This window comes from Vibrio sp. Vb1127, assembly GCF_033338735.1.
GTDB lineage: Bacteria > Pseudomonadota > Gammaproteobacteria > Enterobacterales > Vibrionaceae > Vibrio > Vibrio alginolyticus.
The window spans coordinates 193,476-277,600 of record NZ_JAWOTF010000004.1 but is presented as its reverse complement, the minus strand read 5'-3'; the positions used below and the strand labels follow the sequence as shown (position 1 = coordinate 277,600).

Genomic DNA, 84,125 nt, shown 5'->3' with positions numbered 1-84,125 from the left:
AACGACGGTATCTCGATTGCACAAACTGCTGAAGGTGCAATGAACGAGACCACTAACATTCTTCAACGTATGCGTGACTTGTCTCTGCAATCAGCAAACGGTTCAAACTCGAAAGCAGAGCGCGTTGCGATTCAAGAAGAAGTGACCGCGCTAAACGACGAACTAAACCGTATCGCAGAAACCACTTCTTTCGGTGGTAACAAGCTACTAAACGGCACCCACGGCGCGAAATCGTTCCAAATCGGTGCAGATAACGGTGAAGCAGTGATGCTTGAGCTAAAAGACATGCGTTCAGACAACAAAATGATGGGCGGTGTGAGCTACCAAGCTGAAAGTGGTAAAGGTAAAGACTGGAACGTTGCTGAAGGTAAGAACGACCTAAAAATCAACCTAACGGACAGCTACGGCCAAGAGCAAGAAATCAACATCAGCGCAAAAGCGGGTGACGATATCGAAGAGCTTGCGACTTACATTAACGGTCAAACTGACCTAGTGAAAGCCTCAGTAGACCAAGACGGTAAACTGCAAATCTTTGCTGGCAACAACAAAGTCGAAGGTGAAGTCGAGTTTTCAGGCGGCCTATCTGGTGAGCTAGGTTTGGGCGAAGGTAAAAAAGTAACGGTAGATACTATCGACGTAACCTCAGTTGGTGGCGCACAAGAATCTGTTGCTATCATCGATGCAGCACTGAAATACGTAGACAGCCACCGCGCAGAGCTGGGTGCATTCCAGAACCGTTTCAACCACGCAATCAGCAATTTGGACAACATTAACGAGAACGTGAATGCGTCGAAGAGCCGTATCAAAGATACTGACTTCGCGAAAGAAACGACGGCAATGACCAAGTCACAAATTCTATCGCAAGCGTCAAGCTCAATCCTTGCGCAAGCGAAACAAGCGCCAAACTCAGCGCTAAGTCTGCTAGGTTAATTTCAAACCTAAGACGAGAACCTCATTGGCTCGTGGTGAGAGATGAGCGAGTAAACCCAGCTTCGGCTGGGTTTTTTTCTGTCTTTTGGGGCCCCAGGATTTCTGCGAATCACGACATTAGAGCTTCATCACATTTCAGTAAGCCAAAGAAAATAATCGCAAAAAATTGAAAATTTCTTCTAAAGGATATTCATCGGTCGCCGTTAAAGGGACTGAGAGAAATGAGATGTACCTAAGTGAGGTGAGAGACACGACGGTACATTCACTAAAGCCTTAAGGAGATCAATTATGGCGATTAACGTTAATACTAACGTTTCTGCGATGACTGCACAGCGTTACCTAAACCAGGCAGCTGACGGTCAACAAAAATCTATGGAGCGTTTGTCTTCGGGTTATAAAATCAATAGCGCGAAAGACGATGCTGCAGGTCTACAGATTTCAAACCGTTTGAATGCACAAAGCCGTGGCCTAGATATGGCAGTGAAAAACGCAAACGACGGTATTTCTATTGCACAGGTTGCTGAAGGTGCAATGAATGAATCTACCAACATCCTACAACGTATGCGTGATCTTTCGCTTCAATCGGCGAACGGCTCTAACTCAAAAGCAGAACGTGTAGCGATCCAAGAAGAAGTAACAGCGCTAAACGACGAGCTAAACCGTATTGCTGAAACTACCTCTTTCGGTGGTAACAAGCTTCTAAACGGTACTTACGGTACTCAATCTTTCCAAATCGGTGCGGACTCAGGTGAAGCCGTGATGCTTTCTATGGGTAACCTACGCTCAGACACTTCAGCAATGGGTGGTAAGAGCTACGCAGCAGAAGAGGGTAAAGACGCATCTTGGACTGTTGGTGAGAAAACAGAGTTCAAAATGAGCTACACCAACAAGCAGGGTGAAGAGAAAGAGCTATCAATCAGCGCTAAGCAAGGCGATGATATTGAGCAGCTAGCGACATACATCAACGGTCAAAACGATGATGTAAAAGCCTCTGTTGGCGAAGATGGCAAACTACAAGTATTTGCTTCTTCTCAAAAAGTTGAAGGTGATGTTGAGTTTTCTGGCAACCTAGCAGACGAGATCGGCTTTGGTGGCCCGAAAGACGTAACAGTGAAAGACATCGACGTAACCACAGTAGCTGGCTCTCAAGAAGCAGTAGCGGTTATCGACGGTGCTCTTAAGTCCGTAGACAGCCAACGAGCTTCACTCGGTGCTTTCCAAAACCGCTTCAACCACGCAATCAGCAACCTAGACAACATTAACGAGAACGTTAACGCGTCTAAAAGCCGTATTAAAGATACTGATTACGCGAAGGAAACCACTGCGATGACTAAGTCGCAAATTCTTCAGCAAGCAAGTACTTCAATCCTGGCTCAAGCGAAGCAGTCTCCATCTGCAGCGCTAAGCTTGTTGGGCTAAGTGGTAAACCCAGCCTGAGGTCAACACCTTAGTGCTGGGGCACCAAAGCGATAGATTCTATCGTTAGCCCATAAGGTGGAAGGGAGATTGTAATGGATATATCCTCCTACGCATCGAACATCCAGCCTTACGGCACGCCAAATGGCACAAAGTTTGCAAATAAAAATGGCAATGATATAGGCACGTCTAGCCCAGCAAATTCAAATGGTGAGATTTCGCCGCAAAAAGCGAAAAACACCGAATACGATTTCTCTGTTCAAGCTGCGATCGAGATGGCTGAAAGCCGTCAAGAACTGAACAAAGAAGAACGTGAAAAATTGGTCGCACAAATGAATGAATTTGTAACGTCCATAAACAAAGGAGTCGCATTTCGAGTGGATGAAGAATCCGGACGAGATGTGGTGACGATTTATGAAGCCAATACCGGTGACGTGATTCGTCAAATTCCTGATGAAGAAATGCTAGTGGTATTGCGTCGCCTAGCTGAGCACACAGCCAACAGCGGGTTGTTGACTGAAAAAGTGTAAGTCGTTTTTAGAGGTGATTTGATGAGTTTAGGCCCTTTGGGGATGTCTGGCGGCATGGATATTAATTCCATGGTCAGCAAAATTGTGGATGCCGAACGCGTACCAAAGCAGCAACGCATCGACAACGAACGCACGACAATTAATGCCAGTATCAGTGCTTACGGACGACTCAGAGAATCATTGGATACGATGAAAAATCTCATGGCGAACTTTCGCCAGGAGAAAGCATTTGCCGTTCGCACTGTCGAAACGACCGATGACAATATCGTATCTGCCACGGCAACCACAGATGCTATCGCTGGCAAATATGCTATCGATGTGTTGCAGCTTGCTCAGAGCCATAAAGTCGCTTCTGACGTATTGCCAGAAGACGCAAAATTTGGCCCTGGTAAGCTGCAGATTTCGCTTGGTGATGAGCGTTTTAATATCGATGTTCGTTCCCGATCTAAGCTCATCGATGTCGTACGTGGCATCAATGGCGCTAAAGATAACCCTGGCGTTCGTGCATCTCTTATTAACGACGTCGAAGGTCCACGCCTTATCCTTGCTTCTAACCTCTCTGGTAAGGATCATCAAATCAGAGTCAGTGTGGAGGCAGAAAAAGGCAACCCTCTTAAATATTTCGAATACCAAACACTTGAAGACCGCGTCAACGCGCTTGAAGAAGCTCGTTCAGCGGCGGAAGATGTCTTAGGTCCTCTTAAATTTCCGGAACAACCAGCAGAAGAGCTGGATGTAAACGGCAATCCTCTACCTCCAGAAGAGCAAAAAGCGGCAGACGATGTACAAGATGATGCATCGCAGGCGCCAATCTCTGCGGCGGGTGCAGAAGCAGCCAAAGCTGGTCAAGAAGCCATTGATGAAGCCAACCGACGCGCGAGCTTACGCCCTGAAGACAGAATTCCAGGGTGGACAGAAACTGCGTCAGGTACTTTGTTGGACTCTTATGAAGAACCAGAGCTCGAACTCGACGAAAAGGCAATAGAGAAGGCACCAGATGTACCAGGCTGGAATAATGCCGCATCGGGCACCCTAACCGATTCTTACGTTACGACGAAAGAGGCTAAGCAGCTTCTTGAGCAAGAAAAAGCGGAAATCGAGCAAAAAATTGCGAGTGAAAAGCAAGCGTTAGACGAAAAAGTGGCACGTGGTGAACTTTCCGAAGCGCAAGCTAAGCAAATTCATCGCGCTAAACTTGATCCTCAAGAACGTGAGCGTCTGGAAAAAATTGATGAAGCAGAAGCGAAAATCGCAAAGGCACAATCTGCTTTTGAAGAATACCTTGGGATGACAGAAGTACAAGCAGGGCAAGATTCAGAAGTTCTGCTTGATGGCGTGGCAAAGCTATCTAGCCACAACAATGTGATTGAAGATGCGATCGAAGGTGTTGATTTAACACTAAAAGGCAAATCAGAACCGAATAAACCGCCTGCTGAAATTGGTGTCGAGTACGACCGTCAAAGTGTACGCAACGATATCGAAAACTTTGTGGCAGCGTATAACTCGTTTTATCAAACCTCCCAAGCGTTGGCGAGTGTGGATCCGGTAACTGGTCAAAAAGGGCCGTTGTCAGGTGACAGCACCGTACGCAGTGCAGATTCACGATTAAAATCGGTCTTTTCTACTCGAATCGATAAAGCACCTGAAAACCTAAAGTCCTTAACAGAATTTGGCATTACGACCACACGTCAAGGCACCCTAGAAATCAACTATGACATGCTAGACCGCCAGTTGAACAATAACTTCAACGAGTTAGAAAAGTTCTTCGGTGGCAACACAGGTTTTGCTAAACGAGTAGAAGATGCGATTCACGGTATCACAGGTATTACAGGCAGTATTCGTACTCGAGAAAAAAGTCTCACAGAACAAAACTACCGTTTGAGTGACGATCAAGCGGCATTAGATCGCCGCATGGAAAGCCTAGAGAAGCGTACTCATGCGAAGTTTACCGCGATGCAAGATGCGACCGGTAAAATGCAGGGCCAGTTAGGCGCTTTGATGAGTGCGTTGGGTTAATAAATGCAAAAAGAACTCATGGAAATTAGTGATATAGATCAACTAATTACGCAAGAATTAGAAAAAATTGATTTTAATGCTGAAGAAATTCTTCGCTTGGCCGATATCAGGGAACGGTTATTGCAAAACCTGTTACCAATTATTCATCAAAATCCTTTGGTTAAGCAGGATGCAGAGTGGCAAGCATTGCTAACTCGTACCAAAAGAATTGTCGAGCTGATGCAATCGGAAACGTCAAAGGTCGGAAAAGAGCTCCATAAGTTTCGTTATGGCCAGCGTTCACTTCAGCAGTACAAAAAATTTATTTAAAAGAGGATTACTATGCGCGGTTCTTTGCAAGCATACAAAAAGGTATCAGTCGACAGCCAGCTTAGCGCGGCTTCTCCGCACAAAGTCATTCAAATGCTTATGGCTGGTGCGATTGAGCGCCTTATTCAAGGTAAAGCAGCCATGCAAGCAGGCAATATTCCAGCAAAAGGTGAGCGCTTGGGTAAAGCGTTAGACATCATTATCGCGCTACGCAGCTGTCTATCTATGGATGACGGTGGTGATATTGCTTCAAACTTAGATTCACTGTATGAGTTTATGATCACGCAAATTTCTGCTGCTAACCATCAAAATGAGCCTCAGCTGATCGACGACGTTATCGACATTATCCGTGAGATCAAGTCCGCTTGGGACCAAATCCCAACAGAGTTTCATAATCTTACCGCTGCTGAAGTTGGTATTTAATAGTCAAAACAATGCGTTAAGATACTAGACGAATATATTTGTCAATTGCGCAACGAGTTGTGTAGCAAAGTTTCTATCAAGCTCACACCTCTCCATTGCTTGGTTGCCTTATTTTTATATTCAAATAAAATAGAAGCCATTAGTAGCCCTAATGGCTTTTTTGTTGCTGATTTTCCTATTTTGTCTATCGTAAATTGAGTGTGGTGGTTCTGCCTTCTTTAGCACCCAATTGCGCAAATCAAGGTTTGGCCGCAACGCACCTAAAATAAAGGCAATCATTCTTACTTATGCATGGTTTGGCAAAGCTGCTTGTAATTGATGATGACGCATCAAGTCGTTTAAATTTAAGCAATATATTGGAATTTGTTGGAGAAAATTGCGAAGCGGTCAGTTCTGATCAGCTCAGCGATGTTGATTGGTCTAGCGTATGGTCGTGCTGTATTGTTGGTAATATTCCAGCAGGTCAAGCGGCGAGTACGGTTATCTCTCATTTAAACAGCGCTTACCACATCCCTCTTCTAGTCATGGGCCGTTTTCCTTTGCCTGTTGATGATCTTCCAAATTTTGTTGGTGAACTAGAGCTGCCGCTTAATTACCCACAGCTTAGTGAAGCGTTACGCCACTGCAAAGATTTTCTGGGGCGAAAAGGAGTGAATGTTGTTGCTAGTGCACGCAAAAACACGCTTTTTCGCAGCTTAGTTGGTCAAAGTAGAGGTATTCAAGAAGTTCGACACCTGATCGAGCAAGTATCAAACACGGAAGCAAACGTGTTGATCTTAGGTGAGTCCGGTACAGGTAAAGAAGTTGTTGCGCGTAACATCCACTATCACTCTTCATACCGCGATGGCGCATTTGTACCTATTAACTGTGGTGCAATACCGCCTGAGCTCCTAGAAAGCGAATTATTTGGTCACGAAAAAGGCGCGTTTACTGGTGCGTTAACTGCCCGTAAAGGTCGATTTGAGCTCGCAGACGGTGGCACGATCTTTCTTGATGAGATTGGCGATATGCCAATGTCGATGCAAGTAAAGTTGCTTCGTGTATTGCAAGAACGCTGCTTTGAACGTGTAGGTGGCAATAGTACCATCAAGGTAAATGTTCGAGTTGTGGCGGCGACACACCGTAATCTAGAAAATATGATTGAAGAAGGCACGTTCCGAGAAGACTTGTTCTATCGTCTGAACGTGTTTCCGATTGAGATGCCAGCGCTGAAAGAGCGCAAACAAGATATACCATTGCTGCTGCAAGAACTGATGACACGTTTAGAGGCGGAGGGCGGACAACCTATCTGTTTTACACCTCGTGCAATCAACTCACTGATGGAGCATAACTGGCCGGGCAACGTACGCGAGTTGGCTAATCTTGTTGAGCGAATGATTATTCTGTATCCAAATAGCTTAGTGGATGTAAACCATCTACCAACCAAATATCGCTACAGTGACATCCCAGAGTTCCAACCAGAGAGCAATCCATTTGTTTCGGTGGAAGAGCAAGAGCGTGATGTATTCCAAGATATCTTCTCTGAAGATTTTAGCTTTGAAGATCAAGACGACCTTGATCACAGCATGAACGCCCCGCAAGCGCTGCCACCGGAAGGGGTTAATTTGAAAGAGCTGCTGGCTGATTTAGAAGTTAATATGATCAGCCAAGCATTAGAAGCGCAGGGTGGCGTTGTAGCAAGAGCGGCCGACATGCTGGGTATGCGACGTACTACGCTGGTGGAAAAAATGCGTAAGTACAACTTACAGCGCTAGGTAAAGTGAAGTTTTAAGACGATATCTGAATTATCACTTGTGCTAGTTAACATCGTTTTTCTGGCATCCAAAACCGTTATCTCTGAGTGTCAACTTATTGTCGATAGCTTAACGTCCTGATAAATATAAAAAATAGCTTGGTACGCTAATTGCTTACCAAGCTATTTTAGTTTTAGCGGCGATATTTCGACAGGCAGTAATGGATAACAACACCAATCAATCCCATTTAGATTCCGTAGAGAATCAGGTTGAGCGCTACAAACAGGTGCTCGATGTGATGCCTGCTGGAGTGATTTTGCTCGATACGTACGGAGTAGTGCGTGAAGCAAATCCAGAAGCGCACCGAATTCTTGAGATTCCACTGGTTAACGAAAAATGGTTCAACGTTATCCAGGCGGTGTTTGACCCACGTGAAGATGATGGCCACGAAGTTTCATTACGTAATGGCCGTAAAGTTCGACTCGCCATCTCGGCGTCCACAACAGGTCAATTGATCCTGATTACCGATTTAACCGAAACCCGTTTACTTCAAGCTCGTGTCAGTGATTTACAGCGCTTATCGTCGTTAGGACGTATGGTTGCGTCGCTTGCTCACCAAGTAAGAACGCCGCTGTCGAGCGCTATGTTATATGCATCCAATTTGGGAGCGCCAAATCTTCCTCCAGCGACAAAAGATCGCTTCCAAACCAAATTAATGGATCGACTGCACGATTTGGAAAAGCAGGTTAATGATATGCTGCTTTTTGCTAAAGGTGGTGATAATAAAGTCATTAAGCCATTTACGATTGCCCAGTTGGTAGCGGAATATCAGCCGATGGTCGAAACCGCGCTAAAAAACAACAGTATTGATTACTGCCTAGAAGTGGAAGAAGAACAAACTGAGCTACTAGGCAATGCGAACGCCATTGCATCTGCATTAAGTAATCTGGTCATGAATGCGATTCAAATGTCTGGTAAAGAATCGCAAGTCGATATTTTTTTCCGCCCGGTAAATGGTGAGTTACGCATTTCTGTGCAAGACAGCGGACCGGGTGTGCCCGAAGAGCTGCAAGCCAAAATCATGGAGCCATTTTTTACCACACGTTCTCAAGGAACTGGATTAGGGTTGGCAGTTGTTCAAATGGTTTGCCGTGCCCATGACGGTCGATTGGAACTTATTTCAGAGCAGGGTGATGGAGCCTGCTTCACCATGTGCATTCCGCTAGAGCGAGTGCAAACAGAAGCGCAATAAGCGGCTTTTGGTAATAACAATTTCTGGAGAATCATAATGGCGCAAAGCAAAGTGCTGATCGTAGAAGACGATGAAGGTCTTCGTGAAGCCCTAGTCGATACTCTGGCTCTGGCAGGGTATGAGTGGTTGGAAGCGGACTGTGCTGAAGATGCACTGTTAAAGCTGAAATCGAATACAGTTGATATCGTCGTTTCTGATGTGCAAATGGCGGGTATGGGTGGCTTAGCTCTGCTCAAAAGCATCAAGCAGAATTGGCCTAACTTACCAGTATTGCTAATGACGGCGTACGCCAACATTGAAGATGCCGTGTCTGCAATGAAAGATGGCGCAATTGACTACATGGCGAAACCATTTGCACCAGAAGTGTTGCTAAATATGGTCAGTCGTTATGCACCGATAAAAAGTGATGACAACGGTGACGCTATCGTTGCTGATGAGAAAAGTCTACGTTTACTCGCGTTGGCCGATAAAGTGGCACGTACAGATGCGAATGTTATGGTGCTAGGTCCTAGTGGCTCAGGTAAAGAAGTGATGTCGCGTTATATTCACAACGCGTCAAATCGTAAAAATGGTCCTTTTGTCGCAATTAACTGTGCCGCGATTCCTGACAATATGCTCGAAGCAACACTGTTTGGCTATGAAAAGGGCGCATTTACTGGTGCTGTTCAGGCATGCCCAGGAAAGTTTGAACAAGCGCAAGGTGGCACAATCTTGCTTGATGAAATCAGCGAAATGGACCTGAACCTGCAAGCGAAGTTGTTGCGTGTTTTGCAAGAGCGAGAAGTAGAGCGCCTAGGCAGTCGCAAAAGCATCAAGTTAGATGTTCGTGTGTTAGCGACGAGTAACCGTGATCTTAAGCAATACGTGTCAGAAGGAAACTTCAGAGAGGACTTATATTACCGCCTGAATGTATTCCCAATTGCGTGGCCTGCACTTAAAGAACGTAAAGGCGATATTGCACCGCTTGCCAAGCATCTTGCTGAGCGTCATTGCAGCAAAATGGGCATGCCAGTGCCTCAATTCTCGACCGTTGCGTTAGAAAAACTATTGCAATACCCTTGGCCGGGTAATGTTCGTGAATTGGATAACGTGGTTCAACGAGCGCTGATATTAAGTGAAAATGGCGACATCGATGCAGAGCACATTTTGCTTGAGGGCGTAGATTGGCAAGATGCCAATAGCTTGCAACACGTGGTGCAAAACGCAGATATGGTCGTGCCCAATGTTAAGCCAGTTGCTCAAGCTGAGAGTGTCAGCCGCCCAGTAACTGGTGGAGAAGGCTTAGGCAGCGAGCTGCGCGATCAAGAATACGCCATTATTTTGGAGACTTTGGTTGAGTGTAATGGTCGACGCAAAGAAATGGCGGAGAAACTGGGTATAAGCCCTCGAACCTTGCGCTATAAGCTTGCCAAAATGCGTGATGCTGGTATAGATATCCCGAATTAACACAGACAACGGCCATAAGACAAAAAGTGTAAGTAAATTGATTGCCAATGTCTAATGGCACGTTAATTGCTGTGTCAATAATCAGTTTTGTTAATAGTCAATCTTTTGGCTTAGAGGTGCTAATGAAAATTGATGGTATTCAGGCAGAAATGCGCGCCATGATGGTAGAAGCAACCAATACGGCTCCTACTGCAAGTGGGGCGAAAGTTGGAGCGGATTTTAACGATCTCCTAACTAAAGCCATCAATAACGTGAACACACTTCAAAAAGCATCTGGTGATTTACAAACCCGTTTTGATCGTGGTGATGCCGATGTATCCCTTTCTGACGTTATGATCGCTCGTAACAAGTCTAGTGTCGCTTTTGATGCGACGGTTCAAATTCGCAATAAACTCGTTGAGGCATATAAAGACCTCATGAACATGCCAGTGTAATTTAGGTAATAAGTGTGGCAGACAAGTCTACAGATTTAACCGTCACTGAAGGCGGCTCAGATGGTGCACTGGTAGCAAGTTCCGATGTGGATGTGGAAAGTCAAAATCCAGATCTAGAGGAGCGCAGTGCGTCAAAATTCGATATGGCAGTGGGCGACCTCGATTTACTTCGTCAGGTTGTGCTTGTGCTGTCGATATCCATCTGTGTTGCATTGATCGTGATGCTGTTCTTTTGGGTCAAAGAACCGGAGATGCGCCCACTTGGTGCGTATGAGACCGAAGAATTGATCCCCGTTCTGGATTATCTGGACCAGCAGAAAATCAATTATAAGCTTGATGGCAATACTGTTTCTGTTGAATCGAGTGAGTACAACTCGATCAAACTTGGCATGGTTCGTTCCGGCGTTAACCAAGCTACAGAAGCAGGCGATGATATTTTGCTGCAAGACATGGGCTTTGGTGTTTCACAACGTCTTGAGCAAGAGCGTCTGAAACTCAGTCGAGAGCGCCAATTAGCTCAAGCAATTGAAGAGATGAAGCAAGTTCGCAAAGCACGAGTGTTATTGGCACTGCCAAAGCACAGCGTGTTTGTGCGTCATAACCAAGAAGCGTCTGCGTCGGTATTTTTGACATTGTCGACAGGCACTAACCTTAAGCAGCAAGAAGTGGATTCTATTGTCGACATGGTAGCGAGTGCCGTGCCGGGAATGAAAACTTCTCGAATTACCGTCACAGATCAGCATGGCCGCTTACTCAGCTCAGGCTCCCAAGATCCTGCTTCTGCGGCGCGACGCAAAGAACAAGAATTAGAACGCAGCCAAGAGCAAGCGCTGCGCGAAAAAATTGATTCCGTACTATTACCCATTTTAGGTTATGGCAACTATACGGCGCAGGTTGATATCCAAATGGATTTCAGTGCGGTTGAACAAACTCGCAAACGTTTTGATCCAAACACCCCTGCGACCCGCAGTGAGTACGCACTCGAAGATTACAATAACGGTAACATGGTAGCGGGTATTCCGGGTGCGTTGAGTAATCAGCCTCCAGCGGATGCCTCTATTCCGCAAGATGTGGCTCAAATGAAAGATGGTTCTGTCATGGGGCAGGGGTCAGTTCGTAAAGAGTCCACGCGTAACTTTGAGCTAGATACCACCATCAGCCACGAGCGAAAGCAGACCGGGACGGTGGCTCGTCAGACCGTTTCTGTTGCGATTAAAGACCGTCGTCAAGTTAACCCTGATACGGGTGAAGTGACTTATACCCCAATGTCCGAATCTGAAATCAATGCCATTCGCCAAGTATTAATTGGTACCGTTGGCTTTGATCAAGGCCGTGGCGATTTGCTGAATGTATTGAGTGTAAAGTTTGCTGAACCAGAGGCTGAGCAGCTAGAAGAACCACCAATTTGGGAGCACCCTAACTTCAGTGATTGGGTTCGTTGGTTCGCAAGTGCATTAGTGATTATTGTGGTTGTGTTGGTTCTGGTTCGCCCAGCAATGAAGAAATTGCTTAACCCTACCAGCGATGATGAAGACGAAATGTACGGACCAGACGGCTTGCCGATTGGTGCGGATGGTGAAACTAGCTTGATTGGCAGTGACATCGAAAGCAGCGAACTGTTCGAGTTTGGCTCAAGTATTGATTTGCCAAACCTTCATAAAGATGAAGATGTATTGAAAGCGGTTCGCGCTCTGGTTGCGAATGAACCTGAACTGGCTGCTCAAGTAGTGAAAAACTGGATGAATGACAATGGCTAACGATATCGTACCTCAAGATGACAACGCCGCGGGAATGCCAGTAGAGCTGGATGTTTCAACCATTACTGGCGAAGAAAAAGCGGCAATTTTGCTACTGAGCCTTAATGAACAAGATGCAGCTGGCATTATCCGTCACCTAGAACCAAAACAGGTTCAGCGTGTTGGTAGTGCGATGGCTCGCGCGAAGGATCTCAGCCAAGACAAGGTATCTGCTGTTCATCGTGCGTTTTTGGAGGATATCCAGAAATACACCAACATTGGTATGGGCAGCGAAGACTTTATGCGTAATGCACTGGTTGCCGCTCTTGGTGAAGACAAAGCCAACAACTTAGTTGACCAGATCCTACTTGGTACGGGCTCAAAAGGTTTGGATTCTTTGAAATGGATGGACCCACGCCAAGTGGCGAGCATTATTGTCAATGAACACCCACAGATTCAAACTATCGTACTGTCTTATTTAGAAGCAGACCAATCTGCAGAGATTTTGTCTCAGTTCCCTGAGCGCGTGCGTTTGGATCTGATGATGCGTATTGCCAACCTTGAAGAAGTTCAGCCATCAGCATTGGCAGAGCTGAACGAAATCATGGAGAAACAGTTCGCGGGTCAAGCGGGTGCACAAGCAGCCAAAATTGGCGGCCTGAAAGCAGCAGCGGAGATCATGAACTACCTAGACAACAACGTTGAAGGTTTGTTGATGGAACAAATTCGCGATCAGGACGAAGACATGGCGACGCAAATCCAAGACCTAATGTTTGTCTTCGAAAACTTAGTCGAAGTGGACGACCAAGGTATTCAGAAGTTGCTGCGTGACGTACCACAAGACGTGTTGCAAAAAGCACTCAAAGGTGCAGATGACTCGTTACGTGAGAAAGTCTTCAAGAACATGTCTAAACGTGCTGCTGATATGATGCGTGATGATATAGAAGCGATGCCGCCAGTACGAGTGGCAGATGTAGAAGCCGCTCAGAAAGAAATCTTAGCAATTGCCCGTCGAATGGCGGATGCTGGTGAGCTCATGTTGTCTGGCGGTGCTGACGAATTCTTATAATTTCTATTGCTTCGCAATTATCCTATTGCGGAGCACCCTCACTTCTTAATCGAACACACAATAGGTAACCCATGGCTGGCGATAGAAAACGTGGATTTATCCGTCCTGATGAAGATGATTCGATGATCGAACCTCAACGTTGGGGGCTGCCTGATTATGGCGAGCCTAAAGCCAAACAAGCAAAACAAACCGCGTTCAACTATGACCCGGGATGGGTGCCGAATTTTGATGAGCCTGAAGAAGAGCAGCCACTTGCGCTAACCGAAGAGCAAATTGAACTGATTAAGCAAGGTGCTTATCAAGAAGGCTTACATCAAGGTCAGGAAGCTGGCTTTAAGCAAGGTTACGACAAAGGTAAAGAAGAAGGGTTGCAAGCCGGCCATGCTGAAGGTCTCGAGCTCGGAAAAGCTGAAGGGGTAACTGCAGGGCAAGAATACATTCAGCAGCAAGTTGAAACTTTTATGAACTTGGCCAATCAGTTTGCTCAACCTTTGGAGTTGATGAATGCTCAGGTTGAAAAGCAGCTGGTGGATATGGTGCTCTGCTTAGTCAAAGAAGTGGTGCACGTTGAAGTACAAACCAACCCTCAAATTATTTTAGATACAGTGAAGCAGTCGGTCGAGGCGCTACCAATATCAGGCCACCCTATTACCTTGCACCTGAATCCAGAAGATGTCGCTATTATTCGTTCAGCTTATGGTGAAGAAGACCTTGATTGTCGCAACTGGACGTTAGTTGCTGAGCCATCGCTCAATCGAGGTGACGTCCAGATTGAAGCCGGTGAATCAAGCATTAATTATCGCATGGAAGAACGCGTCAAAAGCGTATTGCACAGCTTTTGTGGCGCAAACCGTCATCAAGAGGGCGAGTAATCCATGCAAGCACTCTCTGACCGCTTAAAAAGCTACAAAGTTGAAGGCATTACGACGCGTCCTGTCGCCTCTGGCAAACTGGTGCGTGTGGTTGGGTTAACGTTGGAAGCGACCGGCTGTCGCGCACCAATTGGCAGTTTATGCTTAGTGGAAACCATGTCAGGTCAGATGGAAGCCGAGGTTGTCGGCTTTTCAGGTGACAACCTATTTTTAATGCCAAGCGAACAAATTACGGGCATTTTACCTGGCGCGAGAGTCACCCCTTTAACCAGTGACGCTGGTTTGCCTGTCGGCATGGAGTTACTTGGGCGCGTGATAGACGGGGTTGGGAATCCACTTGATGGACTTGGCCCTTTGTATACCGATCACCGTGCCTCTTTTAATGCCGAACCAATCAACCCGTTGGCTCGAAAGCCAATTTCTGAACCGCTCGATGTTGGCCTAAAAGCCATCAATGGTTTGTTGACGGTTGGTAAAGGTCAGCGTATCGGTCTGTTTGCAGGTTCTGGTGTGGGTAAATCGGTCACGCTTGGCATGATGACGCGAGGCACCACCGCACAGGTTGTGGTCGTCGGCCTGATAGGTGAGCGTGGACGTGAAGTTAAAGAGTTCATCGAAGAGATCTTGGGTGAGGACGGTCGTCGCCGCTCAGTGGTGGTCGCGGCGCCTGCCGATGCTTCACCTCTAATGCGCTTAAAGGGGTGCCAAACGGCATTAACGATTGCTGAATACTTCCGGGACCAAGGGTTAGATGTTCTGCTATTGATGGACTCGTTGACTCGTTTTGCACAAGCACAGCGTGAAATCGCACTTTCTGTTGGTGAGCCGCCAGCGACGAAAGGCTACCCGCCTTCTGTATTTGCCAAGCTGCCAGCGCTGGTTGAGCGAGCGGGTAATGGAAGTGCCGAACAAGGCTCGATTACGGCGTTCTTTACCGTGTTGACCGAAGGGGATGATTTGCAAGATCCGATAGCGGACGCATCGCGAGCCATTCTTGATGGCCATATTGTACTTTCTCGTGAAATGGCGGATGCAGGCCATTATCCGGCGATTGATGTCGAGAAGTCGGTGAGCCGTGTTATGCCGCAAATCACGACCGAAGAGCACGTTCTGATGTCAAAAGCGGTGCGACAGATCTTGTCTATTTGTCGCAAGAATCAAGATTTGGTCTCGATTGGAGCGTACAAACCGGGTACCGATCCTGCTATTGATGGCGCATTTACTTTGAAACCGAAGTTAGACGAATACTTGCAGCAGAGCATGAAAGAATCGGTGCCATACGATATGTGCGTCAATATGCTTAGAAACATTTTGGGCGGGTGATAGCGCGTGAATAATGCGATGGAGTTTCTACTTGAGCAAACTAAGGATCGTGAAGACCAAGCTGTGCTTGCACTGAACAAAGCGCGTTCTGAACTCGAAGATTATTACCGTCAGGTTGAACAAATTGAAAAGTATCGGCTTGATTATTGCCAGCAACTCGTCGACCGTGGTCAGGCGGGCCTAACGGCAAGTCAATATGGACACCTAAATCGATTCCTTACCCAGCTAGATGAAACTTTATCTAAGCAAAAGCAAGCAGAAAGTCATTTCAAAGAGCAGGTTGAAAACTGTAAAGAATATTGGTTAACCGTGCGTAAAGAACGCAAATCCTATGAGTGGATGATAGACAAACGCGAAAAAGAGAAACAACTTGCTGAAGCTAAGCGCGAACAAAAGCAAATGGACGAGTTTTCCACCTTACTTTACAGTCGAAAACCACATCGTTTCTAAAGGTTATCGGTTCGATGTTGCATTACGGTGTTGCAGTTGACTACATCTCTACCGTTTCAAGTAAGGTAACTTTGATTGAGTCTTGTTCAATTAGCTCAAATACCTTCGGTCGAATCTCGCGAACCCACCACTCGTTGTATGTTTTTTCGTAGAGAGCCTGGCGTGCTTGTTCATTGTCGAACTCTCGAAGCCAAACAAAATAGTCATGTCCATCATCACCAGTGTGGACGTAAGTATTCAGTACACGCATGCCTTGTGAGCGTTGATAGGGCAACAGTTCTTCCTTCATCCAACTTAGCCACTGTTCTGTTTTGCCTGCTCTGATTCTATATTGGCGTAATTCTGTGATCTTCAAAGTGATTCCTTAATTGTTAAGCCAAGTGTCTGTTTACGCTTATCGTTTTTCAAAGTCAATCAAGTAGCTGTACATCATGTTAGGAACCAGGTTATCGGATAGTATTGTTGATGTTTGTTCCATAAACATGCCATCTATTAGCTTGCCGAGAATTGGCCCAATATTGTGGTGTGATTTTTGCATTTTAGCTGTCAGTGTCGGGTCTTTTTGACCTTAGTTTGCCGCCAGTATTGCTGCCTGCCAGCGATATACTCAGAGCCACGAGAACGAGAGTTTCTAAATGAGTGTGAATTTGTCCCATGTATCTGCGACTACCAAGACGCCAGTTTCTGATGTGTCCGCTAAAGCGTCCGCAGAGAGCACTGAGAGCAAGGGATTTTTAGAAACGTTAACCGATGCGTTTGCTGGTAAACAAAAGCCCGAAAAAGTAGCAACAGAATCGACAGTGGTTGAAGAAAAAGAAAGAGCGGATGTAGGCAGTACTTCTTCTGCTAACGTCTCGGACGAATTGTTGGCGCAAGAAAGCCAAGAATCCGTCAGTGACGAGACCCATGGTTTTGATGAAATATCAGCAAACAAACCGAATGCAACCTTAAGTGAAGAAGCAAGTTTACAAAAGGCGAGTAACAGCACACCTTTGGAGAATGATGTTGAAGCTATTGAAAAAGTGAAATCAACATCAATCGATACGAGCAACCCATCAAATACAGTGGACGTAAAAAGCACGATGGGCGAAGGACAACAGCTTCTTGGTCGAATTGAACAAGCGAATCAAACCCTGAATGCGAGTAATGCATCCATCGATAGTGGCAAAGTTTTGCCTCAGAGCGCGAATTTAGTGCATTCGTTCCACGAGCAAGCAACCGTTTCGACACACCTTGATGAGCTGGCTTTGAATGAAACGCCATCAGTTCATTCGCTTGAACAAGCACAGATGATCCCAGGACAAGACTTAGAGCCAATTTTAGATAAGAATGGTCAACCTATCGATGTCGACAAACTTTCGCCTGAGTTTGCTGCTTGGCAAGAGCTAGCGAAACAAGCCAGCCATCCGACGGATAAGAGCGCAGTCAGTGGTGAAGTAGCTAATGATCTGTCGCCGTTGTTAACAGACGTTGATGGTTCCAACATCGACGCGCTTCCACGAGTCTCCTTGGATGAGCTTGAAGTTATAGATACTAAGTTGGCGCAAGGAAAACCACTGACTCAGCAAGAAGCTCAGATCATTGAAGGGTTGAAACAAGGAAGGATCACGGCGGATATTCCTGATCAAGACCTTGCCCAATTTGTTGCGCTCCCTAATGACATTAAACAGATTCTCGCAGAGCAACAAGTACAACATAATTTAACTCGCCAGGCTGGACCTATGGCAGTGTCTCAGCAAATCCAGCATACAGCGGCTCAAGTACCCCAGCCACAAACTGCTCATAGTGGAGATAAAGTCGCATTATCTCCAACGCCTGATACGTTGATAGCCGCGCAAGTGCCGACGTCGCTTCAAGGTGTGAAAGACGGAGAGATTAGCCAGAAAGTGATGAACGCAGCATTGGCGACTGGTGCGCTAAAGGCGACTGCTGATAAACAAGATAAGCCGGACCTCCAACACGGTTTCGCTGGACAGCTTCAGGCTATGGCAGGTCAGCAAGGAATTAATGTACAGCAACAAGCGCGTATTGATGCTGCACAACAAGCTCAGCTTCCGTTGCAACTAACTAAAGAGCTAGCCAACGAGCAAGTTGCGGAAAAAGTGCAAATGATGATGTCGAAGAATCTGAAAAATCTCGATATTCGTCTTGATCCACCAGAGTTAGGTCGTATGCAAATTCGTATGACCATGAATAACGACGTTGCCAATGTACATTTTACAGTGAACAACCCGCAAGCTCGTGACATTATTGAACAGACGCTCCCTCGTTTGAGAGAAATGCTAGCGCAACAAGGTATGCAGCTGGCTGATTCTTCCGTCCAGCAACAAAACAGCGGGCAACAGCAAGGTAGGTATACTGCTGAACAACATGGTCAAAGCGCGCAAAGTGGCGGTTTTTCTGGACAGTCCGAAGAGGGTTTTGAATCTGATGTCAACCTGGATTTGAATGTCGCTTCAAAGCGTGATGGAATTAGTTTTTACGCATAAAAGGCCGTTTAACGGCAATGGCATACGGTTACCAAGCAACTCACTAAAACGTCTTGGTAACTCAAAAGAACAATAAGAGACAAGAATGGCAGAAGAACAGTTACAAGGGGCCGATGCGCCGAAAGGAAAAAGCAAGTTACTTATCATCATCATCGCTGTTGTAGTATTACTACTTGGTGGCGGGGCAGCGGCATTTTTTCTAATGGGCTCTGATGAACCTGCTCAGGCTGAATCGTCTCAACAGGCTCAAGTGAAGGCATCGGATGCTGCGCCCATCGCGTATGTGAATCTTCCTCAGGCATTTGTATTTAACGTTACTGGGGATAGCCGCGATAGGTTGGTTCAAATTAAAGCGCAGTTAATGGTTCGCGGTGCAGAAAATGAAGAGTTGGCGCGGTATCATTCGCCACTGATTGAAAGCTCTATGCTATCAACGTTTGCTTCCGCGACGGTTGATCAATTGCGCTCTCCTACAGGACGAGTGGAATTGCGCGATCGTGCTTCCGAAGATATCAAAGCAGCGCTGAATGCTGCGGTCGGTAAGCCAGTGATTGAAAAAGTACTGTTTACAGATTTTGTTATTCAATAGGTAAAACGTGACCGATCTATTAAGCCAAGACGAAATTGATGCGCTATTGCATGGGGTTGACGATGTTGATGACGTCGATGAACCGATAGAAAACGACACTGAGGGTGCCGTCAATTTTGATTTCTCGTCGCAAGACAGAATCGTACGTGGTCGAATGCCGACGCTCGAACTTATCAACGAGCGCTTTGCACGGCACATGCGTATTAGTCTGTTTAATATGCTGCGTAAAACGGCAGAGGTGTCGATCAATGGCGTGCAGATGATGAAGTTTGGTGAATACCAGAACACATTGTACGTGCCAACCAGTTTGAACATGGTGCGTTTTCGTCCGTTAAAAGGCACTGCGTTGATCACCATGGAGGCTCGTTTAGTCTTTATTCTGGTAGAAAACTTCTTTGGCGGTGATGGTCGATTCCACGCCAAAATCGAAGGCCGCGAATTTACCCCAACGGAACGCCGCATCATTCAGTTGTTACTGAAAATTGTATTTGAAGATTATAAAGAAGCGTGGTCGCCAGTGATGGGGGTAGAGTTCGAATATCTCGACTCTGAAGTAAACCCAAGTATGGCAAACATTGTCAGCCCGACAGAAGTGATTGTCGTGAGTTCCTTCCATATAGAAGTTGACGGCGGTGGCGGCGATTTTCATGTCGTTATGCCTTACTCCATGGTTGAGCCTATCCGTGAACTATTGGATGCAGGTGTTCAGTCCGACAAGATGGAAACGGACGTTCGCTGGAGCTCAGCACTACGTGAAGAGATCATGGATTGTCCGGTTAACTTCCGCGTGAACTTGCTCGAAAAAGACATTTCTTTGCGTGATCTCATGGAGCTGCAACCGGGCGATATCATCCCGATTGAAATGCCAGAACATGCGACGATGTTTGTGGAAGACCTACCGACCTATCGCGTAAAAATGGGTCGATCGGAAGACAAATTAGCGGTGCAAATTTCTGAGGAAATTGAGCGCCCACATGTCGTCAAAACAGATTTAGCTTTCTTAGGTAAAGACATCATGTCCGAGCTTGAGAGTGAAGACGATATAGACCATTAAGATACCTTATTAAACAGACATGCTATGGCATGAGTTAGGCGTAACACAGGATAGAAAAATGGAACCAAGTGACGATCAAAAGCTAGCAGACGAATGGGCAGCCGCTCTTGGCGAAGACCCGTCTGCCCATTCTGTAGACGTAGATGAAGTATTGGCTGCGCCACTGGAAGAGCTAAAAGACACTTCAAGCCCAATTAGCGAAGATGAGCGTCGTAAACTCGACACTATTATGGATATCCCGGTGACGATTTCGATGGAAGTCGGTCGTTCTCAAATTAGCATTCGGAACCTGTTGCAGCTTAACCAAGGTTCGGTTGTTGAGTTGGATCGTCTAGCCGGTGAGTCGCTCGACGTATTGGTTAACGGTACTTTGATTGCTCACGGCGAAGTCGTGGTCGTCAACGATAAGTTTGGTATCCGTTTGACGGATGTGATCAGCCAAACTGAACGAATTAAGAAGCTGCGTTAAGATGAGTCGTTCAATCAAAATGCGATTGAAGCAAATCACTGGAGCACTGAGCTTAATGCTAAGTGCTCCTTATGCATTTGCTGCCGCACCAAATAATCTGGATCTTGCGACGACACTTGGCTCGCTTGTGCTTGTAATCGGCGTGATTCTTTTGCTGGCTTGGTTGCTGAAACGTATGCAAGTGCCAGCGATGGGACAACAAAAGGGCTTGCGTATAGTGAGTCAGTTGCCAGTGGGTACAAAAGAAAGAATCGCAGTAGTTCAAGTGGGTGAAGAACAGTTTTTGGTTGGGATTACTAGCCAATCGATCCAAACTTTAGCCAAGTTAGATAAGCCACTGAAAGAGGAAGAGTTGGCGACCAATGCTTTTGCGACTCAATTTAGCCAGCTGATCAAAAAACATGACAAAGGGTAATCCAATTCGTTTGCTCCTGAGTACGTTGTTACTTTTTGTCGGCGTGCTGTTTTCTTCATTTACCTTTGCTGAAGCAGAGGAGTCAGCGCTGCCAGATAACTTAACCGATGGAAGTGGTGTTACAGTTCAGGCTATGCAAAGTGATACTGGTGCTAGCCGTGCTATGTCCGTTTCTAGTGGCGGTGGTATTCCAGCATTCACCATGACCACGAACCCTGATGGCAGTGAAGACTACTCGGTTACACTACAAATTTTAGCGTTAATGACCATGCTTGGCTTCTTGCCTGCCATGGTGATTCTGATGACCTCGTTCACTCGAATTGTAGTGGTGATGTCGATATTGCGTCAGGCAATGGGTTTGCAACAAACGCCTTCTAATCAGGTCATTATTGGTATTGCGCTGTTTTTGACCTTTTTTGTTATGTCTCCTGTCCTGAACGAAATCAACGACAAAGCTGTTCAGCCTTATTTGAACGAGCAAGTTACGGCGCGAGAAGCGTTTGATGCTGCACAAGCGCCAATGAAAGCATTTATGCTTAAACAGACCCGAATCAAAGATTTGGAGACGTTTGTAACCATGTCAGGAGAGCAAGTCGAGAATCCAGAAGATGTGTCGATGGCGGTGTTGATTCCGGCTTTTATCACCTCAGAGCTAAAAACTGCATTCCAAATTGGCTTTATGCTCTTCTTGCCGTTTTTGATTATTGACCTTGTAGTCGCTTCGGTACTGATGGCAATGGGTATGATGATGTTGTCACCAATGATTGTTTCGTTGCCGTTCAAGTTGATGTTGTTCGTATTGGTCGATGGTTGGAACTTGATACTCTCGACACTTGCGGGCAGCTTTGCCCTTTAGATAAGCGCAGATAGAGGATAAGACATGACACCAGAAATGTTTGTCGAGCTTTTCCGTGAAGCACTTTGGATGGTGCTTATCATGGTCTGCGCTATTATCATCCCAAGCTTGCTTATCGGCCTTGTAGTCGCGATTTTTCAAGCTGCGACATCCATCAACGAACAAACATTGAGCTTCTTACCGCGTTTGATTGTCACGCTTTTGGCCCTGATGCTGTTTGGGCATTGGATGACGCAAATGTTGATGGAATATTTCTATGGCTTGATTGAACGCTTACCTCAGGTGCTTTATTAGAGGCGCCTATGGAGTACCCCACTAGCGTTGTCTTAGATTGGATCGCAAACTACTTCTGGCCCTATGTTCGTATCTCATCCATGTTGATGGTGATGACAGTAACCGGGGCCCGATTTGTTTCGCCAAGAATCCGCCTTTACCTCGGTTTAGCCATCACTTTCGCTGTCATGCCAGCTATCCCCGCCGTACCTCAAGACATTGAGCTACTCTCGTTTCGTGGCTTCATGACCATTGCCGAGCAAATGATCATCGGCATAGCGATGGGTATGGTTACTCAATTTATGATTCAAACCTTTGTCCTACTTGGTCAAATATTGGGTATGCAATCAAGTTTGGGCTTTGCTTCTATGGTTGATCCCGCAAATGGTCAGAACACGCCATTGCTTGGCCAGTTATTCATGTTCTTAACGACAATGTTTTTCCTTGCCACCGATGGACACTTAAAAATGCTGCAATTGGTGGTGTTCAGTTTTAAAACTTTGCCGATTGGCTCCGGCTCGCTCAACGCGGTTGATTTCCGTGAAATGGCAGGCTGGCTTGGTATTATGTTCCAAACGGCACTGAGTATGTCTCTATCTGGCATTATTGCGCTACTGACCATTAACTTGTCGTTTGGTGTAATGACCCGTGCCGCACCACAGCTGAATATCTTCTCGCTTGGTTTTGCTTTTGCTTTGATGGTGGGTCTATTACTTTGTTGGTACATACTGGCTGGTCTATACAGTCATTATGAAATGTTCTGGACAGTGGGTGAGGCGCAGATTTGTCGGCTTATTCGCTTGGAGTGCTAAGATTTGGCAGAATCAGACGGTCAGGAACGCACCGAAGAAGCCACGCCCCGACGGTTACAACAAGCCAGAGAAAAGGGGCAGGTCGCTCGATCTAAAGAGCTGGCATCAGCATCTGTGCTGATCGTTGGCGCCATTTCATTGATGTGGTTTGGCGAGGCGTTAGCACGTTCATTGTTTTCCATAATGAGCCGTTTATTTGATCTTCAACGAGAAGAGATTTTCGATACTGCAAAACTGTTTGATATCGCTTTGGGCGCGATGAGTGATTTGTTGTTCCCACTATTTTTGGTGTTAGCGACATTGTTTACCGCTGCCATGATTGGAGCAGCAGGTGTGGGAGGAATCAGTTTTTCTGCCCAAGCGGCCATGCCCAAGCTGTCGAAAATGAATCCGCTTAGCGGCTTAAAGCGAATGGTTGGAATGCAAAGCTGGGTAGAGTTGATCAAATCAATCCTTAAAGTGGTTCTGGTCACTGGTGTCGCCATCTATTTGATCCAAGCATCGCAGGCCGATCTGATTCAATTGAGCATGGATGTGTATCCGCAAAACATCTTCCATGCTTTAGATATTTTGCTGAACTTTATTTTGCTGATCAGTTGCTCGCTATTGATTGTGGTTGCCATCGATATTCCATTTCAAATCTGGCAGCACGCTGATCAGTTAAAAATGACGAAGCAAGAAGTCAAAGACGAATACAAAGAGACTGAAGGTAAGCCGGAAGTGAAAGGCCGTATTCGTATGTTGCAAAGGGAAGCGGCTCAACGTCGAATGATGGCGGATGTTCCTCAAGCTGATGTTATTGTTACTAACCCAGAGCACTTCTCGGTAGCGCTTCGTTATAAACAGAAGACAGACCGTGCGCCAGTCGTGATCGCTAAAGGTACTGACCACATGGCGATGAAGATTCGAGAAGTCGCCCGCGAACATGACATTACGATTGTGCCTGCACCACCTTTGGCTCGTGCGTTGTACCACACGACAGAACTCGAGCAAGAGATCCCCGATGGGTTATTTACTGCCGTCGCTCAGGTTTTGGCATTTGTATTCCAATTGAAGCAATACCGAAAACGAGGTGGACAGCGTCCCAAAATTCAAGATTATGATTTGCCAATCCCACCCGAACACCGCCATTGATACGAAAAGCGGTAAAGCCTTAAAAAAGCTCGTTTGATCAAAAGCTAAGCTCTATTTGAGTGTTTAGTCATTATTTTGGCGCTAATTCTGGTACATAGATTGCTTAAAACGCTTTAATTATCAACCCTACCTAAACTTTTAGGCTAAAGCGGTCGCGTATTAATAGTAAGAGCTTACGTGACGCTTCAATCGATTGAGATCTCTCGCAGTATGAAGTTAAGCCTGCCGTTTGCAGATAAATTGCCACGAATCCCTCAACGTGAAATGCCAGCTATTGGTGCTCCGGTGATGGTTTTGGCCACCCTAGCGATGGTGGTACTGCCGATTCCAGCATTTTTGCTGGATATGTTCTTCACCTTTAACATCGCGCTGTCGATGGTGGTGTTGTTAGTGACCGTTTACACACGTCGCCCTTTGGACTTCGCTGCTTTTCCAACGGTATTGCTGATCGCCACGTTGCTCCGCTTGGCTTTGAACGTTGCCTCGACTCGTGTCGTCTTACTGCATGGTCATGAAGGCGGTAATGCGGCAGGTAACGTAATTGAGGCGTTCGGTAACGTCGTTATTGGTGGTAACTACGCGGTCGGCCTAGTGGTTTTCCTCATCTTAATGATCATCAACTTTATGGTGGTGACCAAAGGTGCGGGTCGTATCTCTGAGGTAAGTGCTCGCTTTACGCTTGATGCGTTGCCGGGTAAGCAAATGGCGATTGATGCGGACTTGAATGCCGGATTGATAGACCAAGAGCAGGCAAGAGTTCGTCGTTTTGAAGTGACCAAAGAAGCGGATTTCTATGGCTCGATGGATGGTGCCTCGAAGTTCGTAAAAGGTGACGCGATTGCCGGTATTTTGATTCTGTTTATCAACATCGTCGGCGGTCTGTCGATCGGTATGGCGCAGTATGGATTGGGTTTCGGTGAAGCGATTGAAATCTATACCTTACTGACAATCGGTGATGGTTTGGTCGCACAAATCCCATCGCTATTGCTGTCGATTGCAGCGGCAATGATGGTGACGCGCCAAAACACCGATGAAGACATGGGGGAACAACTGGTCTTCCAGATGTTCGACAACCCAAAAGCGCTGATGATTACTGCGGCTATTCTTGGTGTGATGGGCATCGTACCGGGCATGCCACACTTTGCGTTTTTGAGCCTGGCAGTCGCGGCCGGTGCAGCGGCATATTTCATCGACAAACGGCAGAAGCAGAAAGCGAAAGAGCCCGCTTTACCAGCAACAGCAGACGAAGGTACAGAACCTTCCTCACAGCGCGAACTGTCTTGGGATGACGTCCAGCCAGTCGATATTATTGGCTTGGAAGTCGGTTATCGCTTAATCCCTTTGGTGGACAGAGACCAAGGTGGGGAACTGTTAGAGCGCGTAAAAGGCGTGCGTAAAAAGTTATCGCAAGATTTTGGGTTCCTAATTCCAGCGGTTCATATTCGTGACAATCTTGAGCTGACCCCAAACAGTTACCGAATTACATTGATGGGGGTTGCGGTGGGCGAAGCAGAGATTCGTCCGGATCAAGAGCTAGCGATTAACCCAGGTCAGGTGTATGGCATGATTGATGGTGAGCCAACCATTGACCCTGCTTTTGGACTGGAAGCCGTATGGATCCGAGAAGATCAGCGAGAGCACGCGCAGGCTCTGGGTTATACGGTTGTTGATTCATCAACGGTATTAGCGACGCACCTAAGCCAGCTATTGACCAACAACGCATCACAGCTAATTGGCCATGAAGAAGTAGAGAATTTATTAGAAATGTTGGGACGCAGCGCGCCTAAGTTGGTCGAGAACTTTGTTCCTGACCAATTACCATTAGGTGTGGTGGTGAAAGTCCTACAAAACTTGTTAAACGAGGCCATTCCAATCCGCGATATTCGCACGATTGTTCAAACTTTGGCTGAGTACTCAAGTAAGAGTCAAGAAGCTGACATATTGACGGCAGCAGTTCGAATTAGTCTTAAACGCCTAATTGTTCAAGAAATCAATGGTATAGAGCCTGAGCTACCAGTGATTACTTTGATACCCGAACTGGAACAAATATTGCATCAAACTATGCAAGCATCAGGAGGCGAATCCGCGGGGATTGAACCGGGACTCGCTGAGCGATTGCAGTCTTCACTAAGCCAAGCGACACAGGAACAAGAACTGAAAGGCGAACCTGCCGTTCTGCTTACTTCCGGTGTATTACGCTCGACGTTGGCTAAATTTGTGAAGAACACAATACCTAATCTCCGGGTACTGTCTTACCAAGAAATCCCGGATGAAAAACAGATCAGAATTGTGCAAGCCGTGGGTAACTGATCTCACGCATCATTAATGGATTCATAGTTTGAAAATAAAGCGATTTTTTGCCAAAGACATGAGAACGGCGCTGCTCCAAGTGAAAGAGGAGTTAGGCGCGGAAGCGGTGATCATGTCAAACAAGAAAGTGGCTGGTGGAGTAGCGATTGTTGCGGCGATAGATAGTGAATCTAATCCGTCTCAAGCAAGCGCAGCGTCACAGCAAAATCGCGGTGCTTCTCAAACGAATCGCTATAACGAACATCGTCAAATGTCATCGTCTTCTGCTGATCGTTACCAAGATCGTCATTTAGATGAAGATAAAATTAGCCTGAACAGTAATAACAGTAACAATGAAAAAACAGGCTCAATGACGCAGCGATTCGCTAATATGCTTAAGCAATATAGCGGTGGTGCAGCAGATGCTGACGACCACGTAGCGGAAAATGAAGATTCGCTCTCTGCTTTGCTGCAACGCCAAAATAAGCATCGCGACGGCTACAACCAAGAAAAGCCAGCGCCATATCAACCAGATTCACCTTTGGCGAAGCTAATCGCACAGGACAATCGATTTGAACGTCCGACGCCCAAGCTGGACCCGACGCGCTATGACCGACGTCGCCCAAGTGATGAGCGTGACGAATCGGCCGATGAGCTAGAAAGCATGCGCGAAGAGATGACGTCAATTCGTCGTCTGTTGGAGCACCAAGTTTCTGGCCTGATGTGGCAAGAAGTAGAACGCCGTGAGCCGCTAAGAGCAATGCTGATTAAGCGCTTAGAGCGAATGGGCGTTTCTCCGGAGTTAGCAGACCAGATGGCCTGTTACATCCCGGAAGATACAAAGCCAGCGCGAGCGTGGAAAGCGTTATTGTCGCTGGTGGCGGACCAAATCAATATTCCTAAACAGGACATTTTAAAACGTGGTGGCGTAGTCGCATTGTTGGGTCCGACGGGGGTTGGGAAAACAACGACCGTAGCGAAACTCGCAGCACGCGCAGCCATGGAATACGGTGCCGACAATGTGGCCCTTGTGACAACAGATACATATCGCATAGGTGCACATGAGCAGCTCTCAATTTATGGAAGAATCATGGGTTGTCCCGTAAGAGTTGCTAAAGATTCTAACGAGTTAGCCGATGTTATATATCAGCTAAGAAACAGAAGACTGATTTTGGTCGATACGGCAGGGATGGGGCAACGAGATGTGAGGCTTTCCGAGCAGCTCGACACTCTAATGCAAGAGAGCGGAGAAGTGATTCACAGCTACCTTGTTTTGCCGGCTACCGCACAACGTCGTGTTCTACAAGAAACGCTGGATCACTTCCGACGTATACCACTTTCGGGTTGTATTATGACGAAGCTTGATGAGTCATTAAGCCTAGGCGAATTCATCAGTGTAGTGATTCAAAACGCAATGCCAGTAGCTTACATCGCTAATGGTCAGCGCGTACCAGAAGACATTGTGATAGCGCAACCAAAATATATGCTTGCGAAAGCAAATGAACTGTTAGAGAAGTCGACAGAGAACGAACCTCACTTTTGGAACAGTGACAGTGAAGGACTCTAAGGCGGCGGACTACTATGACTGAGAATATGATACACGATCAAGCAAGCGGCCTCCGTCGCTTAACACAACCATCGTTGACCAAAGTGATTGCTGTTACTGGCGGCAAAGGTGGTGTGGGGAAATCAAACGTAACACTGGGTCTGGCGATTTGTATGGCTCGCCAAGGCAAGAAGGTGATGGTTCTCGACGCTGATTTAGGTCTGGCCAATGTGGACGTGATGCTCGGAATTCGTGCAAAACGTAATCTAGGACATGTCTTAGCGGGTGAATGTGAGCTAAAAGATGCGATTGTCGAAGGGCCTTATGGTATAAAGATAATTCCTGCAACTTCTGGCACACAGAGCATGACAGAGCTTTCTCACGCTCAGCATGCCGGACTCATCCGAGCATTTGGTAGTCTTGAAGACGAAATGGATGTCCTGCTGATTGATACCGCTGCTGGTATCTCTGACATGGTAATCAGTTTTTCGCGAGCAGCTCAAGATGTGGTTGTAGTTGTGTGTGATGAACCGACGTCAATCACAGATGCCTATGCATTAATCAAGCTGTTGAGTAAAGAACACCAAGTTCAACGCTTTAAAGTTGTAGCAAATATGGTCAGAAGCTACCGTGAAGGGCGAGAATTGTTTGCAAAGTTGACACTAGTCACAGAGCGATTCTTGAATGTTAGCCTTGAACTCGTAGCATGTATTCCATTAGATGATAAAGTACGACAGGCTGTAAAAAGACAAAAAATTGTCGTTGATGCGTTCCCACGCTCGCCTGCCGCTTTAGCTATCAGCTCACTAGCAAACAAAGCGTTGACGTGGCCACTACCGAAAACACCAAGTGGACACTTGGAATTTTTTGTGGAAAGGTTGCTAAATCGTACCGAATTCGCAGAGGACCCTTTTGGTGAATAAAGCGATAACCTATGACCAACATGGCAAATTTAATAGCCAGCAGGCGTTCATTGAACGTTATTCAGTGTTGGTTAAGCGCATTGCTCACCACCTACTAGGCCGTTTACCGCCGAGTGTTCAGGTAGAGGATTTAATTCAGGCCGGCATGATCGGTCTTATCGAAGCTCAGCAGAATTATGATGGTTCTAAAGGTGCGAGCTTTGAAACTTATGCAGGTATCCGTATTCGTGGCGCAATGTTAGATGACATGCGTAAAGGCGATTGGGTACCGCGTTCTGTTCATAAAAATAATCGAGAGATTAACCAAGCGATTGCGGAGCTGGAAGGCGAATTAAATCGAGATCCTACTGATTCTGAAGTAGCCACGCATCTCGGTATGACACTGGATCAATATCATAGTGCTCTTACCGATATCAACTGCTCAAAATTAGTCGGTATTGAAGATTTAGGCGTTTCTGATGATGTGATTTCACCGGCGGATGAAACCGATGACAGCAACCCATTCAAAGGGGTAGTTGATGAATCATTTCGAAAAGCACTGGTTGAATCAATAAAACAGCTTCCAGAGCGTGAAGCTTTGGTTCTTTCGCTTTATTATGATGAAGAACTCAATTTGAAAGAAATTGGCGATGTGTTAGGCGTAAGCGAATCTCGCGTAAGTCAAATACTGAGTCAAGCGATGCAACGTTTACGTACCAAGCTCAGTGCGTGGACACAAAATGACTAAAAACACTGATTTTACGATTCAGTGGAGGCAATTTTGAATAAAAACATGAAGATCCTTATTGTTGATGATTTCTCAACAATGCGCCGTATTGTTAAAAACCTGCTTCGTGACTTGGGTTTCAATAACACTCAAGAAGCGGACGATGGTTTAACCGCATTACCAATGCTGAAAAAAGGTGACTTCGATTTTGTTGTAACTGACTGGAACATGCCAGGTATGCAAGGCATCGATTTGCTTAAACACATCCGCGCGGATGCAGAACTTAAGCATCTGCCAGTTCTAATGATCACGGCTGAAGCGAAGCGTGAGCAGATCATTGAAGCTGCTCAAGCAGGTGTAAACGGCTACATTGTTAAGCCATTTACTGCTGCAACATTAAAAGAAAAATTAGATAAAATTTTCGAGCGTTTATAACTCTCTCTTTCTCTTTGTTATTCGAGTCATTCATACCAATTATTAAATACCTATTAAATGACTCGTTTAGCGTTTTCAAAGTGATAAGAAGAACTAAACGTAAAAGGGTCTATTCAGAATGATCTCACTAGAGCAGGCGAAGTCACTCGTTCAAATGCTAGAAAACGGGGAACAAGACCAAGCCAATATGCTTGTTGCCTCGATCTACGAAGGTGCCGATAACCCAATGCTGCAAGAAATTGGAGCGTTAACTCGAGACCTTCACGAATCACTCAAGCAGTTCAGTCTCGATCAGCGCATGACCGAAATTGCGAAAGACGAAATCCCTAACGCTAGGGATCGTCTCAATTATGTGATCGAGAAGACAGAGCTTGCAGCCAACAAAACAATGGATGCGGTCGACTGCTGCCTTCCTATCGCTGACAACCTGCATGATTGCCTTCTAAAAGTTCGTCCTCAATGGAATGAACTCATGCACGGGCGCATAGAATTAAGCGAATTTAAAGCACTGTGCCACCGAATCGACGGGCTATTAGTGCAAGTCGAAGGTGACAGCACTGAATTGCGCGGCCAATTGACCGAAATTCTCATGGCGCAAGACTTCCAAGACCTAACTGGCCAAATCATTCGCCGCGTAATTACGTTGGTTAATGAAGTTGAAGGCCGCTTAGTGGAAATCCTAACCGTATTCTCTGGAAATAAACTTGAAGAACATATTCAAGTTTTGTCAGAACCGGCAGATAAAAAGAATACACAAACAAGCGAAGCCGAAGGCCCGATTCTTCATCCAGAACTGAGAGAAGATGCGGTTTCATCGCAGGACGAAGTCGATGACTTGTTGTCCAGTCTTGGATTTTAAAGGTAACGTATGAGCTACGATTTAGACGAAGATATTCTTCAGGACTTTCTCATTGAGGCTGGGGAAATTCTCGAGCTGCTTTCTGAGCAGTTGGTTGAATTGGAAAATAACCCAGAAGACAAAGACTTACTTAATGCTATTTTCCGAGGGTTTCATACCGTAAAAGGCGGTGCCGGCTTCCTTTCATTGGCAGAGCTAGTCGATACTTGTCATGGTGCGGAGAACGTGTTCGACGTTTTACGAAACGGTCAACGCACGGTAACGCAAAACTTAATGGATACGATGCTAAAAGCCTTGGATACGGTTAATACCCAGTTCCAGGCTGTTCAAGATCGTGAGCCGTTAGAAGCTGCGGACCCTGAGCTTCTTGAAGAACTTCATCGTCTATGCAAACCTGAGTCAGAAGATGAAGTAGCGGCAACCGTAGTTGAAGAACCAGTGGCTACTCCAGAGCCTATTATTCCCGAGCCTATCATCGAAGAACCTGCTGCGCCGTCAGCACCATCAAGTGTCGGCTCTGTTGATGAAATTACCCAAGACGAATTCGAAAAGCTACTTGATGAGCTTCATGGTAAAGGTTCAGCGCCAGGCACCTCAATGTCTGCGACACCTACAACGCCATCTGAACCGCCTCAATCGAGTGCACCATCAGTTGAAAGTGGTGATATCACTGATGATGAGTTTGAACGCTTACTCGATGAACTGCACGGTGTAGGAAAAAGCCCTTCTACGGCAGAGGCTGCTGCATCTGCATCCGTACCAGTAGAGCCACCTAAAGCGGCAGAGCCTTCCGCTCCAGTGGCATCTTCATCAAATCAAGACAGTGACTTAATGACGGACGAAGAGTTCGAAAAGTTACTCGATGAGCTACATGGTTCAGGTAAAGGCCCAACGCTAGAAGAATTGGACATGGCAACGAAGCCTGCTTCAGCAAACGTAGAGCAAAGCCCTGCGAAACCTGAGCCTGTTGCTAAGCCTGCACCTGTTCAAGCAGCGCCAGCACCAAAGCCAGAATCTAAACCAGTCGCGGTAAAAGAAGAAGCCAAAGCACCAGCGGTTAAAAAACCTCAGGCTGAAGCAACCGTTCGTGTTGATACCTCGACGCTTGATACCATCATGAACATGGTGGGTGAGCTCGTATTGGTGCGTAACCGTCTACTAAGCCTTGGTTTGAATAGCGACAACGAAGAGATGTCCAAAGCGGTCGCTAACCTTGATGTGGTAACTGCGGATCTACAAGGCGCGGTAATGAAAACGCGTATGCAGCCAATTAAGAAAGTGTTTGGCCGTTTCCCACGCGTTGTCCGTGACTTGGCTCGTAACCTAAATAAAGACATCGTGCTAGAAATGCGCGGTGAAGAAACCGATCTCGATAAAAACCTTGTAGAAGCATTGGCCGATCCGTTGATTCACTTGGTGCGTAACTCGGTTGATCACGGTATTGAAATGCCAGACGCACGCGCGAAGGCAGGCAAATCACGCACAGGTAAAGTGATTTTGTCAGCATCGCAAGAAGGGGACCATATTGAACTATCCATCGTAGATGATGGTGGCGGTATGGACCCGAACAAACTGCGTGGCATCGCGGTGAAGCGTGGCATGATGGATGAAGATGCGGCGGCACGTTTAACAGATAAAGAGTGCTTCAACCTTATCTTCGCACCTGGTTTCTCAAGTAAAGATAAAATTTCTGACATCTCTGGTCGTGGTGTGGGTATGGACGTGGTTAAGACGGCGATCAATACCTTAAACGGTTCAATCGATATCGATTCTGAGCTAGGCAAGGGCACTAAGATTACGATCAAAGTACCACTAACGTTAGCGATTTTACCGACTCTGATGGTTGGTGTTGGCGGTCATCCTTTTGCTCTACCATTGGCTTCGGTGAGTGAAATTTTCCACTTGGATCTTAGTCGTACAAACGTGGTAGATGGTCAGCTGACGATTATTGTGCGTGAGAAATCTATCCCACTATTTTACTTACAAAACTGGTTGGCATCCAAATCGCAAAACGTCCAAGAGCGTACTGGTCACGGTCACGTGGTGATTGTACAGATTGGTAACCAGCGCGTTGGTTTTGTTGTGGATACGCTTATTGGTCAAGAAGAAGTGGTTATTAAGCCACTCGATAATCTATTACAGGGCACTCCAGGTATGGCTGGTGCGACAATTACTAGCGATGGCCATATTGCATTAATTCTAGATGTGCCTGATTTACTTAAGCGATATGCTGCGGCTTCACGCCTTTAAGCAAAGCTGACGTTATTAAAAGGAATAAGATGGCGATTAAAGTACTAGTCGTTGATGATTCGAGTTTTTTCCGACGTCGCGTGAGCGAAATCATCAACTCAGAATCGCGCCTAGAAGTGATTGACGTTGCGGTAAATGGTAGAGAGGCGGTTGAGAAAGCCAAATCTCTCAAACCTGACGTCATCACGATGGATATTGAAATGCCAGTGATGGATGGCATTACAGCTGTACGTGAAATAATGGCCGCTGCTCCAACGCCAATTCTAATGTTTTCGTCCCTGACCCACGACGGGGCGAAAGCTACGCTTGATGCGCTAGATGCGGGCGCATTGGACTTCTTACCGAAAAAGTTTGAGGACATTGCGCGTAACCGTGAAGAAGCGGTGTCATTACTTCAACAGCGTGTGATTCAGATTGCCTCGAAGCGCGCTTTCATGCGTCGACCTATCGCTCGCCCAACAGCGAGTACCAGCACGACTACTCGATCATTAGGTTCAAGAACGGCTTCACCTGTGACTCCAACACCAACTCGACCTGCTGCGACAAAGTACCGTGCTTCTGGTAAGAAGTATCAACTGACGGCAATTGGCACATCAACAGGTGGCCCCGTTGCTCTACAAAAAATTCTGACGCGTTTGCCGATGAACTATCCGCATCCGATTGTATTGATTCAACACATGCCAGCAACGTTTACTGCTGCGTTTGCCAGTCGTTTGAACACCTTGTGCAAGATTCAAGTGAAAGAAGCACAAGATGGCGATGTGTTACAGCCCGGTGTGGCATACCTTGCACCAGGTGGGAAACAAATGATGGTGGATGGACGAGCGGGCGCTGCTCGTCTTCGCATTATTGATGGCGGCGACCGCATGAACTACAAACCATGTGTGGATGTGACTTTTGGTTCTGCCGCAAAAGTATATGGCGACAAAGTGCTCTCTTTAGTGTTGACAGGCATGGGTGCAGACGGTCGTGAGGGCGCTCGCATGTTGAAGTCTTCAGGCTCAACTATTTGGGCACAAGATGAAGAAAGTTGTGTTGTTTATGGCATGCCCCAAGCGGTTGCTAAAGCAGGCATTTCTTCAGAAGATTTACCGCTTGACCGCATTGCTGAACGCATGTTGGTGGAAGTTGGCCTAGCTTAGGATTCATCATGATTGTTTGGAGTGTAGCAAACCAGAAAGGAGGCGTGGGTAAAACCACCTCAACAGTGACATTGGCGGGCTTATTGAGCCAGAAAGGCCATCGAGTATTGATGGTTGATACTGATCCTCACGCCTCACTGACTACTTATCTCGGTTATGATCCTGATGCAGTAACTTCGAGCCTATTTGATTTATTCCAGTTGAAGACGTTTTCTCGTGAGACGGTTAAACCGTTGATTTTAGAAACAGAGCTGGAAGGAATGGATATCATTCCCGCGCATATGTCCCTTGCCACGCTTGATCGCGTAATGGGTAATCGCAGTGGTATGGGATTAATATTAAAACGGGCGCTGCAAACTGTCTCACAAGACTATGACTATGTGTTGATTGATTGTCCGCCAATCCTTGGCGTGATGATGGTGAACGCGTTGGCAGCCAGTGACCGAATTTTGATTCCTGTTCAAACAGAGTTTTTGGCGATGAAAGGTCTAGAGCGCATGATGCGTACGCTAACCATTATGCAAAAATCTCGCCCGGGCGGTTTCAAAGTGACTATCGTCCCAACCATGTACGATAAGCGCACGAAAGCGTCATTGCAGACATTGATGCAACTGAAAAAAGATTACCCAAATCAAGTGTGGACCTCAGCGGTGCCTATTGATACTAAGTTCCGCGATGCCAGTTTAAAGCACTTGCCAGCTTCGCATTTTGCATCTGGTAGCCGTGGTGTGTTTGCCTATAAACAGCTACTGATTTACCTGGAGAGGTTGGCGTTCGATGAGCAGTAATGATGTGCTGTCCAGTGAACAAGCACTTGATGACTACTTTAATGCATTACTGGATGATGAAACTGAAATAACGACTCTTGAGGAAGACCTTGACCTGTTGGCTCAAGAGGTATCATCTGCAGAGCCAGAGCCAGAGCCAGAGCCAGAGCCAGAGCCAGAGCCAGAGCCAGAGCCAGAGCCAGAGCCAGAGCCAGAGCCAGAATTACAGCTACAATACTCGGAGCCAGAAACGTACCAGTTTCAAGAAACATATCCGCCAGAGTTGGAAGCTCCAAACCTGGAAGATGTTCAAAGGCTATTAAGTCAGCTTGAAGCAAGCAACCCAGTGGCTGAGTTGGATATTGATAGTATTCTTGAACAAAATACGATTGATATTGCAGCAGAGATAAAAGCGGCTGAGCCTGAGGTACAAACCTTTAGTGAGGTGCCTGAGCTTCAGGGTGTTGAGGAAATACAGGACTGGGTGATTGATGAGCCAGTTTTTGAGGAAGCGCAACCAGAGGTGGATGAACCTCACGCAGTGATCGAACAAAGTATCAATATAGAATCGAACGTCGATACTGAACTCGAAACACAAGCAGATTCCGATATACCAACGGTCTGGGAAAGCACGAAGCGAAGTGAGGACTTCCAAGTTCTTTACTTTGATGTGAATGGTGTCACGTTTGCTGTACCTCTTGATGAGTTAGGTGGTATTCATCGCATTAGCGAGCTTAACCATTTGATAGGAAAACCCGCCTGGTATTTGGGGCTACAAACAAATCGCGAGCAACAGTTTGATGTCGTCGATACCGCGAAATGGGTGATGGCAGATAAGCTTCGTGATGATAGCTATAAAGATAACTACCAATATGTCGTCATGCTTGGTGAGAGCATGTGGGGGTTGGCCAGTAACCAATTAATGGGGACTGAAACGCTTAATATCGACAAGGTTCGCTGGCGTGAGCAGGCGGGTAAACGCCCTTGGCTAGCGGGCATGGTAAAAGAAAAAATGTGTGCCTTAATTCATGTCCAGGCGCTCATTGACATGCTAAACGCCGGTTTAGATGTCAAATCACTGAATTAGATTTAAGTCGGGAACGACATTAACGAGGATTAACTATGTCTCAAGCTTTTGAAGTAGAAGTGAAGAAAGATGCATCGAATGACGAAGTTCTTCAGTGGGTGACGTTCCAGCTAGAGGAAGAAACGTACGGCATCAACGTAATGCAAGTTCGTGAAGTACTTCGTTATACTGAAATTGCCCCTGTTCCAGGTGCACCAGATTATGTACTTGGTATCATCAACCTACGCGGTAATGTAGTTACTGTTATCGATACACGTTCACGTTTTGGCCTGATGGAAGGCGAAGTCACTGACAACACTCGTATTATTGTGATCGAGTCTGAGCGTCAAGTGATTGGTATCTTAGTAGATAGCGTGGCAGAAGTTGTTTATCTGCGTTCTTCTGAAATTGATACCACGCCTTCAGTTGGTACCGACGAGAGTGCGAAGTTCATCCAGGGTGTGAGCAACCGTGACGGCAAGCTTCTTATCCTTGTGGATTTGAACAAGCTGCTAACAGATGACGAGTGGGACGAGATGGCTCACCTTTAATGGCTGAATGATGATGGCTGAAGAGACTCTTTTATCTGCCCCATTCCTTGCGGGTGGCGTTGCTTTTATCGTGTTGGTATTGGTTGTTTTGCAACTGCGGATTCGCTCGGGGTTACAAAAGCAGTTAGATCAACAACGAGCTCAATCTCGACACGCAGATAAAGAAGTGCAAAAGTTGAGTAAGCAGTTACTCGAAGTGCGCTCGGTTGTTGTTGGTCTTGGACAAAAAGTGACCGAGCAACAAGACATTATTCAGCACTTAAACGAGAGAATTCGCGAACTCGAACACGCTGATACTGATGGTCGCTTGTACAGTCGCGCTTCTAAAATGGTACAGCTTGGCGCTGATATCAACGAGCTGATTGAAGAGTGCGAACTACCAAAAGCCGAAGCTGAGTTGATGCTTTCACTGCAGAAGAAACTGGCGGGGAAAGAGAAGATTCCACCATTAAGTGGTCAGCCATCAGATGACTCAGAATATCCAACGCGTGGACGTCGTCGACGCTAAAGGTTATCAAGCGAAAAAAAGAGGCGTTATTACGCCTCTTTTTTTGTTTTTAGCCTCTAATGCTCTTCTTAAATACAACCCTAGACAACCTTCAGTCGATCTTGCTCTTAGTTCTGGCCTCTCAAATTCAAAATGAGCGCTTATAACTACTTATAGTTAATTTTATTAAAGTGTGATGATTAATTAACAAAAATACATGAACTTACATGTAACCTAGCCCTCTTATCCTGTTTTGTCATAACTAAGCTGTGCTAATATAGCGGCTCGTTCATTTTTTAGTTGAAGCTCTATGTTAGAAGTGTCTAACCTGACAGCAATCCGTGATGAAAGGGTTCTGTTTGAAAACCTGCAGTTTGAAATTAAGCCTGGTGAATTGGTCCAGATCGAAGGGCGTAATGGTACTGGTAAAACTACATTGCTACGGATTGTGACAGGGTTAGGTGATAGAGAAGAAGGTGTCATTAAATGGAAAGGCGAAGAGGTTGAAAAATCTCGTGATGTTTTCCATCAAGATCTGCTTTTCTTAGGACATCAAACAGGAGTGAAACGAGAGCTTACCGCATTAGAAAACTTACGTTTTTATCAATCTATTCAAAATAATCGCTCTTCAGACGAAGAAATCTTTATCGCTTTGACTCAAGTAGGATTAGCTGGTCGAGAAGATGTGCCTGTAGCACAACTTTCCGCAGGTCAGCAACGACGAGTCGCATTGGCAAGGTTATGGCTCAGTAAGCAAATTTTATGGATCTTAGATGAGCCGTTGACTGCCATTGATAAGCAAGGTGTCAAGGTGCTTGAATCTTTGTTCGCAAGTCATGCTGATAATGGCGGTATTGTTGTGTTGACGACGCATCAAGATATGTTTGCGGACAGCCCGAAACTTAGAAAAATAAAGCTGGGTGACTGATATGATTTCCTCGATGACCACCATCATTCGTCGTGAGCTCCTAATCGCATTTCGCCGTCAGGCAGACATTCTGAACCCGCTGTGGTTCTTTATTATTGTCATTACTCTCTTTCCTCTGAGTATTGGACCAGAGCCTAATTTGTTAGCACGTATTGCAGCGGGCATCGTTTGGGTTGCCGCATTGCTGTCCGCCTTATTATCATTAGAGCGTCTATTTCGTGATGATTTTCAAGACGGTGCACTAGAACAAATGATGCTAATGCCGATTCCATTGCAACTTGTAGTGGTTTCAAAGGTCATAGCACATTGGTTGTTAACAGGGTTACCTCTGATTTTAATTAGCCCATTATTGGCGGTTTTACTTTCGCTCGACTTCAATACTTGGCTATCGGTTGTATTAACCTTGATGATCGGTACACCAACACTAAGTTTTATTGGCGCCATTGGTGTGGCGTTGACTGTTGGGTTGCAAAAGGGTGGCGTTCTTTTGAGTTTGCTTATTCTTCCGCTCTACATCCCAATTTTGATTTTCGCAACATCGGCAATTGATGCTGCCGCACTCGGTATGGCGTATAACGGTCAACTAGCGATTTTAGGTGCGATGCTAATGGGGGCGATGACATTAACGCCTTTTGCCATCAGTGCCGCATTACGAGTTAGTGTCAACTAACCCAATAAAGTGCCAATGAAGCGGCGCTTGATCAAAGAATTATTATTAAAGCACTGCTACGGTCTCAACCCTTTAGACAGTGTCCCTGAAGTAAGAGTGAGAACAAAACATGTGGAAATGGCTACATCCTTATGCCAAGCCAGAAGCAGCTTATCGTTTGAGTGGTAAGTTTCTGCCTTGGTTTTCTGTATTGGCCCTCGTATGCTTATCGGTTGGTACGGTTTGGGGGCTTGCATTTGCGCCTTCAGATTACCAACAAGGTGACAGTTTCCGAATCATCTACATTCATGTCCCATCAGCTATTTGGTCTATGGGCGTTTATATGTCGATGGCGATCGCTGCATTTATTGGCCTAGTATGGCAAGTTCGCCTATCTGATATGGCGGCACTTGCGATGGCTCCTATTGGTGCAGTATTTACTTTTATTGCTCTACTTACAGGTGCTGTTTGGGGCAAGCCTATGTGGGGCACTTGGTGGGTATGGGATGCCCGTCTTACATCTGAATTGATTCTGCTATTTCTCTACCTTGGTGTGATTGCGCTCTACCATGCGTTTGACGATCAAAAAACCGCTGCAAAAGCCGCTGGTATCTTAGCGATCGTAGGCGTAGTAAACCTACCTATCATTCACTTTTCCGTGGAATGGTGGAACACGCTTCATCAAGGTGCGACGATCACGAAATTTGAACAACCTTCTATTTCATCCGACATGCTTTGGCCGTTATTGCTGAACATCTTTGGCTTTGCGTTCTTCTTTGGTGCCGTGACGATGGTCCGTTTTCGTAACGAAATCATCAGTAAAGAAAGTCACCGCCCTTGGGTGCGCAAACTCGCAACAGAACAAACTCAGTGAGGTAACTGATTATGCATTTTGAATCTCTGAGCGACTTTTTTGCCATGGGTGGCTACGCATCATACGTATGGAGTGCGTTTGGTATTACTTTCTTATCCATGCTGATTCTTCTGATCACTAGCCTTCGCCGCGGTGATGCATTATTGAAAGAAGTGAAAGCAAAAATTGACCGTCAAGCTCGTATCGACGCAGCGAAGAACATGGAGAACACCTTATGAACCCGAGACGTAAAAAGAGGCTAGGTATTGTACTAGCGATCTTTATCGGTATTAGTGCCACCATTGGTTTGATACTTTATGCGCTTAACCAAAATATGGACCTTTTCTACACTCCAACGGAATTGGTTAATGGTAAGCCAGATGGCACCAAGCCAGAAGTAGGCCAGCGTCTGCGTATCGGTGGAATGGTGGTTGTGGGCTCAGTTCGTCGAGATCCTAATTCTTTGAAAGTGAGTTTTGACCTGCACGATGTCGGTCCGAAAGTGACGATTACCTATGACGGTATTCTTCCTGACTTGTTCCGTGAAGGGCAGGGTATTGTTGCTCAAGGTGTACTGAAAGATGCCACGACAGTTGAGGCATTTGAGGTCCTAGCGAAGCACGATGAAGAATACATGCCACCAGAAATTGCAGAAGCGATGAAGAAAACGCATGAACCGCTTCAATACAGCACCGAACAGAAACAAGGAAGCGGCCAATGATTGCTGAAATCGGTCACTTTGCTCTCATTCTTTCGCTTGCAATGGCAGTGTTGTTGAGCGTATTGCCATTGTGGGGAGCATCGAATAATAACACCATGCTCATGAACACAGCGCGACCGCTATCTTGGTCTATGTTCCTGATGCTGTTGTTCTCTTTCGCCATTTTATGTTGGGGATTTTATACCAACGACTTCACGTTACAGTATGTAGCGAGCAACTCGAATAGTCAGCTTCCTTGGTACTACCGTTTAACCGCAGTATGGGGTGCGCACGAAGGTTCACTGTTGCTATGGGTTTTAATCCAAGCTGCTTGGACTGTCGCTGTAGCGACGTTTAGTCGTGGTATGCCGCAAGAGTCGGTTGCACGTGTACTTGCTGTTATGGGCATGATCTCAGTGGGTTTCCTACTGTTTATCATCCTAACGTCGAACCCATTCCTACGTACGTTACCGTTCTTCCCGGTTGACGGACGTGACTTGAACCCTCTGCTTCAAGACCCTGGTTTGATTGTTCACCCGCCAATGCTTTACATGGGCTATGTTGGTTTCTCGGTTGCATTCTCTTTTGCGATCGCATCCCTAATGACCGGACGCCTTGATACGGCTTGGGCTCGTTGGTCTCGTCCTTGGACAACCGCTGCATGGGTATTTTTAACACTTGGTATCGCACTAGGTTCTTGGTGGGCTTACTACGAACTTGGCTGGGGTGGCTGGTGGTTCTGGGACCCAGTAGAAAACGCATCATTCATGCCTTGGTTAGCGGGTACCGCATTAATGCACTCTCTTGCCGTGACAGAAAAACGCGGCACATTTAAAGCGTGGACGGTACTATTGGCAATCTCTGCATTTTCGTTGAGTTTGTTGGGCACCTTCTTAGTCCGTTCCGGTATTTTAGTATCGGTGCACGCGTTCGCGTCTGACCCGTCGCGCGGTATGTTTATTCTAGGCTTCCTCGTTTTCGTTATCGGCGGCTCTTTATTGCTGTTTGCCGTAAAAGGGGCAGCAGTGCGTGTACGAGGTAACTTCGACTTAGTCTCACGTGAAAATGCGCTCTTAGCCAACAATGTATTACTTATCGCCGCTCTTGTTGTGGTGTTAGTGGGGACACTGTTGCCGCTCGTACACAAGCAGCTTGGTTTGGGGTCGGTCTCTATCGGTGCGCCATTCTTTGACATGCTATTTGCGTGGTTAATGATGCCATTTGCTTTTCTGCTTGGTATTGGTCCTCTTATTCGCTGGAAGCGAGACAGTTTATCTAAACTTGTGAAACCAATGCTCGTTTCAGGTGTGCTTGCTTTCGCTTTGGCCGCGCTATGCGTGTACCTGTTTGCCGATTTCTTCTCAACCATGGCTTACATTGGTTGGGTGATGGCGATTTGGATTATTGCGATGCATGGCTTTGAATTGTACGAGCGTGCAACGCACCGTCATAGCTTTAGTGAAGGTGTTCGCAAGCTGCAACGTAGCCACTGGGCAATGATGTTGGGTCATGTTGGTCTGGCGGTATCTGTTATCGGTATTGCGATGGTACAGAACTACAGCATCGAGCGAGATGTACGTTTAGCACCTGGCGAACACTTCCAAATTCAAGGTTATGATTTCTACTTCTCAGGCTTGCGTGATAAAGATGGTCCAAACTACGATGGCTACATCGCAGACTTTGAGATCACACATGATGGCAAATACGTGAATACGCTTCACGCAGAGAAGCGCTTCTACCGTACGGCTAAGTCTATGATGACTGAAGCAGCCATTGACCGTGGTATTAGCCGCGACCTATACATTGCAATGGGTGAACGTTTAGACGACAACCGATCTTGGGCTGTTCGTATTTACTATAAACCGTTCGTTCGTTGGATTTGGGCTGGCTCTTTGATTATGGCATTAGGCGGCGCACTAGCGATTTCTGATAAACGCTACCGCTTCCGTAAATCGCCGAAGAAAAATGCGAAGTCAAAAGAGCAGGAGGCATAACATGAATAAGAAAATCTTATTTATTCCGCTTGTCGCTTTCATGATTCTAGCGGGCATTTTCGCAACCCAATTAATGCGTAACCAAGAGGGCGATGATCCAACTAAATTGGAGTCGGTTTTGGTTGGCAAGCCAGTTCCTGAGTTTCATTTAGAAGACCTGGCTGAGCCTGGAAAACAGTACGACCAATCAATTTTTAAAGGTGAACCGTTGCTCTTGAACGTTTGGGCAACGTGGTGCCCAACGTGTTATGCAGAGCATAAATACCTAAACGAATTGGCGGGTAAGGGCGTTAAGATCATCGGTATGAATTACAAAGATGATCGTAATAAAGCAATAGGTTGGCTGAATGATCTCGGCAACCCGTACTTGATCAGCCTATTTGATGGCAGTGGTATGCTTGGCCTTGACCTTGGCGTTTATGGTGCTCCAGAAACATTCATTATTGATGCAAATGGTGTGATTCGCTATCGCCATGTAGGGGATGTAAACCCACGTAATTGGTCAGAAACACTGGAGCCGCTTTACAACAAATTGGTTGAGGAGGCGAAGCAATGAGAAAGCTAATTCTTGCCGTTTTTGCTGCGATGACATTATCTCTTGCTGCTCATGCGGCCATTGAAGTGTACGAGTTTGATAATTTGGAACAAGAACAGCAGTTCAAAGAGTTAAGCCATACGCTCCGTTGCCCTAAATGTCAGAACAACACGATCTCGGATTCTAACGCTGAACTTGCTCAGGACTTACGCCATAAGGTGTACGAAATGACCAAAGAAGGTAAGTCCAAAGATGAGATTGTTGATTACATGATCGACCGTTACGGTAACTTCGTGACTTACAACCCACCATTTACGGTCGCGACTGCGATTTTGTGGCTAGGGCCACTCGCTGTAGTACTGGGTGGTTTTGGTTTGATTGTACTGCGTAGCCGTAAATCTAAAGTTAAGGCAAAAGCGAGCAGTGACGAGCAATGGGATGAGCAAAAAGAAGCTCGTTTAAAAGCATTGCTTGAAGAAGAGAACAACGGAGATAAGAAGTAATGACACTATTTTGGATTTCCACCGTTGTTCTCACGCTTATTGCTTGTGCGCTGGTGGCTTTGCCGCTGCTTAAACAAAAAGCGAACAATGATGATGTGTTACGCGATGAGCTTAACAAGGCATTTTATAAAGACCGACTATCTGAGCTTGCAGAAGAAACTGACGAAGGTCTAGTTGAAAGTGAAGACGAACTGATTTCTGATCTAAAGCAATCACTGCTTGACGATATCCCTGGTGATAAAGCGCAAAAAGAAACTAAGGTTTCTCCAATCGCGGTTTTAGTTCCATCGGTAATTCTGACGGTGGTGCTGAGCTATGGTTTGTATTATAAATTTGGCGCGTCAGACGATATTGTTCAATGGCAAGAAGTGTCCGCAAATCTACCTGAGTTATCGAAAAAGCTGATGTCGGCTTCTTCTGAGCCGCTGAGTGACGATGAAATGGCGGATTTGACCCTTGCCCTTCGAACTCGCTTACATTACCAGCCGGAAGACTCGACAGGTTGGTTACTGCTAGGTCGTATTGCGTTAGCAAATCGTGATGTCACCACAGCTATCGATGCGATGGAAAAATCGTACCGCCTAGAGCCCAAAGATCCTGATGTGATGTTGGGTTATGCACAAGCTCTGATGCTGTCTCAAGAGGAAATGGATCAAGCGACGGCTCGCTCATTACTCGGCAAGCTGATGCAGCAAGACTATGTCGATCTGCGTGTGTTTTCTTTGTTAGCGTTCGATGCGTTTGAGCGTCAAGACTTCCCGGCTGCCATCAAGTACTGGGGAATCATGCAGCAAATGATTGGTCCAGAAGATAGTCGCTACGAGATGTTGTCACGCAGTATTGAGAGTGCTCGTAAGCAAATGGGCGAAGCGGTTTCACCGGATAAGAGTGTAGCTGTGACAATTAATGTGGCACCAAATGCTCAGTTGGATCCAAACGCAGTTCTGATTGTGTCAGTACATCGTTCAGATGGCTCCCCAATGCCTGTGGCTGCTGCTCGTTATCCGCTAGGTACTTTCCCTCGCACAGTCGTATTAGATGATGGCAATGCCATGATGCAAGGGCAAAAGTTATCTACACTCGATAAGCTAATCGTCCGTGTGCGTGTAGATTCTGACGGTAACGTAGCAACGCGTGATCAAGATTGGCACGGAGAAAGTGACGTCGTTGAATTTGGCGCACCAGTAGAAGTGACCATTGATCAGCAGTATTAATTGTTAACATCTGTCTCTGAAACATGACAACGAGGTAGAGTCAGTTGCCTTTAGTGGTATGACTCTAAACGATCGAGTAGAATACCGAAGGCCAGCGATTGCTGGCCTTTATTTATTCCCATATCTGAGTCATCTTTACTATGTATCCTGCTCAACATACGTACAATGGTTAATCGGGGTGACTTAGGTACATTAATAGTCGTTATGGAAAATAAAATGTATAACAAGGGTAAATCTACCTTCTTGTTGCTGTTAGCCGTTGGACTGGTTGGCTGTTCAAGTGCGCCTGATGAAGCAGTAACAGGACAAGAAACAAATCAAACGACTTCTGATGTGTATGACCCGTTGGAAGGCTTTAACCGAACCATGTGGGAACTCAACTACGAATATTTAGATCCGTATTTGGTTCGTCCTGTATCACTTGCGTATGTAGAATACACGCCAGTTCCTATTCGTTCTGGTATCGCTAACTTCTTATCGAACTTAGATGAGCCAGCAAGCATGGTTAATAACTTAATCATGGGTAATGGTACGAAAGCCGTGGACCACTTTAACCGTTTTTGGATTAACTCGACGTTCGGTATTTTCGGTTTATTCGATATTGCAAGTGCCGCGGGTATTACGAAGTACGACGAGAAAGCGTTCAGTGATGCAGTAGGCCACTATGGTGTTGGAAATGGTCCTTACTTCATGGTTCCAGGTTATGGTCCGTATACCTTACGTGAAGTGACAGATACCGTAGATAGTACGTATTTACCCCTCTCTTATCTCAACTTCTGGGCGAGTTTGGGTAAGTGGGCGTTTGAAGGAATGGAGAAGCGTGCTTTATTAGTACCGCAAGAAGCGCAGCTAGACTCGTCGCCGGATCCATATATTCTAACTCGCGATGTTTATATCCAGCGTCAAAACTTTAAAGCAGAAGTTGAAACGGTAGAAGAAGTTAACATCGAAGAAGAAGAGTATTTAGATGAATATCTAGAAGACTTTTAAGCGTTGTTCTTGACAATAGAGAAATGAAAAAAGGCTTAGCTGATGCTAAGCCTTTTTTGTATTTTGCAGCTTGGTTAGAAACGGTAGTTTGCTTGAACACCGATTAGCCAAACATTACCCGTAGTTTCGCCTACAAATTGGCCGCCGACTTGTTCTGCAGTGTCGTCTGACTTGTAACCACGAGACTCAACGATTGGTGCGTCTTTCGCAAAAATATAGGTGAAGCCAGCGTCTAGGCTGAAGTCTTTCGTCCAATCGTACGTTGCGCCAATACTTAGCCAAGTACGGTCAGTTTCTGGAATAGTAATCGTGCGGTTTTTGTCGCTTACCGCTGAAGTATCGTATGCAATACCAGTGCGTAGCGCTAGCTTAGGATCAAGCTGGTAAGTAGCACCAACAGCAAAGCGATAGTTGTCTTCCCAGTTTTCTACTTTAACCATATGCGTGCCAGCAGTATTTAGACGTGCTTCCAATTTCTCGAAAGAGCTCCAATCCGTCCAGTTAACGCTTGCGTGTAACGCAAGTTGGTCTGTTACTTGGTGGAAGCTTGCTAACTCAGCCGTTGCAGGCAGGTTTAGATACATGTAGCCGTTGTCGCGTTCAGAAGTACCGAAGCCAAAACCAAGACCTTCAGCATGGCCTTCAAGCTTTAGTTCAACTTCAGATTTGTACGCGAAGCCGATAAGGTTATTTTCATTGATCTGCCATGCTGTACCAACTTGCCAGCCCCAAGCGGTATCGTCACCTTCCATGTATTTTAGAGCGGTACCTTGAGGAACACTGATTGGTTGATTAGTTTCAGGATTTAACCCTACAACGTTATTCTTAGGAGCTGCTGCGCCAAAGCTGCCTTCGCCGATGATGTAACGGATACCACCACCAACGCTGATTGATTCATTGACTTTGTAAGCTGCGTTCAAGTTCGCTTCCATTGTCGTTACGCTTGCTTCGTTACCGAAGTGCGAGGCACCAAAGCCTTTACCTAAATCGGTTTCCATGCCGTAGTTGGTGCCAAATGCCAAACCAATCGCGAATTTCTCATTATATTGGTGTGATAGGTAGAAGTTTGGAATGATTGCATCATGTGCGAAGTCATCTGAAGATGCAGAAGAAGTGCTACCGTGGAAGTTTACATCACCTTCAATATCAATATTTGGGTTCACATAGATTGCACCAACGGACACTTGAGTGCCTTCCAAATAAGTTAGCATTGCTGGGTTACGCCATTGTGCACTTGCGTTGTCAGCCATTGCAGCTTCACCAGCATATGCTCGACCTAGGCCTGTTGCAGAATATTCAGCAAGTTGGAAACCTGCTGCGTTAGCCATGCCCGTTGCGCCAAGTAGGCTTAATGCCACTGCTGTTGATAGAAGAGTCTTGTTGGTTTTCATTCGAATGTTCGCTGATTTATTTATAACGTGGGACGAAAGTTTAAAGGTAGAGTTTTTACTTTAGAAATGAAAATCCAGTATAAGTAGTCATTTGGAATATTATGCTTCCAAGTGTTGATTGGGTGGTTTAATTATCTAACTGTGAAAGGCTTGTAAACGGAATTCAGCGAACAGTTGTGCGTCCTAATTGTGAGATTTAGATACACGTGTTCACTCAAATTGAGTGGGCAATAAATCGCAGATATGAAAAAAGGCTGGAAATCCAGCCTTTTATATAAAGTATTTTTCTACTAACTAACAGCGAAGCGTTTAGAAGCTACGGCTGTATTGTAAGCCGAATAGAATAGCATCAGCGCGTGTTGTTGCTGACAAGCTCGAGATATTTTGAGGGCTTTGAGCGTCACTTGGGTTGTACATTGGGTTAGGTGTTGATTCATTTACCTCAACATCTTTACCCATTAGGTACGTAAAGCCAAAGTCGACATTTGATTTACTATCAATGTGATAAGTAAAGCCGGTAGAGAACCATTGGCGATCTGAGTCAGGAACGGAAACAGACGTTAAGTCAGCTTGGGCGCTCGTGTCGTACATGTAACCAGCACGAAGTGTCCAGTTATTACTTAGGTAATATGTACCACCAATCGAGTAGTGCCAACCATCTTGCCACTGGTACTGTTTATCGTACGATGAGCCAAGAGGAGAGCCTTTTAAGTTAGAGAATTCAATTTGATCGAAAGTTTCCCAGCCAATGTATTGGATGCTGTAGTGTACAGCAAACTTAGTGTCTTGAATTTTGTGGAAGCCGGAGAACTCGGCCATATCTGGTAAAGGTAGTGTGATTTTTTGACCTTTATCGTCTTTTGCTTCCATTTCTGGACTATGACGGTATGCAAGACCAAATCGATTGTTTTCATCTAGCTCGTACACAGTACCAACATTGAAACCTACAGCCCAACCATCAGCTTCGTCTACATCGACGAGTGTGCCTATTGCAGCATGTTCACGCTTCATTGTACCTTGGCCGTAGATTAAATCTAAACCAGCACCAAAGCTCCATTGTTCATTGAGACGGTAAGAACCTGCAAGGCCAAAGTTTACGCTCTTAACATCAGTTAAGCCGCCATATTCTTTTGCCGCAAAGCTATTGTCGAATTCTGTTTTAGTACCGAAATTAGAGTATGCGTTTACGCCCCATGCAAACTTGTCATTTACAGGAACGATTAGATGAATGTTCGGTGCAATAGAAGTATCGCCAGCGTCGTCATAGTTTGAGTCGACAGGCTTGAACAGTGTTGGTGCTACTTGGCACGTTGAACCACAATATTTCGCATCTTTCACTTCAATCATTGAAGTAATGCTTTCGAAACCTAGCGAAAGTTCCATTTTATCAAACAGAGCCATTGCTGCTGGGTTACGAGCCATTACTGCTGCATTATCTGCGATTACTGCATCACCAGCAAATGCACGGCCGATGCCAGTTGCTGATTGAGCGTTGATTTGGAAACCCGCTGCCATCGATTGACCTGAGGCAAAAGCTACCGTTACTGCTAGGAGAGTCTTTTTAAACAGACGCGTGTTCTGAGTCATTTGTTTTTCCTTATTAGATTCGTCTCTTTGGACGATAAATTGAGCTTTTGCTCAGTGGCGCAGATAGTAGTATCAATAATTGCTTGGACAAATCCGACCATTGGATAAAATTGAATAAAAATTGCAGAAATGATGTCTAAAAGACGGGAAATTGCACTTAAAATGCATAATTTAGAGTTTAAGCTCTAAATGGTATAGCGATGGTGAATGTTTTGCGTTCTATTTATACAAAAATGCCGCTAAATAAGATCATTTAGCGGCATTTAACCTTTTGAAGGCTGGAAATCGTCGAAGTTGTTACATCGGCTTAATCATTGATGCAAGAGTCGTAGCGAGCGCATCAATATTTTCACCTTCTTCCCCGACTAAAATCAGGCTTGAACTCCCGACGGGCTGAACGATTCCGGTCATGCCATCCTTATTAAAGTCGGTACTTTGTTCGCTTGGAATACCAGTAATAAATAACGTTACTTTACCTTTTGGACCTTGGAACACCATATGCACCGCATTGGATTCACCAAAACCGCAGTGGTTTAGGTAGTAAACGTGATATGGAAAGTTTTCACTAAACTGGTAATGAAATGGCGACATTTTCGCATTAATTTGCGAGCTCGGTACATCCTCATCAAGATGACGAACAAACGGTTCTTCATGAATAACGTGTTTCATCGCGGTATCCGCTAAACTGGCTTGTGCTGGAGACACCAAAACATTTCCCCAGTTTACTTGGCCAACTAATAACCCTGCGGTGAACGCAATAGAAGCGGCAAGTGCCATTGCTTTGCGGACAAAGTTTGGTCTTACGACCTTCTCTTCATCAAGTGCACTCGACGTCTGGCTAAATAAAATCTTATCTGCGAGATCTTCGGGTACATCCACATTCATGGCTTGTTTAATTTTTACATCGAGATCCAAAACGTCATCAACAAACTTATTGTTGGCGTCGCTACCAGCTAAAGCTTGCAGAATCTCTTCATCCTTTTGTTTTGGATCCGACAAAATACGACGACGAAATTCTAAATCATCCATTCTTTTGTCCTCTCTTGGTATCTTGAGAATCCAACATCTCTTTAAGTTGATTACGAGCGCGAAATAGTCGAGTCATCACTGTGTTTTTATTTAAATCAAGAATGTCACCAATTTCTTCTCCACTGAAACCACCAACAACTTGGAGAAATAAAGGCTCACGATATTCAACATCGAGCTTCATGATCTGTGCCTGCAGCCATTCTTGCTGATGATGTGAGTCATCGCTGACTTTAGCATCATTGCCGTAATCATCGATATCAACTAAATCAAATTGTTTACGTTCGAAGCGGCGCGCATTTTCTCGTCTCAATATTGTGATGAGCCAAGACTTGGCAGCTTTTTCGTCTTGGAGGCTATCGAGTGACTTCCAAGCTCTAAGACAGGTTTCCTGAACTAGATCTTCCGCGACCGCTTTATCTTTGCACAACCAATATGCGTAGCGGTACAAGTCACGATGATACCCTCGGACGAGCGCTTCGTATTTTCTTTGCTTGTCCATATCAGAGTTGACCGGACTGTTGGAATTTTTCTTTCCAAACATTTTTAATATGGCCACAGGAGCCTCCATCCTCGCTCTGTGAGTTTCTTATTTGTTCTGAGCATGACTTTACTTGCTTCATCGCTTAGCGGTTTTGGTTGCAGGATTTGTCATGCAACCCCTTTGACACAATAAGCCATGTGGTTACCTAAAAGTGTATACGCAAATGTCAGATATCATCGAACACGAATTGATATATATTGTTAACAATATCATCATTAGTAATCAATGGCTTGGATAAGTTCACTCGATGGAGCATTAAAAGGGACTTCTGATGGTGGATTCTTGAATTGTTTTGAATCAATAATCGCTTTAGGTGAGCTTAAAACTCGTAAAATCACTATAAAATTGATCTATTTCAAAATATCAAGCAGTGAAGGGGTTATAGTACACCTTGTCATCTCGTTAGTCATTGCGACTAACATGTTGAGCAAGATGACACTTCCTTTTGAAGGCTGACTTTACTTTCTCCTAATCAGGAAACTGATTACTTTTCAATTGGCGTAAGTTAATTGTTTTATAGATATTCCGACCACACAGTTATGTGTGGTTTTTTTTTGCTTCGATTTTACTTTCCGTATACCTCTTACCGTTTTAACTCTCTATAGTTAACCATTAGTAATCGCATAAGAATCAAAGAAGTAGAGTAATTGAACTACTTGCTTCACGTTTATTTAAACGCACGTTTGATAAATTTAACAAATTCATTACAATGCATCAGGTCAGACCTCTTGTATTTAAGGAGAAACAATGGGCAAGCAGGAAGTAAAAACACGCAATGGTGAGCGTGTCGCTATTGTCGCGGGGCTTCGAACTCCCTTTGCTCGTCAAAGCACGGAATTTAGCCAAGTGCCAGCGGTCGATTTAGGGAAAATGGTAGTAAGCGAAATGCTTGCTCGAACAGATATTGATCCGAAGCTAATCGAACAAGTGGTATTTGGACAAGTAGTACAAATGCCTGAAGCGCCAAACATCGCACGAGAAATCGTGTTAGGCACTGGTATGAACATCCATACTGATGCATACAGTGTGACTCGAGCGTGTGCGACGAGTTTTCAAGCGGCGGTTAATGTCGCAGAAAGCATCATGGCGGGAACCATCGATATTGGTATTGCTGGCGGTGCAGACTCTTCTTCCGTCCTGCCTATTGGCGTATCAAAGAAACTGGCCGCTAATCTGCTTGCTCTTAGTAAGACAAAAACAATGGGTCAGAAGCTTAGTATCCTCAAAAACTTGAGCTTTAAAGACCTGATGCCAGTGCCACCAGCAGTAGCAGAGTACTCTACGGGTTTATCCATGGGACAAACTGCAGAGCAAATGGCTAAAACACATGGTATTTCTCGCGCAGAACAGGATGCGCTTGCACATCGTTCTCATACGCTGGCTTCTCAAGCTTGGAAAGAAGGAAAAATCCAAGATGAAGTGATGACGGCTTTCCCTGAACCATACAAAAAGTGGATTTCGGAAGACAACAATATCCGTCATGACTCAACGGTTGAGGGATACGCGAAATTGCGACCTGCGTTTGATCGTCAGTATGGCAGTGTTACGGCTGCGAACAGTACGCCATTGACTGATGGTGGTGCGGCAGTGATGTTGATGCGAGAAGGTAAAGCGAAAGAGCTCGGAATGGAGGTTCTTGGTTACATCCGAGGTTATGCATTCTCTGCTATCGGCGTGGAAAAGGACATGCTGATGGGGCCGACTTATGCCACAGCGAAAGTGCTTGAAAATACAGGCTTGGAACTGTCAGACCTGACGTTGATCGACATGCACGAGGCCTTTGCTGCTCAAGCATTGGCGAATGTGAAGATGTTTGCTTCCGATAAGTTTGCTCAAGAAAACCTTGGTCGCTCAAAAGCGATTGGTGAAATTGACATGGATAAGTTCAACGTGCTTGGCGGATCAATTGCTTATGGTCACCCATTTGCTGCGACTGGTGCGCGTATGATGACGCAAACCCTACGAGAGCTAAAACGCCGTGGCGGTGGTATTGCATTGAATACCGCATGTGCTGCTGGTGGTCTTGGTGCGGCAATGATTCTGGAGGTTGAGTAATGAGCGAGCAAAAAGCATTTAGTCTAAAGGTTGATGAGCAAAATATTGCTTGGTTAGCAATTGATGTTCCTAATGAAAAAATGAATACGCTGCAGGCGGCTTTTGCTGACGAAATGAAAGAAATTTTTGCTCAGCTAAAAGACTCCAGTGGTATTAAAGGGATGATCATCCACTCCCTAAAACCGGACAATTTTGTTGCGGGTGCTGATGTTCGAATGCTAGAAGCATGCACCACAGCAAGTGAAGCGGAAGCCTTAGCAAGGCAAGGTCAGGAGTTGTTCCAGCAGCTATCGGACTTACCTTATCCTGTCGTTGCGGCTATTCATGGCCCATGTTTGGGCGGTGGTTTAGAACTGGCTCTTGCATGTGATTATCGTGTTTGTACGGATTCTGACAAAACGCGTTTAGGTCTGCCAGAAGTACAACTTGGTTTATTGCCAGGTTCTGGTGGTACTCAGCGTCTGCCACGTTTGATTGGCCTGTTACCGTCGTTGGACTTGATCCTGACGGGTAAACAACTTCGTGCGAAGAAAGCTAAAAAATTGGGCGTTGTGGACGCCTGTGTGCCTGACACCATTTTGCTCGACGTAGCAAAACAGTTTATCGACAAAGGTAAAAACAAGGGCACGAAAAAGCTATCGACGAAAGAAAAGGTGATGTCTGGTAGCGGGCTAGGGCGCAAGTTTGTATTTGAGCAAGCTGCGAAGAAAACGAATCAAAAAACTCGCGGTAACTATCCAGCAACGGTTGCAATTCTAGAAGTTATTCAACATGGCTTAGAGAAAGGCTTCGCTAAAGGTCAAGAACTTGAAGCGAAGCGCTTCGGTGAGCTTGTGATGAGCTCAGAGTCAAAAGCGCTCCGTTCGATCTTCTTTGCCACAACAGAAATGAAGAAAGAAAATGGCACGGATGCGAAACCAGCACCAGTTCATAAAGTTGGTGTGCTTGGTGGTGGTCTGATGGGCGCCGGAATCAGCCATGTGTCTGTTGCAAAAGCAAAAGTACCTGTTCGCATCAAAGACGTTAGCAACGATGGCGTTTTAAATGCGCTCAACTACAACTACAAGTTATTTGAGAAACAGCGCAAACGTCGCATTCTATCCAAGGCCGATCTGCAAGCGAAAATGCTGCAACTGTCTGGTGGTGTCGATTTTACCAGTTTTAATCATATTGATGTCGTAATTGAAGCGGTTTTTGAAGACTTAGATCTTAAGCAAAAAATGGTGGCGGACATTGAAGCAAACGCTAAGACAGAAACTATCTTTGCGACCAATACTTCTTCGTTGCCTATCCACAAAATTGCAGAAAAAGCAGAGCGTCCAGAAAACGTAGTTGGTTTGCATTACTTCAGCCCAGTAGAAAAAATGCCTTTGGTGGAAGTGATTCCGCATGAAACGACGTCAGATGAAACCGTTTCAACAGTTGTTGCACTTGCTAAGAAGCAAGGTAAAACCCCGATCGTAGTGAAAGACAAAGCGGGCTTTTACGTGAACCGCATTCTTGCGCCATACATGAACGAAGCGGCGCATATTTTGTTGGCTAACGAACCGATCGAAAAGATTGATACGGCGTTGCTTGACTTTGGTTTCCCTGTCGGCCCGATTACCTTACTGGATGAAGTCGGTGTCGACATTGGCGCGAAAATTATGCCGATTCTGGTTAATGAGTTAGGTGACCGATTCAAAGGCCCGGATGTGTTTGATATCTTGTTAAATGATGGACGTAAAGGACGCAAGAGTGGTAAGGGCTTTTACACTTACAAGGGCAAGAAGAAAGATGTCGACAAATCGATTTACAAACTGCTTAAGCTCGACCCTGAATCTAAGCTAAGCGATAACGATATTGCGTTGCGCTGTGTGCTGCCAATGTTGAATGAAGCGGTACGTTGTTTGGATGATGGCATCATTCGCTCGCCACGTGACGGTGATATTGGCGCGATATTTGGTATTGGTTTCCCACCGTTCTTGGGTGGTCCGTTCCGTTACATGGACCAATTTGGCATTAAAGAGCTCGTAGAGAAAATGAATGAGTTTGCATCGAAGTATGGCGATCGTTACGCGCCATGTGATGGTTTGCTTACTCGAGCTGGTGAAGGGACAACGTTCTATTAAACGTTGCTTCGGTAGAGAAAAAGGCTTGCCAGTGGCAAGCCTTTTTCATAAAGAAGAAATGGTTACTTCTTCTTGTCTTTCTTATCTTTATTGTGGCCTTTACCTGGGTTGTCGTCCCCGTGAACGCTGCTGTTACCTTTTTTGTCTTTATCATTCCACTGCTTTGAAGAGCAATCATCTGATTTGATGGATACATTGTCTCCGCTAAGGCGCACACAGTCGTCACTTAATTCGAAGCCATCGCCTTTGACTGAGATTTCAGCGTAAGCAGATGCCAATGGCAGTATAAGAGCCACAAGTAAAAGTGCTTTTTTCATGATTACCTCATTAAGTTATTTTTAGTGCGGTAATTAGAGATAAGCCGCAATGGCGTAATTTCAATTTTCTGCCAATTATGGTGCCGATTCAATCTATGAGACCGACAACCTCATGGGTTTGTAGGTACATTCTAGTAATCGACAATTTTATTTCTGCGCAACTAGATCACCCCAAGCCGCAATCTTTTGGCCGAAGTTGGAACTCTTCAATCGATCCTATTTCTTGTCCTAGATGGATGCGCGGAGCCTCCGAATGCGCTTGACCTTGAGAGTGCATGATCAAACGATTTGCAGTACGAGGTTTCAATTCGTTCACAACGAAGCGAATCATGTCTGCGCGCGTCAGCTTCTTCAACTCCGCCAGTACCTTGTCACGTTGGTTAAACTCAGTGTCCTTATTTCCTATCGCAACCCAAAGACGTTGAGCCCGTCCTCGAAGTGTGGTGTCCGGCGTTGCTATTTGGTTCCACAAGCCGCGCTTACTGCTGTGCCATTGGTAATCGTTTAACTCTAACAGCACCATATAAAAGGCATTTAAAAACTCATCGATTGAGGTAACCAGCTCGGCAGGTGCTGCATTAGGTGACTGCACATACAGTACAATACCAGGGTGACGATTTAGCGGCATATTGCCAGTGCCTACCATGTAACCTAATTGCTGCTTGGTACGGATTTCGTGGAAAAACGTTGCCGACATAAGGTGATTGGCCAATGAGTATAGCGCGATACTACGAGGCTCAATATCCTCGCACTGGTGGTAAATAACGACCGCGGAATCTTGCTGATTACAATGCACCTCACGTTGAAAACTGCCATTTTTACCTAGCATAATGAGAGGACGAAGTGCCTCTTCATAACGTTGCTCGTTAACTCTTAGAGCATCCTTTAAGGTCGTTGCCATGTCATGGGCTTGCTGGCGTTGCCAGTCTCCGTAAACAAACATTTCAACGTGCAGTTCTGCAAGAATGGATTCTACGAATACCGAGAGTTCATCGACTTCGATTTCTTCTAGCGCTTTGACTAAGGTTGCGAAAGGCGGGTTATTGGGTTGAAGTAACCCAGTAAGTGCGTTAAACAGCTGCGAAATAGGGCGATCTTGTGAAGCATTTCTCCAGTTTCGTAACAGTTGTTGTTTGATGGTTTCAAAGCGAGCAGGGCTGAAATCTCGAGAAGCAAAACGGTGCAGAATCATTTCTAGCAACTGAGGCAGCTTTTGACTGAACCCTGAGAGGGTTAAGGTCACGCCACCTTGGTGAGCGTACATGTTGTAACCCATCCCTGCGATTTCTGCTTGATAGGTTTCTTTTGCTAGCGAATCGAGGAACATCTCTACACATAAGCGCGTTTTGACGATGTTCTTTGGTGATGCAACGGCATGAGAGCTGTCGATAGCGACATAAACGACACCTTTAGGCACGCGAAATTCGTCATCTTGCAAATGCCACAGCCGAAACCCTTCGAGATCCTCAATCAACTCTGGCAGCGAATCACCATTTTCGAGTGGCATGGGGTCGAGGTCGTAGCAAATATAAGGGTTCTTTTTCGGTAAGACGAATTGCCAGCTTGGGTCGATTTGTTGATAGAAACGACGTTGGCCTTCACTAAAAGGTGTGACGGAGTACGGGGTAAAGTACCATTCGGCAGTACGGTTGTATTCCAGGCCTTTAGCAATCAAAGTGACGCGTACATTATCGATGGTTAAGTATCGCAGCAATGAACGCTGTAACTCCTCATCGTAGCCCGCCATTTTGTAGTCACCATAAACCGTGTCTTCCGGTTGATAGTGCTGCATGTTGATCACCAGATGGCTGACGAGATCCATTGGGCGCGATGGCTCTTGGAAGCGGAAAGCCGATTCTAATACCGCTTGTTTTTCGAGATAGCGCCATTCATCTAACCCGTCTTGTTTGATCATCGAGAGGTATTGAAAAACCGCTTGAACGATATCATCAACATGATCTAAGCCGTTTGGCGTCAGGGTGCAGCTTACGGTAAAGTCTCGGTAGTTACTGCCACTCGCGCCGCCGCCCGCTGAGAGAGAGGTAATCCAGCCTTTTTCTTTGAGTTGAAGCATCAAACTGCCTTCTCCTTCATAACCCAACAGGTGAGCAAAGTAGGAGAGTGGCTTCACGCTATAATGCGCATCCATTCCCGGCATGGGGAATGTGAGAATCAGTTTACGGAACTCTTTGAGCGGCTCGACTTGAACCAAAATGCCCGTGCTTTCCTCATTGCCGATCGGTACATCAATCGATTTTCCACGAAGATGGTGATTTGGGATGTCGGCAAACATGGCTTCTACCCAAGCTTGCTGTTCATCGAGCGGCTGTGGCCCAAATAGAGTCAGTGTCATCAAATCGGCGGAATACTGAGAGTGGTGAAACTCCACAATTTCGTCGCGGATGGATTTACCATCTCGGTCGCCAAGAGTATCTAAGTTTCCGACAGAGAATTTTGAAAACGGGTGCTCTGGATTGATGACTTCTTTGTTAACTTGATACAGGCGACGAGAATCATCATTGAGTTTGAGCTTGTATTCGGAGTCGACAGCCTGGCGTTCTTTGTCTAATGCTTCTTCGTTAAACAAAGGTGCGGTAAAAAATTGGCTAAATCGATCTAAGGCACTTTCAAAGGCATTTGGAGCAATATTGAAAAAGAAACAAGTGTGCTCTGTACCAGTCCAAGCGTTGTTTGTTCCACCGTGTTGGCTAATATAGCTTTGAAACTCGCCCACTTTAGGGTATTTTTCCGTACCCAAAAAAAGCATGTGTTCTAAATAGTGTGCCAGACCTTGGCGATCGTTTGGGTCGTCGAAGTGTCCAACGTTCACTGCCAGAGCAGCTGCCGACTGTTGAGCTGTATCGGAATGAATCAGCAGTACACGCAGTTCATTGCTCAAGGTAATGTAGCGGTATTGATTTGAATCGTTAGGACTTAGATGCACGATGCGTCTCCAGATTTCGCATTACAGTAATGTAGGCTCCCCTCGCGGGGGGCGCAAAGTTTGCGTTTCGACAAATACTGCTTGCCGTATTTTTGTTATTCGTAGACTTCTGCACAGGCCCATCGCGTTTGCGTATGGGGAAGAACTGTTTGAGTGAATGCTCTGAACTCATTGCACAGTTAAATAGTGTGATGAGCTGAGTACATTCTTTTAATAGATTGTTAAGAAAGTCGCTATCTTTAACAAGCGAATTGGTATAATGAACAGATAATTATATCAGTATTTTTGTTTCGTCATTGTTAAAGTTAGCCCCGTCTATCTAATAAAGATAGCAGTCAACCTTTTGGTAGCGTTAGCTATCCCTAGGAAATAACATGAAAATATTCATCATGCGTCACGGTGAAGCCGAGCATTTTGCAGATTCAGACGCAGCACGACAATTGACCCCAAGAGGCAGAGTCGAATCAGAAGCGGTTGCTAGAGCCTGTAAAGAACAGGGTTTTGCGCAATTCGATAAAGTGTTGGTGAGTCCGTACATTAGAGCTCAACAAACTTGGCAAGAGATCAGTGCGTATTTCTCTGCAAAAAGCATTGAAACTTGTGAAGATATTACACCTTATGGCCAGTCCGAGCATGTCTTCGATTTCGCAAGTGCGTTAATCGAAGTCGAACAATTGGACTCGCTTTTGTTCGTATCGCATTTGCCTTTGGTCGGTTATCTGACTTCAGAGTTTGTAAAAGACATGACACCTCCGATGTTTCCTACATCAGGCCTAGTGTGCATTGAATATGATTTACAAACACAAAATGGTGAAGTGCTATGGCATATTACGCCATAAGTGTCTAAACCAAAATAAGCGTTTGCAAATTAGAGACAGAATAAGAAAGGCAGGAGATCCCTGCCTTTTCGTTTCGTCGTGTCTACAGCAAGCTTGTTACTTTTCAGGAATTGAAAGCAACACTAACAACGCACCATCACCACCAAATTCTAGTGGCGCTTGGTGAAAAGCCATAACGTCAGGATGCTGTGCTAACCAAAGTGGGGCTTTCTGTTTCAGGATGTGTTTCCCAATACCATGTTGCACACACGCGCAATGAATCTCGTTTTTGATGCAATAGGCTATCATCGCACCAAGCTCGCGTTTTGCTTCTTGCTGTGTCATGCCGTGCATATCGAGGAACACGTCCGGTACATACACGCCACGACGTAGACGTTTGACTTCATAAGTGGAGACGTCGTCACGTGCATAACGAGTTGGACCTTCATCGTTTAATAGAGGGACAAACTCGTCTGAAAAGTAAAATTCAGAGTCACTCGCTTCACGGTTGGAGCGCTTGATTTCTTTTTGCTTAGTATTTTTTTTTGGTTGCTGGATTATGGTATCCTGTCGCAACTTTTTTACGCCCTGTACTGCTTCCTGAAACAAGGCGAAATCGTCATCGTTCTCGGTGTCTTTTTGGCTCATTAGGTAAACAATTTCATTAATAAACTTTATTGGCAGTATTGTAGCGCTTTTCGGAGGCAATTTTGGATAAGATTTTTGTAGAAGAAGCGGTATCGGAGCTGCATACCCTTCAAGATATGATTCGTTGGACGGTAAGCCGCTTTAATGCAGCGAACCTGTTTTACGGTCATGGTACTGATAATGCGTGGGATGAAGCAGTTCAGCTTATCCTGCCAACCTTATACTTGCCGATTGATGTGCCTCCGCACGTATTGAACTCTCGCCTAACGACAAGCGAGCGTCTGCGTATTGTTGAGCGCGTAGTAAAACGCATCAACGAGCGTACGCCAACAGCATACCTAACCAACAAAGCATGGTTCTGCGGTCTTGAGTTCTTCGTTGATGAGCGTGTACTTGTGCCACGTTCTCCTATCGGCGAATTGATTCAAGCGGAATTCCAACCTTGGTTGGTGGAAGAGCCTACGCGCATCATGGACCTATGTACGGGTTCTGGTTGTATCGCGATTGCTTGTGCGCACGCTTTCCCTGAAGCAGAAGTGGATGCTATCGACATCTCTACAGATGCTCTACAAGTGGCTGAGCAAAACGTACAAGATCACGGCATGGAGCAGCAAGTGTTCCCAATTCGCTCTGATTTGTTCCGTGATCTTCCAAAAGAGAAATACAATCTAATCGTGTCCAACCCACCATATGTGGATGAAGAAGACATGAACAGCCTGCCAGATGAGTTCACGCATGAGCCTGAGCTTGGTTTAGCTGCGGGTACGGATGGTCTAAAACTAGTGCGTCGTATTCTTGCTAACGCGCCAGATTATCTAACAGATAACGGCATTCTTATTTGTGAAGTCGGAAACTCAATGATTCATATGATGGAACAGTATCCAGAGATTCCATTTACTTGGATTGAGTTCGAGAACGGCGGTCATGGCGTATTTATGCTAACGCGTGACCAGCTGGTTGAGTGTGCAGAAGAGTTTAAACTGTACAAAGACTAATAGAGTCTTGCACTAAACATCAAAACACCGAGCTTTATGCTCGGTGTTTTTTTTATGCATACCTCGCCGATATTAACTCTTTACATCAAAACGTAATAAAGCCACTATGAATCCACGAAGAATTGGAAAGCAGCTATGCTCTGTTTTGAGAGAGCGTGGCGATAAAAACTTGAGGAAGTAATGGCAGGAAACAGTATCGGACAACATTTCCGAGTGACGACATTCGGGGAAAGTCACGGTATCGCACTGGGATGTATCGTAGACGGATGTCCTCCGGGGTTGGAAATTACAGAAGCAGATCTACAAATCGATCTCGACCGCCGTCGTCCAGGCACATCACGTTACACCACACAACGTCGTGAACCGGATGAAGTTAAAATTCTTTCTGGCGTTTTTGAAGGCAAAACCACGGGCACATCGATCGGTTTGCTAATTGAAAACACCGATCAGCGCTCAAAAGACTACTCTGACATCAAAGATAAGTTCAGACCGGGTCATGCTGATTACACTTACCACCAAAAATACGGCATCCGCGACTATCGCGGTGGCGGCCGTTCTTCAGCTCGTGAAACCGCAATGCGTGTGGCGGCTGGTGCAATCGCGAAGAAATACTTAAAAGATGAGTTTGGTGTTGAGATTCGTGCTTACTTGTCACAAATGGGTGATGTATCTATCGACAAGGTAGATTGGAGCGAAATCGAGAACAATGCATTCTTCTGCCCTGATGCTGACAAAGTAGAAGCGTTTGACCAACTTATCCGTGACCTGAAAAAAGAAGGCGACTCTATTGGCGCAAAAATCCAGGTTGTGGCAACTAACGTGCCTGTTGGTCTTGGGGAACCCGTATTTGACCGTTTGGATGCAGACATCGCGCACGCACTAATGAGCATCAACGCGGTGAAAGGCGTGGAAATCGGAGACGGTTTCGACGTGGTAAACCAAAAAGGCAGTCAGCACCGTGATACGCTTGCTCCTGAAGGTTTTGGTAGTAATCATGCGGGTGGCATTCTTGGCGGTATCTCGACTGGTCAAGACATTGTCGCTAACATTGCGCTTAAGCCAACATCAAGTATCACTGTGCCGGGTGAGACCATCACAAAAGAAGGTGAACCAACTCAGTTGATCACCAAAGGTCGTCATGACCCATGTGTGGGTATTCGTGCTGTGCCTATCGCAGAAGCGATGCTGGCTATTGTGGTGATGGATCATTTACTACGCCACCGTGGTCAAAACCATGGCGTAACAACTGAAACACCGAAGATTTAAGAGCTTTGTGTCATTCCAGCGAGCTATAGCGAGACTAGGAATCTAATTTCAGCACGATGAAAAGAGAAAGAAACATCTCTGACAACAGAGTGCTCGGATAATAGATCCTGAATCATGCTCCTTCGTCGCTGTTCAGGATGACTGAATATAAAATTATGCCACTCACTGAATCGCGGGTGGCACAATTTTATCAGGCAACCTTTTTTGTTTAAGTAGTTTTTGCTTAATGAATCGAGCCTTCGGTTTCCAAATGGAAAGAAGGCAGACGCCACTTAAAGCGTACCGCAGCCATACGCAACATGTAACCAGTAACCAGTGTAATAATAGTGGCAGTGACATCGGGAACATTGAATTCTAATAGCGCTAAGTACATTCCTGATGCGATAAGAGCGACAGAAGCGTAAAGCTCTTCATGCAGTACCAATGGTGTTTGGCGACAGATTAAGTCGCGAAGTAGCCCACCGAATACACCAGTTACTAACGCTGAAACCATACAAATACCAGGGTGCAAGCCCATGCCCATCGCAATTTTTGTTCCGATGATACTAAACACGATTAAACCTAATGCATCGAGGCGAATGAACAGACCTTTCAGCTTAATCACCCATTTCGCTAAACCTGTTGTTAGCACACCTGCAACACACGTAATTGCAAGGAACTCTGGGTTTTTTACCCAACCAAGAGGGTAGTGGCCTAATAGAATGTCACGTACGGTGCCACCACCAATGGCCGTTGCGCTGGCCACCAACATAACACCAAACCAGTCCATCTTTCTTCTACCAGCACTTAACGCACCTGTCATGGCTTCAGCCGTGATACCAATGATATACAACACACTTAGCAACATAGGGAAACACTCAACGTAAAAAGTCACTACGTTCTACGAGAATCAGCGTAGGCGAAGTAACAACACTTACAAACGGTTCTATCTCTCTTAAAAAGTGATTAAAACCAGCAACATGCTTGTAATCAAACGGCTTAAAAATAGCGGTTTGAACGGCATCAAAATAAGGCGAGAGTGTAGTGGTAAATAAGTACGCTGACGAATGAGAAATTGTATGGAGAAAGCGATGTTCAGATAAATTCAACTAATAACCAAAAATGTGGGGTTGCCTTTACCTCATAGCTAAAAACAGCGACAATATGCAGCGCATGTCAAACTGAAGTACAAACTCGACGATGACCCACGAATACCAAGACTTAATCACCATTTTTAATGACACCTTTTTAGAACAATTTAATACGAAATTAGAGTTAGGTGGTGATGAGCCTATTTATCTTCCTGCTGATGATGAACACCCTCATCATCGGATTATTTTTGCTCGGGGTTTTTACGCCTCTGCTTTACACGAGATTTCGCATTGGTGTGTGGCTGGTCCAGAGCGTCGTTTGCTGGAAGATTTTGGCTATTGGTATGAACCCGATGGGCGAACAGCAGAAGTTCAAGCGGAGTTTGAGAAAGTTGAAGTGCGACCTCAAGCTTATGAATGGATTCTGGCACAAAGCGCTGGCTTCCCTTTTACGGTGAGTTGTGACAATCTACACGGCGATTTTGAACCAGATAGGCTCGGCTTTATGAAAAAAGTGCATAAAGAAGTGCTAGGTATTTTGGACGTTGGCTTGCCTTTGCGAGTGAAAATGCTTTCTGATGCCCTGCGCGCATTTTATCAAACTAAGCCACTGGAAGCGTCGGACTTTTGCGTTAAATAACCACTAATAACCTCAGAGATACACCATGATTATTGAATTTGAAGAAAAACTACTGGAACTGATTGATGCTCGAATTGAAACAGCATCTGACGATGAATTGTTTGCTGGTGGTTATTTACGTGGTCACATCTCTTTATCCGCGGCGTCTTGTGAAGAAGAAGGGATTAGCGATATTACTGAGCTGAAGTCACGCATTGAGAGCAGCTTAGAAAATGCGCGTACCGAGTTAAGCCCGGCCGATCGCGTGATTGTCAGTGATTTGTGGCAGGAGCTCCAGGCTCAGGCTTAGTCCCTAAGCAGCGTTCTCCCTTTATTTAATCCTAGTCATTTACTACTTCGAAAAATTCGAACCTCTCCATAAAATTTTTGTGGTTGTAGCGAAACTGTTCAACTTTTATTCTGATCAGCATAAAACGTGAACAAAGGATTACAACCATGAAAATTGTCGCATTTGGTGCATCTACCAGCTCTACCTCAATCAACAAACTACTTGCTACATACGCAGCAAATCAAGTCGAAGGCGCTCAAGTGAATGTTCTAGACTTAAACGATTATCAAGCGCCAATGTTTAGCGAGGACAAAGAGAAAGAAATAGGTCAAGCTGAAGGGGCTGTCGCGTTTTTACGTGACTTGGCGGAGGCTGACGCTCTCGTTGTTTCCTTCGCAGAGCACAACGGTTCGTACCCAGCGGCCTATAAAAACTTGTTCGATTGGGCGACGCGCATTGAGCGTAATGTATTTCAAAACAAGCCTGTCGTTTATTTAGCAACTTCCCCAGGTCCCGGTGGTGCGCAAAGTGTTCTTGCGGCGGCGACAGGTTCTGCACAATTTTTTGGCGCGGATGTAAAGGCATCGTTATCTGTGCCGAGCTTCTACGAAAATTTTGACGTGGAATCGGGTAAGGTTGTAAACCCAGAAGTGGCAGAGCAAGTGAAACAGGCAGTTGCACTGCTGAAGTAATCTCAGTACGAGCAACTTAGTGAGTTAGCGATTCCCGACACGTATCTGTGTCGGGAACTAAAACGAGAGAATACTCTTACAGCTCGGTAATGGCTTTGCCTTTTCTTAGTTTACGAACCCACATTCGACTTGGGTGAAGTTCGGTCAATACATCAACAGGTAATGGCAGCGGGTCCCCACAGATCTGGGAGGCCAACACTTCAGCTAATAATGGTGCAGAGCTCAGTCCACGAGATCCTAAACCTAAGAAGCAGAATAGGTTAGGGTACTGATGAATGGTTTCTACCTCTTCTGCTTTGTGATTTTGTAAGTTGGCGTATTGCGTTTTGATCGTCTCAAAGTCGCCCACATTTCCGACAAATGGTAAGTGATCTCGGCTAACGCAACGAATACCTTGGCGAGATTGATTACCAGTGATATCTACCTCTTTTGCCCATGTTTGATTCGGTACACATTTCACTAGCTTTTCCGCATTATCTTTTTGGGCGTTTTCATCAAATTCGTAGTCAAGGTGACTGCGGTCGTAGCTTGCACCGATACACAAGTGTTGATTACTTGGGTTAACAGGTGTCATGTAACCGTCGTAACACAACACCGTTTTCAGCTGACTCAGCGTTTCGGTTGCTGGCGCATGACTGACTTGTCCTTTCACTTGCCCCATTGGGAGGGAAGCGGTTTGACTCAATGCCTGGAACTCATGGCCGTTCGCAATCACAACCGTTGAGTGCTCAAATGTTTGACCACTCGCCGTTAGTAGCCAGAGCTGACGCTTTTCATCCCAATCTAATGCCTCAACAAGATGTTCAAACTTCGTTGAGAGTAACGACGTCTTCTCCAATTGTTTAATTAACCCACGCGTTAACTCGGCAGGGCACAGCCACCCTCCCATTGGGTAGTGCACAGACGCCATATCAATAGGTAACCCGATAGTGTTCGCAGTTTCCTCGGCGGACAGCTTTTGAATGAGCTCTGGAGTGAAGTTACCCGCAAGTATTTTCTCCAGTTTGTCTGTGGATTTGTCATCCCACATCAACTGAGTTACGCCACACCATCCATGATCAAAATCGATCTCTTGTGCTGCTTGTTCAACAAACTGACGTGCGAACAAAAATGCAGGAGCAAACACTCGTGAAACACCCGTGTGCGGGCCATTAAGCAGTGGATAAACGGCTCCTTGTCGATTGCCTGAAGCTCCTTTGGCTGGTTGTTTGTCTTTACAGTAAAGGGTGACGTTTTGGCCACGACGAACTAACGTTTTCGCTAACGCCGCGCTAGCTATACCACCACCAATGATGGCAATCGAATCAAGATTGCTAGATGCTGAGCGATTGAACCAAGGGAGATGGTTCGACTGCTTTTCACGTTGCTCCATAGAGCCGGCGATCATTTCTCGCTTAGTGCCGAAACCTTTCACCTTTTTCATTGTAAAGCCAGCTTCGTTCAAACCACGACGTACAAAGCCTGCTGCGGTAAACGTGGCAACTGTACAATCTTGCTTGGCTAGCTTTGCCATGTTGTTGAACAGGCCTTGGTTCCACATCTCAGGGTTTTTGCTTGGCGCGAATCCATCTAAGAACCAAGCATCAATCAAACCTTGTTCGTTGTATGGGACTTGCGGCATGCAGTCTTTAATGTCACCAAACCAAAGGTCGAGTGTGATTGCGCCGTCTTCTAAAACAATGCGATGACACTCCGGCACAGCAGCAGGGTAGTGCTTTTGTAACTTTTCCGCGTATTCAGCTAGCTCAGGCCAAGCTTCATGCGCCTTCTTTAAATCGGCTTTGCTTAATGGGTATTTTTCAAAGCTAATAAAATGCAGCTCTTTCAATGTTGCGTCCGGATGCTGACGACGAAACTCACTAAACCACTGGCATACTGCTAAGAAGTTTAATCCCGTGCCAAATCCTGTTTCACCAATGACAAAACGTCTTTGGTCAAATTCCTGCCATCTTTCTGGGAGATGATTTTGTTTTAAGAAAACGTAGCGTGTCTCTTCAAGACCGTTTACGTTAGAGAAGTAAACATCATCAAATTGGTCTGAAACCGGAGTACCAGCTTCGTTCCAACCAAGTTCTGCGTTTTTTATTGAAGTCATAATGGTGCAAATTTGTGATTTGGCGCGGTAAGAATGGGGCGATTGTACGAATTTATGGGAAAGCTGACCACTTTTGTTGACTATCTTAGTTATCATCTAGCGGATTTTTGAATTATAGGAATGTCATAATGAAACGAGTCGTAATCACCGGTATGGGTATTGTTTCAAGTATCGGTAACAACGTCGAAGAAGTTCTAGCGTCTCTTAAAGCGGGCAAATCTGGCATCACTGCATCTGAGCAGTTCAAAGAACACGGTCTTCGTTCGCAAGTATGGGGTGACCTAAAAATCAACCCGGCGGAACACATCGACCGTAAGCAGATGCGCTTTATGGGTGATGCGGCTGCTTATGCATACCTATCAATGGAGCAGGCAATCGCAGACGCTGGTCTTACAGAAGAGCAGGTTTCAAACGATCGTACCGGTATCGTTGCAGGTTCTGGCGGTGCTTCTGCATACAATCAAACGGTAGCGACAGACACGATGCGTGCAAAAGGCGTAAAGCGAGTTGGTCCTTACATGGTTCCTCGTACTATGTCTTCTACTGTTTCTGCTTGTCTTGCTACGCCATTTAAGATTCGTGGCGTGAACTACTCAATGAGCTCTGCATGTGCAACATCTGCACACTGTATCGGCCATGCTATGGAGCTTATTCAACTAGGCAAACAAGATATTGTTTTTGCTGGTGGCGGCGAAGAGCTAGATTGGTCTCAAACTATGATGTTTGATGCGATGGGCGCACTGTCAACCAAATACAATGACACGCCAGACAAAGCATCTCGTACATACGATGCAGACCGTGACGGTTTTGTTATCTCGGGCGGCGGCGGCATGCTGGTTATTGAAGAACTAGAGCACGCACTGGCACGTGGTGCGAAAATCTACGGTGAAATCGTAGGTTACGGTGCGACATCAGATGGCTACGACATGGTAGCGCCATCAGGTGAAGGCGCAATTCGTTGTATGAAGATGGCGATGCAAGACGTTGATGGTGTGGATTACATCAACACGCACGGCACATCGACACCAGTTGGTGACGTGAAAGAGCTTGGTGCTATCCAACAATTGTTTGGTGAGAACAGCCCTGCAATCTCTGCAACAAAAGCAATGACTGGCCACGCACTCGGCGCAGCGGGCGTGCACGAAGCAATTTACTCAACACTTATGCTAGACAAAAACTTCATTGCTCCAAGCATCAATATTTCAAACTTGGACGAAGCAGCACAAGGTCTGGACATCGTGACAGAAGCACGTGATGCAGAGCTAACGACCGTAATGTCAAACAGCTTTGGCTTTGGCGGCACAAACGCAACTTTGGTTATTAAAAAGTACCAAGGTTAACTGAATTTGTTGGCGCCTTGCGAGAGTACTGTAAACGCCAACAATCCAGTTTCCAGAGCTTGATCAGTCACACTGATCGAACAGACGCAGACTCTATCCCATGGAGAGCGGGATAGGATCCTTTTGTTCTGGAACTTTGCCCGGCTATTTAGCCGGGCTTTTTCTTTTCTCTGTTTCTGCTTTTCTCTAGGCTTCCCGTCAATTGATTCTATAGAAGTTACCTCCTTGAGGTTTATTGGTGTTATATCTTGAGATTTTTCGGGAAAAGGGCACAATCGCTTTAGTTTCGCATCTTGCGAATAAACGAACTCTTACAAATGGATGTTAGAACGCTGGCGCTATGAAAATTATTGTTGATGAAAATATGCCGTATGCTGAAGAGCTATTCAGCCAACTCGGTAACGTAATTCTAAAACCAGGTCGTACACTGACCGCCGATGATTTAGTGGATGTTGATGCCCTAATGATTCGCTCAGTCACCAAAGTGAATGCTGACCTGATCAGCAAAGCAAACAAGCTGAAGTTTGTTGGTACGGCCACGGCAGGCATGGATCATGTTGACCAAGCACTCTTAAAAGAGAAAGGCATTTTCTTCACTGCTGCGCCAGGGTGTAACAAAGTGGGTGTAGCGGAATACGCGTTCAGCGTGATGATGGTGCTCGCTCAGCAACAAGGTTTCTCGGTATTTGACAAGACGGTAGGTATTATTGGTGCAGGCGAAGTAGGTAGCTACCTAGAGAAATGTTTGAAAGGCATGGGTATTAAAGTTCTCATCAATGACCCATTCAAACAAGAGGCTGGTGATCCTCGTAGCTTTACTCCGTTGACAGAACTGATTGAAAGCTCAGACATCATTACACTACATACGCCAATCACCAAAGATGGCCCATACCCAACGCATCATTTGATTGATGAGAAGGTATTAAATGGTCTCCGCAGCGATCAAATTTTGATTAACGCGGCTCGAGGTCCCATCGTTGACAACGCTGCTTTGAAGCAACGTCTTTTGAAAAATGATGGCTTTACAGCGGCACTCGACGTATTTGAATTTGAACCAGAGGTTGATATGGAGCTTCTGCCTCTGCTAGCATTCGCAACCCCTCACGTTGCAGGCTACGGCTTGGAAGGGAAAGCTCGCGGTACAACGATGATTTTCAACAGCTACTGTGAGTTCTTAAATAACGAATTACGTGCGCATGCCAGCGATTTACTGCCAACCGCGCCTGTTCCTACTATGGTATTGGACAGAGCTTGGGACGAAGCAACACTGCATAACATCACGCAGTTAATCTATGATGTGCGTAGAGATGACGCTCTTTTCCGCCGTGAAATCAGTAAGCCAGGCGCTTTTGACCTGATGCGTAAAAACTACTGGGATCGCCGTGAATACAGCGCTGTCACGCTAGTGGGTAACAAAACATGTAACCTTGCTCCATTAGCAGAACTAGGTTTTCAGATTGAGGTAAGTCAATGAGCCAGCAATATAATGTTGCCATTTTAGGTGCGACCGGTGCGGTCGGTGAAACAATTTTGGATGTGCTTCAAGAGCGCAAATTCCCAGTAGGCGAAATCTTCCTACTCGCGAGTGAGCGCAGCGAAGGCAAGACTTACCGCTTCAATGGTAAAACGGTACGCGTTCAAAACGTAGAAGAGTTCGATTGGTCTCAAGCGCATATCGCACTGTTTTCTGCTGGTGGTGAGCTATCAGCCAAGTGGGCTCCAATTGCCGCTGATGAAGGCGTGATTGTTATCGACAATACATCACACTTCCGTTACGAGTACGACATTCCTCTTGTTGTGCCAGAAGTAAACCCAGAAGCGATTGCAGAGTTTCGTAACCGTAACATCATCGCGAACCCGAACTGTTCAACCATCCAAATGCTGGTGGCACTAAAACCAATTCACGATGCGGTGGGCATTGAGCGTATTAACGTATCAACTTACCAATCGGTATCTGGTGCAGGAAAAGCGGGTATTGATGAGCTAGCAGGTCAAACGGCGAAGCTGCTAAACGGTCTGCCTGCAGACAAGAAGCAATTCTCTCAACAGATCGCGTTTAACTGTATTCCACAAATCGATCAAATGATGGAAAACGGCTACACCAAAGAAGAAATGAAAATGGTGTGGGAAACACAGAAGATCTTTAACGATCCATCAATCACAGTCAATCCAACGTGTGTACGTGTTCCTGTATTCTACGGTCACGCAGAAGCACTCCACATTGAGACTCGTTCACCTATCGATGCACAAGAAGTCGTTAACTTGCTTGAACAAACTGACGGTATCGAAGTGTTCCACGGTGAAGACTTCCCTACACAAGTTCGCGATGCGGGCGGTAAGGACCATGTAATGGTTGGTCGTATCCGTAACGATATCAGCCATCATAGCGGCGTAAACCTGTGGGTTGTTGCTGATAACGTGCGTAAAGGCGCGGCAACTAACGCGGTGCAAATCGCAGAAGTTCTGATCCGCGATTACTACTAAGTCGCTTACAGTTCATTTCAAAGCCTCGCACAGTGCGAGGCTTTTTTGTACGAACGAAACAAAATAGTGTGAGATTAGTACGAATATGGCGAGAGCCACACATTTTTTATTCTCAACGCTATAGTTTTGCATGCGATATCCGATATATTTAACCGATCACCATTTCAAATTGTATTTAGCACAAAACTGAGCCTTCTATGCGTCAAAATTATAAGCGTTTGTTAGCAGCCCTTGTGTTGATGATCGCGACTCAGACATCATCAGTGGTTCAAGCCGAAGGAATTCGTCTTGTTGGACCGTCTGGTGAAGTGCAATCATCTCCGAGCTATGCTGAAGATATTGAGCGAGCATTACCTGCTCCTCCTGCGAATACTCAACCGTCACGTTTCTTTGGTCCGACTGGTGAAAATCAAACACTATGGTCGATCGCTTCAGAATTACGACCTTCACGCGGTGTTACCGTTCAACAAACGCTTCTTGCCATTTACCGAATTAACCCTCAAGCGTTTGAGAACCAAAACATTCATGAATTGATCCCAGGTAGTCGGCTACGAGTACCTTCTCTAGAGCAAGTGCAAAGCGCGACCACAGCGCAAGCTGTTGCGATTATGAAGGCGCATGAAGCTAAGTTAAAACAGCCGAAGCCGACAAATAGAGTGACGCCAGCACAACGAGTCACCGAGCAACCAAAGCCACAAATTAAAGTAGAACCCAAGCCTGCGACTAAGCCAGAGACAGTGGCAGCAACGGAGCCAAAACCAACTCCGAAAACAATACCCGTCATCCCTGCGCCACCAGTAACCACCTCTCCGCAGGGTGAAAAGCAGGTCAGTGCGCTAAAGGACAAACTTCAAGGCTCACAAAGTGAATTAGACTCATTAGAAGAGAAGAACCATCGTCTTCGATTGATGCTGTCAGAAGTGCAAAGCGAAGTCGAAACTTTGAAAAGCGAGCTGAATGACGAAGAACGCATTCGCTCAGAAGTCGAGAAGCTGCTTGCAGAAGAGCGCCAGCGCCTTGCTGAACAACAACGCATGCAACCAAGCACCATGGACAAAATTTTGTCGAATGGTTGGCTTGTTGGTCTTGCGGCATTAATTCCTGGTGCTTTGATTGCGTTGCTAGTTGTTATGCTTCTTGGTCGACGATCTAAAGCGAAAGAGGAACATGCGGCTGCACAGGAACAGCAAAACGTTGATCCTCTTGCGGCGCCAATCGGTTTAGAGGCGGCGGATGAGCTGGATGAAGAGCTCACGCTTGATGATGAATTGTTTGCAGATGAAGATATCAACACACAGTCTTTACAAGAAGAGAAGTCAGATTTAGAAGAAGACGTCTTTGCTAACCTCGACGATGAAGAACTTGATTTCAATCTGGAAGGGGACGATGACCCATTTGCAGATATTGGCGATGACGGTGACCTAGATGTTGGTCTGGATGAGTTTGAGTCATCGAACAATGGTATCCAAGTCAACGGCGAAGAAAAAGCGCTTGGTTTAGAAGAAATGGAGCGAGCCTTAGATGAGGTTGCTCCAGAACTAGAAGTGCTCGATGACGATGAGTCTGGCTTCGATCTTTCGGATGATGTGAATGAGAAATCAGACTCGCTTTCAGACGACGCATTTGCCGAGTTACTTGCAGCCGATGAGCCGTCAGAAGAGTTACCAAGTGACACTGTCGACCAGGATATGCTTGATGACTTGTTTGCTGAACTTGGCAACGATGACTTCGATTTAGATACTGATGAGCCTGAGTTAAAACAGCCCGTTTCGGATGATGACTTTAGTGTAGGAGAGGCATCTGACGACGATATCGATAAGCTATTGGCCCAGTATGAACAACCGGCTAGTGAATCGGAAGTTCGAGAAGCTGACGCCAATGAAGGTCCTGTTCTAGATGAAAACAGTACAGAGCTACTCGATGAACTCATTGATTTTGATGAAGATGACACAGACGAGTTTGATCCACTAAACGAGCTAGAAGCAATCTCTGGTTTTGAAGGTGATGACTCGATCGAAGAGTTAGACGCAGATAGCACAGACTTACTGGATGAACTCATTGATGATGTTACCTCTGAACTTGATGAAGAGACTGAAGCTGATTTAGATCCGTTTGATGATCTGATTCGAGAGGACGAGAGCCCAGAGCTGAATAAATCGGAAGAGGAAGAGTTACTGAAATCACTTGGTTTTGGTGAGCCAGACGCCGACGAAAAGCCATCTTCCGTAGTTGAGTCAGAACAAACTCATGAAGATCAGGACATTGAGTCTGGGTTGGACATCGACGCTTTATTAAGTGAAAGCCAACCAGACACGCAACAAGCTGCAAAAGAGCAACCATTAACCGAGCCAGAGGCTGCTTCAGAGCCATTTAGCAGCGATGAATTTCTTGGTGATTTAGAGGACCTCTCACCAGAGAATGATCCTTTAATGAGCGAGCTAGACGACCTATTTGAGTCAGACAGTGAAGAACTTCTGCCAACAGAACAAGAAAAAGCGGATTTTTCTGCTGAACTTGACGCTCTATTTGATAGTGAAGACGATTTACCGCAGCAAGTTGAAAAAACACAAACGGAGATAGAGGAAGCTTCATCACTACAACAAGAGGCTACCGATACTGATTCAACACAAGAACCATCCGTGGAGTCCGGTGCTGAGGTACAGCCTCACGTTGAGCAAGAGGAAGACATTCCAGCCTTCACGCCGACACCAAATACAATAGAGAATGAATTCGGTGTTCCACAAGAAGAAGATTGGCTACTGGATGAGCCTGAATTGGAGCCGGAAACTGAGTCGACCAACGATTCAGAAGAAGAATTCAATTTTGATGAGCTAGATCTTCCAGAATTCAGCGAAGAAGATGCTCTAGCATCTATGGCTGGCGAACCTGCGTTAGAAACGTCCGAGTCCGTTGAACCAGAACAAATTGAAGCCGACTTGCCAGCTGAGTCCGAAGAAGAGTTCAATTTTGACGAGCTGGATCTTCCTGAGTTTAGTGAAGAAGACGCATTGGCGTCCATGGCTGGCGAACCTGCGTTAGAAACGTCCGAGTCCGTTGAGCCAGAACAGGTTGAAGCAGACTTGCCAGCTGAATCAGAAGATGAATTCAATTTTGATGAGCTCGATTTGCCAGAGTTCAGTGAAGAAGATGCACTGGCGTCTATGGCTGGCGAACCTGCGTTAGAAACGTCCGAGTCCGTTAAGCCAGAACAAGTTGAAGCCGACTTGCCAACTGAGTCCGAAGAAGAGTTCAATTTTGATGAGCTCGATTTGCCAGAGTTCAGTGAAGAAGATGCACTGGCGTCTATGGCTGGCGAACCTGCGTTAGAAACGTCCGAGTCCGTTAAGCCAGAACAAGTTGAAGCCGACTTGTCAGCTGAGTCCGAAGAAGAGTTCAATTTTGACGAGCTGGATCTTCCTGAGTTTAGTGAAGACGACGCATTGGCGTCTATGGCTGGCGAACCTGCGTTAGAAACGTCCGAGTCCGTTGAGCCAGAACAAGTTGAAGCCGACTTGCCAACTGAGTCCGAAGAAGAGTTCAATTTTGATGAGCTCGATTTGCCAGAGTTCAGTGAAGAAGATGCACTGGCGTCTATGGCTGGCGAACCTGCGTTAGAAACGTCCGAGTCCGTTGAGCCAGAACAGGTTGAAGCCGACTTGCCAGCTGAGTCCGAAGAAGAGTTCAATTTTGATGAGCTCGATTTGCCAGAGTTCAGCGAAGAAGATGCCTTGGCGTCGATGGAAGAAGAGCCAGAATTACCGAGCTCTGAGACTGCAGATATAGAACCAATCTCCGGTGAGGATGAAGAGTTAAGTTTTGACGACCAAGATCTTCCAGAGTTCAATGAGGAAGATGTTCTCGCGTCAATGAACGAGGGTGCGCCAGAGAGCCCTAAGGTTGAAGCAGAGACATCGAGACCAGCTATTCAAGCCGATAACGATCATGATGCTTTGTTTGAAGTATTTGCGCAGCAAAACGGCTTTGATACTGACCCAGAAGTGCAGCCAACAGCGACAGAGGGTGAGCCGCTCAGTAATTTGGATGATGAATCATCAATGGCTAACCTTCTTGCGGAAGACGCAAACTCAGAAGTATTTGAAGGTAAACTAGACAGTGACACCATCGCAAGTGCAGGTATGGATTTTGAAACCATGCTTGATGTTGGAGATTATTGGGATGGCTTTAAACCCGCTGCTGATAACGTAAGTTCTACTGAAGAAGTGCCTGAGGACCAGCGTGATGTTTGGAATTCGAGTGATGCACTAAGTCAGCCAGAGATCGCGCAAGAAAACTGGGCAGAGCAAAGCGACTTGGATGACTTCGACCCGAAGAAAAATCAATTTATGACGATTGATGAATTGATGGCTCAGGTCGACAGAGAAGGTGGTGAGTTCGAAGAAGAAGACCTTAAGCTCGATGTCGGATTGAACGAGTTTCCAGATGTTATCGGCGAGATCGGCGATATTGACGTAGATAACAATGCTGAAGCGGCTGGGAAACTGGATTTGGCTAAAATCTATCTCGAGATGAACGATTCTCAAGGGGCGATTAAACTACTAGAAGAGGCGATTGTTTACGGTGAGGATGATATTCGCCGCGAAGCAAAAAGCCTGATTGACGCCATTAATGGCCGATAAACCGAAACAAAAGGGTAGCGTTTGCTACCCTTTTTGTGTCCCGTTAGTAGGATGCTACCTTTATGTCACCCTTGGTGAAACTGGCAACTTGAGGTGACTTGAGTATATACTTCCCGCCCCATTTTAGAGTTCGAAGGTTAAGATGAGAATCGCATTAGGTATCGAGTACAACGGTACAAACTACTTTGGTTGGCAGCGCCAAAGAGAAGTGAAAAGTGTCCAAGAAGAGCTAGAGAAAGCATTGTCCGTCGTCGCTAATCACCCAGTTGAAGTTCAGTGTGCTGGTCGGACAGACGCAGGCGTGCATGGCACGGGACAAGTTGTGCACTTTGATACCAACGTTACTCGAAAAATGGTAGCTTGGACCATGGGCGCAAACGCGAACATGCCAAGCGATATAGCGGTTCGTTGGGCTAAGGAAGTTTCAGATGATTTCCATGCAAGATTCTCAGCGACAGCTCGCCGTTATCGTTACATTATTTTCAATCATGCTTTACGTCCAGGCATCCTAAACTCGGGGGTTAGTCACTATCATGGTGAGCTCGACGAGAAAAAAATGCATGAAGCAGGGCAGTTCCTACTTGGCGAAAATGATTTTACGTCGTTTCGCGCGGCGCATTGTCAGTCTCGCAGCCCATTTCGAAACTTGATGCATCTGAACGTTACGCGCCATGGAAACTATGTGGTTATTGATATTAAAGCCAATGCGTTCGTGCATCATATGGTTCGTAATATCACGGGTAGCTTGATAAAAGTTGGACGTGGCGAAGAGAGTCCTGAATGGATCAAGTGGTTATTAGAAGCCAAAGATCGCAAACTAGCGGGTGCGACAGCGAAAGCGGAAGGTCTGTACCTGGTAGATGTAGACTACCCAGAAGAGTTTGGGTTACCTGAAGTGCCGATCGGTCCACTGTTTTTACCAGATAATTTGAACTAATTTTACAAACTTATTTCAAAATATCGGTAGTGTTTACATTGAATGTGAACGGAAAACATACGCTATTTACGATATCAAAAATAGGTACAACCAGTTTTTTATCTACAGTAGCTGCAAGATATGGTTTAATCCGTCGGTATTATGTCGAATTTATATCTTTCGCAATGAAGCGGAAGAGTTGAGAGAAAAGGTCTTCCATGAGTTGGCTTGAAAAGATTTTAGAGAAAAGCAATCTAGTAAGTTCACGCAAAGCTTCTATCCCAGAAGGTGTGTGGACTAAATGTACCTCTTGTGAACAGGTTTTATACCATGCTGAACTAGAGCGTAACTTAGAAGTTTGTCCAAAGTGTAACCATCACATGCGTATGAAAGCGCGTCGTCGTTTGGAAACATTTTTAGATGAAGGTAATCGAGTTGAATTAGGTTCTGAACTTGAGCCACAGGATAAACTGAAATTTAAAGATTCTAAGCGATACAAAGAGCGTATCTCTGCTGCACAAAAAAATAGCGGTGAGAAAGATGCGCTAGTTGTGATGCAGGGTGAATTGCTTGGTCTGCCGCTTGTGGCGTGTGCGTTTGAATTCTCCTTTATGGGTGGTTCAATGGGTTCAGTCGTTGGTGCTCGCTTTGTGAAAGCAGTGGATGCAGCCATTGAAAATAACTGTGCGCTTGTTTGTTTCTCAGCAAGTGGTGGTGCTCGTATGCAAGAGGCTTTAATGTCTCTTATGCAAATGGCAAAAACCAGTGCTGCGCTTGAGCGTTTATCAGAAAAAGGTCTGCCGTTTATTTCTGTTCTAACTGACCCTACAATGGGTGGTGTATCAGCAAGTTTGGCTATGTTGGGTGATATCAACATCGGTGAACCTAAGGCCCTCATTGGCTTTGCTGGTCGTCGTGTAATCGAGCAAACTGTACGTGAAGATCTTCCTGAAGGTTTCCAGCGTAGTGAGTTCCTGCTTGATCACGGTGCTATTGATATGATCGTTGACCGTCGTGAAATGCGTCAGCGTGTGGGTGGTCTTATCGCTAAGATGACTAACCACAAGTCTCCTTTGGTGGTTTCGGTTAACGAATCTCCAAATGAAGAGCCATATTCTGTACCAGAAGCGGACGAAAAAGGGTAAAGTATCAACTAACATAAAAACCAAAGAATTTAATGGTTAAAGTTAGATGACCCAAAACCCAATTCCTCAAGCCACATCTTCATTAGAGATGTGGCTTGATTATTTAGCAAATATTCATTCCTCAGCAATTGATCTAGGCTTAGACCGTGTCCAAGCGGTAGCAAACAAAGCCAATCTTACCAAACCAGCTCCAACCGTAATCACCGTTGCCGGAACCAATGGCAAAGGCTCAACGTGTGCGTTAATGGAAGCCATTTTACTTGATGCTGGCTATTCAGTCGGTGTTTATAGTTCTCCGCACCTGATTCGTTACAACGAGCGTGTACGCATTAATGGCGTTGACGTTGTAGATGCCAAGCACTGTGAAGCATTCGATTATGTAGAAAAGCAGCGTGGTGATGTTAGCCTTAGCCTCTTTGAATTCGGTACGCTTGCTGCGCTACGTATTTTCCAAGTAGAGAAAGTTGACGTTGTCTTACTTGAAGTAGGACTTGGCGGCCGTCTAGACGCCACTAATGTTGTTGACCATGATGTTTCTGTTATTACGAGCTTAGCGATCGATCATGTGGATTGGCTTGGTGATGACATCAATGTTATTGGTTTTGAAAAAGCGGGCATTTACCGTTCAGGGAAGCCAGCAATTTGTGGTCAACCGACGCCACCAGCGACCGTGGCGGCTCATGCTGACGATATTGGTTCTGAGTTCTTCCAAGTAGGTATTCAGTACGATTACCAACTAACTGATAATGGTTGGAAATGGAGCAGTGGGGCATTTGAGTTAGAGGATTTACCAATCCCATCGCTACCATTACAAAATGCAGCCACTGCACTGATGGCACTAGGGGCTTCGGAATTGCAAATCACTGACATAAATATTGTCAATGGCTTGAATAATGCGCGTTTGGCGGGGCGTATGCAAGTACTGCATCACGAACCTGAAATAGTCCTTGATGTCGCTCATAACCCGCACTCTGCTGAGTATTTGGTAGAAAGAGTGAAGCAACAATATCTGGGTAAGAATATCCATATTGTGGTTGCAATGCTGCATGACAAGGACATTAAAGCAACCATTGAAGCGCTAACTCCAGTTGCAACACAATGGTATCCAGCGTCGCTTACTGGACCGAGAGCGGCGACCGCTGATGAATTGTGCCAATACTTACCTGATGGGCAAGTTCATTTTGAAAACCCTGTTGACGCCTTCGAGAGTGCGAGAAGCCACGCAAAGGCAGGAGACGTTATTCTGGTGGTTGGCTCATTCCATACCGTCGGAGAGGTATTGGAACATTGGCAATCAAATAATAAATAAGTAAAGGTATTTTGATGGCAAGTAAATTCCAAAGTCGTTTAGTCGGCACCATCATTCTAGTCGCAGTCGGAGTCATTGTTCTTCCCGATGTGCTAGATGGTAAGAAACTGCACTACAAAGAAGAATTTGCCAGTATTCCTATCAAACCAGAACTTGATAGTGATGTGGAAAACTTCGAAATATTAGAGCCAGTGGAAGACGACATTACGTTACCGGATTCTCCGGTTGAAGCTGTAGTGCAAGAAAGTGAGGATGCTCAAGTAGCCGTTTCTGAGCCCGAGCCAGCGCCAACATCTAAACCTGAGGTCATCAAACAACCAGAGCAAGTTGAGGTCGTCACTCGTCCTGTTCAAGAGAAAAATCAATATGAAGATTCAGCTTGGATCATTCAGTTGATGGCACTTAAGAATCACGAAAATGCTGTCGCGCTTGTCGCGGATTTGCAAAAGCGTGGTTATCAAGCTCACACAAAGAAAGAAAACGAGTTTACGAGAGTGATTGTTGGCCCTGATGTGTCAAAAAGTAAACTTGAACGACAAGTTCAAGAATTACAAAAAATTACAGGTTCAAAAGGTCAATTGCTTAAATTTAAGCCATTAAATCCATAAGAAAACGTTTGCGTCAGCATTTTTTCTGTTAAAATGCGCGCCAACTTAAGATGAAGAAAAGATGAATTGGATAGATTTTATCATTTTAGGTGTGATCGGATTTTCAGCTCTGATCAGTTTAGTTCGCGGTTTTGCTAAAGAAGCTTTGTCTTTGGTGATTTGGTTTGGAGCGTTTTTTATCTCCAGTAATTACTATGCCAAATTGGCGGTGTACTTCACCAACATCGAAGATGATATGTTTCGTAACGGAGCGGCGATTGCGGCGTTATTTGTCGCAACCTTGGTAGTTGGTGCAGTGGTGAATTACGTCATTGGTCAACTGGTACAAAAAACAGGGCTATCAGGTACGGACCGAATTCTCGGGATTGTATTTGGTGGTCTACGCGGAGTCTTAATTGTTTCTGCGGTGCTGTTTTTTATGGATGCGTTTACTGCATTCCCAAGCTCGGATTGGTGGAAAGATTCACAGTTGATCCCTGAGTTCAGCCGTATCATCGCCCCATTCTTCGAGCATTTACAAGCAACATCAAGTTTTCTGTCTGGCACTATCTAGTAGTGCCAGCTACTGTCGCAAATCGAGGATTAGGACATGTGTGGTATTGTTGGAATCGTGGGCACAACGCCTGTAAACCAGTCTATTTATGACGCGTTAACGGTGTTACAGCATCGTGGCCAAGATGCCGCTGGTATTTGTACCATAGAAAGCAATCGTTTTCGTCTACGTAAGGCGAACGGTTTAGTCAAGGATGTATTTGAAGCAAGACACATGCAACGCCTGCAAGGCGAGGTCGGAATTGGTCATGTTCGTTACCCTACAGCAGGCAGTTCAAGCGCTTCAGAAGCTCAACCTTTCTACGTAAACTCTCCTTTCGGTATTACACTTGCCCACAACGGTAACTTGACTAACGCTAACGAAGTTCGTCAGAAGCTGTTTGAAAAAGATCGCCGTCATATCAATACCACTTCAGACTCTGAAGTATTACTAAATGTACTGGCGCACGAAATTGACTCAGTAAAAGGAAATGTCACGACCGAAGACGTATTCCGCGCAGTTACCAATGTTCATCGCACAATTCGCGGTGCTTATGCTGTGACCGCCATGATCATTGGTCATGGTATGATTGCATTTCGTGACCCACACGGTATTCGCCCGCTCTGTTTAGGTAAGCGTGAAGTTAACGGCAGAGCAGAGTACATGGTTGCGTCTGAATCGGTGGCATTGGATGCGGTCGGTTTTGATTTCGTCCGTGATGTTGCACCTGGTGAAGCGATTTACGCAACGTTTGACGGTGAGCTTTACACGAAGCAGTGTGCAGATAATCCTAAGCTGAACCCTTGTATTTTCGAGTTCGTGTACTTTGCTCGTCCGGATTCGTTCATCGATAAAATTTCGGTATACAGTGCTCGCGTTGAAATGGGTAAAAAGCTGGGCGAACGTATTCGTGAAGATTACGCAAACCTTGATATCGATGTTGTCATTCCTATCCCTGAAACGTCTTGCGACATTGCACTGCAAATCGCTCAAGCGATCGATATCCCTTATCGCCAGGGTTTCGTGAAAAACCGTTATGTTGGACGTACGTTTATCATGCCTGGCCAGCAACAACGTAAGAAATCAGTACGTCGCAAGTTGAATGCTATTCGTTCGGAATTCAAAGGTAAGAATGTGTTGCTGGTGGATGACTCTATTGTTCGAGGTACAACGTCAGAGCAGATTATTGAGATGGCTCGTGATTCTGGTGCCAAGAAAGTGTACATGGTCTCAGCGGCTCCTGAAGTTCGTTTCCCGAACGTATACGGCATTGATATGCCAAGTGCTACAGAGCTTATTGCCCATGGCCGTGACAACGATACAATTTGTAAGCAGATTGGTGCCGATGCGCTTATTTATCAACGTCTAGAAGATTTGGTAGAAGCTGTAGGTCTTGGAAATCAAGACATTACTCAGTTCGATACTTCCGTGTTTAACGGTGAATACGTAACGGGTGATATCGACCAACAATACCTAGATTTTTTAGATGGTCTTCGTAACGATGATGCGAAAACACAACTTGAAATCCAACAGGATTTAGCAAACCTAGAGCTTCATAACGAAGGCGCATAGGGTGCGTTTTCTTAAGTCGTAAAAAAACCAGAGCTTCGGCTCTGGTTTTTTGTTTTCGCTACTTAATTAGTGAATGTTATAAGCGATCACAAAGTCAATAAAGAGGCGAACTTTCTCTGGCAGGTGGTCTTTGTGGTTGTAAAGCATATAAATGTCGCGCGGGTTTGCACTCCAATCTGGCAGTACGCGTACCAAATCGCCGCTCTCGATGTACTCTTTGATCATGACATCTGGCATTAGTGTGATGCCTAAACCTTCGGAACAAGCACTGCGCACCACATTGAGCGCGTTTGCTTGAAAACGACCACGATCAACATTCACCACAGACTCGCCTTTGCTATTAATCAAGGTCCACTTAATAAGTGGGTACCCTTTTAGCAATGAATGGTTAGAGAGCTCTTCTGCATGGTGTGGCGCAGGATTTGAGGTTAGATAGTCAGGGCTTGCAACGAGAATATCCTTCACTTCGCCAATCTTACGCGCGATGAGGCTAGAGTCGCGTTGCGGTCCCACTCGAAAAATTACATCCCATTCAGTAGGGTCAAGCTTGTCCGCATTATTCTCTGTCGTTAGCTCAATGTTGATGTCCGGGTACTGCTTCATAAAGCTGTTGAACATCGGCATCATCATTCGTTTAGTTAAGTTGTAAGGCGCGGAGATCTTAATCTTGCCGGATGCTCCTCGGCAGTCGTCAGTGATTTCCTCTGCTGCGGTTGTTAGCCTTTGTAGTAAAGGAGAGCACTCATGGTAAAAACGTTCCCCTGCTTCAGTGAGCGAAAGTTTGCGAGCATGACGGTTCAATAGTCGAAGATTGACAGAGTCTTCTAGCGCTTGAATGCGTCGGGTGATGGTCGCAACCGGGATCATGGTTTTTCGCGAAGTTGCGGTGTAGCTCCCATTTTCGACAACCAGTCGAAACAGGTTTAAGTCATCTAATTTCATATTTCCAGACACATTAAATTACCGATTACGGTTAATTTATAATTAACTTTGTGATCAAAGCTTGCTTTAAGTCAACATGTTGCATCATTTGAACACAGCAACCCTGTTTGAGTAAATACTGTTATACGCCGTAATATTTGTATTAATGCAGTTTCCGAGCTAAGTTTTATAACAAGGCAAAGCGGCCTCAGGTCTTGCTGTGACACGTTTTGCTGGAAGTAAACACAACAAAAATAATGACTTAATAATAAATCTGTTTTTTTGACTGAGCTTTGTGAGGGATAAAGGTATGTTTAAGACTCACAGTCAAACGGCAATGGTCTCGGCACAGGAAGTGAGTAATCAAAAACTAATAATGTTGGTGGACGATGATCCAATATTTCGTAAAGTAACCAATGCCTATTTAGAAAGTCAGGGTTTTAAAGTAGTAGAAGCAGAAAACGGCCTAGAAGCGCTTCAACAACTCAGGGAATGCCAACCCGATCTTATCTTATGTGATTTATCGATGCCGGTCTTAGATGGTATCGAGTTCGTCGAAGAAGTTAGTCTCGAATACCCATATATGCCGCTTATCGTGGTATCAGGCACGGATGAAATGTCCGATGTCGCGAAAGCGTTGCGATTTGGTATTAAAGATTTTCTTCCTAAACCGATAGGTAATTATGAGCACCTATCTCAGGCGATAGAGAATACGCTAGAAGATACCGATAGCCACTTCTCAGAACAACGTGACTTTTCAAGTCAGTGGTTCAGGGTTGATGATGGTGGTGAAATCCCGGATGAACAAGAGCTGTATTGGCATCTGGAGTATTTGCAACAGAATCCGAGTGCGGCAAGAGATTTACTGCAAGCGCTATTGCCAGAGAAGGATGCTGCTCAGGGAGATTGGCGCTGCTCGTATCGTTTATTGCAATCGACGGATGTGATGCCCTTGGTTTTCGATTATCGTTGGTTAATGAATGGTCAATTTGCGTTTTATCTCGTTGATTCTGCTTCCCAAGCTAATGATGGAGTTGCGACGACATTGCTCGTTAGGGCATTGTTTGACGACTATCTCCGTAACTTGAAAAGTTTCAGTGCTGATCTCAAGGACATGGTAGGGATCATTGAAAAAGGAATTGAGTGTTCGGAGTGTGCGGGTGCAGTCAATGCTGTGTTTGGTGTCGCCGACCTCGCTTCATCCTCGGTCTCTATATTGCCTGCGGGTTTAGATAGCCATTGGTCTGACGGAAATACGAATCAACACATCGCAGCAGGTAACCGTTTAGGGGGAGGAAGTATGAAAAACTTCATCACCCGCGATTTACCGCTTAGTGTTGCAGGACAGTTATCTATCGGGTGTTTAGGTTCTTCAAGTTTTAGTTTAAGTATTACCCGGAAATCCCGACTAGTATAATTATGACTTGCAAACCAATAAGCAGCGTCCTGACGCTGCTTATTATCTTTTTAGAACCACCAAAACAACATACGTTTAGTTCAATAACCTTACTTTTTACTGGTGTTTAGATTTGATTGTTTAATGTATAGTCAGTGCTTAAAACAATAATGACCCATTTGTGCAACGATAATTTAACGCTGTGCCTTGGGAGAAGCAAAGTCAACTAGTGAGAAGACACATCATGGCAGACAAAGATTTTAAAGAGCCTTATAATATTTTTTACTTTTTAGGTTTTATTGCAGTTCTTTTGATCCCAACACTTCCTGCAACGCTAACCTGGCTTCGTGTAATGAATGGTTACGCAGGCTTTTAATCTAGCTATTTTGTACCGGAGTTCACCATTCGTATTAAGCGTTACTTTTTCAATACTGTTGGTGGACTCTGTATTGTGCTCGGCATAGCCGGCATAGCCCTTCCACTGTTACCCACCACACCTTTTATTTTGCTTGCTAGCGCATGTTTTATGCGTGGTAGCCCCGCATTTCATCAATGGTTACATAACCACAAAACGTTTGGACCCATTCTCGACAATTGGCATAAGCATCGGGCTGTTACTTCAAAAGTAAAAAAGCGTGGTGCGATTTTTATTGCGCTTAGTTTCATGGTTTCAATCGTTGTTGTCCCCCTCGTTTGGGTAAAAATTGGTCTTTTAGTGATGCTAATCGTTTTACTCAGCTGGTTTATGCGTCTGCCTGTGATTGAGTTGGTTGCTGACCGAGAAGAAAATCACTAAGATTGTAGAGAATAGTGTGCCCGCTCTTCGAGTGGGCGTTTGTATTTTCAGCGCCTGTGACTTTTACGAAAATAAGCACATAGTGGTGAAAACCTATTGTTCGTTGCCCTCGTGATACTGCGATTAGAGAGGGCGATGAGCCAATCTAAGTAAATCGGTATTATGACTACAGAAACAATTTCACTGATCAAATCTAGCATCAAAAGCATCCAAGACTACCCAAAGCCAGGCATTCTATTTCGTGATGTGACGAGCCTTCTTGAAGACGCGAAAGCATACCAAGCGACGATCAACTTACTTGTTGAACGTTACAAAGATATGGGCTTTACCAAGGTTGTGGGTACGGAAGCCCGTGGCTTTCTATTTGGCGCGCCTTTAGCGCTTGAGCTAGGTGTTGGTTTTGTACCAGTGCGTAAACCAGGCAAGCTACCACGCCCTACTGTTGCTCAATCTTATGAGCTTGAATACGGCGTTGATACACTAGAAATCCATACAGATGCCATCGTTGAAGGCGACAAAGTACTGGTTGTCGACGATTTATTGGCAACGGGCGGTACTATTGAAGCGACGACTAAGCTGATTCGC

79 protein-coding genes (1 of these 79 only partly in view) are annotated in these 84,125 nt (G+C 45.6%); 68 read left to right on the top strand and 11 right to left on the bottom strand.

Annotation, left to right across the window (positions count from 1 at the left end):
- The 15 genes from R7H07_RS09160 to fliJ all read left to right on the top strand — a co-directional run.
- The coding region (locus R7H07_RS09160) for a flagellin (RefSeq protein WP_206960004.1) at positions 1 to 930 on the top strand (930 nt) is incomplete at its 5' end.
- A gap of 288 nt (positions 931 to 1,218) precedes the next feature.
- Positions 1,219 to 2,349, top strand: a complete 1,131-nt coding sequence (locus R7H07_RS09155) for a flagellin (protein WP_005380449.1) — start codon at positions 1,219 to 1,221, stop codon at positions 2,347 to 2,349.
- Positions 2,350 to 2,441: 92 nt separating this feature from the next.
- A complete protein-coding gene (gene flaG, locus R7H07_RS09150) occupies positions 2,442 to 2,876 on the top strand; it encodes a flagellar protein FlaG (protein WP_005384493.1) in 435 nt (144 codons plus the stop codon).
- A 21-nt stretch (positions 2,877 to 2,897) separates the two neighbouring features.
- Positions 2,898 to 4,892: a flagellar filament capping protein FliD gene (gene fliD / locus R7H07_RS09145; RefSeq protein WP_053306694.1), complete on the top strand. Its 1,995-nt coding sequence runs from the start codon at positions 2,898 to 2,900 to the stop codon at positions 4,890 to 4,892.
- 3 nt (positions 4,893 to 4,895) lie between these two features.
- Positions 4,896 to 5,201, top strand: a complete 306-nt coding sequence (locus R7H07_RS09140) for a flagellar protein FliT (protein ID WP_206960006.1) — start codon at positions 4,896 to 4,898, stop codon at positions 5,199 to 5,201.
- A 12-nt stretch (positions 5,202 to 5,213) separates the two neighbouring features.
- Complete coding sequence (gene fliS / locus R7H07_RS09135) at positions 5,214 to 5,624, top strand: flagellar export chaperone FliS (protein ID WP_005380457.1); 411 nt, start codon at positions 5,214 to 5,216, stop codon at positions 5,622 to 5,624.
- Positions 5,625 to 5,911: 287 nt separating this feature from the next.
- On the top strand, positions 5,912 to 7,378 hold the full coding sequence (locus tag R7H07_RS09130) for a sigma-54 dependent transcriptional regulator (RefSeq protein WP_005384490.1): 1,467 nt from the start codon (positions 5,912 to 5,914) through the stop codon (positions 7,376 to 7,378).
- Positions 7,379 to 7,577: 199 nt separating this feature from the next.
- Positions 7,578 to 8,609, top strand: coding sequence for a sensor histidine kinase (locus tag R7H07_RS09125; RefSeq protein WP_005380459.1), 1,032 nt, complete (start codon positions 7,578 to 7,580; stop codon positions 8,607 to 8,609).
- A 36-nt stretch (positions 8,610 to 8,645) separates the two neighbouring features.
- Positions 8,646 to 10,055 carry a sigma-54-dependent transcriptional regulator gene (locus R7H07_RS09120; protein ID WP_005394318.1) on the top strand — a complete coding sequence of 470 codons (1,410 nt, stop codon included), beginning with the start codon at positions 8,646 to 8,648 and terminating at the stop codon, positions 10,053 to 10,055.
- 122 nt (positions 10,056 to 10,177) lie between these two features.
- Entirely contained in the window at positions 10,178 to 10,489 is a 312-nt protein-coding gene (gene fliE / locus R7H07_RS09115) for a flagellar hook-basal body complex protein FliE (protein WP_005384482.1), read from the top strand.
- 14 nt (positions 10,490 to 10,503) lie between these two features.
- On the top strand, positions 10,504 to 12,246 hold the full coding sequence (fliF, locus tag R7H07_RS09110) for a flagellar basal-body MS-ring/collar protein FliF (protein WP_005380462.1): 1,743 nt from the start codon (positions 10,504 to 10,506) through the stop codon (positions 12,244 to 12,246).
- Positions 12,239 to 13,294: a flagellar motor switch protein FliG gene (fliG, locus tag R7H07_RS09105; protein ID WP_005380470.1), complete on the top strand. Its 1,056-nt coding sequence runs from the start codon at positions 12,239 to 12,241 to the stop codon at positions 13,292 to 13,294. The genes fliF and fliG overlap by 8 nt, the downstream gene beginning before the upstream one ends.
- 71 nt (positions 13,295 to 13,365) lie before the next feature.
- Positions 13,366 to 14,166 (top strand): flagellar assembly protein FliH, encoded by an 801-nt coding sequence (gene fliH / locus R7H07_RS09100; RefSeq protein WP_005380472.1) that lies wholly within the window; start codon positions 13,366 to 13,368, stop codon positions 14,164 to 14,166.
- Positions 14,167 to 14,169: 3 nt separating this feature from the next.
- The gene (gene fliI / locus R7H07_RS09095) at positions 14,170 to 15,489 is read left to right on the top strand and encodes a flagellar protein export ATPase FliI (RefSeq protein ID WP_206960008.1); all 1,320 of its coding nucleotides are present in this window, start codon (positions 14,170 to 14,172) and stop codon (positions 15,487 to 15,489) included.
- 6 nt (positions 15,490 to 15,495) lie between these two features.
- Complete coding sequence (gene fliJ / locus R7H07_RS09090) at positions 15,496 to 15,939, top strand: flagellar export protein FliJ (protein ID WP_005380474.1); 444 nt, start codon at positions 15,496 to 15,498, stop codon at positions 15,937 to 15,939.
- Between the two features lie 40 nt (positions 15,940 to 15,979).
- Here the strand turns inward: fliJ and R7H07_RS09085 are convergent, their stop codons facing one another.
- Positions 15,980 to 16,294, bottom strand: a complete 315-nt coding sequence (locus tag R7H07_RS09085; protein WP_033907108.1) for an NIPSNAP family protein — start codon at positions 16,292 to 16,294, stop codon at positions 15,980 to 15,982.
- Positions 16,295 to 16,574: 280 nt separating this feature from the next.
- On the opposite strand from R7H07_RS09085, the gene R7H07_RS09080 reads away from it, so the two are divergent.
- The 31 genes from R7H07_RS09080 (at position 16,575) to R7H07_RS08930 (ending at position 45,417) form a co-directional block, all read left to right on the top strand.
- A complete protein-coding gene (locus R7H07_RS09080) occupies positions 16,575 to 18,428 on the top strand; it encodes a flagellar hook-length control protein FliK (RefSeq protein WP_033907109.1) in 1,854 nt (617 codons plus the stop codon).
- Between the two features lie 85 nt (positions 18,429 to 18,513).
- Positions 18,514 to 19,017, top strand: coding sequence for a flagellar basal body-associated protein FliL (gene fliL, locus R7H07_RS09075; RefSeq protein ID WP_005380477.1), 504 nt, complete (start codon positions 18,514 to 18,516; stop codon positions 19,015 to 19,017).
- A gap of 7 nt (positions 19,018 to 19,024) precedes the next feature.
- Positions 19,025 to 20,071 (top strand): flagellar motor switch protein FliM, encoded by a 1,047-nt coding sequence (fliM, locus tag R7H07_RS09070; RefSeq protein ID WP_005380478.1) that lies wholly within the window; start codon positions 19,025 to 19,027, stop codon positions 20,069 to 20,071.
- A 58-nt stretch (positions 20,072 to 20,129) separates the two neighbouring features.
- Positions 20,130 to 20,540 carry a flagellar motor switch protein FliN gene (fliN, locus tag R7H07_RS09065; protein WP_065274748.1) on the top strand — a complete coding sequence of 137 codons (411 nt, stop codon included), beginning with the start codon at positions 20,130 to 20,132 and terminating at the stop codon, positions 20,538 to 20,540.
- A gap of 1 nt (position 20,541) precedes the next feature.
- Positions 20,542 to 20,955 (top strand): flagellar biosynthetic protein FliO, encoded by a 414-nt coding sequence (fliO, locus tag R7H07_RS09060; RefSeq protein ID WP_005380480.1) that lies wholly within the window; start codon positions 20,542 to 20,544, stop codon positions 20,953 to 20,955.
- Positions 20,942 to 21,811 (top strand): flagellar type III secretion system pore protein FliP, encoded by an 870-nt coding sequence (gene fliP, locus R7H07_RS09055; RefSeq protein WP_053306691.1) that lies wholly within the window; start codon positions 20,942 to 20,944, stop codon positions 21,809 to 21,811. Before fliO ends, fliP begins: the two co-directional genes overlap by 14 nt.
- 24 nt (positions 21,812 to 21,835) lie before the next feature.
- Entirely contained in the window at positions 21,836 to 22,105 is a 270-nt protein-coding gene (gene fliQ / locus R7H07_RS09050) for a flagellar biosynthesis protein FliQ (RefSeq protein ID WP_005380488.1), read from the top strand.
- An 8-nt stretch (positions 22,106 to 22,113) separates the two neighbouring features.
- Positions 22,114 to 22,896: a flagellar biosynthetic protein FliR gene (gene fliR, locus R7H07_RS09045; protein ID WP_005384463.1), complete on the top strand. Its 783-nt coding sequence runs from the start codon at positions 22,114 to 22,116 to the stop codon at positions 22,894 to 22,896.
- Between the two features lie 3 nt (positions 22,897 to 22,899).
- The gene (gene flhB, locus R7H07_RS09040) at positions 22,900 to 24,030 is read left to right on the top strand and encodes a flagellar biosynthesis protein FlhB (protein ID WP_005380490.1); all 1,131 of its coding nucleotides are present in this window, start codon (positions 22,900 to 22,902) and stop codon (positions 24,028 to 24,030) included.
- Between the two features lie 210 nt (positions 24,031 to 24,240).
- Positions 24,241 to 26,340 (top strand): flagellar biosynthesis protein FlhA, encoded by a 2,100-nt coding sequence (gene flhA / locus R7H07_RS09035; protein ID WP_025998722.1) that lies wholly within the window; start codon positions 24,241 to 24,243, stop codon positions 26,338 to 26,340.
- Positions 26,341 to 26,368: 28 nt separating this feature from the next.
- Positions 26,369 to 27,886, top strand: a complete 1,518-nt coding sequence (gene flhF / locus R7H07_RS09030) for a flagellar biosynthesis protein FlhF (RefSeq protein WP_025767171.1) — start codon at positions 26,369 to 26,371, stop codon at positions 27,884 to 27,886.
- A 14-nt stretch (positions 27,887 to 27,900) separates the two neighbouring features.
- Positions 27,901 to 28,788 carry a MinD/ParA family protein gene (locus R7H07_RS09025; RefSeq protein ID WP_005380498.1) on the top strand — a complete coding sequence of 296 codons (888 nt, stop codon included), beginning with the start codon at positions 27,901 to 27,903 and terminating at the stop codon, positions 28,786 to 28,788.
- Complete coding sequence (locus tag R7H07_RS09020) at positions 28,781 to 29,515, top strand: RNA polymerase sigma factor FliA (protein ID WP_005380499.1); 735 nt, start codon at positions 28,781 to 28,783, stop codon at positions 29,513 to 29,515. Before R7H07_RS09025 ends, R7H07_RS09020 begins: the two co-directional genes overlap by 8 nt.
- Before the next feature lie 45 nt (positions 29,516 to 29,560).
- Complete coding sequence (cheY, locus tag R7H07_RS09015; RefSeq protein WP_017635949.1) at positions 29,561 to 29,929, top strand: chemotaxis response regulator CheY; 369 nt, start codon at positions 29,561 to 29,563, stop codon at positions 29,927 to 29,929.
- 118 nt (positions 29,930 to 30,047) lie between these two features.
- Entirely contained in the window at positions 30,048 to 30,788 is a 741-nt protein-coding gene (locus tag R7H07_RS09010) for a protein phosphatase CheZ (protein WP_005380502.1), read from the top strand.
- A gap of 9 nt (positions 30,789 to 30,797) precedes the next feature.
- Positions 30,798 to 33,038 (top strand): chemotaxis protein CheA, encoded by a 2,241-nt coding sequence (locus tag R7H07_RS09005; RefSeq protein ID WP_005384459.1) that lies wholly within the window; start codon positions 30,798 to 30,800, stop codon positions 33,036 to 33,038.
- A 29-nt stretch (positions 33,039 to 33,067) separates the two neighbouring features.
- A complete protein-coding gene (locus R7H07_RS09000; RefSeq protein WP_005380504.1) occupies positions 33,068 to 34,180 on the top strand; it encodes a protein-glutamate methylesterase/protein-glutamine glutaminase in 1,113 nt (370 codons plus the stop codon).
- Positions 34,181 to 34,188: 8 nt separating this feature from the next.
- Entirely contained in the window at positions 34,189 to 34,968 is a 780-nt protein-coding gene (locus R7H07_RS08995; protein WP_005380505.1) for a ParA family protein, read from the top strand.
- Positions 34,958 to 36,034 (top strand): chemotaxis protein CheW, encoded by a 1,077-nt coding sequence (locus R7H07_RS08990; RefSeq protein ID WP_017635946.1) that lies wholly within the window; start codon positions 34,958 to 34,960, stop codon positions 36,032 to 36,034. Before R7H07_RS08995 ends, R7H07_RS08990 begins: the two co-directional genes overlap by 11 nt.
- A gap of 35 nt (positions 36,035 to 36,069) precedes the next feature.
- A complete protein-coding gene (locus R7H07_RS08985) occupies positions 36,070 to 36,564 on the top strand; it encodes a chemotaxis protein CheW (protein WP_005380507.1) in 495 nt (164 codons plus the stop codon).
- A gap of 13 nt (positions 36,565 to 36,577) precedes the next feature.
- Entirely contained in the window at positions 36,578 to 37,072 is a 495-nt protein-coding gene (locus R7H07_RS08980; RefSeq protein WP_025767176.1) for a DUF2802 domain-containing protein, read from the top strand.
- Positions 37,073 to 37,361: 289 nt separating this feature from the next.
- Entirely contained in the window at positions 37,362 to 37,979 is a 618-nt protein-coding gene (ccmA, locus tag R7H07_RS08975) for a cytochrome c biogenesis heme-transporting ATPase CcmA (RefSeq protein ID WP_005380511.1), read from the top strand.
- Between the two features lies 1 nt (position 37,980).
- Positions 37,981 to 38,649, top strand: a complete 669-nt coding sequence (ccmB, locus tag R7H07_RS08970; RefSeq protein ID WP_005380512.1) for a heme exporter protein CcmB — start codon at positions 37,981 to 37,983, stop codon at positions 38,647 to 38,649.
- Between the two features lie 109 nt (positions 38,650 to 38,758).
- Positions 38,759 to 39,502, top strand: a complete 744-nt coding sequence (locus R7H07_RS08965) for a heme ABC transporter permease (protein WP_005380513.1) — start codon at positions 38,759 to 38,761, stop codon at positions 39,500 to 39,502.
- A gap of 11 nt (positions 39,503 to 39,513) precedes the next feature.
- Positions 39,514 to 39,720, top strand: a complete 207-nt coding sequence (ccmD, locus tag R7H07_RS08960) for a heme exporter protein CcmD (RefSeq protein ID WP_005380515.1) — start codon at positions 39,514 to 39,516, stop codon at positions 39,718 to 39,720.
- Positions 39,717 to 40,202: a cytochrome c maturation protein CcmE gene (gene ccmE, locus R7H07_RS08955; protein WP_005380516.1), complete on the top strand. Its 486-nt coding sequence runs from the start codon at positions 39,717 to 39,719 to the stop codon at positions 40,200 to 40,202. Before ccmD ends, ccmE begins: the two co-directional genes overlap by 4 nt.
- A complete protein-coding gene (locus tag R7H07_RS08950) occupies positions 40,199 to 42,175 on the top strand; it encodes a heme lyase CcmF/NrfE family subunit (protein WP_021034009.1) in 1,977 nt (658 codons plus the stop codon). Before ccmE ends, R7H07_RS08950 begins: the two co-directional genes overlap by 4 nt.
- A gap of 1 nt (position 42,176) precedes the next feature.
- Positions 42,177 to 42,731 (top strand): DsbE family thiol:disulfide interchange protein, encoded by a 555-nt coding sequence (locus tag R7H07_RS08945; RefSeq protein ID WP_005380518.1) that lies wholly within the window; start codon positions 42,177 to 42,179, stop codon positions 42,729 to 42,731.
- Complete coding sequence (locus R7H07_RS08940; RefSeq protein ID WP_149192452.1) at positions 42,728 to 43,213, top strand: cytochrome c-type biogenesis protein; 486 nt, start codon at positions 42,728 to 42,730, stop codon at positions 43,211 to 43,213. Before R7H07_RS08945 ends, R7H07_RS08940 begins: the two co-directional genes overlap by 4 nt.
- Positions 43,213 to 44,427, top strand: coding sequence for a c-type cytochrome biogenesis protein CcmI (ccmI, locus tag R7H07_RS08935; protein ID WP_054575506.1), 1,215 nt, complete (start codon positions 43,213 to 43,215; stop codon positions 44,425 to 44,427). Before R7H07_RS08940 ends, ccmI begins: the two co-directional genes overlap by 1 nt.
- Positions 44,428 to 44,643: 216 nt before the next feature.
- A complete protein-coding gene (locus R7H07_RS08930) occupies positions 44,644 to 45,417 on the top strand; it encodes a VacJ family lipoprotein (protein WP_005380523.1) in 774 nt (257 codons plus the stop codon).
- Positions 45,418 to 45,491: 74 nt separating this feature from the next.
- Here R7H07_RS08930 and R7H07_RS08925 read toward each other — a convergent pair whose 3' ends face one another.
- From R7H07_RS08925 to R7H07_RS08910, 4 genes are all read right to left on the bottom strand, one after another.
- Complete coding sequence (locus R7H07_RS08925; protein ID WP_206960010.1) at positions 45,492 to 46,808, bottom strand: outer membrane protein transport protein; 1,317 nt, start codon at positions 46,806 to 46,808, stop codon at positions 45,492 to 45,494.
- Positions 46,809 to 47,117: 309 nt separating this feature from the next.
- Positions 47,118 to 48,395, bottom strand: a complete 1,278-nt coding sequence (locus R7H07_RS08920) for an outer membrane protein transport protein (RefSeq protein WP_149192451.1) — start codon at positions 48,393 to 48,395, stop codon at positions 47,118 to 47,120.
- A 297-nt stretch (positions 48,396 to 48,692) separates the two neighbouring features.
- The gene (locus R7H07_RS08915; protein WP_025767180.1) at positions 48,693 to 49,424 is read right to left on the bottom strand and encodes a DUF3379 domain-containing protein; all 732 of its coding nucleotides are present in this window, start codon (positions 49,422 to 49,424) and stop codon (positions 48,693 to 48,695) included.
- Positions 49,417 to 49,992, bottom strand: a complete 576-nt coding sequence (locus R7H07_RS08910) for a sigma-70 family RNA polymerase sigma factor (RefSeq protein ID WP_005380528.1) — start codon at positions 49,990 to 49,992, stop codon at positions 49,417 to 49,419. The genes R7H07_RS08915 and R7H07_RS08910 overlap by 8 nt, the downstream gene beginning before the upstream one ends.
- Positions 49,993 to 50,712: 720 nt before the next feature.
- On the opposite strand from R7H07_RS08910, the gene fadI reads away from it, so the two are divergent.
- Together fadI and fadJ are read left to right on the top strand one after the other, a co-directional pair.
- Complete coding sequence (gene fadI / locus R7H07_RS08905) at positions 50,713 to 52,020, top strand: acetyl-CoA C-acyltransferase FadI (protein WP_065274743.1); 1,308 nt, start codon at positions 50,713 to 50,715, stop codon at positions 52,018 to 52,020.
- Positions 52,020 to 54,131 carry a fatty acid oxidation complex subunit alpha FadJ gene (gene fadJ / locus R7H07_RS08900; RefSeq protein WP_065274742.1) on the top strand — a complete coding sequence of 704 codons (2,112 nt, stop codon included), beginning with the start codon at positions 52,020 to 52,022 and terminating at the stop codon, positions 54,129 to 54,131. The genes fadI and fadJ overlap by 1 nt, the downstream gene beginning before the upstream one ends.
- A 62-nt stretch (positions 54,132 to 54,193) precedes the next feature.
- Here fadJ and R7H07_RS08895 read toward each other — a convergent pair whose 3' ends face one another.
- A complete protein-coding gene (locus tag R7H07_RS08895; protein WP_065274741.1) occupies positions 54,194 to 54,448 on the bottom strand; it encodes a CG2 omega domain protein in 255 nt (84 codons plus the stop codon).
- Positions 54,449 to 54,614: 166 nt separating this feature from the next.
- Positions 54,615 to 57,392, bottom strand: coding sequence for an insulinase family protein (locus tag R7H07_RS08890; protein ID WP_065274740.1), 2,778 nt, complete (start codon positions 57,390 to 57,392; stop codon positions 54,615 to 54,617).
- A gap of 374 nt (positions 57,393 to 57,766) precedes the next feature.
- Between R7H07_RS08890 and sixA the strand changes: the two genes are divergently transcribed.
- Complete coding sequence (gene sixA, locus R7H07_RS08885; protein WP_005380537.1) at positions 57,767 to 58,231, top strand: phosphohistidine phosphatase SixA; 465 nt, start codon at positions 57,767 to 57,769, stop codon at positions 58,229 to 58,231.
- A 96-nt stretch (positions 58,232 to 58,327) separates the two neighbouring features.
- On the opposite strand, the gene smrB is transcribed toward sixA, so the two are convergent.
- Complete coding sequence (smrB, locus tag R7H07_RS08880; RefSeq protein WP_065274739.1) at positions 58,328 to 58,858, bottom strand: endonuclease SmrB; 531 nt, start codon at positions 58,856 to 58,858, stop codon at positions 58,328 to 58,330.
- A gap of 62 nt (positions 58,859 to 58,920) precedes the next feature.
- Here smrB and prmB point away from each other — a divergent pair, with 62 nt between their 5' ends.
- A complete protein-coding gene (prmB, locus tag R7H07_RS08875) occupies positions 58,921 to 59,853 on the top strand; it encodes a 50S ribosomal protein L3 N(5)-glutamine methyltransferase (protein WP_005380541.1) in 933 nt (310 codons plus the stop codon).
- 180 nt (positions 59,854 to 60,033) lie between these two features.
- On the top strand, positions 60,034 to 61,119 hold the full coding sequence (gene aroC, locus R7H07_RS08870) for a chorismate synthase (protein ID WP_130545946.1): 1,086 nt from the start codon (positions 60,034 to 60,036) through the stop codon (positions 61,117 to 61,119).
- A 223-nt stretch (positions 61,120 to 61,342) separates the two neighbouring features.
- Here aroC and R7H07_RS08865 read toward each other — a convergent pair whose 3' ends face one another.
- The gene (locus tag R7H07_RS08865) at positions 61,343 to 61,966 is read right to left on the bottom strand and encodes a trimeric intracellular cation channel family protein (protein ID WP_005380544.1); all 624 of its coding nucleotides are present in this window, start codon (positions 61,964 to 61,966) and stop codon (positions 61,343 to 61,345) included.
- A 332-nt stretch (positions 61,967 to 62,298) separates the two neighbouring features.
- On the opposite strand from R7H07_RS08865, the gene R7H07_RS08860 reads away from it, so the two are divergent.
- The 3 genes from R7H07_RS08860 to R7H07_RS08850 all read left to right on the top strand — a co-directional run bounded on the left by R7H07_RS08860 (position 62,299) and on the right by R7H07_RS08850 (position 63,789).
- Positions 62,299 to 62,829 (top strand): elongation factor P hydroxylase, encoded by a 531-nt coding sequence (locus tag R7H07_RS08860; protein WP_005380546.1) that lies wholly within the window; start codon positions 62,299 to 62,301, stop codon positions 62,827 to 62,829.
- Positions 62,830 to 62,854: 25 nt separating this feature from the next.
- Positions 62,855 to 63,118, top strand: a complete 264-nt coding sequence (locus tag R7H07_RS08855) for a YfcL family protein (protein ID WP_017635933.1) — start codon at positions 62,855 to 62,857, stop codon at positions 63,116 to 63,118.
- A 146-nt stretch (positions 63,119 to 63,264) separates the two neighbouring features.
- Positions 63,265 to 63,789 carry an NADPH-dependent FMN reductase gene (locus R7H07_RS08850; RefSeq protein WP_005380552.1) on the top strand — a complete coding sequence of 175 codons (525 nt, stop codon included), beginning with the start codon at positions 63,265 to 63,267 and terminating at the stop codon, positions 63,787 to 63,789.
- 76 nt (positions 63,790 to 63,865) lie between these two features.
- Here the strand turns inward: R7H07_RS08850 and mnmC are convergent, their stop codons facing one another.
- Entirely contained in the window at positions 63,866 to 65,884 is a 2,019-nt protein-coding gene (gene mnmC / locus R7H07_RS08845; protein ID WP_206960012.1) for a bifunctional tRNA (5-methylaminomethyl-2-thiouridine)(34)-methyltransferase MnmD/FAD-dependent 5-carboxymethylaminomethyl-2-thiouridine(34) oxidoreductase MnmC, read from the bottom strand.
- Between the two features lie 128 nt (positions 65,885 to 66,012).
- Here mnmC and fabB point away from each other — a divergent pair, with 128 nt between their 5' ends.
- From fabB to purF, 10 genes are all read left to right on the top strand, one after another.
- The gene (gene fabB / locus R7H07_RS08840; RefSeq protein ID WP_005380557.1) at positions 66,013 to 67,224 is read left to right on the top strand and encodes a beta-ketoacyl-ACP synthase I; all 1,212 of its coding nucleotides are present in this window, start codon (positions 66,013 to 66,015) and stop codon (positions 67,222 to 67,224) included.
- Between the two features lie 340 nt (positions 67,225 to 67,564).
- Positions 67,565 to 68,698: a 4-phosphoerythronate dehydrogenase gene (locus R7H07_RS08835; protein ID WP_206960014.1), complete on the top strand. Its 1,134-nt coding sequence runs from the start codon at positions 67,565 to 67,567 to the stop codon at positions 68,696 to 68,698.
- A complete protein-coding gene (locus tag R7H07_RS08830) occupies positions 68,695 to 69,708 on the top strand; it encodes an aspartate-semialdehyde dehydrogenase (protein WP_005380562.1) in 1,014 nt (337 codons plus the stop codon). The genes R7H07_RS08835 and R7H07_RS08830 overlap by 4 nt, the downstream gene beginning before the upstream one ends.
- 197 nt (positions 69,709 to 69,905) lie before the next feature.
- The gene (locus R7H07_RS08825; RefSeq protein WP_318079070.1) at positions 69,906 to 74,345 is read left to right on the top strand and encodes a FimV/HubP family polar landmark protein; all 4,440 of its coding nucleotides are present in this window, start codon (positions 69,906 to 69,908) and stop codon (positions 74,343 to 74,345) included.
- Between the two features lie 142 nt (positions 74,346 to 74,487).
- Positions 74,488 to 75,282 carry a tRNA pseudouridine(38-40) synthase TruA gene (gene truA, locus R7H07_RS08820; protein ID WP_005380566.1) on the top strand — a complete coding sequence of 265 codons (795 nt, stop codon included), beginning with the start codon at positions 74,488 to 74,490 and terminating at the stop codon, positions 75,280 to 75,282.
- Between the two features lie 197 nt (positions 75,283 to 75,479).
- Positions 75,480 to 76,406: an acetyl-CoA carboxylase, carboxyltransferase subunit beta gene (gene accD / locus R7H07_RS08815; protein ID WP_005380583.1), complete on the top strand. Its 927-nt coding sequence runs from the start codon at positions 75,480 to 75,482 to the stop codon at positions 76,404 to 76,406.
- 46 nt (positions 76,407 to 76,452) lie between these two features.
- Positions 76,453 to 77,715 carry a bifunctional tetrahydrofolate synthase/dihydrofolate synthase gene (folC, locus tag R7H07_RS08810; RefSeq protein ID WP_005380586.1) on the top strand — a complete coding sequence of 421 codons (1,263 nt, stop codon included), beginning with the start codon at positions 76,453 to 76,455 and terminating at the stop codon, positions 77,713 to 77,715.
- 14 nt (positions 77,716 to 77,729) lie between these two features.
- On the top strand, positions 77,730 to 78,323 hold the full coding sequence (locus R7H07_RS08805; RefSeq protein WP_042522511.1) for an SPOR domain-containing protein: 594 nt from the start codon (positions 77,730 to 77,732) through the stop codon (positions 78,321 to 78,323).
- 61 nt (positions 78,324 to 78,384) lie between these two features.
- Positions 78,385 to 78,876 (top strand): CvpA family protein, encoded by a 492-nt coding sequence (locus R7H07_RS08800; RefSeq protein ID WP_005380590.1) that lies wholly within the window; start codon positions 78,385 to 78,387, stop codon positions 78,874 to 78,876.
- A gap of 36 nt (positions 78,877 to 78,912) precedes the next feature.
- Positions 78,913 to 80,427 carry an amidophosphoribosyltransferase gene (purF, locus tag R7H07_RS08795; RefSeq protein ID WP_005380592.1) on the top strand — a complete coding sequence of 505 codons (1,515 nt, stop codon included), beginning with the start codon at positions 78,913 to 78,915 and terminating at the stop codon, positions 80,425 to 80,427.
- A gap of 66 nt (positions 80,428 to 80,493) precedes the next feature.
- On the opposite strand, the gene R7H07_RS08790 is transcribed toward purF, so the two are convergent.
- A complete protein-coding gene (locus R7H07_RS08790) occupies positions 80,494 to 81,369 on the bottom strand; it encodes a LysR family transcriptional regulator (protein WP_005384959.1) in 876 nt (291 codons plus the stop codon).
- 289 nt (positions 81,370 to 81,658) lie between these two features.
- On the opposite strand from R7H07_RS08790, the gene R7H07_RS08785 reads away from it, so the two are divergent.
- The 4 genes from R7H07_RS08785 to apt form a co-directional block, all read left to right on the top strand.
- Positions 81,659 to 82,765 (top strand): response regulator, encoded by a 1,107-nt coding sequence (locus R7H07_RS08785; protein WP_206959617.1) that lies wholly within the window; start codon positions 81,659 to 81,661, stop codon positions 82,763 to 82,765.
- Between the two features lie 223 nt (positions 82,766 to 82,988).
- Positions 82,989 to 83,120, top strand: coding sequence for a hypothetical protein (locus R7H07_RS08780; RefSeq protein WP_005380608.1), 132 nt, complete (start codon positions 82,989 to 82,991; stop codon positions 83,118 to 83,120).
- A gap of 33 nt (positions 83,121 to 83,153) precedes the next feature.
- Entirely contained in the window at positions 83,154 to 83,540 is a 387-nt protein-coding gene (locus R7H07_RS08775; RefSeq protein ID WP_080276930.1) for a YbaN family protein, read from the top strand.
- A 162-nt stretch (positions 83,541 to 83,702) separates the two neighbouring features.
- Positions 83,703 to 84,125, top strand: partial view of an adenine phosphoribosyltransferase gene (gene apt / locus R7H07_RS08770; RefSeq protein WP_005380615.1) — the 5' portion only. It continues 123 nt past the right edge of the window; the window shows 423 of its 546 coding nt (coding positions 1–423); its start codon is at positions 83,703 to 83,705; its stop codon lies off the right edge, out of view.

Excerpts from the sequence above, each read along its gene's own strand:
- sixA (WP_005380537.1), top strand. The coding sequence starts at position 57,767 with ATGAAAATATTCATCATGCGTCACGGTGAAGCCGAGCATTTTGCAGAT.
- R7H07_RS08865 (WP_005380544.1), bottom strand. The coding sequence starts at position 61,966 with ATGTTGCTAAGTGTGTTGTATATCATTGGTATCACGGCTGAAGCCATG.
- R7H07_RS08980 (WP_025767176.1), top strand. The coding sequence starts at position 36,578 with ATGGCTGAAGAGACTCTTTTATCTGCCCCATTCCTTGCGGGTGGCGTT.
- R7H07_RS08800 (WP_005380590.1), top strand. The coding sequence starts at position 78,385 with ATGAATTGGATAGATTTTATCATTTTAGGTGTGATCGGATTTTCAGCT.
- R7H07_RS08830 (WP_005380562.1), top strand. The coding sequence starts at position 68,695 with ATGAGCCAGCAATATAATGTTGCCATTTTAGGTGCGACCGGTGCGGTC.
- R7H07_RS08985 (WP_005380507.1), top strand. The coding sequence starts at position 36,070 with ATGTCTCAAGCTTTTGAAGTAGAAGTGAAGAAAGATGCATCGAATGAC.
- fliP (WP_053306691.1), top strand. The coding sequence starts at position 20,942 with ATGACAAAGGGTAATCCAATTCGTTTGCTCCTGAGTACGTTGTTACTT.
- R7H07_RS08915 (WP_025767180.1), bottom strand. The coding sequence starts at position 49,424 with ATGGATGATTTAGAATTTCGTCGTCGTATTTTGTCGGATCCAAAACAA.
- R7H07_RS08785 (WP_206959617.1), top strand. The coding sequence starts at position 81,659 with ATGTTTAAGACTCACAGTCAAACGGCAATGGTCTCGGCACAGGAAGTG.
- R7H07_RS08945 (WP_005380518.1), top strand. The coding sequence starts at position 42,177 with ATGAATAAGAAAATCTTATTTATTCCGCTTGTCGCTTTCATGATTCTA.
- ccmB (WP_005380512.1), top strand. The coding sequence starts at position 37,981 with ATGATTTCCTCGATGACCACCATCATTCGTCGTGAGCTCCTAATCGCA.
- fliL (WP_005380477.1), top strand. The coding sequence starts at position 18,514 with ATGGCAGAAGAACAGTTACAAGGGGCCGATGCGCCGAAAGGAAAAAGC.
- R7H07_RS09025 (WP_005380498.1), top strand. The coding sequence starts at position 27,901 with ATGACTGAGAATATGATACACGATCAAGCAAGCGGCCTCCGTCGCTTA.
- flhA (WP_025998722.1), top strand. The coding sequence starts at position 24,241 with ATGAAGTTAAGCCTGCCGTTTGCAGATAAATTGCCACGAATCCCTCAA.
- fliH (WP_005380472.1), top strand. The coding sequence starts at position 13,366 with ATGGCTGGCGATAGAAAACGTGGATTTATCCGTCCTGATGAAGATGAT.
- fliS (WP_005380457.1), top strand. The coding sequence starts at position 5,214 with ATGCGCGGTTCTTTGCAAGCATACAAAAAGGTATCAGTCGACAGCCAG.
- ccmI (WP_054575506.1), top strand. The coding sequence starts at position 43,213 with ATGACACTATTTTGGATTTCCACCGTTGTTCTCACGCTTATTGCTTGT.
- R7H07_RS09120 (WP_005394318.1), top strand. The coding sequence starts at position 8,646 with ATGGCGCAAAGCAAAGTGCTGATCGTAGAAGACGATGAAGGTCTTCGT.
- R7H07_RS08850 (WP_005380552.1), top strand. The coding sequence starts at position 63,265 with ATGAAAATTGTCGCATTTGGTGCATCTACCAGCTCTACCTCAATCAAC.
- R7H07_RS08780 (WP_005380608.1), top strand. The coding sequence starts at position 82,989 with ATGGCAGACAAAGATTTTAAAGAGCCTTATAATATTTTTTACTTTTTA.
- R7H07_RS08895 (WP_065274741.1), bottom strand. The coding sequence starts at position 54,448 with ATGAAAAAAGCACTTTTACTTGTGGCTCTTATACTGCCATTGGCATCT.
- R7H07_RS09010 (WP_005380502.1), top strand. The coding sequence starts at position 30,048 with ATGATCTCACTAGAGCAGGCGAAGTCACTCGTTCAAATGCTAGAAAAC.
- R7H07_RS09005 (WP_005384459.1), top strand. The coding sequence starts at position 30,798 with ATGAGCTACGATTTAGACGAAGATATTCTTCAGGACTTTCTCATTGAG.
- R7H07_RS08925 (WP_206960010.1), bottom strand. The coding sequence starts at position 46,808 with ATGAAAACCAACAAGACTCTTCTATCAACAGCAGTGGCATTAAGCCTA.
- fliR (WP_005384463.1), top strand. The coding sequence starts at position 22,114 with ATGGAGTACCCCACTAGCGTTGTCTTAGATTGGATCGCAAACTACTTC.
- fliQ (WP_005380488.1), top strand. The coding sequence starts at position 21,836 with ATGACACCAGAAATGTTTGTCGAGCTTTTCCGTGAAGCACTTTGGATG.
- fliO (WP_005380480.1), top strand. The coding sequence starts at position 20,542 with ATGAGTCGTTCAATCAAAATGCGATTGAAGCAAATCACTGGAGCACTG.
- fabB (WP_005380557.1), top strand. The coding sequence starts at position 66,013 with ATGAAACGAGTCGTAATCACCGGTATGGGTATTGTTTCAAGTATCGGT.
- fliI (WP_206960008.1), top strand. The coding sequence starts at position 14,170 with ATGCAAGCACTCTCTGACCGCTTAAAAAGCTACAAAGTTGAAGGCATT.
- cheY (WP_017635949.1), top strand. The coding sequence starts at position 29,561 with ATGAAGATCCTTATTGTTGATGATTTCTCAACAATGCGCCGTATTGTT.
- ccmE (WP_005380516.1), top strand. The coding sequence starts at position 39,717 with ATGAACCCGAGACGTAAAAAGAGGCTAGGTATTGTACTAGCGATCTTT.
- R7H07_RS09130 (WP_005384490.1), top strand. The coding sequence starts at position 5,912 with ATGCATGGTTTGGCAAAGCTGCTTGTAATTGATGATGACGCATCAAGT.
- purF (WP_005380592.1), top strand. The coding sequence starts at position 78,913 with ATGTGTGGTATTGTTGGAATCGTGGGCACAACGCCTGTAAACCAGTCT.
- R7H07_RS08855 (WP_017635933.1), top strand. The coding sequence starts at position 62,855 with ATGATTATTGAATTTGAAGAAAAACTACTGGAACTGATTGATGCTCGA.
- R7H07_RS08965 (WP_005380513.1), top strand. The coding sequence starts at position 38,759 with ATGTGGAAATGGCTACATCCTTATGCCAAGCCAGAAGCAGCTTATCGT.
- fliG (WP_005380470.1), top strand. The coding sequence starts at position 12,239 with ATGGCTAACGATATCGTACCTCAAGATGACAACGCCGCGGGAATGCCA.
- R7H07_RS08920 (WP_149192451.1), bottom strand. The coding sequence starts at position 48,395 with ATGACTCAGAACACGCGTCTGTTTAAAAAGACTCTCCTAGCAGTAACG.
- R7H07_RS09140 (WP_206960006.1), top strand. The coding sequence starts at position 4,896 with ATGCAAAAAGAACTCATGGAAATTAGTGATATAGATCAACTAATTACG.
- R7H07_RS08910 (WP_005380528.1), bottom strand. The coding sequence starts at position 49,992 with ATGGAGGCTCCTGTGGCCATATTAAAAATGTTTGGAAAGAAAAATTCC.
- R7H07_RS08940 (WP_149192452.1), top strand. The coding sequence starts at position 42,728 with ATGAGAAAGCTAATTCTTGCCGTTTTTGCTGCGATGACATTATCTCTT.
- R7H07_RS08995 (WP_005380505.1), top strand. The coding sequence starts at position 34,189 with ATGATTGTTTGGAGTGTAGCAAACCAGAAAGGAGGCGTGGGTAAAACC.
- R7H07_RS08835 (WP_206960014.1), top strand. The coding sequence starts at position 67,565 with ATGAAAATTATTGTTGATGAAAATATGCCGTATGCTGAAGAGCTATTC.
- truA (WP_005380566.1), top strand. The coding sequence starts at position 74,488 with ATGAGAATCGCATTAGGTATCGAGTACAACGGTACAAACTACTTTGGT.
- folC (WP_005380586.1), top strand. The coding sequence starts at position 76,453 with ATGACCCAAAACCCAATTCCTCAAGCCACATCTTCATTAGAGATGTGG.
- aroC (WP_130545946.1), top strand. The coding sequence starts at position 60,034 with ATGGCAGGAAACAGTATCGGACAACATTTCCGAGTGACGACATTCGGG.
- smrB (WP_065274739.1), bottom strand. The coding sequence starts at position 58,858 with ATGAGCCAAAAAGACACCGAGAACGATGACGATTTCGCCTTGTTTCAG.
- R7H07_RS08805 (WP_042522511.1), top strand. The coding sequence starts at position 77,730 with ATGGCAAGTAAATTCCAAAGTCGTTTAGTCGGCACCATCATTCTAGTC.
- R7H07_RS08950 (WP_021034009.1), top strand. The coding sequence starts at position 40,199 with ATGATTGCTGAAATCGGTCACTTTGCTCTCATTCTTTCGCTTGCAATG.
- accD (WP_005380583.1), top strand. The coding sequence starts at position 75,480 with ATGAGTTGGCTTGAAAAGATTTTAGAGAAAAGCAATCTAGTAAGTTCA.
- R7H07_RS09155 (WP_005380449.1), top strand. The coding sequence starts at position 1,219 with ATGGCGATTAACGTTAATACTAACGTTTCTGCGATGACTGCACAGCGT.
- ccmD (WP_005380515.1), top strand. The coding sequence starts at position 39,514 with ATGCATTTTGAATCTCTGAGCGACTTTTTTGCCATGGGTGGCTACGCA.
- fadJ (WP_065274742.1), top strand. The coding sequence starts at position 52,020 with ATGAGCGAGCAAAAAGCATTTAGTCTAAAGGTTGATGAGCAAAATATT.
- R7H07_RS08930 (WP_005380523.1), top strand. The coding sequence starts at position 44,644 with ATGTATAACAAGGGTAAATCTACCTTCTTGTTGCTGTTAGCCGTTGGA.
- R7H07_RS08860 (WP_005380546.1), top strand. The coding sequence starts at position 62,299 with ATGACCCACGAATACCAAGACTTAATCACCATTTTTAATGACACCTTT.
- fliE (WP_005384482.1), top strand. The coding sequence starts at position 10,178 with ATGAAAATTGATGGTATTCAGGCAGAAATGCGCGCCATGATGGTAGAA.
- mnmC (WP_206960012.1), bottom strand. The coding sequence starts at position 65,884 with ATGACTTCAATAAAAAACGCAGAACTTGGTTGGAACGAAGCTGGTACT.
- R7H07_RS08790 (WP_005384959.1), bottom strand. The coding sequence starts at position 81,369 with ATGAAATTAGATGACTTAAACCTGTTTCGACTGGTTGTCGAAAATGGG.
- ccmA (WP_005380511.1), top strand. The coding sequence starts at position 37,362 with ATGTTAGAAGTGTCTAACCTGACAGCAATCCGTGATGAAAGGGTTCTG.
- R7H07_RS09125 (WP_005380459.1), top strand. The coding sequence starts at position 7,578 with ATGGATAACAACACCAATCAATCCCATTTAGATTCCGTAGAGAATCAG.
- fliN (WP_065274748.1), top strand. The coding sequence starts at position 20,130 with ATGGAACCAAGTGACGATCAAAAGCTAGCAGACGAATGGGCAGCCGCT.
- fliD (WP_053306694.1), top strand. The coding sequence starts at position 2,898 with ATGAGTTTAGGCCCTTTGGGGATGTCTGGCGGCATGGATATTAATTCC.
- R7H07_RS08825 (WP_318079070.1), top strand. The coding sequence starts at position 69,906 with ATGCGTCAAAATTATAAGCGTTTGTTAGCAGCCCTTGTGTTGATGATC.
- R7H07_RS08990 (WP_017635946.1), top strand. The coding sequence starts at position 34,958 with ATGAGCAGTAATGATGTGCTGTCCAGTGAACAAGCACTTGATGACTAC.
- R7H07_RS09000 (WP_005380504.1), top strand. The coding sequence starts at position 33,068 with ATGGCGATTAAAGTACTAGTCGTTGATGATTCGAGTTTTTTCCGACGT.
- flaG (WP_005384493.1), top strand. The coding sequence starts at position 2,442 with ATGGATATATCCTCCTACGCATCGAACATCCAGCCTTACGGCACGCCA.
- fadI (WP_065274743.1), top strand. The coding sequence starts at position 50,713 with ATGGGCAAGCAGGAAGTAAAAACACGCAATGGTGAGCGTGTCGCTATT.
- R7H07_RS09080 (WP_033907109.1), top strand. The coding sequence starts at position 16,575 with ATGAGTGTGAATTTGTCCCATGTATCTGCGACTACCAAGACGCCAGTT.